Raw genomic sequence first — 111,641 nt, forward strand, 5'->3', positions numbered from 1 at the left:
GAATTTGCCGAGTTTCTTGATGTCGATATGGATGAGTTCGCCGGGCTGGTCGCGTTCGTAGCGCCGCACCGGCTCAGCCGGGGCCAAGGCCTTGAGCTTGTTCAGGCCAAGGCGCTTGAGGATGCGGTTGACTGTGGCTGGCGTATCATCCTCGGCCATTTCTGCATCCCCGGTAAAAATCACCGATCGAACCGAGAGATAGTGCTCGAGCCAGCGATAAAGCGGCGGGTTCAAAATCTTCAACAAGCTTATCCGGCAGAGATCTGGAAAATATAGGTCGTCGGCCATGCTGCGATAGGCGAACTTGATGGCGTTGAGGACAAGCTTGACCTCTCGCGGGGTCTTCAGGCCCGCGCCTTCCCGATCGATGGCGCGGCTGATCTCGCCTTGCTGCGCCGCGTCCGGATCCTTGCCATTGACCTCGCGACAGATAGCCAGCGCCTTGCTTCGAAGCGAAATCCGCAGATCGAAGGGCTCCGGTAGGGGGATGGCAAAGGTGAGCTGGACCACTTTCTGCAGAAAGAGATCGCCGTCCTTCACATGCAGGCTACGTTCCAATGCATGCGCAAGAACGGATCGATCATAACACATGACATATGCCACTTTGGGGAAATCTGCGACGGAACGGACCATGCGTATGACCTCGACCGCCTGCTGGGGTTCCAGGCGATCGAGGTCGTCGATGAGAACCAGAAACCGGACATCGAGCGAGGCGAGCTTGTCGGAGATGAGCTTCTTCACTTCCGCATCGGTCGGGGTTCGCCCCAGCTTTTCCAGGTAGTCAGTTCCCACACCCAACCCGGTTCCGACAATGGCAGCGGCGGGGTAGATCATGCCTGCAAGATTTGCGACCGGCGCCAGCGCCCGCCCCGTGCGGGCACCATATTTTCGAAAGAGATCGGTATAGCTGGCTGCCTCTTTTTTCCTGCGGGACCAGAAACCAGATGGGCTGGATTTCTCCTCCTCCTTGTCGAGAGTGTCCGCCATCGCATCGGTCAATGTCTCGATCAGACTGATGTTGTCCCCGGTGAGCCAAGGCGCGAGCGTGATCACATGCAGCCGATCAGCTTCGCGCGCGGCAAGCTGCTTCTTGAGAAAATTCAGCAGGCTTGTTTTGCCCGATCCCCAGGGCCCCTCAATGCCAATGACCATGCCATCGCTTTTGGCTGCGTCAACCAGGGATGGTGCAAGCTTTTTCGCGATGTCATTAAAGCCGTATTCATCGGCGGAGACATCGTCGAGCGCTCGATCGGTCTCCGATATCAACAAAGTTTCGTTTTCCGCCATGTGCCTTAGCTTTTTGAAATAACCCTGCAGTTGAGCAATACTACAATTGCACGTCAAGCGGAGTGGTCATTTTATGCCAAGACGATTTGGTGCTCTCGGCGAGCCTCCTTCGGCCTGCATCTTCACGCCTCAAACACCTTCTCCGCATCGAATGGCACTTTCGCTCCGCGCAGCTCTCGCGCGAGAAGCCCTTTCCATCCACCTGCGCTATCGAGCGGAATGTAGCCAATTCCGTCAAAGTCGGATGGCCTCACCACATCATTCTTAACCAGGGGAGCAACATGGGAAGCTCCCAATTTGCCTATAAAGAATCCCAACTCGAATATGACGTTCTGCCTCGCTCTGGGCTCAGGTACTAGTGCTCCCGCCAATCCTCCTTCATCGTCAGGAGTAATCAGCACCACGGCAAAACCCACGTCACCAGCCTCTTCCTGAAACTTCGTCAGGAGGTGCCGACCCAAATTGGGGCGCTCATGAAGAATGATCACTTCTAGGCCGATCCTTTCGAGGAAGCGTGCTACTTCATTCTTGGACTCATTGTCGCGGCCATGAACAAGAAATATCCGATTTGATATAGGATGGCTCACGACAGGATCCGCTTGAACGGCTTCTTGCAAAGTGTGCTCAAGCTCCTCCTCCAAATCTTTTACAGCCTGCTTCAAGGTGGCGAGCGACCGCGCCAGATTCTTTGCGACTACCGCTCGAACCTCGCTCGGAGGAGTTGCGCCTCGCCCAATGATCATTATCATGTAGTCGAGATGGGCCGCGCTGTGGTAACGGTGATATTCTATCGTTCCATTGCCAAAGACCGCCGACAAGGTGGCTTCGATCGCTGTCTCGAGGCTGTTAACTTCTGGGCTATTTGATGCCGTGACCGAATTTGGGTCGAAGGCTTCAAGATCCGCGATCCGTTTCTGAAGCCTCACGATGCCCCGACGCATTTGCTCGGAACTTAGATTTGCTGCCTTTGGTGATGGAGGTTGAGTGCTTCGCGCCATGGTTTTCCGATCTATGACAAATGACATTATCACATAGATTCAGGAACTTGGTGTCAACTATTCTCCGAGGTTTTGGGTCGTTTCGGTTCAAGGTGACCAACGCCGATTATCCTGGTAGTTTTCACCCGGTCATGATCGTTAAGTAGCTTGGCCCCATGACCGCGCTTTTCCATCATCCATCCAGCATTGCATGAAGCGGGCGAGAATTTCGGGCCGCCCAGAACACACGACGATAAACGCAAGTCCAGGTCAAAGCGTCGTCAAACTGAACACCTCTGGCGCCTTGCAGCGGTTCAGGGCATCCTATGATGGCTGAAAATTGTGGTTATGGCAGTTGGAGGAAGGCTGATGCGTTGCTTTACCGTGCTTGGACCCTCGCAGACCGGAAAATCGACAGTCGTGGAAAAGCTCGGCTCGCTGGAGGGGACGCCGAGAAAATCTAGCTCTCCTTATGGATTGAACCTCACAGAGTTCACCTTTGGAAGCGAGGCGTGGTGTGCGCTGGATGCGCCAGGACCCAACGAAGCGTTGGCGCATGCGCAGCACGCGCTTCTTGCCAGCGACGCCTGCATATTGTGCGTTTCATCGGCACCCGAGGAGGCGGTGCTCGCCGCGCCCTATCTCAGGATCGTCGAAGCCTCGGGGACGCCTTGTATCCTCTTCGTCAACCGGATGGACGAACCGAGAGGGCGGTTGAGGGACGTGATCGCCGCGCTTCAAGACTACGCCAGCCACACCCTTTTGCTTCGCCAGATCCCGATCCGCGAGGGGGACAGGATCGTCGGCAGTTGCGATCTGATTTCGGAACGGGCGTGGCGCTATCGGGAAGGCCAGACTTCGGCGCTGATCGCCATCCCCGAAAGCACTGCCGAACGCGAGCACGAAGCGCGCACCGAGCTCCTGGAACACCTCTCCGAATTCGATGACTGGCTTCTCGAGGAACTGATCGAGGACCGCGAGCCCCCCAGCGACGCGCTCTATGCCATTTCATCACGGGTTCTCAGGGAAAACAGGATTATCCCGGTCCTGATCGGTGCTGCAAGTCACGGCAACGGCATGATGAGGCTGATGAAGGCGCTGCGTCACGAGGCGCCGCCGGTCGGGATTCTCAGGCAGCGTCTTGCTCATGCGGGAACCGTCGATGAAGGCAAGCTGGTGGCCGTGAGCTTCCATGCCTATCATCGCCAGAATATCGGCAAGACGGTGCTGGTGCGCGCCCTTGGCGAGGGACTGCGGCAAGGCGCATTGCTCGGCGGCTCCGGCCTCGGCGCCGTGCAAAATCTCGCAAACGGGCGGTCCAATGCGGCGGTTCTGCCGGCACCCGGGGAGGTCTTCGCGACCGTCAAGTCCGACCATCTGCGCGTCCCTTCGCTGTTGATCCCCGGCGCGGTGATCGCCCCGCCCGAGTGGACGGAACCACCCACGCCGATGCTTGAAAGGATTCTCATTCCGGGCAGCGAGCGCGATGAAAACAAGCTTTCCGAAACGCTGGCAAAACTGTCCGAGACGGATCGCGGCCTGAAAGTCTTGCAGGAGGAAGGCACGGGCGCTCAACTCGTCCGCGCCCAGGGGCCGGTACATCTGCGTGAACTTTGCCGAACGCTGGCGGAAGTCTTTCACATCTCCGTGACCGACCGAACGCCCAGCCCGATCTACCGCGAGACAATCACGAAACCATCGGAGGTTCATTACCGCCATCGCAAACAGACCGGCGGTGCCGGGCAATTCGCGGATGTGAAGCTGAGCATTCACCCCAACGAGCGCGGCCAGGGCTTCACCTTTGGCGAAACCGTCAAGGGCGGCGCCGTTCCGCGCAATTACTTCCCCGCCGTCGAAGCGGGCGCGCGCGAAGCGATGGAGAAAGGACCGCTAGGCTTCGAGGTCATCGATGTCGGCGTAACGCTGTCAGATGGTCAGCACCATACCGTCGACAGTTCGGAACACGCCTTCCGCACCGCGTCGAAAATGGGGGTGCGTCAGGCGCTTGCCGAAGGGTCGACCGTCTTGATGCAGCCGGTCTTCCGCAGCGAGATTCACATTCCGTCGGTCTATTCGGGCAGCCTCGTCCAGATCGTCTCTGCCCTCAACGGCCAGGTTCTCGGCTTCGACCGGGATGAAACCGCCAAGGGTTGGGACATCTTCCGGGCGCTCGTTCCGGGCGGCGCACTGGACGAACTGGCGCGGGCGCTGCGCTCGGCAACGCAGGGCATTGGTTATTTTTCCAAGGCCTTCGATCACTTCGAGGAACTATACGGCAAGGAAGCGGACGCCATTGTGAGGGCAAAGGAGAAATCGGGCACCGCACACTGAAACGTTCCCGCCACCTCATGCTCGCGCGCAGCTATGCTGCCGGACGTCCGATACGAGCCGTTCTCGCAGAACGATTTCGCTCCGATACGCTTCACGGCCTCCTGGCCGATCAGCCCGGATGCTTTTGCGGCTGCCCAGACGAAGTTCCTCGCCGCTTGCCAAAAAACCACAATTGCCTCACTTAGTTCACACATCCACCCTCGGCATGAAGAATTGGATCAACGCTGCATGCGCATAGCTTACGTTTTTCTCAGTGCATTTCTTGCACTCGTACAGTCCGCCTCCGCTGAAGTCGCATCGCCGCCGGTTTTGGCGCCGCTGGAGCGACAGGCAGAAGCGGCTCAGTTGAGCGCACAATTTCTCTCGCGCTATAGCTATAAGCCGGTTCCGCTCGACGACGCCTTGTCGGCGCGGGTGATGGATGGGTTCATCAAGTCGCTGGATCCGGACCGTATGCTGTTCCTGCAGGCCGATATCGACAAGTTCATGGCGGAGCGCAGCGAGATCGACGATGCCATCGAGCGGAAGGATTTGAAGATCCCGTTTGCGATCTTCAACGCCTATGAACAGCGCGTCGTCGACCGCATGACCTATGCGCGCAGCCTGCTGAAGCAGGATTTCGATTTCAGCGGGCAGGACAATTATTCGGTGCTGCGCGAGAAGGCGCCCTGGCCGCAGTCGCAAGCCGAGAGCGATGAGCTGTGGCGCAAGCGCGTCAAAAGCGATTGGCTGCGGCTGAAGCTCGGCGGCAAGGCCGATGCGGCCATCCGCGAAACGCTCGACAAACGCTATGAAAACACGCTCGAGCGCGCTTACAAATTCAAGAGCGACGACGTTTTCCAGTCGTTCATGGACGCCTATTCGAATGCGATCGATCCGCACACGGATTATTTCGGCGCCGCCGCCTCGGCCGATTTCGATGTGTCGATGAAGCTGTCGCTGTTCGGCATCGGGGCGGTGCTGCAGGAGCGCGACGATTATACGACGATCCGCGAATTGGTGCCCGGCGGGCCGGCGGAGCTTTCCGGCAAGCTTGCGGTCGGGGACCGCATCACCGGCGTCGGCCAGGGCAAGAACGGGCCGATCAAGGAAGTGGTCGGCACGCGGCTGGATGAGGTCGTGCAGATGATCCGCGGCAAAAAAGGCTCCGTCGTGCGCCTCGATATCCTGCCGGCCGATGCCGGCGCCGATGCCACGCATCGCGTCGTCAGCCTGGTGCGCGATAAGATCAGCCTGGAAAAGCAGGCCGCCAGGAAGACCGTGCAGACCGTGAAAGTCGGCGATACCGAGCGCAAGATCGGGATCATCACGCTGCCGGTCTTCTATGAGGATTTTGAAGCCAAGGGCAAAGGCGACAAGGATTACAAGAGCGCCAGCCGGGATGTCGCCAAGCTGCTCGGCGAGCTGAAGGATGAAAAGGTCGACAGCGTTCTCATGGACCTGCGCAACAATGGCGGCGGCTCCCTGGACGAGGCGATCGATTTGACCGGCCTCTTCATCGGCAAGGGCCCGGTCGTGCAGCAGCGTCGCAGCGACGGCAAGATCGAGGTCAAAAGCTCGGATCTGGCAGAGCCTGTCTGGTCAGGCCCGATGGGTGTGCTGATCAATCGCGGCTCGGCCTCGGCCTCGGAGATTTTTGCCGCGGCCATCCAGGATTACGGCCGCGGCGTGATTGTCGGCGAAGGCAGCTTCGGCAAGGGCACGGTGCAGACGGTCGTCGATCTCGACCAGATGGTGCACAACAGCAAGCCCGAATATGGCGAGCTGAAGGTGACGATCGCCCAGTTTTTCCGGGTCAATGGCGGCACCACGCAGCTGCGCGGCGTCACCCCCGATATCAACCTGCCGGGGCTGTCCGATCCGACGAGCTTCGGCGAGACCAGCTATGACAATGCCCTGCCATGGGCGGAGATCAAGCCGGCGAAATACGCGCCCGAAGGCAATGTCACGGCCTTGCTGCCGGCATTGCAAAGCCGCCATGATGCGCGGGTCAAGGGCGATCCGGATTTCCAGCGCCTGGTGAAAGACATTGCCGACCTGAAGGCGCAGCGCGAGAAAGGCATGGTCTCCCTGAACGAAGCCGAACGCCGCAAGGAAGCGGCGGCGCGCGAGAAGCGCTTCAAGGAGCGGGCGCAGGCGAGCGATGGCGACAACCCCGCCGGCGATGATGGCCTGGAGGCGGGCGAGCGCAGCCTGAGCGCCGATATCGCCCTCGAAAACGCCCGCAAGAACGCAAAAGACGTCCTGCTCGACGAAGCCGCCGCCATTCTTGCCGACGAGGTGGGCTTGCAGGACGGCGTCCTGAATGCCGCCACGAAACCATCGGGACAGTCGGACGGGAAATAGGCATACCGGCTGGTAGCGCCGCGCGTCTCCGGACAGGAGCCCGCGGCGTTCTGGGGCATGCGATCGGAGCCGCAATCGAGATTTTGACCGCGACCGATAGGAGACCGCGCCGTCGCCTTTTGGCGAAGCATGTTTTTCCTTTTTCCGTCCGGAATTTCCAGGCATAATGGGGTATGACAGACCTTTTGGAACAAGCCGTCGAGCGCGTCCGCGCCCTTCCTCCAGATATGCAGGATGAGTTGGCGCGCGTGCTGCTGCACCTTGCCGACGAGCAGGAGCCTGTGTCTTTGACCGCCGGGGAGCGGGCGGCGATTGCAGAATCGAAAGCCGCCGCTGCGCGGGGCGAATTTGCAGGCGATGAAGAAGTTCGCGCCGTATGGGCCAGCTACGGCCTGTGAGACTTCGCTACACGAAACCGGCCCTAGAACAGGATGATTTTAGGCCCGGTTGGCCTAAAATCATCCTGTTCTAAATTAAAGAGTTAGAGCATGATGTCGTCCGAAAACCGCTCACACTTTTCGGCATCATGCTCTAGCCGACCTGAAAGACATTGCCGGATATCTCGACCCGCGTTCGCCGCAGGGCGCACGCCGTGTACGGCAGCGTATCAAATTCCTGATCGAAAAACTTCCCGAGCAGCCGTTCATCGGCAAGCGCACCGAAGACTCGGCCATTCGCCGCTTGACGACGGTCCCTTACCCCTACCTCAACTTTTATGAAGTCACCGAAGCCGAAATTATCATCCATGCCGTGCGCCATGGTGCCCGCACTCCGGCATCCATGCCGGGGCTGTGAGCGCAAGGCTTACGGCCTGATTTCATTACGCGCGGCACTCACGTCGCCGAACTGAATCCGCCGCCGGCACCGCCTTGCGCCTGTTGACTGCCGCAGAAATCCTCGGAATCCGCGGTCTGCTGGTGCATGCGATTTCCGAGGATGCGCGCGCCTTTTATGAGGCGGTCGGCTTCCTGCCCTCGCCATCCGACCCCATGATGCTGACGGTCGGGTTGCATGATCTCAACAGCGCGCTGCGGTAAACCAGCCGCGGCGAAATGTTCTTGTTGACGTTTCCGTAATCACGGGAAGTGCCTTTGCTTGCCGCAGCCGGCTCTTTCCTCATAGGATTTCTGCGCCATGTCATGCCAGGGCAACCACACAGGGTTCGGTATGGACGCGCTCGTCGAACAGCTTCTCAATCTTTCCGCACACACCGAAACGCTGATTGCGGTTTATGATGGCGATGACCGGCTGCAATATGCCAACAGCGCCTTTCGTTCGGCCTATTTCATCGAGCCGGACGAGACGCCACTGTGGCCGGATCTGATGCGGCGCAATTTCGAGCTCGGCCGAGGCACCGTCATCCGCACCGATAATTTCGAGGCGTGGCTGCGCTCGACCCAGTCGCGCCGCGGCAAGATCGGCTATCGCGCCTTCGAGACCGATTTGTTCGACGGCCGCTGGCTATGGATGACCGAGACGGTACAGAGTAACGGCTGGATGTTGTGCATCGCCAGCGACATCACCAGGCTCAGGGCGCATGGCAGGACGGTCCGGCAGGATCGCGATCAGGCGATCAAAGCGTCCTATACCGACGAACTCACCGGCGTCGCCAACCGCCGTTTCGTCATGGCCCGCGTCGAAGACATGCTGGCCGCCGCCCGGCAAGGAAGCAGCGGCTGCCTTGCCGTCTTCGACATCGACAATTTCAAGCAGATCAACGATCGGCTCGGCCACCACGCCGGCGATCTCGTGCTGCGCGATTTCGCCCATCGCATTCATCAGAATGTGCGCCGCAACGATTGTTTCGGCCGGGTCGGCGGCGAGGAATTCCTTCTCGTCATGCCGGCAACCGCCCAGGAAGACGCCATTGCCATGATCGAGCGCATGCTGACGGTGATCCGCTTCTCCCGGCCGCTGCCGGACTCGCCCGATTTCAGCTACACCTGCTCGGCCGGCATCGCCGCCTGCCTGCCGACAGACAGCGCCTCGGACCTTTGCCGGCGCGCCGACCAGGCGCTCTACGCCGCCAAGCTGAGCGGCCGCGACAGGGTGCGCGCGGCGTAGGGTATTGGCGTGGTGGGACGCGCTACTTCCCGCGCTCAATGGCTTCGCACGCGCCAATTTTTATTCTGATGATAACAGTCGGTTGACACGTAGCGCATTTGCGCCAGCGTATTCTCTAAAAATGTCAGGAAGCGGCAGTAGAGATATTACTCTCTGTTAAGACACCACTGAAGCCATGCTCAGGACATCCGATTTAATGCCTGCATGCAAGCTTTTCGTGCGGCGATGCTAATATATTCTGCTGTTCGCTTGCAGTTCAGACAGTCTCCGCCATCACCGGACGTCTGCCCGTGCCACGGGCAATTGCTATCCCGCCGAGCAGATTGCGAAGGTCGGCCGCGATTTTGTTGGCGATGACGCCGAGCGCCAGGCCACCGGATATCGCCAGCAGATGAAAGAGGGGAGCCGGCAGCACGGCCGCTGCCTGTGGCATCAGCAGTTCCGGCACGAAACGGTGCAGCAGGTAGGTGGGAAAGGCCGAGACGGCGATCAGCGTCACGACACGCCCCAGCCGCGCGGGCAGATGAATGCGCGGCAGGTAGAGAAGGGCGAGAAGCGCTGCGAAGATCGTCAGATATTTGATCGTCGTCCCGATCCAGAGCGTTTCCCAGAAGGCGAGATAACCAAGCACGGCGGCGGCCACTCCCGTCAGGATGATCCGCTGCGCCGTCTTGCCGGCAAGGCCCGCGCACCAGCCGAACATGCCGAGATGCAGACCCCAGTAGATGGTGAAAATCTGCCGCCTGCCGATACCGAAGAGCAGCGGCAGAGAAAACCGCGCCGCGACCGCCAGCCCGAGCAGCGCGAGCGAGAAGGCAAAGGGGTGCGCCCGCGCCAGCCTGCGCACAGCAGGCACGGCAAAAACCATTAAGAAGACGAGAAGCGTCTGCGCATAGGCTTCGATGAACCAGTAGAGATAGGGAAGCATCTCGTGACGTTCCGGCTCGGCATAGCCGAAATTGCCGGTCAGCGTGACCGAGGCCCAGGGAACGGTGCGCCAGGCGAGCCCATAGGCGGCGACGATGAGAAAATAGGGGATGAGAACATTGATTGCCGGCCGCAGCGCATGGCGGAAATTGCCGGCGAGGAAATGGCCCGACTGGAAGCGTGCCAGGCTGAAGCCGACGAGAAGCAGCATCACGCCCGATCCGCCGGGAATGGGCCAGAGCATCTCGTGATGGGTGACGACGAGCAGGATGGCGATCGCCCTCAGCACCAGATCGGTCGGCAGCGCCCTGACCTCGGCGCTGTCGGTCCGTGCAGTGTGTGGGCCGACATCGAGCTCGGCGATCGCCGTCTGCTCCCAGCCTTCCGGCAGCGCGATGCCAAGCCTGTCGAGCTCCATCGTCAATTGCAGGAAGCGGAGTGAATCGCCGCCGAGCGAGACGAAGCTGTCGCTGCGACCAACATTGCGGGGGTAGAAGACCCTGACATAGGCATCGAGCACGCTGACTGCCGCCGCTCGTCTCGTCTCGCGCGTCTCCAGCATCTCCTCGCGGAGGCCGGTATAATCGACCTTGCCGGAGGCAAGCCTCGGGAGCTCTCGTCGCGCCCTGACGGAGACCAGGCTCGCCGGAAGACGGCTCGCCTCAACGAGCGTTCCCAGCGCCCGATCGGCGGAAGCGGCATCGGTCACATAGGCCTGCAGACCGTGATCGTCACCGACAACAGCAGCCGCGATCCCCTTCTCGGCCAGAACCTGTTCCATGATGTCGAAACCGATCCGGAGCCCCGCGACCTTGGCGAAACGGCTCTTGCGGCCGACGATCCGGAAGAAACCGTCCTCGTCGCGCATGGCGATATCGCCGGTCTTCAATGCCGCGACCTCGGCGCCGCGCTGAAGATCGGCGCGGTCAGTGCCGTAACCCATCATCACGTTCGGGCCGGCATAGACGAGTTCTCCGGCAACCTCAGGCCGGTCGAGCGGATGACCGTCGTCGCCGACGAGGCTGAGGCTGCCGCCGGGAATGGCGATGCCGATCCGCTCCTCATTGTCGCCCACGCTTTCCGGCGGCACGAAGGCGATGCGGGCGGCTGCCTCGGTCTGGCCGTACATGACGAAGAAGCGGCCGCCCTTCGCGCGCATATGGTCGCGGTAGCGGCGGATGAGCTGGGGCGCCAGCCGTCCGCCGGCCACCGTCATGAAACGCAGCGCTTTGAACTCGTGGCTTCGGAAGCGCGTCCTTTCCATCAGCTCATAGGAATAGGGCACGCCCGAAAGATTGGTGCAGCCGCTTTCGCCGAGCAATCTTGCAAAATCCTCGCTCACCACGGAGACGCCCGGAATGAAGATGCTGCCACCGGCGACGAGATGGGAATGGATGACGGAAAGGCCGTAGGAATAGTGAAGCGGCAGGACGAGCGCGGTTCTGTCGGCAGGGGAGAGTTCGAGATAGTGAGCAATCGCCCGCGCATTGGCGTCAAGATTGGCATAGGACAGGCGCACGGCTTTCGCGAGGCCGGAACTGCCCGAGGTCATCAGCAGCAGGGCGAGATCCGGATGCAGCGGCGCGTCGCTTTGCCTTTGCCTTTGACTGGGCCGGCTTTCCTCGACCAGCCGCCAGCGGCCGTCGGCCGGGCGGTAGGTGAAATCAGGCCGAAAGGCTGACAGAAACTCTTGCCACAGCCTGTCATCGCAGGGCGGCAGCATGGCGACTGCATGGCCGGCGCGCAACGCGCCGAGATAGGCGACGATCACATGTTCCGAAACATCGGCCGAAATCGCCACAAGCCGCTTTTCCCCGCGTCCCAGCCGCTCGGCAAAGCGCAGCGTTCGGGCATTGAGGTCGGCATAGGAGAGCGTCCGTCCGTCGGCGAAGATAAGGGCCGGGCGCTGATCAGCGCGAGCGATTTCAGGAAACAGGTCGGCGGGGATCATGCTTACGCTTCGAATGGCAGAAACTGGCGAAGCGCGTATTATCCTTGATAATCGCAGTCAAGTAATTTGCGGGTTTCAGGTGAGTAGAGCGAGGATATCGTCGACGACAGCTGAGATGGGTTTCGCCGTGTCGATCTTATTGCCGGCAGGAAGATACTCCCGGCTACGATGGTAGCGGAGCACCAGGGCCCGCTCGGCCGGCTCGAAGCCCGGCTTATCCGGCCGCCCGTCCAGGCGACGGTTCAACGTCTCGACATCGATGTCGAGCACGAAAACCTGATCGAACAGGTCCAGGAATTTGTGGAAATTGCGCGAACCGCCGCAAAAGAACGTGGCAGGATGGGTGGTGTCGGCAGCGATCGCGCGGACCTTGTCGACAGGCCAGATCCAGTGAGCGTATCCCCAAACGATGCGGTCTGCGCCTTCGGGTGGTCCGGCGAGCGCCTGGCCGGTTTCGGGATCGCCGACATAGGCCAGAACGCGGTCGCCATGGACGACATGGTAGCCCCGCCGCTCCAGTTCGGTCGCGACAGATGTCTTACCCGTTCCCGAGCCGCCTTCGATCAGATAGTTCCTGATGCCCATGGGCTTTTTTGGCTCCTCGAGGCGAGTTTTCCGACCGGCGCTACTCGCCGATGCTGGCGAGCAATTCGCCGAGCTGCTCCAACTGCTCCGGCAATGCGGCGGCCGAGCCCTGCAGCGCTTCCTCAAGCGCTTCCCTGGACGGATAGACTTCCTGGAAAGTCAGCAGCGTCCTCCCGCCCTGGTCCTCGAAGGTCACGGTCGTGATTGCGCCCTCTTCGCCCTCGTCGTTGGTCCAGACGATGCGTTCGTTTGGCACCACCTCGAGATATTTGCCATAGAAGGCCATGGTGTCGGAACCGCCGGCGCCGAACTCCAGCCGATATTTGCCGCCGGTACGGACATCCATCTCGCACGATACGAGCGAAATGCCGGGCACCGATTTCGGCACCCACCAGCGCTGGAACAGCTCGGGCTGGCTCCACGCCCTGTAAACCGTGCTCGGCGGTGCATCGAATGTCCTGATTACCAGAAGTTCGCGATCGCCTCTGCGCTCGACCAACGTGCGGTTCCGCGCACCACCTGTACTGTTGCCTTGCTCAGTCATCGCGTCCCTCCCGTTTCATTTCGCTGATGATGTCGTCCAATGTTTCGAAGCGGGCCTCGAAGAGCTTGCGATGTGCTTCGATCCACTCGGCCTCCGCCTTGAGGCCGCGTTCCCCAAGCTTGCAGGTTCTCACCCGTCCGACCTTCTGCGTGACGACGAGCCCAGCCCGCTCTAGAACCTGGACGTGCTTCTTCATGCCGGTCAGCGTCATCTGGAACTTGTCCGCGAGACTGGTGATCGACGCGTCCCCCCGCCCAAGCTGATCGATGATCCCGCGGCGGGTCGCATCGGCCAGCGCCGCAAATGAGAGATCGAGGGGAGGGCTTACATACTGAACCATCTGGTTCACTATGTAGCCTGTTCGTGCGGGAAGTGCAAGCCTTCCGAACTTTGTGGCCGCAGACCGGTCATGGTCATGCACCGCGGCGGCGGCCCCACATCGGACACAGCATCCAGGCCAAGCCGATCTCGGCGACCGGCGCTCACATCGCCGGGCTGAAATCCGCCGCCAGCACCGCCTCCTTCAGCGCCCGCGAATAGGGATGCTGCGGATTATCCAGCACCGGGCGGGCCGGTCCGCGTTCGACGATCTCGCCCTTGCGCATGATGATGATGTTGTCGCTGACGTAATAGGCGGTGGCCAGATCGTGGGTGATATAGATGATCGACAGCCCGAGTTCGCTCTTCAGCCGGCCGAAGAGGTTGACGATCGCCATGCGCAGCGAGGCGTCGACCATCGAGACCGGTTCGTCGGCGACCAGCAGGCGCGGCTGCGGGATCAGCGCGCGGGCGATGGCGACACGCTGAAGCTGGCCGCCGGAGAGTTCGTGGGGGAAGCGGCCTTTGACTTCCTCGAGGGTGAGGCCGACATGCACGAGGGCGGCATCGGCCATGCGCTCGGCTTCTTTCCGGTCTATCCGCTTTCCCGGGCCCGACAGGTTGCGGGCGGTTTCGAACAGGTAACGGTCGACCCGCTTCAGCGGATTGAAGGCTTCGAACGGGTTCTGCAGAACCGGCTGCACCTCCTTCATGAAGGCCTTGCGTTCGGAGCGGCTATGGATGGAGACGGCTTGGCCGGAGAATTCCAGCTGCCCTTCCGTCGGTTCGGTCTGCCCCAGGATCATTGCGGCGATCGTCGATTTTCCCGAGCCGGATTCGCCGACGATCGACAGGATTTCCGGCTCTTCCCCGACTTCGAAACTGACATCCTTGACCGCGGTGATCAGGCGCCGGCCGAGCATGCCGCCCTGGCGATAGACTTTGGTGACATGCGTGAGGTGAAGCAGAGCGGTCAAACCTGATCTCCCGTAACTGCAAAACAAGCCACACGGCGCTCCGGCTCGACGGTGACGAGCGGCGGCACCTTCTGCGAGCAGATTTCCATCCGTTTCGGACAGCGCGGGTGAAAGCGGCAGCCTTCCGGCGGCATGGCAAGGTTCGGCGGGCGCCCCTCCAGCGACGGCCGCGTCGTCGCATCGCCGATGCGCGGCAGGCTGCCGACGAGGTGCTGCGTATAGGGATGCAGCGGCTTGCTGAAGAGTTTGGGGGTCGGCGCTTCCTCGACCAGACGTCCGGCATAGACGATGCCGATGCGGTCGGACACCGTGGCGTGCACCCCCATATCATGGGTGACGAACAGAAAGGACGAGCCCATCTCGCGCTGGATCTCGCGGATCATCGACAGCACGTCGCGCTGGACGATGACGTCGAGCGCGGTCGTCGGCTCGTCGGCGATGATGAATTCCGGCGTCAGGATGGTGGCGAGCGCAATGGTCATGCGCTGGCGCATGCCGCCGGAGAGTTCGTGCGGATAGGCGTCGAGCAGATGCGGATCGAGCTTCAGCCGCTGCAGATGGGCCGCGACCCTTTCGAAGAAGACCTGTTTGCCGACAGCCATGTGGCGGAAGGCGAAATCGGTGAAGGAATGGCGGATCCGGCGCACCGGGTTGAGCACGTTCATCGAGCCCTGCATGATATAGGACAGATGCTTCCAGCGCAGCGCCATGCGCTCCTCCGGCTTCATCGCGTAGATGTCCTGCGTGCCGCCGGCAAAGTGGAATTTCACGCTGCCCGACACGACTCTCAGCGGCGGCCGGATGGCGCCGGCGATGGTTTTGATCAGGGTCGTCTTGCCGCTGCTCGATTCGCCGGCGACGCCATAGACCTCGCCGCGGCCGATCGTCAGGCTGATATCGTCGACGGCGCGCACCTCGCGATCGACGCCAAAAAGGAAGGCGCGGTAATAGGCTTTCAGGTTTTCGATTTCGACCAAAGGCTCCATGCTAACTTCCCATCCGGTTCAGCCGGCTGCGCGGATCATTGTATTCGTTCATCGACATCGACAGCAGGAAGAGCGCCAGGAACAGAATGACGATGACGGCGACGGGCGCCGCCACCCACCACCACACTCCCGATATCAGCGCCGAATGCGCATTGGCCCAGTAGATCATCATGCCCATGGTCGGCGTCTCGATATCGGTGAAGCCGAGCACCGAAAGGGTGATCTCCATGCCGATCGACCAGATCATGTTGTTCATGGTGGTGGCGAAGACGATCGGCAGCACATAGGGCAGGTGCTCCTCGACCAGGATCTTGCGCATGCTCATGCCGGAATAGACGCTCTGGGTGGTAAACGGCCTGGTCTTCAGGCCGATCGCCACCGAGCGGATGAGGCGTGCATCGTAGGACCAGCCGAGCGAGGCCATGATGACGATCAGCGTCGTCCAGGTCATGCTGTCCTTCAGCACGAAATAGAACAGGATCAGCAGCGGAAATTGCGGGATGACCATGACGCTGTCGTTGATCGCCATCAGCACCCGGTCGACCGCGCCGCCGGCATAACCGGCGACCAGGCCGACGACCAGCGATATGATGCGGGAGAGAAAGGCGACGCCGATGCCGAAATAGAGCGTGTTGCGCAGCGCCGTCGTCAGCTGCCAGAACACGTCCTGGCCGCGCGATGTGGTGCCGAGCCAGTAATCGCCGTCGGGCGGCATATCGGGCGGCAGAAGATAGATGTCCGTCGGCGCGTAGGGCGAGAAATAGGACAGGATGATGAACCCGACGATGACGGCAAAGAGCAGCAGGCCGCAGAGAAATTCCAGGTTCTGGCGTGCGAGGTCGCGGACGATGGTAAACATGGCCTATTCCACCTTGATGCGCGGGTCGATCAGCGGGCTCAGAATGTCGATGATGAAGACGGCGGCGGCGACGCCGACGATCGACAAGGCGCTGAGGCCGAGCACCAGGCTGTAGTCGCCGGCATGCACCGCCGAAATCAACAGGTTGCCGATGCCGGGATAGCCGAAGACGATTTCAGTGATGACCGTGCCGTTGAAGATCGCGCCGAGCGACATGGCAAGCCCGGTGAATTGCGGCACCATGGCGTTGCGGGCGATGTAGGAGCGGAGGATCTTCCGCTTCGGCACCCCGCCGAGTTCGGCGAAGACGACGTAGTCATCGGTGATGATGTTGGACACCAGCGCCCGCATGCCGATCAGCCAGCTGCCGGCACCGACAAGGATCAGCGACAGGGCCGGCAGGATCGAATGTTCGAGGATATCGAGCACCAGGGAAAACGACAGGTTCAGATTGGCGTTCATCTCATAGCCGCCATTGATCGGCAGCACCGGCCAGAGATAGCCGAAGACGATGAGCAGCACGAAGGCCAGGATATAGTAGGGAATGGGCAGCAGGGCGATGCAGACCAGGCTGACGGCCTTCAGCACCATGTTCTTCCGGTAATAGCCGGCAAGCGCGCCGATCGCATTGCCGAGCACGAAGGTGATCAGCGTCGAGACCGTCATCAGCCCGATGGTCCAGGGCAGGGACCGCAGAATGATCGTGGAAACGGGTGTCGGAAAGGCCGACAGCGAGGGGCCGAGATCGCCGGTCGCAAGCCGCAGCCAGAAATGTACATATTGCTGCCAGATCGAGCCCTCCATGCCGTAAAGCTCGCGCAGCGATTGACGCATCAGTTCGATCGCATTCGGATCGGACTGCCCCATCTGGGTGATGGCGCCTATGCTTTCTTCGACCGGATCGATCGGGGTCAGGTGGGTGACGAAGAAGGTGATGCTGACGCCAAGAAAGACGACGAGCAGAAACTGACCGAACCGCTTCAGCACAAAGATCAGATAGGGCGTCATAAGGCAGTGGTTCCTCTCTGGTTTCCTTCAGCGCCGGGAAGGGATCGAAGGAAAGGATCGGCGGGCAGGGCCCGCCGATAAGGGGCCGGCGCGTGGCTAAAGCGCCGGCGTTGGGAGGATTATTTCGGTTGAGCCGGCTTCAGCTTGACCATCATCAGCCTGGAATTCGCCCAGTTCGGAACCGGGTCGGTATAGGGGTCTGCGATGGTGGGGTAACCGGTCCAATAGGTCGTGTCCATCGAGGTGAAGACGTTGTAGGACATCAGCGGGATCGTCGGCATTTCTTTGGCGACCAGCTTCAGATAATCCTTGCCGAGCTCGATGCCCTTGGGATCGTCGGCGCTGATGCCGCGGATGGTCTCGATGATCTTGTCGAGTTCCGGATTGGTCCAGCGCTGCCAGTTGCGCGGCGGCTGAACTTCACCCTTTTTGGCGACGAACTGCGAGTGCCAGCTGTCGAGGAAGAACGACAGATCGGGATCGCCGCCCCAGGTCTCGACGCTCCAGGCAATCGCCACCTGGAAATCGCCGGGCTGCAGCGCCACCTGCCACAGGTTGGTCGTCGGCACGGCTTTGGCATCGATGCCGAAGGCGGCCCATTGCTGTGCGATCAGCGTGCCGGCCCGGGTGAAAACGGAGCGCGTGTCGCCCTCCACCGTCATCCGGATCTTGAACGGCTGGCCATCCGGGGTCATCCATTTGCCGCCGCTCTTCTTGAAGCCGGCCTTTTCAAGCAGCTCGGCGGCTGCCTGCGGATTGGGCTTCCACCAGCCATAGCCGAAGGCCGTGCTGATCGCCTCAGGATCGGTCGGGATCTGGTCCTTGAATTTCGGCTGCTTGCGCAGGAGATCGGCGACCTGCTGCCCGATCGTCGGGTCGTAGGGCTTGATCTTCTGCTTGCCGGTGTCGATCTCGAAATCCTTCAGCCAATCCTGCATTGGCGCCTGATAGTCTTTCATGGCGATCGCCGTCGGCGGCACACCGAGTGCCGAGAGCGTGGCGGTGCCGCGGTAGCTCGCCATGTCGACGGCCTTGATGTCGATCAGCAAGGCAAGCGCCCAGCGCACATCGGGATTGTTGAAGGTCGGATCCTGGGTGTTGAAGATCACCGCCGGAAGCGTCGGATCGGGATGGGCGAAGGGGAAGCCCGGGAACCAGGTCTCGATCGACTTGGATTTTTCCTTCAGCGTGAACATGCCCTCGGGCGTATTGTCGTGGATGATATCGAGATTGTGCTCGAGCTGGGCGATGGTGCGTTTATCCGGCGGGCCGGGATCGACGTAGGTCACATACTTCGGGGCCGGCTCGCCGAAGCGGGCAAGCGATGTCTTCTGCCAGTCGTCGCGCTTCTCCCAGGTATACCACTTGCCCTGAGGGTCGTAGGCCTTGAGCTTGTAGGCGCCGAGCGAGACCGGATTGGCGAAATCGTAGCGAAGCGGATCGGCCACTTTCTCGAACACATGCTTGGGCATGATCCAGGCGCCGTTCCAGCGCACGGTGAAAAGCGCGTGGAAGCGCGAATTGGGCTTCTTCAGCTTGAACACCACGGTCTGGGGATCGGTCGCCTCGACGCTTGCCACCTGCACCGAGAAGGCCGCACTCCAGACCATGCCGGGGTGATCCATCTGCGTCTTGACGGTATAGACCACGTCGTCTGCCGTGAACTCGACGCCGTCGCTCCAGAAGAGCCCCTTGCGCAGTTTTACGGTCATCTCGGTGAAGTCGGCATTATATTGCGGCTTGTCGGCGGCGAGCGAATTATCCCAGGTCGCGCCGCCAAGCCCTTGTTCGGGGTCGATATACCAGAGCGTATCCATGGTCAGCTGCTGCAGACCGGTGGAAACACCGGCGCCGGCATTGACCCAGATGTTGAACCAGCCGGGATTTTTGATCGTCCCTTCCGGATTTTCGACGATGAGCGTCTCCTTGCGCGGCAAGGAGGTGTAGTCATCGGCCCTGGCCGCCGCCGTCAGGCCGAGTGCGGCCAGCGCGACGCCAAAGGCGAGCCTCTTCAACTGTTGCATGAACTCCTCCCTAGAAAGCGACGATCGGCGGCCGCAAGGGCACGCATGGGCACGTCGCGGTTGTCGGTTCGCAAAGGCCCGGGACTTCAGGTCCTGGGCTCTGGCGAACCATCCTTCCGGCCCGCCTGCCTCCTCGCAGTCGAGCCGAATCTCTTGAGCCGGGGCCAGTGGGCCTTATCCGGCGGCGGCTGTCACACCGACAGCCGAATGACGTTGTAGGACAGCGGCTTCAGCGCCGCCCGCAACCGTCCGTCCTCAATCTCAGCGCTCTCGGCTTTGACGGGGGCGACCTTATCTTGCCGCTGAGCCGTGTTGACGGCTTCGAGATCGCTATGGGTCATTTCCACCTGCTCGACGACGCTCGCGGCCCCAAAACCTTCCAGCCGCACATCGAGATCGAGCGCCGTGTTCGGATGGCGGTTGACGGCAAAGAAGGTCAGCGTCTTGCCATCCTCGGAATGGACGGCCGAGACGTCGAGATAGGGAACGTCGTTCTCCTCGTCGCTGTCATAGGTCGGGCCATCGACGACCAGCTGCAGTGCTGCGCCGCGGCCATATCGGGAGGCGTAGTAGAAGGGATAATAAATCGTCTGGCGCCAGGCGGCCCCGCCATCATCGGTCATAATAGGGGCAATGACGTTGACGAGCTGGGCGATGCAGGCGATGCGCACCCGGTCGGAACGGCGGATGAAGGTGTTCAGGATACCGCCGACCTGCAGCACGTCTTCGAAATTATAGACGTCTTCAAGCAGATGCGGCGCATCCGGCCACTCGTCGCGCGCCAGGATTTCCTTGTCCTGCTGGTTGGAATGGTACCAGACGTTCCATTCGTCGAAGGAAATGCCGATCGTCTTCTTCGAGCGCTTTTTCGCCTTGATGTAGTCGATCACGCCGCCGATCGTGGTGATGTAGCGGTCGAGCTTCGTCGCGCGGGAGAGATAGTTCAGCGTATTCTTCTCGCGGTTGGCGAAATACATATGCAGCGAGATATGGTCGGCGCTGTCGTAGCACTGCTCGAGGACCTGAGCCTCCCAATCGGGATAGGTCTTCATGTCGGAATTGGAGGAGCCGCAGACCACGAGTTCGAGCGACTTGTCGAAGCCGCGCATGGCCTTGGCCGTCTCGTCCGCGAGCCGGCCATATTCATAGGCCGATTTGTGGCCGACCTGCCAGGGTCCGTCCATCTCATTGCCGAGGCACCACAATTTGACATCGTGCGGATTGGCCCAGCCGTGTTTGCGGCGCAGATCGGAATAATAAGTGCCGCCGGGATGGTTGCAATATTCGAGGAAATTGCGGGCGGCATCCAGGCCGCGGGATCCGAGATTGACGGCGAGCATCGGCTTGGTGTTCGCCTTCTTGCACCAGTCGACGAATTCGTTGACGCCGATCTGGTTGGCTTCGCGGGTGCGCCAGGCAAGGTCGAGGCGGACAGGGCGCTCAGAGCGCGGGCCGACGCCATCTTCCCAATTATAGGCCGAGACGAAATTGCCGCCGGGATAACGGCAGTAGGGCGTGTCGAGATCACGCACCAGATCGAGCACGTCGCGGCGGAAACCGTCCTCGTCGGCTGTCGGATGTCCGGGCTCGTAGATGCCGCCGTAGATCGCTCTGCCGAGATGCTCGAGAAACGAGCTGTAGAGCCTGGAATCAATGGTCGCGATGCGGAAATCGCGGTGGGCAACGACATTGGTCTTCAACGGATCCTCCCGTTTATGTATCAGAAATTTTGTTTTCTTGCCTCTAACTTGATATCAGGAATGTCGTTGTGTCAACCAAGGTTCGCATTTAATCATACTATTGCGCAATTGGAGAAAATTCATTTCATATCAATTGCTTGCTGTAAATTAGTCGTCGCTGAATCAATAAAAAATCGGGCTTTTAAAATCAGTATTTCCGATATTGTCTAATCAGACGTGCAGCCGCATGATGATGTCGCGGCCGTGATTTCCGAAGCCGCGGCCGAAAATATTGACGCCGCCCGTGTGGCCGGCATTCTCGGCGATGCCGACGCGCAGCCGAATGGACGAGTGCTGGCCGAGCGCGAGATCGCCGAGTGTGACATTCGAGGCGGCGACACCGTCGATGAAGGTGCCGCGCGTCGAGATGCGCCAGGTCTTCATCGCCCCATATTGCGAGCCTTCCAGCTTCCACCAGGCCGGCGTGAAGGCGCCGCGCTTGTCGCCGTAGTCGCCGGGCGAGGTCCAGGTGCCGATCGCCATGCCGTTGACCCAGAGCGTGATGTCGGAAGGCCAGTCCGGATTGGTGCCGGGCACCTCGGACGACAGCTCCATCGAAAATTCGATGGCTCGGATGTCCTTATTCAAGACCTTGGCATTGTTGGGGAATTTATACTCGACATAGCCCCGGCCGAACCAGACGAGCCCCGCCTGCATGCGCTGCGGATCAAGGAAATAATCGGGCACATCGAGGGGGCCGATGACGCTTTCGCTGGAGCAAAGACCGCAGGGCGCATGCACGTCGCAGCTGGTGTAGAGCCCCACCGGCATCTCGACTTCGATGATATTGTTGGCCCGTTGAGCGGCACTTTCCTCGAAGCTGATCAGGATTTCGCTGTAGACGGCCGAGCAGATCTTCTGGTTGCCCTTGCGCGCCTTGGCCAGCCGGGATTCGACGAGGCCGGCCTCTTCCAAAATCTGGATGCCGGTGGCAACAGTCGATTGCGGCAGGGAAAGTGCCTGCGCGATATCATTGATATTTGTCGGCCCTTTGGCGCAGAGCAACTTGAGCATCTCAACCCGCGCCGGCGCCGAAAGCGCCCGGATCGCCTCATTATTCTCGCCGGCGGCAATCGTCAAAAACGAACGTTCCATCATCCCCCCAAGATTTCCCGGAGAAATGATGTATATCGGAAATTTCGATACATCAAGTGGGTACTAAAACGATATGGCGGGATCCAAGCCTCGTTTTGCCATTACTTTGAAACGTGCGCGCTAGGCAATGCGCCGGGCCGCAGCTACATCGCGTAATGCCGGGGTATATGTGCACCTGGCTAGAAGTTAGCAGTGTGAAATGCGCAGCCCAAAATTCGAGAATCAAAGGTTAGGCGTCTACTGCTGTGGGCATATGTCCCGGGGTGAACGGCCGGCGCTCCTCGTCGTTAGGGAAGACGGGGACCGGCAGTTTTTATGTGGCGGTGTTGATCACAGTGATCCACTTGAACCATACCACGTTAGCGTCGGCATCTTGCTAAATGCCGACCCGACGCTCAACCAGATCGCAGATCTTGCCTCAGAGTGGGAGGCCCAGTGCGCTGAAATTGGAGGCGCCTGGCTGAGAACTGTTGGGACGCAATAGGTACGCTGTGATGGCTGCGCTTCAGGCGGGGGGGGCGCTGAACCTATCGAACTCATCGGGCGGCGTAGTGGCGCGCTGCGAGCAACTAGACGCCCCTGTGTATCGCCAACTTTCATCCGAGTGATGAGCGCCTGAATCGTCGAACCTTGGCTCATTCACCAACGCAGAGCGGCCGAATTACTTCAATGCCCACCCACCTCCGGCAGCAGGTCCGCATCGGTCAGCGTCCCCAGAAAGGCGACGATGTCGTCGATATCGGGGTCGGTCAGCGCCGGTGCATCGCCGGGCTTCCGGCCGAAGGGCGGATCCTGGTTGAGATTGCCCCAGTAGGTCTGCGGCAGGTCGTCATATTTGCGCACCGAGCCGTCGGAATTCCTGAGATACCAGCGGCCGGGATCGCTGTCGCGGGTGGCATAGAAGGAGACCACGTCGCGCAGCGTGTGGAAATAGCCGTTGTGGAAGAAGCTCTTCTTCAGCGCGACATTGCGCAGCGTCGGCGTGCGGAACAGGCCACAATATTCGCTGTGTCCGGCAAGGTCGGTACGCTGAGGGCCGCAGAGGCCGAGATCGTGATAGTTGGGGTCGCTGTTGGCCGGGATTGCCATGTTCCGCGGGGCGGCAAGGCCGAGGAAGCCGAAGTCGGAAAATTGCGGCGGCTCGCCGTCATTGGCGGGTTCGCTCAGGTGGCAGCTCGAACAGTTGCCCTTTGCGGGATCCTCGAACAACTGGCGGCCGCGCAATTCCTGCGCGCTCAGCGTCGCCTTGCCGGCGAGAAAGGCGTCGTAGCGGCTGGAATAGGGATAGAAGTCCGGGCCGCTCTGCTCGAAGGTGGCGAGCGCCTCGGCGGCAGCGTCGAACGTGTCCTGCGGATTGTCCAACACGCTGTCGCCGAAGGCTGCCTTGATGGCGTTGGCATAGGGCGCCTTGCGCAGCTTGGCCGCGACCTCGGCCGCATCCTTGTTGCCCATCTCGAAGGGTGAGAGCAGCGGGATCTTCGCCTGGTCGGCGCCGTGATCGACCCGGCCGTCCCAGGTCAGGCCGCCGGTCGGGCCATTGTCGACGCTTTCGTCGCCCTCGTCCTCGGAATCGTAAAAATGCTCGCTGAAGGAGGGCACCGCCTGCAGATAACGCAACGTCGGCACGGCGCGCAGGCCCGGCTTGTTCAAATCCTTGCCGCCCATCTCGACCGGTGCGGCCGAGGCCGGGCCGAAGGCGTGGAGGGGATCATGGCAGGAGGCGCAGGCCTGCAGCCCCGAGGCCGACAGCGAGGGGTCTGAGAATATCTTGCGGCCGAGCGCGGTCAGCGTCTCGGCCCGGGCGCAGGCCTCGGCGCGCGACATCGGGCCGGGATGGACGCCGCCGGCGGCGACCGCCGCGCTGCTTTGCCGCAGCGGCAGAATCGCCAGACAGAGTGCCGCTGCACCGATTCCGGCCGCCAGACCGGAGCGCGTCAGCCAGGTGATTTTCGTCGTCATGATAAGGATTCCAATAGCTTGGGACTACCACCCATCATGATCGAACCTCGCTGCAACAATTTGATGACGGCCTTCTGCTGCGACCCCACGGCAAGCCCGACGTCACAAAGTTGATAGATGGCGGGAATAGCGTCGGTGCGCCCCCGAGCGTTTCCCGCTCCCTCTAGCCAACGCCCCAGCCATGAGGTTATCCCGTGAAAAGACTGAAACTCCTCAACGCCCTCTGTCTCGCCGGATCGGCGATGGTGCCGCTCGCGATAGTGACGGCAGCCGATGCCGCGCCCGCCGGTTACGACAAGATCGACAATATCGTCGTCATCTATGCCGAAAACCGCAGCTTCGATAATCTCTATGGCGGCTTTCCCGGCGCCGACGGCCTTGCCAATGTCAGCGCCGATCAGGCGCGCCAGCTCGACCGCGATGGCCAGCCGCTCGCCGAGCTGCCGCCGGCCTGGGGCGGGCTGACCGCCAAGGGTGTCACGCCTGCGATCACCGAGGCGCAGTCGGCCCATCTTGCCAATGCCAGCTTTGCGATCGACGATCCGAAAGGATTCGCGCTGGCGCCGTCGGTCATCACCCGCGATCTCTGGCACCGTTTCTACCAGGAGCAAATGCAGATCGACGGCGGCAAGAACGACAAGTTCGTCGCCTGGGCCGATTCCGGCAGCCTGGTCATGGGCCATTATGACGGCTCCATCCTGCCGATGTGGCAGGTGGCGAAGCGATACGTGCTTGCCGACAACTTTTTCCAGGGCGCCTTCGGCGGCTCTTTCCTCAATCACTTCGCGCTGGTCTGCGCCTGTGCGCCCTATTACCCGGATGCCGACAAGAGCCCGGCCAAGCCGGTGATCGCCAAGGTCGATGCTGACGGCACGTCGCTTGTTATGGCCGACAACGCCCCGAAGTCGGCACTCGACGGCGCCCCGAAATTCGTCTCCGACGGCACGCTGACGCCCGATTTCTACGCCGTCAACACCATGCAGCCGCCCTATCAACCGAGCGCCAATCCGCCGGCCAAGGACGGCGATCCGGCCTTGGCCGATCCGGCTGCGGCGACAACGCTGCCGCCGCAGCATGCGGTGACCATCGGCGACCTGCTGTCGCAGAAAGGCGTCAGCTGGGCCTGGTATAGCGGCGCCTGGCAGGCGGCGCTGGACGGCAAGAACGCCACGCCGGTGCCGAACTTCCAGTTCCACCATCAGCCGTTCAACTATTTCGCCAATTTCGCGCCCGGCACGCCGGCGCGCGCCGAACATCTGAAGGACGGCGGCCTGGCCGGCGAAGCCTTCCTGAAGGATATCGACGACGGCAAGCTGCCGGCGGTTTCCTTCTACAAGCCGCAGGGCAATCTCAACGAACATGGCGGTTATGCCGATGTCGCTAGCGGCGACCAGCATCTTGCCGATATCGTCTCCCATCTCGAGAAGAGCCCGCAATGGGGCCATATGCTCGTCATCGTCACCTATGATGAGAATGGCGGCTTCTGGGATCACGTCGCGCCGCCGAAGGCCGATCGCTGGGGCCCGGGCAACCGCATTCCGGCCTTCATCATCTCGCCCTTCGCCAAGGGCGGCAGCGTCGATCACACCCAGTACGACACGACCTCGATCATCCGTCTGATCACCGCGCGCTACGATCTGCCGGTGCTGCCGGGCATCGTCGCCCGCGACAAGGCGCTTGCTGATAACGGTCGTCCGCCGATGGGCGATCTCACCGCCGCGCTCGACCTGACGCATTGATCATCGCGAGCGGCTCCGGCGCTGGCCGGGGCCGCCCCTTTTCTCATGCTTGCCGTCAGCGGCGCAGCAGCGCCCGCAAGGTGGCCTGGGTTTCCTTCAGCAGTGGCAGATAGCGCGCCTTCATCTCCGCGGCCGGAACGAGGGCGGCCGGCGCGCCGATATTGATCGCCGCAACCGTTTCGCCGCGGTCGTTTGCGACAGGCACGGCGATCGAGCAGAGGCCGATTTCCAGCTCCTGATCGATGATGGCGTAACCTTCGGCGCGCACGCGACGGAATTCGGCGATCAGCTCTTCCGGGTCGGTCTTGGTGCTCGGCGTGTTTTGCTTCAGCTCGCTGCGGGCCAGGATGGCGCGCGCGTCGCTTTCGCCAAGGGCTGCGAGCAGCACCCGGCCCATCGAGGCGCAATAGGCCGGCAGGCGGCTGCCGGGGGTGAGATTGATCGACATGACCCGGCGCTGCGCGGCCCGGGCGATATAGACGATTTCGGTGCCGTCGAGCACCGACGCCGAGGCGCTCTGGCCGGCCTTTTCCGAGAGATGATCGAGATGCGGCTGCAGCAGCGCCGGCAGCGGCGTCGCCGAGAGATAGGCATGGCCGAGCCTGAGAATCTTCGGCGTCAGCGAGAAGAACTTGCCGTCATAATCGGCGTAGCCAAGCTCGGCGAGCGTCAGCAGCGAGCGGCGCACCGTGGCGCGGTCGAGATCCGTCAGCTTCGAAGCTTCGGCAATCGAAAGCCGCTGCCGCGTTTCGCCGAAGGCTTCGATGACTTTCAGGCCGCGGGCAAAGCCGCTGACGAAGTCCGTTTCGCGCATTGTTGGCTCCTGTCGTCAAACCAAATTTTATACCGCTCCGCCCTTCGCTTGCGCTTCGGGCATTCGTCGCTGCAATCGATTCACTGGATCGATTGCTCGGGCTGCGCCCGACCGCTCCTCATTGTGCGATATATGAACAAAAGTCAAATAACGCACAAATTGTCTTGCAGTATGCCCCTGCTGCGCTTTATCTGAGCAACAGGATGGGACGGGCAGGTGTCTGGCCGATCGAGCCTAGGAGATATCCGGCATGGACAAGACAGTCGGGAGCACGGCCGAGGCCGTCTCCGAGATCGGCGACGGCGCGACCGTGATGATCGGTGGTTTCGGCGGCTCCGGCGCGCCGATCGAGCTCATTCATGCCCTGATCGACAAGGGCAGCAAGAACCTCACCGTGATCAACAACAATGCCGGCAACGGCCGCATCGGCATTGCTGCGATGATCGATGCCGGCATGGTCAGGAAGATGATCTGCTCGTTTCCGCGTTCGTCGGATCCACGTGCCTTCACCGACAAATACCTGGCCGGCGAGATCGAACTGGAACTGGTGCCGCAGGGGACGCTGGCCGAGCGCATCCGCGCCGGCGGCGCCGGCATTCCGGCTTTCTACACGCCGACAGGTTACGGCACGGAACTCGCCGAGGGCAAGGTCATCGCCGAATTCGACGGCCGCCATTATGTGCAGGAACGCTGGCTGAAGGCCGATTTTGCGATCGTGAAGGCGGAGATCGGCGATAACCATGGCAACCTGACCTACAATAAGGCCGGCCGCAACTTCAATCCGCTGATGTGCATGGCGGCGGCGAAGACCATCGTTCAGGTTTCATCGATCGTACCAGCCGGCGGTATCGATCCCGAGCATGTGGTGACACCCGGCATCTTCGTCGATCGCGTCGTCGCCGCTCCCCATCCGCAGCAGGAAGAAGAACTCATTCGAGCCGGAGTGGCCTACGTATGACCGTCGATAACCATCCCATCAATACAAGGGAAGATATCAAGCTTTCCAACGCGCAGATAGCCTGGCGCGCCGCGCAGGACATCGCCGACGGCGCCTATGTGAACCTCGGCATCGGCTTTCCCGAAATGGTCGCCCGCTATCAGCCGCCCGGCCGCCAGGCGATCTTTCACACCGAAAACGGCATCCTGAATTTCGGCGAACCGCCCGCCGAAGGCGAGGAGGACTGGGATCTGATCAATGCCGGCAAGAAGGCGGTGACGCTGAAGCCGGGGGCGGCCTTCTTCCACCACGCCGACAGCTTCGCCATGGTGCGCGGCGGCCATCTCGATGTCGCGATCCTCGGCGCCTACCAGGTCGCCCAAAGCGGCGATCTCGCCAACTGGCGGGTCGGCAGCAAGGGCGTGCCGGCGGTCGGCGGCGCCATGGATCTCGTGCACGGCGCCAAGCAGGTTTGCGTCATCACCGAGCATGTCACCAAGACGGGCGAGCCGAAGCTGGTGGAGAAATGCACCTTCCCGCTGACCGGCGTCGCCTGCATCACCCGCGTCTATACCAGCCACGCCGTCATCGACATCGTCGACGGGCGCTTCGTCCTGCGGGAGAAGCTGGCCGCGATGTCGCTGGAGGAATTGCAGGCAATGACAGGGGCGCCGTTGCACGTCGACGGGCCGGTTGCCGATCTCGTCGTCCCGGAACTCTGAGGAAGAGCCATGACCGAAGCCTTTATCTGCGACTATATCAGGACGCCGATCGGCCGCTTCGCCGGCTCGCTCGCCCCGGTGCGGGCCGACGATCTCGGCGCCGTTCCGCTGAAGGCGCTGATGGAGCGCAACGGCGGCGTCGACTGGGAAGCCGTCGACGACGTGATTTTCGGCTGCGCCAACCAGGCGGGCGAGGACAATCGCAATGTGGCGCGCATGTCGGCGCTGCTCGCCGGTCTGCCGATCGCCGTCCCGGGCACGACGATCAACCGGCTCTGCGGCTCCGGCATGGATGCGGTGATCACGGCCGCACGCGCCATCCGCGCCAGCGAGGCCGAGCTGATGATCGCGGGTGGTGTCGAAAGCATGTCGCGCGCCCCCTTCGTCATGCCGAAGGCAGAGACCGCCTTTTCGCGGGCCGCCGAAATCCACGACACGACGATCGGCTGGCGTTTCGTCAACCCGCTGATGAAGAAGCAATATGGCGTCGATTCCATGCCGGAGACCGGCGAGAACGTCGCCGAGGACTATCATGTCAGCCGTGAGGACCAGGATGCCTTTGCGGTGCGCAGCCAGGCGAAGGCGGCCGCCGCTCAGGCAAGCGGACGGCTGGCGAAGGAGATCGTCCCGGTCACCATCCCGCAGCGCAAGGGCGATGCCATCATCGTCGACAAGGACGAACATCCGCGTGCGACGACAATCGAGACGCTGGCGAAGCTTGCGACCCCTTTCAAGAAGGAAGGCGGCACGGTGACCGCCGGCAATGCCTCCGGCGTCAATGACGGGGCGGCGGCGCTGATCGTCGCTTCGGAAGCGGCGGCGCGAAAATATGGCCTGACCCCGATCGCCCGCATCCTCGGTGGCGCCTCCGCCGCCGTTCCGCCGCGGGTGATGGGCGTCGGCCCGATCCCGGCTTCGCGCAAGCTGATGGCCCGGCTCGGCATGACTCCGGAACAGTTCGACGTCATCGAACTCAATGAGGCCTTCGCCAGCCAGGGGCTGGCGGTGCTGCGCGCGCTCGGCATTGCCGACGATGATGCCCGGGTCAACCGCAACGGCGGCGCGATCGCGCTTGGCCATCCGCTTGGAATGTCGGGCGCCCGCATCACCGGCACGGCGGCGCTCGAACTTGTGGAGACCGGTGGAAAATATTCGCTATCGACCATGTGCATCGGCGTCGGCCAGGGCATTGCGGTCGCGCTCGAAAGGGTTTGAGCGCGCTCGCGCCGTTGCGCCCGCTGCCCGGCTTCTGTAGAAATCGGGCATGCTGATCCGACCCGCAGAAAACGACGACCGAGACGCCATCTGGAGGATCATCGGCCCGACGATCCGCGCCGGCGAGACCTATGCGCTCGACCGCGATCTCTCCGAGACCGATGCGCTCGCCTATTGGATGGGGCCGGACCGCGAGACCTTCGTCGCCGAAGAGGATGGCGTCATCCTCGGCACCTATTACATCAAGGCCAACCAGGCCGGTGGCGGCCGCCATGTCTGCAATTGCGGTTACATGACCGCTGCTGCCGCGGCCGGCCGCGGCGTCGCCCGCCGGATGCATGAGCATTCCCTGGATCATGCCCGCGAAAGCGGCTTTCGCGCCATGCAGTTCAATTTCGTCGTCAGCAGCAACCGCCGCGCCGTAGGGCTCTGGCAATCCCTCGGCTTCGACATCGTCGGCCGTCTCCCCGGCGTCTTCCTTCATCCGACAGAGGGTTATGTCGACGCGCTGGTGATGTTTCGCACTCTGTAGCACTATCCGGCGAAAAAAGATGTGAGCCGCTGTCGAAATCGCAAGGGCCCAAACGTCTTTAGATCGCGAGGCGCCGATGCGTCGCGATCACTCTGTCGGCATGGAGGTTATGAAGCCATGGGTGTTTCCTATCGTTGGGTCATTGTCGCCTTGGGCGCATTGATGTCGTGCGTGGCCATCGGCACGATGTTCTCGCTGGCGATTTTCCAGGAGCCGATCGCCAGCGCGACTGGCTGGTCGCATGTCGGGATCGCCAGCGGGATGACGCTGAATTTCATCGTCATGGGTTTCGGCGGTTTCCTCTGGGGTGCGGCCAGCGACCGTTTCGGCCCGCGCATCGTCGTGCTGATCGGCTCCGTACTGCTCGGCCTGGCACTGGTTCTGGCGAGCCGGGCCGAAACGTTGTTACAGTTCCAGCTGACCTACGGCATCCTCGTCGGCCTCGCCGCCAGCACCTTCTTCGCGCCGATGATTGCGGCGACGACCGCCTGGTTCGATGAAAACCGCGGCCTTGCGGTGTCGCTCGTTTCCGCCGGCATGGGTGTCGCGCCGATGACGATCTCGCCTTTCGCCCGCTGGCTGATCTCGGCCTATGAATGGCGCCCCGCCATGCTGATCATCGGTGTCGCGGCCTGGGTGCTGCTGGTGCCTGCCGCGCTGCTGGTCCGGCGCCCGCCGGCCGAAACCGTCGATACCGGCACCGAGTTTGCCGCGGAAGGCGCCCGGCCACAGCTGTCGAAAGTCTTCCGCTCGCCGCAATTCATCGTGCTCGGCCTGACCTTCTTTGCCTGCTGCGCGGCCCATTCGGGCCCGATCTTCCATATGGTCAACTATGCGACGATCTGCGGCGTCGCGCCGATGGCGGCCGTCAGCATCTACAGCGTCGAGGGTCTGGCCGGCCTCGGCGGCCGGCTGCTCTATGGCACCCTTGCCGACCGGATCGGCGTGAAGCCGGTGCTGGTCGCCGGCCTGCTGGTGCAGGCGGGCGCGCTCGCGACCTATCTGCTCGTCAGCGAGTTGACGGAGTTCTATGCGCTCGCCATCGTCTTCGGCAGCGCCTATGGTGGGGTGATGCCGCTTTATGCCGTGCTGGCGCGGGAATATTTCGGCCAGCGCATCATCGGCACCGTGCTCGGCGCGGCAACAATGCTCTCCAGCCTCGGCATGGCCTTCGGGCCCCTGATCGGCGGCTGGATCTTCGATACCTTCGCCAATTATTCCTGGCTGTTCATCGGCTCGGCGATGGTTGGGCTCGGGGCTGCGGCGATTGCGCTGGCGTTCCCGCCGCTCGTGCGCCAGAAGCCGCAGCCGGTCTTTTGGGTGTCTTCGTGATGAGATCTTATTCTGATCGACAGGTCGGCGAGACCAAGACCCCTTCCCAACCCCTCCCCACAAGGGGGAGGGGCTAACGGGCCGCATCGCCTCGAAACCCTCCATCGTGCCATGTGTTGAGCGGTAACAGCCGGCAAGAGCTGTCTTTTGGTCACCGCCGGAAACCGCAACTTAGTCCCTCCCCCTTGTGGGGAGGGGTTGGGGAGGGGTCTTGGGTCGGCCCGAACTGGCCAGCCACGGCATCCCCTCCATGCAATTCTCGCCTTTTCGTGCATTGCCCTTCGCCGATTTCGGCTGATAGACTTCCCCTGTCTGTTTCATCACCTATGTCCTTGTCTTTCGGGAGGCTGTCTTAGCCATGGCGGAACTTGCTCAATTGCTCGCATCGATCAAACTGCCGGATCTCGCCGGCAAGGCGGTGCTGATCACCGGCGCCTCGACCGGGATCGGGGCGGCGCTCGCCCGCGCCTTTGCGGCGCAAGGGGCGAAAGTCGGCGTGCATTACAATGCCAGTCGCGAGCCGGCGGAAGCGCTCGCTGAAGAAATAAGGGCGGCCGGCGGCACCGTGCATCTGATCCAGGGCGATGTGTCGCGGGAAGGGGAGACCGAGCGTGTCGTCGAGGAGACGGCAAAGACCTTCGGCCATCTCGACGGGCTCATCAACAATGCCGGCGGCATGCTGGGGCGCAAGCCGACCGCAGAATATACCGACGCGCATTATGCCGCGGTCATGGATCTCAACGCCCGCTCGGTGCTGGCGGCGACGCGCGCGGCCCATCCGTGGCTGAAGAAGCAGGGCGGCTTCATCATCAACACCACTTCGATTGCCGCCCGCAACGGCGGCGGCAACGGGGCGATCCTTTATGCGGCATCGAAGGGTTTCGTCTCGACGATCACCCGTGGTCACGCCAAGGAATTCGTCGCCGATAGGATCCGGGTCAACGCTGTGGCCCCTGGCGTCATCGCCACACCCTTCCACGAGCGTTATACCAATGACGAGCAGATGGAACTGCAGCGCAAATCGATCCCAATGGGTTTTGTCGGCACATCGGAGGATTGTGTGGGCGCCTATCTCTTCCTCGCATCGCCGACGCTCTCCGGTTACATCACCGGCCAGATCATCGAGGTCAACGGCGGCCAGCTAATGCCGTAAACGCCCCTTCCGGCGCGCGATATCGTTGCTTTTCCCGGTTGATCAGGGAACTTTAGAACCGCCGTGACGTTTCCCGCTTGGTCTTTTCATCGAGCGGGGCATCATGAGCTTTTCATTTTCGGAACTCGACTTCCTCAAGCCTGAACTGGGGGCGGAGTATACGGGTTCCGGCACCCATTTCGCCGTTTTCTCGGCGCATGCGGAACAGATCGAGCTCTGCCTGTTTTCCCCGGACGGAAAGGATGAGATTGCCCGGATGCCGTTGCCGAAGCGCGAGGGCGACATCTGGTCGGGCTATGTCGCCGGCGTCGGGCCGGGCACCGTCTACGGCTACCGCGCCCATGGCCCTTACGATCCCGGCGCCGGCCATCGTTTCAATGCCAACAAGCTTCTGCTCGACCCCTATGCCAAACAGGTGACGGGCGCCCTCAAATGGGACGACGCGCTGTTCGGCTATCAGATCGGCGAAGACGACCTTACCTTCGACGAGCGCGACAGCGCGCCGTTCATGGTCAAGGGCGTCGTCCAGGATCCGGATTTCGACTGGGCGGGTGAAGAGGCGATCCGCCGCCCCTGGCCCGACACCGTCATCTACGAGGCGCATGTGCGCGGCCTGACGATGACGCATCCGAAAGTGCCGGACCGGCTGCGCGGCACCTTTCTCGGCATGTGCAGCGATCCGATCATCGACCACCTCGTCAAGCTCGGCGTCTCGGCAATCGAGCTCCTGCCGATTCAGTACTTCCTCGACGACCGTTACCTCCTGGAAAAGGATCTCCGCAATTACTGGGGCTACCAGACGCTCGGCTTTTTCGCGCCGCAATCGCGCTACCTCTCCGGAGACAAGATCACCGAGATCAAGACCATGGTGAAGCGGTTCCATGCCGCCGGCATCGAGGTGTTCATGGATGTGGTCTACAATCATACGGCCGAAGGCAGCGAGAAGGGACCGACGCTGTCCTTCCGCGGGCTCGACAATGCCAGCTATTACATCCTCTCCCCCGATGATCCCCGGCACACCTTCGATACCACAGGCACCGGCAATACGTTGAACGTCGCCAACCCGATGGTGATGCGCATGGTGCTCGACAGCCTGCGCTACTGGGTCGGGGTGATGCATATCGATGGTTTCCGCTTCGACCTTGCCAGCACGCTCGGCCGGCAGGATCTGGAATTCGATCGACAGGGTCTGTTTTTCGGCGCCATCCGGCAGGATCCGATCCTGGCCGGTGTCAAGCTGATTGCCGAACCCTGGGATATCGGTGAGGGCGGATATCAGGTCGGCGGTTTCCCGCATCCCTTCCGCGAGTGGAACGACAAGTTCCGCGACGACGTGCGCCGGTTCTGGAAGGGCGATGGCGGTATGGTGTCGGAGCTTGCGGCGCGCATCACCGGCTCGGCGCTGCAATTCAACCATTCCGACCGGGGGGCGACCTCCTCGATCAATCTTCTGTCGGCCCATGACGGCTTCACCCTGATGGATACCGTCTCCTTCGACGGCAAGCACAACGAGGCGAATGGCGAGGACAACCGGGACGGCCATTCCGACAATCATTCCGACAATATGGGCGCAGAGGGCGCGACCGATAATGCCGACATAAACGCGGCGCGGGCGCGGCGGCGGCGCAATATGATTGCGACGCTGATGCTGTCGCAGGGCGTGCCGATGATCTTGGCCGGTGACGAGATCGGCAACAGCCAGGGCGGCAACAACAACGCCTATTGCCAGGACAACGAGATCGGCTGGACGGGCTGGGATGGGCTCGACGATCCCTTCCTCAATTTCTTCAGGCAGGCCGTCGCCCTCCGCAAGGCCCATCCGGTGCTCAGGCAGGAGCGGTTCCTGACCGGCGAGGAGAGCGAGGACGGGCGCATCGAGATCGCCTGGTACAAGCCGGATGGCAGCTTCATGGACGACGGCACCTGGAATGACGATGGATTGCAGGTGCTCGGCGTCTATCTCTCAAGGAGCGTGCATGCCCCGGAAACCGAGGCGATGGACGACCTCTTCCTCGTCTTCAATGCCGGCGGCGACTGTCAGATCCACCTGCCCGAGGTGAATGGGCTGCATCAGTGGTCGCGGGTTCTCGACACCGGGACGGAGACGGAGGCATTCGCCGTGCACGATCAGGACAATCCGGTCATCGTCTATGCCCAGAGCGTCGCGGTCTTTGCGCCGACAGGCCAGACCCAGCCGCCGGAGGGGGCGACCAAGGCCCAGCGTCGCCGCTGGTTCAGGTTCGGGCGTCGGAGCAAGTAGCAGAAAAAATGAATGCCGAAGCCATCACCCAACTTGGTCTCGTTTATGTCAGCGATGCCGAACCCGGTATCCGCAGACGAAGGAAGGGCAAGGGTTTCAGCTATGTCATGCCCGACGGCACCACGCTTGCCGACGAATTGCAGCGGGCGCGCATCGGTGCGCTCGGCCTGCCGCCGGCCTATGAGAATGTCTGGATCTGCCTTTACGACAATGGCCATCTGCAGGCGACGGGTATCGATGCGCGCGGGCGCAAGCAATACCGCTATCACAAGGACTGGCAGTCCTTCCGCAGTGCCGGGAAATTCCATCAGCTGATCGAGTTCGGCCGGGCGCTGCCGCGGATACGCCGCACCGTGCTGCGCCATCTCGACACTGGAGCGGAGGATATCGACGGCGTGCTTGCGGCCCTGACGACGCTGCTCGACGAGGCGCATCTGCGCGTCGGCAACCAGGCCTATGTCCGGGAAAACGGCACTTATGGCGCAACGACGCTGCTGAAACGGCACCTGAAGATCGTTGACGGGCAGATCGAGCTGAAATTCCGCGCCAAGGGCGGCAAGCGCGTCCAGCGCAGCCTCAAGCATCCCAGGCTGCAGAAGATCCTGGAAGAGATCGCTGACCTGCCAGGCCGCCAGCTCTTCGTCTGGAAGGATGAAAACGGGGCGCTGAAGCCGATCGATTCCGGCCGCTTGAACGCCTACCTCGCCGAGATATCGGGCATTCCGATTTCAGCCAAGACCTTCCGCACCTGGGCCGGCTCGCTGGCGGCTTTTGGTGCGGCGCGTGAGACGATTGTCAGCGGCGGCCGGCCGACGGTGAAGCAGATGGCGGAGGCCTCAGCCGAGGCGCTGCACAACACACCGGCAATCTCACGCTCAAGCTATATCCATCCGGCGATCATCGCGCTCGCCGGCAACGATCATCCGGTGATCGAGAGCGGCGCCGAACCGCTGCGGGGCTTGCGGGCCGAGGAAAACAGGCTACTTGATTTCCTCACACGCGAGATCGAGGAATGAGCCCGAAAAATCCACCTGCATCGGACGTCGTCCTGACCCATCCCGACCGGCTGTACTGGCCGGAGGAGGGCGTGACTAAGCAGGGTCTCGCGGATTATTATGCCGCGGTCTGGCCGTTCATCGCACCTTATCTCGTCAATCGGCCCTTGGCGCTGCTGCGTTTGCCGGATGGGATAAAGGGCCGCCAGCGGTTTTTCCAGAAACATGCCTGGAAGGGCATGAATGCCCATATCGAAGAGATCGCCGATCCTGAGGAAATGGACGGCGAAAAGCTGCTGCGGATTGCCGATTTCAATGGTCTCAGGGCGCTGGTGCAATCGGCCGTGCTCGAAATCCATCCCTGGGGCACGACGACCGAAAATTGGGAAAGACCGGATATGATCACCATGGACCTCGATCCCGGCGAGGACGTGGCCTGGACAGCGGTGATTTCCGCCGCACTTGACGTGAAGGCGCGGCTCGAAGCTCGCGGCCTTGCCGCCTTCGTCAAGACCTCGGGCGGCAAGGGCCTGCATGTGGTAACGCCGCTTGCGCCGAAGGCCGGCTGGGCGGAGGTGAAGGATTTCGCCCATTCTCTCGCGGAGAGCATGTCGGCGGATGCGCCGGAAAAATATCTCTCAACCGCGACCAAGGCCAAACGCGGCGGGCATATCTACATCGACTATCTCCGCAACGGCCGCGGCAATACGGCGGTCGCGGCCTATTCGACGCGGGCGCGAGCGGGAGCGCCGGTTTCGATGCCGCTCGATTGGACTGAATTGAACGCGGTCGGCGGCCCGGCCGCCTTTACGATCGCCAACGTGGCGCAGCGATTGAAGACCCGCCCCAGCGACCCGTGGGGCGGCTTCTTCGATGCGGCCGTGCCGCTGCAATAAACGGCTCTTGCCTCACTCCGCGCTGTCGAGCTCAGGATAATGCCGGAAAATCCCGTCCTCGTTGAAGGCGAGGCGGCGAGGGGAAGCGAGATAGCGGGCGATATTCGGACGCTTCGCCACCCGATCATGCAGGGCAAGCAGCGCCGGATATTCCGCCTTGCGCTTCGCCATGGCGTTCGGAAAGGCATAGGTCAGGCCTTCGATCACCTGGAAGAGCGAGAGGTCGACATAGCTGAGCGCATTTCCGACGATATGATCGGGACCTGCAGGATTCTGCCGCAGCACACGCTCGAAATAACCGAGGAATTTTGGAATGCGATCGCGGATGAAGGCGGCGGAGCGGGCTTTCGCTTCCGGCTTCTGGTCCTCGTAATAGAGCGACGTATCGATCGGGTGATGCGTATCATGTACCTCGGCGACAAAATCGGTGATGGTGAGCTGCAAGCCGTTGGCGACATGGCGAAGGCCTTCGCCTTCAGGCGCAAGGCCGAGCCTCGGGCCGAGATAAAACAGAATGTTGGCGACATGGGGGAGAATGAGGTCGCCGTCCTTCAGGAAAGGCGGGGCGAAGGGAATATGCGGTTCGCTTTCGCTCTTCATCAGCGCGAACATCGCATCCGTACCGCGACCGGGCTGACGGGTGATGTCGAGATAATCGGCGCCGGCTTCCTCCAGTGCCAGTCGCACGAATTCGCCGCGGCCCTGAAGACCGTCCCAGTAATAAAGCTCATAGGCCATCTCAGCTCATCCCTTCGGTTGCCGACCGAAGTCTTTTCGCAATTCGTCCTTGGCTTTTTCAAGCGTGCCGCGACGCTTTTTCGTCAGCTGGTCGCCGGCGCGGTTGATGTAGAAGGTCAGCATCGACATGGCGGCGCGAAACGGGCTCGACTTGCGGCGATGGCTCTCTTCGGCGGAATGTTTGACGGAGCGGGCGATCTTCTTCGGGTCGTCGGATTTGAACACGCCTTGTTTCAGGTCCATCGCATCGCTGTGTTCGGTCACGTCCTGCGACCATTTCTTCTTCGATTTGGCCATGGCTGATTTTCCTTTGCCGGGAGCGGGCGGGCTAAGCCGCTTCTCCTGCGCGTTAATGGTGACTGTGATGTTCGTTGCGCTTGCGTGTCGCGGCTGCCTTCTTCGCGGAAGCGGAGCGTTCCTCTTTCGAGCGTGCGGCGGATGCGGCGCCGCCTATGCGGCCGCCCTTTTCGGAGGATTCGTGCGTGTCCTTCTTGCCGCGGCCGGAACCGGATTTGTTGCCGCCGCCGCTTTCCTTGTTCACCGTCGCCCAGGCACGCCGTTCGGCCTCTTTCTCAGAGACGCCGCGATCCTCGTAGCCCTCCTCGATGTGCTCTGCCTTACGCTTCTGCTTGTCGGTATAGTCGGATTTGTCACCTCTCGGCATCGTTGCCTCCTCTGGTGTGCAAAGGGGTCAAACTGGTGCTGAGGCCGAAAGTTCCGGCCACAGGATCACTCACCCGGATTTCGGAACAAAAGCCGCGTTCGCACCATTCCAGATGAGAAAACCGCCCACAAACAGGAGCCGAGATATGGAAAACCACATTGTCAAAGCCGATGGAAACGGAGCGATCGACGTCAACGGGCAAGTGTCCCCAGTCACCTATACCGTCAGCCTCAAGGAGCACTCCTATAAGGTCGACATCCGCCTGATGGCGCCGCGGGACTGGCTGCTGCAAAGAGGTTTCGAACGGGATGCCGTGCTGGTCAGCCAGAGCGGGGCGCGCATTCCCGTATATCACGACAGCGGCCGCCTCGATCCCACCGACACGATCTCGATCGAACTGACGGCACGTGACGACAGCTGCACAAGCGAGGTGGCTCTGATGCGCAAATATCCCGAACTCGACGGCGTTGTTTAGGCCTCTGACCGGCGGCGGTCTTTATTTCCGATAGAATTTTTGTGATGCGGCCAAGGCGCGGCCGATAGCGAAGAAGGGCGGCGGCACCGGCGCGCGGGGATCACGGAAAACCAGCCCGACGAGATTGTCGACGACAAGGATGAAGCCGAGCGCGAGTCCGAGGTAAAGCAGTGCGGCGATGACGAGCAGCAACATCTCCATCCCTCTAGACGATCGCGGGCCAAGCACGGCGGCCGGCTGCGGCGAGCGGGACGGAGAGGATATCGGCATAGTCGTCGTTCATGGCAATTTCCCCGGTTTCGCCATAAACAGCCAATGTCTGTTGTTGTTCCCGGTTATCGGGTGAGGGTTCAATTTTTCCAGGAAGCTTCAAAGCGTGCAGCGTCATCCGGCCTCTGTTCCCCCATGGAAGCCCATCCACCGCAAATTCGATAATGCACAACTAATTCAAGCTTATGACAAAAAGCATCAAAGGGCGCCGCGGCGACGCCCTTTTTTGATCCAGCTGCTTGATTTCTGTATTCAGAGTGCCGTCTTGCGGCTCGCCGTTCGTTTCGGTGCCGGGGTCACGACGCCGTTCGTCTTGCTGCCCGCGACGCTGCGCTTGGCCTTCGGCTTGACTTCCTTGCCGTCGGACGAGGCGGCGGAGCCTTCGAGCGCTTCGCGCTCGTGCCGTGCCTGTTCCCAATGGATGGATTCTCGCCCTGTCGGATAACCCTCTTCTTCCCAGAGGGCGTATGCACGTTTTTTGATCCACTCATCCCGAGTTTCTGCCATCGCTGATCTCCAGTCACATGATGCCGTCGTTCGAACGCGATACTGCCGGGATGGTTCCAGAGGAGGGGAGCTCTTTCAAGAGAAATCGTGCTGCAACCGCAAATATTTCGCGTTGCAGCATATCAGGGTTGAGATTCGGCATCCATCAAGACCGAAACACGGCGGCCTTGTGCAGATCTGATACGAAATCCCGGCGCAGCCTGTGCCGTTCCGCCTCATCGCGGATGCGCAGGAGATAGGAAGGGTGGATGGTGACGAGGACTGGCGGATGGTTCGCCGGATGCAGGATATGGCCGCGCTCCGGCGTCAGCTTCGCCTTTGGCCCGAGCAGCGCATATAGCGCGCTTGCGCCGAGGCTGACGACGAGTTTCGGCTGCAGAATATTCAGCTCCGCGCCGAGCCACCAGGCGCAACGCCGGATCTCGCCGGCATTGGGTTTTGCATGCAGCCGCCGTTTGCCGCGCGGCGTGAATTTGAAGTGCTTGACGGCATTGGTGACATAACAGCGCCGGCGGTCGAGACCGGCCTCCTCAAGGCAGGCATCGAGCAGCCGGCCGGCCGGGCCGACAAACGGCCTTCCGGTCATGTCCTCCTGATCGCCCGGCTGTTCGCCGACGAGGACGATCTCGGCTGCCCCAGGCCCTTCGCCGAAGACGGTCTGCGTGGCATTCCTGTAGAGATCACAGCGGGTGCAGCCTTCGGCCTGATGCCTGAGTTCGGCGATGCTTTGCGCATCCGCGACTTCGAGCGCCAGGGCGGGGCCGACGCTTGCGGCGATGTTCATGATGCGATCCTCATCTCCTGGGGATCAATCGTTGCGCGCCGGGATTGTTCCTGCGGGCGCGATGGTTGCCGGGACAAAAAAATGATCACGAAAAATTTCGCGTGATGGGAGAGGTAAGGCGCGATTGAACGCCGCCGTTTCCCGGCTATATTTGCCAGCGATGTTCTATCTCCTGTCGACCTATTGGCCGCATATCCTCTTTGTCGTTTCGATCGCCATGGGAGCCGCGGCGGCGATCCATGCCGCCATGACCAAGGAGGAGGTGCGCGCGGCAATCGGCTGGGTCGGCGTCATCATCCTGTCGCCGATCATCGGGGCAGTGCTCTATGCGATTGCCGGCATCAACCGCATCCGCCGCAAATCGCTGAGCATCCGCCGCGACGCGCTGCTGCCGGCGGCCGAAATCGACGAGTTGGAGACGTTCGACGCCGAGGCCGAGACTGTCATCAGCCAGTTCGGCCGCCGCTTTGCGGCGCTGCAGACGCTCGGCGACCGGGTGACGCGCAATCCGCTGACCTCGGGCAATACGATCGACGTGCTGGAGACCGGCGACGAGGCCTATGCGGCGATGAAATCGAGCATCGACGAGGCGGCGCGCAGCATCCTGCTCGAAACCTATATTTTCGATCGCGACGCGATCGGCCTTCGCATCGCCGATGCGCTGATTGCGGCGGCCAAGCGCGGTGTGCAGGTCCGGGTGCTGATCGACGCGGTCGGCGCGCGTTATTCGGTGCCGAGCATTCTCGGCCATCTGAGAGATGGCGGCGTCACCGTCGCCGTCTTCAACGGCAATGTCATCATGGGCTTGCGGCTGCCCTATGCCAATCTGCGCACTCACCGCAAGATCCTGATCGTCGACGGCAAGATCGCGCTGACCGGCGGCATGAACATCCGCGCGGGCTTCAGCGAGGAGGCGACCGGCGAGAGCTTTGCCCATGATACGCATTTCAGCGTTACCGGCCCGGTTGTTGCCGACCTCTTCGATCTTGCCGCCGAGGATTGGCGCTTTTCCACGCAGGAGCTGTTGAACGACGAGGCCTGGCGCATCGAACCGCCGCAGCGCAGCCCCGGCGATCCCATCCTGATGCGCGTCGTCGCCTCCGGCCCGGACCGCAGCGTCGAGACCAACCACAAGATGCTGATGGGCGCCTTTTCCGTGGCGCGCCAGTCGATCCGTATCATGTCGCCCTATTTCCTGCCGGACCGCGAACTGATCAGCGCCCTGGTGACGGCGGCGCGGCGCGGCGTCGAAGTCGATATCGTCGTGCCCGCGGTCAACAATCTCGTGCTGGTCGACCGGGCGATGACGGCGCAATTCGACCAGATCCTCAAGGGTTATTGCCGCATCTGGCGCTCAACCGGCAGTTTCAGCCACTCCAAGCTTTTGACGATCGACGGCACCTGGGCCTATGTCGGCTCCTCCAATCTCGACCCGCGCTCGCTCAGGCTGAATTTCGAGGTCGATCTCGAAGTGCTGAACGAGGGTTTTGCCGGCGAGATCGACGAGCATATCGAGGACACCCTGAAATCGGCAACGCCGGTGACGCTCGACGGCTTACGCGCGCGGCCCTTCCCGGTGCGGCTGCTTGAGAAGGTTTTATGGCTCGGTTCGCCCTATCTGTGAAGGATTATTTTGCCGGCGGACATGGCAAGTTCCGCTGGCCCTCCTATACTGCCGGGAGAAGCCTTTTTGATCAACGGAACAGCTGCGCCGTCCGATGCACGCCAGAAAAGTCAATCTTCCCGCCAGCATTCTGGCTTCGATCAGGAGCCGGAAAAAGCGGCTTGATCCGGCCTATACCGAGACACGGCCGCGCAGCGCCGGAACGCTGATCGCCTCCTACAACGTGCACAAATGCGTCGGCACTGACCGGCGCTTCGATCCCGAGCGCACCAGCCGGGTGATCCATGAAATCGGCGCCGACGTCATCGCGCTGCAGGAGGCCGATACGCGCTTCGGCGAACGCACCGGCATTCTCGATCTCGGCCGGCTGGAGCGGGAAACCGGGCTGATCCCGGTGCCGGTCGCCGGCATGGCCAAAGCGCATGGCTGGCACGGCAATGTCGTGCTCTTCAAGAAGGGACTGGTGCATGATGTGCACCAGGTCAAGCTGCCGGGCCTGGAGCCGCGCGGCGCCCTCGTCGCCGAGATCGAGCTCGAACAGGGCGGGGTGCTGCGCATCATCGCCGCGCATTTCGGCCTGCTGCGCCATAACCGAGCCCAGCAGGCCCGCATGCTGGTCGAACTCATCAACGACCGACAGGAGATGCCGACCATCCTGCTCGGCGACCTCAACGAATGGCGCCTCGGCGACCGCTCCTCGCTCAACACCTTCCAATCCGCTTTCGGAGAATTGCCGCCCGCCGTCCCCAGCTTCCCCGCCGGCCTCCCGCTTCTCGCCCTCGATCGCATCATCGCCAATCGCAAGGGGATCATCTCGGAGGTGGAGGCGCATGACACACCGCTCGCCCGCATCGCCTCGGATCATTTGCCGATCAAGGCGTTGGTCGATCTGGCAACTGTCGCGGACTGATATCATATGGACGTTGCGAGGGCGCCTATCGTTTTTCCAGACGACAAACATGGACATCGCCCCGCGCCGGATGGCGCGGGGCGAGAGGAGCGCGAAACGAGCTTCGCCGGTTTGACCCGCGACACGTTGGGGGAAGGGATCAGATGCCCGGCAAGCTTCCGCCGCCTGTCAGAAAGACGACGAAGGGACCAACCCGATAGTCGGGACGGGTAGCTCCTGCTCCGGCATCTTGTTTCCGTGCTCGTCGCCGGCGCTGAGTGCCTCGCGCACTTCATCCTCTTCCCAGCCCGCTTCGATGGCGGAAGCGACGAGAGTCTCGATTTTCTCGGTTTCCGAGCTGTGCGCAGTCTCATTGAGGTGGCGTCTGGCGGTATCGAGACACTGACGAAGGTTGGAAGCGCGGCTGGCGTCGTTGCGGTCGTAGCTCGGCGATGCGACGTAGGTCATTTGGAAGCTCCCTTGTTGATCGAGAGGAACACCCGAACGGGGAGCCGGTTCCACCGCGTGTCCGCGGTAAGCGCCACCGGGTGCCGCCTGGGGAACTGGCGGCATGTCTGCCGCTGGTGCGCCTGCATCTGCGGCTCCGGATATCAAAGAGACGTTGACTACGGCCGTCCGGCAGCCGGTCAAATTGCGTATCGACATGTTTATGACGCCGTTTCGGAGTGGAAAGGAAACCGTGGAACGCCGGCCCCGAACAACACCCCTTGACGTCTTTCGCCCTTTGCGAAATGCTAAGATGTCAGACCAATTTCACGACCTGACTGCCTGACAAGAAAATGGGAACCATGAAGGCAAAGCTTAGCGACAGGCCGGTGATCCGGCCGCTTCCCGCCATGGACCGCGCGCGTCAGGTGACCGATGCGCTGGCGGATTATGTCGAGGATGCACGGCTGCAGGCGGGGGACCGGCTGCCGGCGGAGCGCGAGCTGATGGCAGCCCTTGCCGTCGGCCGGTCGACGATTCGCGAGGCGATCCGTCATTTTCAGGCGCTGGGGGTGATCGAGACGCGCAAGGGCAGCGGCACCTATCTGCTGAAGCCGGTGTCCCGGGCGACGATCCATATGCCGCTGTCCTTCGATGCGGTGCATCTGCGCGACGCGCTGCTGCAGACGCTGGAGGTTCGCCGCGGCATCGAATGCGAGGCGGGCATGGTTGCGGCGCGGCGGCGCACGGCCAGGGATCTTGTCGTTATCGAGGAAAAACTCAACGAGATGGAGCGGGTGCATCTGGAGAAGGGCACCTCGGGGCCGGAGGATCTGGCTTTCCATCTCGCCGTTTACGACGCCACCCACAATCCGTTGTTTCGCCAGCTGCTCGAACAGATGCGCGAGACTTTCGAGCGCTTCTGGGAGCATCCCTTCGACCGGCAGGATTTCGCCCGCCGGTCCTTTCCCTTTCACCGCACCCTTTTCAACGCGATCGCCGCCGGAGATGCCGAGGCGGCGCGGGCGGAAACATTGAAAATTCTCGACATCGTCGAGGAAGACATCAAGGAAATGTCCAAATGAGCAGCGGCGCCGACCCGTTCGATCTTGCTTCCCTCATCACCGCCCACGACGACGGCAACTTCGCCGATGCCGTCGTGCCGCCGATCTTCCAGACCTCGCTTTTCACTTTTTCCGATTATGAGGAGATGATCACCGTCTATCGCGGCGAGAAGGTGCGGCCGACCTATACGCGCGGGCTGAACCCGACGGTGCGCGCCTTTGAAGAGATGTTGGCCAAGCTCGAAGGTGCCGAGGATGCGCTGGGTTTTGCCAGCGGCATGGCGGCGATCTCGTCTTCCGTGCTGAGCTTCGTCGAGCCGGGCGACAGGATCGTTGCCGTCAAACATGTCTATCCCGATGCCTTCCGCCTGTTCGGCACCATCCTGAAGCGGATGAAGATCGAGGTGACCTATGTCGACGGGCGCGACGAGGAGGCCGTCGCCAAAGCGCTGCCCGGCGCCAAGCTCCTCTATCTGGAAAGCCCGACGAGCTGGGTGATGGAGGCGCATGACGTCGGCGCGCTCGCAGCGCTGGCCAGGCGGCACGGCGTCCTCTCGATGATCGACAACAGCTGGGCGAGCCCGTTCTTCCAGCGGCCGCTGACACTCGGCGTCGATCTCGTCATCCATTCGGCCTCGAAATATCTCGGCGGCCACAGCGATGTGGTGGCGGGCATCGTCGCCGGCTCGAAAGACATGATCGCCCGCATCAAGGCCGAAGCCTATCCCTATCTCGGCGGCAAGCTTTCGCCCTTCGACGCCTGGCTGCTGATCCGCGGCCTGCGCACGCTGCCGCTCCGCATGCGGGCGCATGAGGCATCGGCGCTTGAGATCGCCAAGCGCTTGCAGCGGCTCGATGTGGTGGAGACGGTCTGCCATCCCGGCCTCGCCAACCGCCTGCCCGCCGGCCTCAACGGCACCTCGGGCCTGTTTTCCTTCATCTTCCGCGACGGCGTCGATATCCGCGCCTTCGCCGACCATCTCAAGCTCTTCAAATTGGGTGTAAGCTGGGGTGGACATGAAAGCCTGATCGTACCGGGCGAGGTGGTGCTGCAGCAGAAGGCACAGCCGAATTCCGCGCAAGCCTTCGGCATCCATGCGCGATCCGTACGCCTCCATGTCGGCCTCGAAGGAACCGAGGCGCTGTGGAGAGACATCGAGGAGGCGCTCGCCGCCGCCTCGCAATCCTGAAACCCGAGAAACCTAAAAAGGGGGAACTGAGCATGAAAAAACTAATAATCTCGACGCTCTTTGCTTCGATGATGGCGGGTACGGCCTTTGCCGATACCACGCTGAAGCTTGTCGAAGTCATCACCAGCCCGGAGCGCACCGAAACGCTGAAATCGATCGTCGGCAAGTTCGAGGCCGCCAATCCCGGCACCAAGGTCGACATCATCTCGCTGCCCTGGAACGAAGCCTTCCAGAAGTTCGCCACCATGGTATCGGCCGGCGACGTGCCCGATGTGATGGAGATGCCGGATACCTGGCTGTCGCTCTATGCCAATAACGGCATGCTCGAAAGCCTCGAGCCCTATCTCGCAAAGTGGGAGCATACCAAGGAGCTGACGCCGCGCGCCCTCGAGCTCGGCCGCGACGTCAAGAACACCGCCTATATGCTGCCCTACGGCTTCTATTTGAGGGCGATGTTCTACAACAAGAAGCTGCTTTCGGAAGCCGGTGTTGCAGCACCGCCGAAGACGCTGGAGGAATTCACCGCCGCGTCGGAAAAGGTCTCCAAGCTGCCCGGCAAATACGGTTACTGCATGCGCGGCGGGCCGGGCGGCCTCAACGGCTGGATGATCTTCGCCGCCTCGATGGCCGGCTCCAACAAATACTTCAACGAGGACGGCACCTCGACGATGAACAGCCCCGGCTGGGCCAAGGGCATCGAATGGATGGTCGATCTCTACAAGAAGGGCTATGCGCCGAAGGACAGCGTCAACTGGGGCTTCAACGAAGTCGTCGCCGGCTTCTATTCCGGCACCTGCGCCTTCCTCGACCAGGATCCGGATGCGCTGATCGCCATCGCCGAACGCATGAAGAAGGAAGATTTCGGCGTCATGCCGCTGCCGAAGGGTCCCGACGGCAAGTCCTTCCCGACCATCGGCTATGGCGGCTGGTCGATGTTTGCGACCAGCGGCAACAAGGATCTCTCCTGGAAACTGATCGCCACCCTCGAAGGGCCGGAAGGCAATATCGAGTGGAACAAGCGCATCGGGGCCCTGCCGGCCTATACCGCGGCCGAGAAGGATCCCTTCTATGCCGGTGACCAGTTCAAGGGCTGGTTCGAGGAACTGGCGGACCCGAACACCGTGCCGACTGTGATGCCGACCTATCTCGAGGAATTCGCCTTCTTCAAGGATTCGCTGGCGATCAAGACCTCGCAGCAGGCCTTGCTCGGCGATATCTCGGCAAAGGATCTGGCCGACCAGTGGGCGGACTATCTGACCAAAGCGCAGCAGAAGTTTCTGTCGAAGAAATAGTGGAAAAAGGGGCTTCGAGCTGGAGGCCCCCTCATCCGCCTGCCGGCACCTTCTCCCCGCTGGGGAGAAGGGAATATGCCGCAACGCCTCCGTTCCCTTCTCCCCAGCGGGGAGAAGGTGGCCCGTAGGGTCGGATGAGGGGGCCGCACACGCATTCGAAGCCTTGACTCGCACACTTGGAAACCACAATCCGATGACCACTTCCGCCGATACGCTCGACATGCGTCGCGACCGCAGGCCATGGCTGCGTCGTCTTGCCGATGCTTCGGAGCCCTATCTCTACAGCGCCCCGTCGCTGATCCTGATCATCGCGGTGATGCTGGTGCCGCTGACCTTGGGCGTGTCCTATGCCTTTCGCGATATCCAACTGCTCAACCCGTTTTCCGGCGGCTTCATCGGGCTCGAGCATTTTCGCGAGCTTGCGGGCGATGCGGCCTTCTACGGCGCGCTGCGGAACACGCTCTGGTGGACCGGCGCCTCCGTCGTCCTGCAGTTCGTCTTCGGGCTCATCCTGGCGCTGCTGCTCGACAAGCCGTTCCCGGGCCGGGCGATCGCGCAGGCGCTGGTCTTCCTGCCCTGGGCGGTACCCTCCTTCCTCGCCGGCCTCAACTGGGCCTGGCTGTTCAACCCGGTCATCGGGCCGATCCCGCACTGGCTTTTCGGGCTTGGGCTGATGCATGAGCCGGGCAATATCCTTTCCGATCCCAATTATGCGATGTGGGGGCCGATCGTCGCCAATGTCTGGTGGGGCATTCCCTTCTTCGCGATCACGCTGCTGGCAGCCCTGCAGGCGATCCCGCGCGATCTCTACGAGGCGGCGTCGATCGACGGTGCCGGCTGGTTCCAGCGCTTCCGCTCGATCACCCTGCCGTTTCTGGCGCCGACCATCGCCATCACCGTGCTGTTGCGCACCGTCTGGATCTCCAATTTCGCCGATCTCATCGTCGTCATGACCAATGGCGGGCCGGCCGACCGCACGCAGATCGTCGCGAGCTACATCTTCACCACGGCCTTCAAGCGGCTCGATTTCGGTTATGCCTCGGCGATCGCGCTGGTGCTGCTTGCGCTGTTGCTTGCCTATTCGATGCTGATCATCCTGCTGCGGCAGACGCTGCTGAACAAGGATTGAGCCGATGAGACGATCCGTCATCCCAACCATCGCGCACCGTCTGGCGATCCTCTGCTATATCGCCTTTGCGCTCTTCCCGCTATTCTGGCTGCTGAAGGTCTCGGTGACGCCGAACGACCTGCTCTATAGCGAGGGCGTGCGCATGTGGCCGTCGCGCACGACCTGGGATCACTATGCCTTCGTGCTGCAGCACAGCGCCTTTCCGACCTTCTTCAAGAACAGCCTGATCGTCTCGGTCTCGACAGCCGTGACCGTGACGATCTGCGCCTCGCTCTCCGGCTATGCGTTGTCGCGTTTCAATTTCCGGGCAAAATACTGGATCGTCGCGCTGATGCTGCTGACCCAGATGTTTCCGCTCGTCATGCTGGTGGCGCCGATCTTCAAGATCCTGTCGCCCTTGCATCTGACCAACAGCCTGACCGGCCTCGTCATCGTCTACACCGCCTTCAACGTGCCCTTCGCCACCTTCCTGATGCAGTCCTTTTTCGACGGCATCCCCAAGGATCTCGAAGAGGCGGCGATGATCGACGGGGCGACGCAGTTCACCGCCTTCCGGCAGATCATCCTGCCGCTGACGCTGCCCGGCATCGCCGCCACCCTCGGCTTCGTCTTCACCGCCGCCTGGAGCGAGCTGCTCTTCGCGCTGATGCTGATCAACGGCAATGATGCGGCGACCTTCCCGGTCGGGCTTCTCACCTTCGTTTCGAAATTCTCGGTGGATTTCGGGCAGATGATGGCGGCGGGCGTCATGGCGCTCATTCCGGCCGGCCTCTTCTTCCTGCTCATCCAGCGTTATCTCGTCCAGGGCCTGACGGCCGGCGCGGTCAAGGGTTAAACAAATGGCATCGATCGATATCCAGAATATCCGCAAAGCCTATGGCCATGTGCAGGTGCTGCACGGCGTCGATCTTGAGATCAAGGATGGCGAATTCGTCGTGCTGGTCGGCCCCTCCGGCTGCGGTAAGTCCACGCTCCTGCGCATGATCGCCGGGCTCGAAGATGTCACATCGGGCGAGATCCGCATTGCCGGCGCCAGGGTGAACGAACGGCATCCCAAGGACCGCGACATCGCCATGGTGTTCCAGTCCTATGCGCTCTATCCGCATATGAACGTCGCCGGCAATATGAGCTACAGCCTGAAACTGCGGAAGACGGCCAAGGAGAAGATCGCGAGCGCGGTGGCCGCCGCCGCCGCCAAGCTTGGCCTCGATCCGCTGCTCGAACGCCGGCCGAAGGCGCTGTCCGGCGGCCAGCGCCAGCGCGTCGCCATGGGCCGCGCCATCGTCCGCCAGCCGAAGGCCTTCCTGTTCGACGAGCCGCTCTCCAATCTCGATGCCCGCCTGCGCGAACAGATGCGCGCCGAAATCAAGAAACTGCATGGTGAGCTGAAGGCGACCTCGATCTATGTCACCCACGATCAGATCGAGGCGATGACGCTGGCGGACCGGATCGTTGCCATGCATGGCGGCGTGGTGCAGCAGGTCGGCAGCCCGCTGGAACTTTACGACCACCCCGCCAACCTCTTTGTCGCCGGCTTCATCGGCTCGCCGGGAATGAATTTCCTCGAGGCGAGCTATGTCGCAGGCGGCGTCAGGCTGCAGGACGGGACGATCGTGCCGCTGGCAAAGCCGCTGCCGCTCGAAGATGGTGCCACCGTGACGCTCGGCATCCGGCCGGAGCATGTATTAATGACGCATGACTGGGCGGGCCTTGCCACCGATGTCGAACTCGTCGAACCCACCGGCTTCGGAATTATCCTGCATCTCGCTCTGCATGGCCTGCCGTTCAAGATCTTCACGCTCGATCGCGAAGCGCTAAAGGCGGGCCCAAAGGTCAATGTGGCCTTCCCGGCGCAGTACCTGCATGTGTTCGACGGCGAGGGAATACGTGTCGATTGATCAGGTCAATCCTCACGCATTGCGAGCGGAAAAAACTTTTGCCGTATCACCCATGAGGGCTATATCTTCCGGTGACCTTTGCTGGATTGGATGCCATGACCGACACTGTTCTCGACCGTTTTCTCCGTTACGTCACTATCGACACCCAATCCGATCCCTCTTCGTCGACGCAGCCGACCACCGAAAAACAGAAGGATCTCGGCCGGGTGCTGGTCGATGAACTGCTGCAGATCGGTCTTACCGACGCGCATCTGGACGAACACGGTTATGTCTATGCGACCATTCCTGGAAACAGCGACAAGCCGGTGCCGGTCATCTGCTTCTGCTCGCATATGGATACGGCGCCCGATTTCAGCGGCACGGGCGTCAAGCCGCGGATCATCGGGAATTATGCCGGCGGCGATATCAAACTGGAAGGCGATCCGAGCCGGATCATCCGTGTTTCCGAGCATCCGGAGCTGAACAATCAGATCGGCAACGATATCGTCACGACCGATGGCACGACTTTGCTCGGCGCCGACGACAAGGCCGGGCTGGCGGAAATCATGACGGCGGCCCAGTTCCTTGTGGACAATCCCGAGATCCGGCACGGGACGATCAAGATCCTGTTCACCCCCGACGAGGAGGTCGGGCGCGGCGTCAACAAGGTCGACCTGAAAAAGCTCGGCGCCGACTTCGCCTATACGATGGACGGCGAGACATCAGGCCATATCGAGGATGAAACCTTCTCGGCCGATGGCGTCGAGGTCGCCATCTCAGGCGTGGCGATCCATCCGGGTTTCGCCAAGGACCGCATGGAAAACGCCATCAAGATCGCCGGCGCCATCATCGACCGGCTGCCGAGGGACTTGGCGCCGGAGACGACCGAGGGCAAGCAGGGATTCATCCATCCGACAGGCGTGACCGGTTCGATGGAGAAGGCGTCGCTCAGCCTCATCATCCGCGATTTCACCGATAAGGGGCTCGGGGAAAAGGAAGCGATACTCGAGGCCATCGTCAAGGACGTCATGGCTGGCTATCCCGGCTCGACCTATCATTTCCAGGTCAAGGAGCAGTACCGCAACATGAAGGTGGTGCTCGACCGGCATCCGGAGATCGTCGACAACGCTATCGAAGCCGTGCGCCGGGCCGGCATGACGCCGGTGCGCGGCAGCATACGCGGCGGCACCGACGGCTCGCGCCTCTCCTTCATGGGCCTGCCATGCCCGAACATCTTCGCCGGCGGTCATGCCTTTCACTCGCCGCTCGAATGGGTGAGCCGCCAGGATATGGAAAAGGCGGTCAAGACGATCGTGGAACTCGCCAAGGTGTGGGAAGAGCGCGCCCCATAACCGGAAGAACGACGGGCTTTAGCCGCCGTTCGCCGCAACGCTGCCGCGCAGCATGACGCTGTCATAAGCGGGGCGGGGGATGGGGATCGCGATCCGCATTCCCGGGTCGGGTTCGATCGAGGGTTCCGGCTCGGTTACCGGGGCCGTGATCTGCATCGGCATGGGATTTGCGACGGGCGCCATATGGGCGGCCGTGGGCGCCGCATTGATCGGCGACATCGTGCTCGCCGTCGGCATCGGATCCGGCGCCGGCAGAGGAACGGGAACGGCCGAGGGGATCAGCGCCTCGAATTGCGGCGGCAGTATGCTCTCACCGGGCACATAATTCATCGCCACCTCATAGGCGGGCAGCGGCGGCGGTGTCTGGAGCATGCCATCGGCGCCGCGCTTCTCGTAGAAGGCGTTGCCGCCGGCGACCGCCACATAATGCATGTTGTTGTAAGGGAATTTCAGCCCGTCGGTGTGGAAGAACATCGCATCCTTGACCGCAGGATGGCGGGCGCCTTTCAGGATCGCATCGGCGGCGGTCGCCAGCTCGGTTTCGGCCTGCGGTTTGACTTCACGCGTCATGACGCCCGGGGCGAACTGCTTTTCCTGGGCGACGACGCCGCAGATCGACGGCGGATAGGCGCCTGACGTCAGCCGGTTCATGACCACGGTTCCGACGGCCATGTAGCCGTCCTCATCGGAATGCTGCGATTCGAAATACATCGCGCGCTGCAAGCAGTCGCGGTCCTTGTTGGTATAATTGAAGGTGACTTTTGCCGGTTGAACCTTCGTCTTCGCCGCCGTTGCCGCCGGTTTCGGTGTCGTCGTGCAGCCTGCGGCCGCCAGCCCTACGAACAAAATCCCCATCAGGGATTTTCCAAAGGAAATCTCCGCCCTCAACGCAAGGTGCCTCCTGTGGGATTAGTCCTACTTATTAACGTGAAAATCTTTTACTCGTCATGTGACAAAAATACAAACAACCATAGATAACAAAAAGCCAAAGAGCCTCTCGCCAAATGAGAGTCCTGCGAGGAGTCGGGCTATGCCAACAACCCCCATCAGCTGCGGAACAGCTTCCAGCGGGTCGGCTTGAAGGCCACGCGGTGGCGGTCGAGCCTGTCGGCCTCGCTCGGCGGCAGCTCGATCTCGATATGCGGGCGGTCGTTGCCTATATCCAGTTCGATGTGACGGGTGCCGGCGACGCGGCGGCTGGAAACCGGCTGGCCGGCGATGCAGTTTTCAGCCGATTCGCAGAGCCTGACGTCATGCGGGCGGAAATAGATCTGCGCCGGGCCATCCGGCTCGCCCTCGGCATTGAGGCCGAGCGAGCGGCCTTCGAAGCGGATGTCGCCGTCCGAGATATCGACCTGCAGGCAGTTCGACTGGCCGATGAAGCCGAAGACGAAGGGCGAGTTCGGATTGTCGTAGACTTCATCGGGCGTGCCGACCTGCTCGATCGCACCCTGGCTCATGACGACGACGCGGTCGGCAAGCTCCAGCGCCTCGTCCTGGTCATGGGTGACGAAGACGGTGGTGTGGCCGGTGCGGTCGTGGATCTCGCGCAGCCATTTGCGCAGGTCCTTGCGCACCTGGGCGTCGAGCGCCCCGAAGGGTTCGTCGAGCAGCAGTACGTTCGGCTCGACGGCCATGGCGCGGGCGAGCGCCACACGCTGGCGCTGGCCGCCGGAAAGCTGGGCCGGGTAGCGTTTTTCCAGGCCGGAAAGCTGCACGAGGTCGAGCAGCTCAAGCGCCCGCTTGCGGATATCGGCCTTGGCCGGCCGGCGCGCGCTGTTTCTAACCCTCAGGCCGAAGGAGACGTTGTCGAGCACCGTCATGTAGCGGAATAGAGCATAATGCTGGAAGACGAAGCCGATATTGCGCTGCTGCACTGACTTCTTCGAGGCATCCTCGTCGCCGAAGAAGATCTGTCCCTCGGTCGGGCTTTCGAGACCGGCGATCAGGCGCAGCAATGTCGTCTTGCCGGAGCCCGACGGGCCGAGCAGCGCGATCAGCTCGCCGGAGCGGATGCCGAGCGAGACATCGTGCAGCGCCGGAAAACGATCGAATTCCTTGCGGATGTTTTGAACGCGTACTTCCATTCCAAATCCTTCAGTGCCGCCGGCTGGCGGAGATTTCAGCGCTATAGCGCATTTCCAGCAGCGTCTTCAAAACAAGAGTGACGAGCGCCAGCAAGGCCAATAGCGTGGCGACGGCAAAAGCGCCGGTGAAATTATACTCGTTATAGAGAATTTCCACCTGCAGCGGCATGGTGTTCGTCTGGCCGCGGATATGGCCCGACACCACGGAGACGGCGCCGAATTCGCCCATGGCGCGGGCGTTGCAGAGCAGCACGCCGTAGAGCAGGCCCCATTTGATGTTCGGCAGCGTCACGTGCCAGAAGGTCTGCCAGCCGCTGGCGCCGAGCGAAAGGGCTGCTTCTTCGTCGGCCGTTCCCTGTTCCTGCATCAGCGGGATCAACTCGCGGGCGACGAAGGGAAAGGTGACGAACATGGTGGCGAGGATCAGGCCCGGCACCGCAAACAGGATCTTGATGTCGTGGGCGCTGAGCCACTGGCCAAGCCAGGTATTGGCGCCGAACAGCAGCACGAAGACCAGGCCCGATATCACGGGGGAAACCGAAAAGGGCAGGTCGATCAGCGTCGTCAGGAAGGCCTTGCCTTTGAACTCGAACTTGGCGATCGCCCAGGCGGCGGCAACCCCGAAGATGAGGTTGAGCGGCACGCTGACCCCGGCAACGATCAGCGTCAGGCGGATCGCCGAGAAGGTTTCGGCATCGCCGAGCGCTTCGATGAAGGGGCCTGCTCCCTTGCGGAAGGCCTCGACGAAGACGGCTGCCAGCGGCAGCAGCAGGATCAGCAGCAGGAAGATCAGTGAGACGATGATCAGCGTGAAGCGCGCGATCCGGTTTTCGGTGGTCACCGAACGCAGCTTCACCGGGGGAGCCGTTGTATCAAGCGCCATAGCCGTACCTCCGCCTGCTCCAGCTCTGAATGAGGTTGATGACCAGCAGCATGGAGAACGAGATGATCAGCATGATCGCCGCAATGCCGGTCGCCGCCGCATAATTATACTCTTCGAGCTTGATGATGATCAAAAGCGGCGCGATCTCCGATTTGAACGGCAGGTTGCCGGCGATGAAGATGACCGAGCCGTATTCGCCGACGCCGCGGGCAAAGGCGAGCGCAAAGCCGGTGAGCACGGCCGGAGCGAGCCCCGGCAGCAGCACGCGGAAAATCGTCTGGAAACGGTTGGCGCCGAGCGTTGCTGCGGCTTCCTCCACCTCCTTGTCGATTTCCTCCATCACCGGCTGCACGGTGCGCACCACGAAGGGCAGGCCGACGAAGATCAGGGCCACGACGATGCCGGCAGGCGTAAAGGCGATCTTGATGCCGAGCGGCGTCAGGAACTGGCCGATCCAGCCGTTCGGCGCATAAAGCGTCGTCAGCGCGATGCCGGCAACAGCGGTCGGCAGCGCGAAGGGCAGGTCGACCATGGCATCGATGATGCGCTTGCCGGGAAAGCGGTAGCGCACCAGCACCCAGGCCAGCAGGATGCCGAAGACGGCGTTGACGATCGCGGCGATGAAGGCGCTGCCGAAGCTGATGCGCAGCGCGTTCAGCGTGCGCGGATCGAGCGCGATCGACCAGAATTTCTCCCAGCCGAGCGCGCTCGACCGGACGGCAAGGCCCGAGAGCGGGATAAGGATCAGAAGGGTGAGCCAGGTCAAGGTAAAGCCGAGCGCCATTCCGAAACCCGGAATGACACTCGGCCGCCTGAACCGCCACCGCGTGGGGCTATGTGCTTTCATGAAGTCTATTATTGGGCCGGCTTGTAGATCTGGTCAAATACCCCGCCATCGCCGAAGAATTTCGGCTGTGCACTTTTCCAGCCGCCGAAGTCGTCGATGGTGGCGAGCGTCAGCTTCGGGAAGCGGGCGATGTCGGCCGGATCGGCGGCTTCAGGCTTGATCGGCCGGTAATAGTGCTTGGCGGCGATCTTCTGGCCTTCGTCCGAATAGAGGTAGTTGAGATAGGCTTCGGCGACCTTGCGCGTGCCCTTCTTGTCGACATTGCCGTCGACAATGGCGACCGGCGGGTCGGCGCGGATGGAGAAGGTCGGCGTGACAATCTCGAACTGGTCGGGACCGAGCTCTTCGAGCGAGAGATAGGCTTCGTTTTCCCAGGCAAGCAGCACATCGCCGAGGCCGCGCTGGACGAAGGTGGTCGTTGCGCCGCGGGCGCCGGTATCGAGAACCGGAACGTGCTGCAGCAGCTTGGCGACGTAATCCTGCGCCTTGGCTTCGTCACCGCCATTCGCCTGCTTGGCCCATGCCCAGGCGGCGAGGAAGTTCCAGCGGGCGCCGCCCGAGGTCTTCGGGTTCGGCGTGATGACCTGCACGTCGTCCTTGACCAGGTCGCCCCAATCCTTGATGCCCTTCGGATTGCCCTTGCGGACGAGGAAGACGATCGTCGACGTATAAGGCGTCGAATTGTTGGGGAACTTGGTCTTCCAGTCGGCGGGGATCTTGCCGGTCGCCTTGGAAATCGCGTCGATATCGCCTTCCAGCGCCAGCGTCACGACGTCGGCATCGAGACCGTCGATGACCGAGCGGGCCTGGGCGCCTGATCCGCCATGCGAGGCCTGGATTGTCACGGTTTCACCGCTGTCCGTCTTCCACTTGGCGGCAAAGGCGGCATTGAAATCCTTGTACAATTCGCGGGTCGGATCGTAAGAAACGTTGAGCAGCGTCTGATCCGCGAAAGCAGGAGCAATGCTCCCGATCGCGAAGCTGCCCGCCATGACCGCGGCCGCAAGGAGCCGGGTGAGCCGTTGTGTCTGCATGGGAACCCTCCTGTTTTCTGTCTTAACTCTATCAAGTCAGTCGTATAATGAAACGAAGGTTCTTCCCGTTCCGTCCCTGCCGTTAGAATGTCATTCCATTTAAGGGTCGATCTTGAAATAGACGTGCCGGAGTTGGCCGCGGCCAATTGCCGGCCGCGGCCGCGGACTGAAAGCGCCGTGCCTTTTTGGCCACAGTTCCTCCACGAAAGCGCCATGGTGGTGCGGATTTTTGCCCAGATTTTGCCGCGATGACATTTGCGGATTCCTATATGGCCACCGTGCGGTCGTCTTCTCCGGCCGCTACGCGGGGGCATCCCTTGAAATGTGCCTCGCATTCCAAACCTGTTAGGGCCATTTAAAATGAATATCAGAACTATCCTTTTTGCCTCCGTTGCCGCCCTTGCCGCGGCCTCCGGAGCCCGCGCCGCCGACGCCATCGTAGCGGCGGAACCCGAGCCCGTGGAATATGTTCGCGTTTGCGACGCCTACGGGACCGGCTATTTTTATATTCCGGGAACGGAAACATGCCTTTCTATCGGCGGTTACATTCGTACCGAAGTGCGCTTCGGTGACCAGATCTCGGGCGATTCCGACGTCAATTTCTGGACTCGCGGTCAGGTCACCTTCCAGACCAAGAACGACACCGAGTACGGCACGCTCACCGGCGTCATCACGCTGCGTTACAATGCCGACAATGCCTCCGACCAGGAAGCTCTGCTGGATGAAGGCTATATCGACATCGCCGGTTTCCGCGTCGGTAAGCTCTACAGCTGGTGGGATGACGACATGAGCGGCGAGACCGATACGCTCGCCAGCAACGAAACGACCCACAACTCGATCCGTTATCAGTACGAGTCCGGCGCTTTCGCAGCCGGCATCTCGGTCGACGAACTGGAAGAAGACTACGACACCAAGCCGGGCGAAGGCCCGAACAATTTCGGTGTCGCTGGCCAGGTCTCCTACAAGGCCGGCGCCATCAGCGCTTACCTGCTTGCCGGTTATGACACCGACACCAGCGAAGTCGCTGTCCGCGGCATCGTCTATGCCGATATCGGCCCGGGCACGCTCGGCATCGCCGGCGTCTGGGCAAGCGGCGCCAACTACTACTACGAAGAGTCCGAATGGACGATCGCAGCGGAATACGCCCTGAAGATCAACGACAAGTGGTCGGTCACCCCCGGCTTCCAGTACTTTGAAAACATTGCTCTCGAAGCTGACGGCAATGGCTTCACCGGCGGCAGCGCCTACACGACGGGAGTGACGATCGACTACCAGATCGTCGAAGACCTGCGTTCGAAGCTCAGCGTGCAATACCACGACGAAGACGAAGGCGACGACGAAGTGTTCGGCTTCCTGCGCTTCCAGCGCGATTTCTAGCGCATAACCCCGAAAATCGGAATCGATTTTCGGAAAGGATTATGCGCCAGTTCATAGTGTTAGAGCGGCGCTCTAGGATCGTCTGATCGCAAACGAGTGGGGCGCGGCCTTCGGACCGCGCCTTTTTCACACCCGCGAGTCGGCGATGAAATCGGAATAAAATTCGTCGGCCGTCCTTGCCTTGCGCATGGCGGCGAGCACGCCGTCCGATTGCAGCCGCCGGGCGATGGCGGACAGCACGTTCAGATATTCACCGCGGTTGTTCTCGCCGAAGAGCAGCACGAAGGCGATATCGGTCGGGATATCGTCGATTGCCTCGAAATCCAGCGGCTGGGCGAAGCGGAGGAGAAGGCCGCGCGGGCTGGTCATGCCGTCGATCGCCGCATGCGGAATGGCGATACCGTTGCCGATGCCGGTGGAGCCGAGCTTCTCGCGCGCTTCGAGCGCCTTCAGGATGGTCTGGCCGTCGATGAAGAAGGCCTTGGCCGCCTTATCCGCGATACCCTGCAGCGCGCGCCATTTCGTCGGCGCCGATACGCCGATAAAGGTGTGTTCCGGCCGGATGATGTTGGGAAGATTCATGTCATTCTCAGTGCGGTTCTGGCTCGAAAGTGTTCGGGCAGCGGTAGGGAAGGACGGTCAGTCCGGTTCCCTGAGCCGGTAGCCGACGCCGGTCTCGGTGGTGATATAGTGCGGCTGGTCGGGAATCTGTTCGACTTTTTGCCGCAGCTGCCTGATGTAGACGCGCAGATACTGCACATCCGCCGCGGGGCCCCAGACCTGTTTCAAAAGAAACTGATGGGTCAGCACCTTGCCGGCATGCTGGGCGAGCACCCGCAGGATGTCGTATTCCTTCGGCGACAGTTTGATGTCCTGGCCGTCGACCTTGACGATGCGCTTGACCAGATCGATCGACAGCCCGCCGGTCTGGAAGATCGCTTTTTCGCCCTGCTGCTGCAACCGGTGGCGCAGCGCCACGCGGATGCGGGCGCCGAGTTCGTTGACGCCGAAAGGTTTGGTGACGTAATCGTCGGCGCCGCTTTCCAGCGCATTGACGATGCCGGCCTCGTCGGTGCGGCTGGAGAGGATGACGATCGGCATGGAAAGCCCTTGGTCGCGCCATTCCTGCAGCAGCTCGTGGCCTGAGGTGTCGGGCAGGCCGAGGTCGAGCACGATGAGGTCGGGCATGCCGTCTGCAACCGACTGACGGGCGATCGCGGCGTTGGCCGCCTCCTGCACCTCGTAACCCTGCGCGGTCAGGCCGACGCGGAGCAGCTTGCGAATCGGCGGCTCGTCGTCGACGACGAGGATTTTGACGGCTGAACCGGTCATTTGAGTTCATCCAATTTCGGAATATCGGTGGGTTTCGGCAGACGGATGGTAAAGACGGCGCCCGAACGGCCGGCCCGGTTGCCGGCCGCGATCGTGCCGCCCATCGCCTCGATGAAGCCGCGGCAGATGGAAAGGCCGAGGCCGGTGCCGGCGCGCACCTGATCGCCCTTGCGCACGCGATAGAAGGTATCGAAGACACGGGTGAGATCGGCCTGCGGGATGCCCGGGCCTTCGTCCGAGACCTGCAGGACGACGTTGTCGGCATCGGCCCAGCCCCCGATATGGACCACGGAGCCCTCGGGCGCATATTTCGCAGCATTGTCGAGCAGGTTGAAGATCACCTGCTCGAACAGCACCGGGTCGACGCGCACCATCGGCAGGTCGGCGGGAATGCTCATCTCGGTTCGGTGCCGTTCGAGGATCTTTGCCGCACGGCGCAGCGCGCTGCCGGCGATATCGCCGGCATAATGCAGCGCAGAGTTCGGCTCCATCGCGCCGGATTCGATCTTGGTCATGTCGAGCAGGTTGGCGATGAAACGGTTGAGGCGCTCGGATTCGTCGACGACGGTTGTGAGAAGGTCGCTGCGATCCTCCTCCGGCATCGAGGCGAAGTAATCGCGCAGCGTGCCGGCGGCGCCGAGGATAGCAGCAAGCGGCGTTTTCAGGTCGTGCGAAATCGAGGTGAGCAGGGCCGAGCGCAGCCGGTCGGCTTCGGCCGCCAGCCGTGCCCGATCTACATCGGCGACGAGTTGCACACGTTCGATGGCAAGCGCCGCCTGGTCGGCCAGGGCATCGAGCAGCCGCTGCTGCTCCGGCGTCAACAGCGGTCCGTCGCGGCGATCGCTGTCGAGGCCGATGACGCCGACGGCGGTGCGCCCAGTTCTGAGCGGCACATAGAGGCGTTTGGCGCCGGGCAGCGTATCGGCACCGCGGCCGGCGGCGTGGTTGTGCTCCCAGGCCCAGCGGGCGGCGGCGATATCGGCATCGTCGAGCGTGTCGTCGGGGGGATAGCCGGCCTTGACGGCGATGGTGCCTTCCTCGGGCAGCAGCAGCACGACGCGGACCTTTAGCATCGAGGCGAGCTGGAAGGCGGTCGCCCAGAGCACGTCGTCGAGCGTGCCGGTGCCGGCGAGCTTCTTGGAGAAGAGATAGAGATCCTCGGTCGTGCGCGCCCGCTGCCTCGCGGCGGCAGCCTGGCGCTGCACGGTCGCGGTCAGATTGCTGGCGATGATGGCGACGCCCAGGAAGAAGAACAGGGCAAGCACGCTTTCCGGATCGCTGATCGTCAGCGTGTAGCGCGGCGGCAGGAAGAAGAAGTTGAAGGACAGCGCGCCGAGGATACAGCTGTAAAGCGCCGGCCGCAGGCCATGCAGGACGGCGGAGGTCAGCACCGCCATCAGGAAGACCAGGGCCAGGTTGCGCACGTCGAGCACCTGGTCGAGCACGACGCCGACGGCGAGCGCAATGGCGACATAGACGGTCGCCAGCAGGTAGGCCCGGAAATCCAGTGGCGGCGCGGTGTCGGCCGACTTGATGCCGCGCGCGGTGGTGCCGTCCTTCTCGGTGCCCGAGATGACATGGACGCTGATCTCGCCGGTCTTGCGGATCAGCTCGTCGGTGATCGACCGGCTCCACCAGTCTCGCCATGTCGGCTTCTTCGGGGCGCCGATGACGATATGGGTGACGTTGTTGGCGCTGGCATGGCGGACGAGTTCTTCGGCCACCTCGCGGCCGGGAAGAGTGATCGCCTCGCCACCGAGCTGTTCGGCAAGCCGCAGCGTCGCCGCGACGGAATCGCGTTCGGCTTCGGAGAGATTGATCGAGCGGTTGGTCTCGATATAGACGGCCGCCCAAGGCGCGCGCAGCCGCGAGGCCATGCGGGCGGCGTAACGCACCAGCGAGGCGGAGCGCGGGTGGTGGTCGACCGAGACGAGGACGCGTTCGCCCGCCGCCCAGGGGCCTGAGATGGCGTGGGCCTGCATATGGGTGAGCAACTGGTCGTCGACGCGCTGGGCGGTCTTGCGCAGCGCCAGCTCGCGGAGCGCCGTTAGGTTGCCTGGGGTGAAGTAATTGGTCAGCGCCCGCTCGGCTGTGCGCGGCATGTAGACCTTGCCGTCATGCAGGCGTTTGATCAGATCGTCCGGCGTCAGGTCGATGATCTCGACGTCGTCGGCCAGGTCGATGATCGAGTCCGGCACCGTCTCGCGCACGCGGATGCGGGTGATCTGCGAGACGACGTCGTTCAGGCTTTCGACATGCTGGATGTTCAGCGTCGTATAGACGTCGATGCCGCGATCGAGCAATTCCTTGACGTCGAGATAGCGTTTCGGATGGCGGCTGCCCTCGGCATTGGTATGGGCGAGTTCGTCGACCAGCACGAGATCGGGCCGGCGGGCAAGGATGCAGTCGAGGTCCATTTCCTCGAGCGCCCGGCCCTTATAGTCGATTTCGACGCGGGGGATGATCTCGAAGCCGGCGACCAGCGCCTCAGTCTCCTTGCGGCCATGGGTCTCGACGACGCCGATGATGACATCGAGACCGTCGGCGATCTTGGCGCGGCCGGAGATCAGCATCTCATAGGTCTTGCCGACACCCGGCGCGGCGCCCAGAAAGATCTTCAGACGACCGCGCATCTCCGCCCGGGCCTTTTCGAGAAGCGCATCGGGCGATGGCCTGCCGGCCTGGTCGCGGTTGTCGTCTGGCATGCGTTTGGTCTTTCTGCATCACGTCAGTTAAGCCGAGGGGTCGGCATGTTTGGTTCAACTGGTGCAAGGCACTCCGGATCCGGGCTCTACGCCGCGAATAGTTCCTTATGCCCGCCCCATTCTCCGTCATGCTCGGCCTTGAGCCGAGCATCCACACGGCACCCACCAGCGGCCGCGGCATGGATCCTCGGGTCAAGCCCGAGGATGACGGAGGATGGGGTTGGCCTTCTTGCCAAACTCACCCCGGCCTGCAAAGCACGCCGCGTTTCGGATGCTTCATCAGGCCGGCATTCACCTCTCCCCAACCGGCCCTACGCTGCGAACAGCTCGATCCGTCTCCCCACCCTCCGTCATGCTCGGCCTTGAGCCGAGCATCCACACCGCACCCACCAGCAGCCGCGGTATGGATCCTCGGTCAAGCCATGGGATGACGGAGAGTGGGGTTGGCTTTCGCGCCAAACTCTCCGCGGCGTACACGGCAGACCGCGTCGGCTGCTTTATCAAGCCGTCCGTCGTTCGCCCAAACTCACTCAGTCATAGAAGCATCAAGCCTCTGATTCAACGCCAGAACATTGACGGTGGGTTCGCCGAGAAGGCCGAGTTCGCGGGCCTGGACGGCGCCGTCGACCAGCGCCTTGACCTTGGCCTCGTCCAGGCCTCGTGCCTTGGCGACCCGGGGCACCTGGAAGTAGGCGGCCTCGGGTGAGATGTCGGGATCGAGGCCGCTGCCCGATGCGGTGACGAGGTCGGCCGGCACTTGCGTATTGGGGTTCGTCGCCTTGGCGGCCTCGTAGTCGCCCTTGACGCGGTCGATCAGTTTCTGGCTGGTCGGGCCGAGGTTGGAGCCGCTGGAGGCGGCCGCATTGTAACCGTCGCCGGCAGCCGACGGACGGCCGTGGAAATACTTGTCTGCGGTGAAGGCCTGACCGATCAGCGTCGAGCCGATCACCTGACCGTTCTTCTCGACGAGGCTGCCGTTCGCCTGGGCGGGGAAGAGGGCCTGGGCGGCACCGGTCATGGCGAGGGGGTAGAGGAGGCCGGTGATCGCGGTGGTGGCGACGATCATGACGACCGCCGGGCGAAGTTCTTTCAACATTGTTCTTAACTCCTTTAAGCGAGGCCGAGGGCCGCGACGGCCAGGTCGATCGCCTTGATTCCGATGAAGGGCACGATGATGCCGCCGAGGCCGTAGATCAGCAGGTTGCGCGACAAGAGCGCGCCGGCGCCGATCGGACGGTAGCGCACGCCCTTCAGCGATAGCGGGATCAGTGCGATGATGATCAATGCGTTGAAGATGATCGCCGAGAGGATGGCGCTTTGCGGCGTCGATAGTCCCATGACGTTGAGCACGCCGAGCTGCGGATAGAAGGTCAGGAACATCGCCGGGATGATGGCGAAGTATTTGGCGATGTCGTTGGCGATCGAGAAGGTCGTCAGGGCGCCGCGTGTCATCAGCAGCTGCTTGCCGATCTCGACGATCTCGATGAGCTTGGTCGGATCGCTGTCGAGATCGACCATGTTGCCGGCCTCGCGGGCAGCGACCGTGCCGGTGTTCATCGCGACGCCGACATCGGCCTGGGCAAGTGCGGGCGCATCGTTGGTGCCGTCGCCGCACATGGCGACCAGCTTGCCCTTGGCCTGTTCCTCGCGCATTAGCGCCAGCTTCATCTCCGGCGTCGCCTGAGCGAGGAAATCGTCGACGCCGGCTTCGGCGGCGATGGCGGCTGCCGTCAGCGGGTTGTCGCCCGTGATCATCACGGTGCGGATGCCCATGCGGCGCAGCTCCGTGAAGCGTTCGCGGATGCCACCCTTGACGATATCCTTCAGCTGGATGATGCCGAGCAGCCGGCCGTCGCGAGCGACGGCGAGCGGCGTGCCGCCCGATTTGGCTACCTCGTCGGCGATCGACTGCAGTTCGCGCACGACCTCGCTGCCGTTTTTCGAAGGCGCGTCGCCATTGACATAGGTCAGCACGGCATCGACCGCACCCTTGCGGATGGAGGCGCCTTCAAGATCGACGCCGCTCATGCGGCTCTGGGCGGTGAAGGGCACGAAAGTCGCCTTGAGGCTCGCCATGTCGCGGCCGCGGATCGCATATTTCTCCTTGGCGAGCACGACGATGGAACGTCCCTCAGGCGTCTCGTCGGCCAGCGAGGCAAGCTGGGCGGCGTCGGCAAGATCCTGTTCGGACACGCCGCGCACCGGGCGGAAGCTCGTCGCCTGGCGATTGCCGAGCGTGATCGTGCCTGTTTTGTCGAGCAGCAGCGTGTCGACGTCGCCGGCGGCCTCGACGGCCCGGCCGGACATGGCCAGCACGTTGAAGCGGACGAGGCGGTCCATGCCGGCAATGCCGATCGCCGACAACAGCGCGCCTATGGTCGTCGGGATCAGGGTGACGAAGAGGGCGACGAGCACGATGATCGGGATCGAGCCGCCGGCATAGATGGCAAAGCTCGGGATCGTCGCGGTGGCAAGCACGAAGATCAGCGTCATGCCGGCCAGCAGGATGTTGAGCGCGATCTCGTTCGGCGTCTTCTGGCGCTCCGCACCTTCGACCAGCGCGATCATCCGGTCGATGAAGGTCGAGCCGGCCGCCGCGGTAATGCGGACGCGGATCCAGTCGGACAGCACCTGGGTGCCGCCGGTGACCGCCGAGCGGTCGCCGCCGGATTCCCGGATGACGGGGGCGGATTCGCCCGTGATTGCCGCCTCGTTGACCGAGGCGACCCCTTCGATCACTTCGCCGTCCGAGGGGATGATATCGCCGGCCTCGACGAGCACGAGGTCGCCGACCTTCAGGCTGGTGCCCGGCACCATGCGGTAGTCGCGGCCATTGTTGCCGGTCAAGAGCTTGGCCTGGGTCTCGGTGCGCGCCTTGCGCAGCGAATCCGCCTGCGCCTTGCCGCGGCCCTCGGCGACCGCTTCGGCGAAATTGGCAAAGAGCACGGTGAACCAGAGCCAGAGATTGATCTGGAAGGAGAAGCCGAGATTGCCGTTGCCGGCGACGAGGTCGCGCAGGAAGAGCACGGTGGTCAGCACCGAGACGGTGGCGACGACGAACATGACCGGGTTTCGAGCGAGCGCCCGCGGGTCGAGCTTCTTAAAGGCGGCGCCCGCTGCCGGAATGAGAATGCGAGAATCGACGATACTCGCGGATTTTGCCTGGCTCATAAGAGACTCCAGCTTGGAAAGAGGATGGCGAAGGACCCCGGCGACGCAGGGTCACGGCATCGCTTCAGAAGGTTTGCCCGGCGATCATCACCAGGTGCTCGACGATGGGGCCGAGCGCCAGGGCCGGGAAGAAGGTCAGGCCGCCGACGATCAGGATGGTGCCGACGAGCAGGCCGACGAAGAGCGGGCCGTCGGTGGGAAAGGTGCCTGCCGAGGCCGGGACCGTTTTCTTGCCGATCAGCGAGCCGGCGATGGCAAGCGCCGGGATGATGACCAGGAAGCGGCCGGCGAGCATGCCGATGCCGAGGGTGATGTTGTACCAGGGCGTATTGCCCGTCAGGCCGCCGAAAGCCGAGCCGTTATTGGCCGCAGCCGAGGTATAGGCATAGAGGATTTCGGAGAAACCGTGCGGGCCGGCCGTTCCCACCGAAGCGACGGCGGAGGGCAGCACCGTGGCGAGCGCGGTGAAAACCAGCATGGCGAGCGGCAGGCAGAGGATGGCGAGAACGGCCATTTTCATTTCCTTCGCCTCGATCTTCTTGCCGAGATATTCCGGCGTGCGGCCGACCATCAGGCCGGCAACGAAGACGGCGACGATGATGAACAGCAGGATGCCGTAGAAGCCGGCGCCGACCCCGCCGACGATGATCTCGCCGAGCTGCATGTTGATCAGCGGAATAAGGCCGCCGAGCGCCGTGAACGAGCCGTGCATGGCATTGACCGCGCCGCAGGAGGCGGCGGTGGTGATGACGGCAAAGAGCGAGGAGAGGGCGACGCCGAAACGGACTTCCTTGCCCTCCATGTTGCCGCCGCCAAGACCGAAGGCGTGCATCAGCGGGTTGCCTGCCGCTTCCGCCCAATACGTAACGATGACGCCGGCGAGGAACAGCACGCCCATCGTGGCGAGGATCGCCCAGCCCTGGCGCTGATTGCCGACCATACGGCCGAAGACGTTGGTCAGCGCCGCGCCGATCGCGAAGATCGAAACCATCTGGATGAGGTTGGAGATCGCATCGGGGTTTTCGAAGGGATGGGCGGAGTTGGCGTTGAAGAAGCCGCCGCCATTGGTGCCGAGCATCTTGATCGCAAGCTGCGAGGCGACGGGGCCGACGGCGATCGTCTGCTGCGCGCCTTCAAGCGTCGTCGCATTGACATAGGCTCCAAGCGTCTGCGGTACGCCGAGATAGACATAGACGAGCGTCAGCACGATTGAGATCGGCAGCAGGATGTAGAAGGTCGCCCTCGTCATATCGACCCAGAAATTGCCGATGGCCTTGCCCGAGGTGCGCGCGAAGGCGCGGATGAAGGCGACCGCAATGGCCATGCCGGTCGCGGCGGAGACGAAGTTCTGGACGGTGAAGCCGGCCATCTGGGTGAGATAGGACATGGTGCTTTCGCCGCCGTAGTTCTGCCAGTTGGTATTGCTGACGAAACTGACGGCGGTGTTGAACGAAAGCTCCGGCGGGACGGCCGCCATGCCGGCTGGATTATAGGGAAGGATGCCCTGCAGGCGCTGCAGCGCATAAAGCACGACGACGCCGAGCAGGTTGAAGAGCAGCATGGCGAAAGCATAAGAGGTCCAATGCTGTTCCTCGCGCTCGCCGGTGCCGGCCATGCGGTAAAGTCCGCGTTCGATCGGAACGAGGACGGGTGAGAGGAATGTGCGCTCGCCGCTGAAGACACGCGTCATGTAACCGCCGAGCGGTTTGACGAGCACGAGGACGATCCCGCAATAAAGCAGGATCTGAAGCCATCCGTTGAGGGTCATGGAGGTAAACTTTCAATACCGGCTGCTGCCCGGTCGCGCCTGCGCGAGCTCAGAAGCACCGGTTCTCTTCAGAAGCGTTCCGGGCGAAGCAGAGCGTAGGTGAGGTAGACGGTGAGAAACACGGTCACGGCGCCGCTCAAGACGTAATCGAGGGTCATCGTCGTTTCTCCGTCAAAGCCTGTCGCAGGCTCTGGTGTAGGCAAGGCACAGCGCGAAAAATAGGATCGCGGTGCCAAGCAGAATGATATCCATCATGATCGTGACTCCTGTTGTTCTTGTTGGAGTCAGACAAGACAAAGGGCGCGACCCCGAAGGGGCGCCTTTCATGCTTTCTGGCGTGGAGATGATCGTTCGATCTCTCGGCCATGAATATGGAGCCGGAGGGCATAAAGGTTCGAGACGGCCGAAGGACCATCAATATAAAAATCTTATAAATGCTTTTCAGCGACCCCTTTGTTCTTACGCATGTCGTTGCGGCAAAAGCGCTTCGCGCTTTGCCTGACAAAACCGCTGCACACTTTTGCGCGACATGCTCTAAGGATCGACCCGGAACCGGTACTGGCCTTCGGCGCTGCGGCCGTCCATCGAGAGGACGCGCCAGTCGATGGTGTAGAAGCCGGGCGCCATGGCAGGATCGAGCGGAACCTTGAAGATCGATCCTTCAGGGCCGGAGAGAAACGGCTTGCCCGTGGGAAGCGCCATACCCTGGGCATCCAGCAGGACGGCCGTCGAGCGGGCAAGATCGACAGGGCCGGTGAAGGTGAGCTCGAGGTTGGCCGGCTCCAGCCTTTCTTCCTGCTCCTGCGGCGGAAGAGAGGCTTGTTCCAGGGCCGCAGACGCCTCACTTGCGATGAAGAGAAGAGAGACGAACAGACAGAATGACGCGATCGACTTCATGATGGTCTTCCCTATCGTGCCGACCCGCATGTGCCCGGAGCCATCATGCTTCCGTGACGTCATGCCGACGCATTATTATTAACGCTGTGGCGGAGGATTTCGATCCCTAGTTTTTGCGATAGCGCGCGCCGGCCTCGGCCGTGGACCTTTCGGCAGCGCGGCGATCAGATCCACAAGCCGCTGCCAGAATTGCCGGATTGACCTTGATATCGTCGGGCCGGAAGACCGATTCCCGCCGGCATTGTCGTGATCGTTCTTCCTCGCTCTGCCTCTCCTCATGGCCGGGATCTCGAATGGAAAATGTACTCTCCGATGGCCGCGGCCGGAATCATACGGAGGTCTTGCAAGGCAAATCTTTCGGATTACAGAAAATGGGCATTTCATCGTATGTTGAGCAAAAGCTTGATCTCAACGATTGAATTGCCGCCCCTTCCGGTCTTATAGTCGCGTCCAACGGCACGCGATAAACCGCGGGGCAATAGGGAAGGAAACCGATCATGACCAAAGTCCGTGCGCTGGTACTGGAGCGCCAGCATGAGCTTGCGCTTCGCGATATCGATCTGCCGCTCAAAACAGGGCCGGGGCAGGTGAAGATCAAGATTCATACCGTCGGCGTCTGCGGTTCCGACGTGCATTATTACACGCATGGCAAGATCGGTCCCTTCATCGTCAACGCGCCGATGGTGCTCGGTCACGAGGCGGCGGGCACGGTGGTCGAAGTCGGAGCTGACGTGACGCATCTGAAAGTCGGCGACCGCGTCTGCATGGAACCCGGCATTCCCGACCCGAATTCCAAGGCAAGCCGGCTCGGTATGTACAATATCGACCCGGCCGTGACCTTCTGGGCGACGCCGCCGATCCACGGCGTGCTGACGCCCGAGGTCGTGCATCCCGCCAATTATACGTTCAAGCTGCCCGACAATGTCAGCTTTGCCGAAGGCGCCATGGTCGAGCCCTTCGCCGTCGGCATGCAGGCGGCAACCAAGGCGAAGATTACGCCTGGGGATACCGCCGTCGTCCTCGGCGCCGGCCCGATCGGCACGATGGTGGCGATCGCGGCGCTGGCCGGCGGCTGCGCCCGGGCGATCGTCGCCGATCTCGCCCAGCCGAAGCTCGATATCGCCGCGCAGTACCAGGGCGTCATCCCAATCAATATCCGCGAGATGAACCTCACCGAAGAGGTGGGCCGGCTGACCGACGGCTGGGGCGCCGATGTCGTCTTCGAATGCTCCGGCTCGCCGAAGGCCTGGGAGACGATCATGGCGCTGCCGCGCCCGGGCGGCGTCATCGTCGTCGTCGGCCTGCCGGTCAACCCTATCGGTTTCGACGTCTCGACGGCATCGACCAAGGAGATCCGCATCGAGACGGTGTTCCGTTATGCGCATCAGTACGAGCGCTCGATCGCGCTCTTGGCATCCGGCCGCGTCGACCTGAAGCCGCTGATATCCGAGACTTTCACATTCGCAGATTCGATCAAGGCCTTCGACCGCGCCGTCGAGGCGCGGCCGAGCGATGTGAAGCTGCAGATCGTGATGGAATAGCGCCACAGCGCAACTACGAATGCCCAGCGCTCGGTCTCATCTTGCGAAAGGCCAGAGCCGCAGCCGCGACGACAGCCGCGGCTGCGATGGCAATCAGCAGATGGCGGTGAAGGGAAAGGTGACCCAATATCTGCTCGATGCCGTGCCCGAACAAATAGCCGAGCGCGGTGAAAAGCTGCCCCCAGACCAGCGCGGCTGCGGCATTCAGGACGACGAATTTTCCGGTCGGTATCCGCGTCGTTCCGATGACGACAGGGCTGATCGTGCGCAACCCCACAAGGAAACGAAAGGCGAGGATGAAGCCTGTCGGATATTTTTCCAGAAGTTCGGTAACGCGGGCGAGCGCCGGCTTTTCCATCAGCCGCTGCACGAGCCTCCATCGGGCCGCGTAGCGGCCGGCGAAGAACCACAGTTGATCGCCGGCGAAAGATCCGGCCGTGGCCGCAAGCGACGCCGACCAATAGGGCAGCAGCCCGCGGTGGGAAATCACGCCGCCGAGGAAGGCGGCCGTTTCGCCTTCGAAGGCAGCGCCCAGAAAGATCGCCAGCAGGCCGTAATTTTCGATCAGCGCTTCGATGGACATGTCAGGCCGCCTCCAAGCCTTCCCGAAATGTCAGGCCGCGGGCGGAACAGGCTTCAAATCCCCAAGCAGCGTCGGGATCAGTTCCGATACCGTCGGGTGGATCGGCACCGACCATTTCAGCGCGGGATAGGTCGTTCCTGCATTCATGGCGTCGATGATACCGTGGATCACCTCATCGCCCTCGATGCCCAGGATCGCCGCGCCGAGAATTTCCTTGGTCTCGGCATCGGCAATCACCTTCATAAAGCCCTTGGTCTCGCCGCGCTCGGTGGCGCGACCGACGCGGCTCATCGGCCGGGTCGAGACCATGATCCTGCGTCCCGACTCTCGCGCTTGCTTCTCCGTCATCCCGACGCGGCCGAGCGGCGGGTCGATATAGAGCGCATAGGCTGGGATGCGGCTTGAGACCTTGCGATCGTCGCCGTCGAGCAGGTTGGCGGCGGCGATCTCGAAATCATTGTAGGAGGTGTGGGTGAAGGCTCCGTGGCCGTTGCAGTCGCCGAGCGCCCAGATGCCCTCGACATTGGTGGCGAGCCTGTCATCGACCGTGATGAAGCCGCGCTTGTCGGTGGCGACGCCGGCGGCATCGAGGCCGAGATCGTCGGTGTTCGGCTTGCGGCCGGTGGCGATCAGAACATGGCTCGCATCGATCGCTGCTGCGCCGGCGGTGACGCTGACCCCATTGCCGTTCTTGGCGAAGGCAATGTTGCCGGCGTCGGTGTGCACGTCGATCCCTTCGGCGCGCAGGATATCGGCGATCGCATCGGATATATCCTCGTCCTCGCGCGAGGCGAGCTTCGGGCCGTGCTCGATGACGCTGACTTCGGCGCCGAAGCGGCGATACATCTGCGCGAATTCCAGCCCGATATAACTGCCGCCGATCACCGCCAGATGCCGCGGCAGCGTGTCGAGATGGATGATCGAGGTGCTGGTGAGATAGTCGACATCGGCGATACCCGGCAGTTCGGGAATGACCGGCCGCGCGCCGACATTGAGAAAGATGCGCGGCGCCGTCAGCGTCTCGCCGTTGACACTGACGGTCCTCGGACCCTCGAATCGGGCATGGCCGTAGATCACGCTCATGCCGTCCATGCCGCCAAGCCAGCCGATCAGGCCGTTGCGGGCGTTCATCGTCACCGTTTCGGCGCGGGCTCTGACCACCTTCATGTCGATGGCGATGGCGCCCGCGATATTGACGCCATAGGCGGCGCCGTTTCTGGCGACATGGGCGGCGCGGGCACTGGCGACCAGCGTCTTCGTCGGCATGCAGCCGGCATTGACGCAGGTGCCGCCGAGGAACTTGCGCTCGATCAGCGCCACCTTCATGCCTTTTTCGACCATGCGGGCGGCAAGCGACGGGCCGGCCTGGCCGGCCCCGATGACGATGGCGTCGAAGCGCTTCATGACACGGCCCCCACGATCAGCACCGCGCCGATGACGGCGACGGCATCTTCGATGAGTGCGGCCGGCAGATCCCGGCCGAAGGAGGCGGCCAGCCGGCTGCGGGCGGCAGCACCCCCATATGTGCCGATGACGGCACCGATCACGCCGGCGATCAGCCCGCCGAACAGCAGGCTGCTGGCGGCACCGATCGCAGCACCCGACAACGCCCCCGAAACGATGCGGGCGGAAAACTGCATCGGCACCTTGCGCGACGGCGTCGACGGCAACTGATCGGCGATCAGTTCGACGATGGCGAGAACGGTGAAGATCCACGGCGTCCAGCGGTATCCCATGAAGGCAAGCTGCGTCTGCGAGACATCGAACCAGCCAAGCGCCGCGCCCCAGGCGACGGCGGCCGGCGCCGTCATGGTGCGAAAGCCGGAGATGACGCCGATCAGCAATGCAAGAAGCAGAAACATGCGTGATCCCCCTCATTGCCGGCTTCGTGCCGCCAGAGGGAAGGTTGCACATTGTCAGGCGCGTGGCAATTCGTCCTGCCGAACCGATGGTTTAGTTCGCAAAGGCCGCAATGCCCGTGATTGCCCGGCCGATGATCAGCGCATGGATGTCGTGCGTGCCCTCATAGGTGTTGACCACTTCGAGGTTGACGAGATGGCGGGCGATGCCGAATTCGTCGGAGATGCCGTTGCCGCCGAGCATGTCGCGGGCCGCGCGCGCGATCTCCAGCGCCTTGCCGCAGCTGTTGCGCTTGAGGATCGAGGTCAGCTCCACCGGCGGATGGCCTTCCTCCTTCATGCGGCCGAGCCGCAGACAACCCTGCAGGCCGAGCGAGATCTCCGCCGCCATGTCGGCAAGCTTCCTCTGGATCAGCTGGTTGGCGGCGAGCGGCCGGCCGAACTGCTTGCGCTCCAGCGTATATTGCCGTGCCCTGGCATAACAATCTTCGGCAGCGCCGAGCGCGCCCCAGGCGATGCCGAAACGGGCGGAGTTGAGGCAGGTGAACGGCCCCTTGAGACCGGTAACATTGGGCAGAAGATTTTCCTCGGGCACGAAGACCCTGTCCATCACCACTTCGCCGGTGATCGAGGCGCGCAGGCCGACCTTGCCATGGATGGCGGGGGCCGAAAGCCCTTTCCAGCCCTTTTCGAGAATGAAGCCGCGGATGAGCCCGTCCTCGGTCTTGGCCCAGACGACAAAGACATCGGCGATCGGCGCATTCGAGATCCAGGTCTTCGAGCCGGTCAGGCTGTAGCCGCCGTCGACTTTTTTGGCGCGCGTCGCCATCGAACCGGGATCCGAGCCGTGATCGGGCTCGGTCAAGCCGAAGCAGCCGATCCATTCGCCGGCAGCCAGTTTCGGCAGGTATTTCAGTTTCTGTGCCTCCGACCCGAAGGTGTCGATCGGCACCATCACCAGCGAGGACTGCACGCTCATCATCGAACGGTAGCCGCTATCGACCCGCTCGACCTCACGGGCGATCAGGCCGTAGCCGGTGTAACCGAGGCCGGCACCGCCGTAATCGGGCGAGATCGTCGGACCGAGCAGGCCGAGTTCGCCCATTTCGCGGAAGATTGCGGGATCGGTCTTTTCGTTGCGGAAGGCGTCGAGAACGCGGGGCGCGAGCTTCTCCTGGGCATAGGCATGGGCCGTATCCTGCACCATGCGCTCCTCGTCGGTCAGCTGCTCCACCAGGCGAAAGGGATCGGCCCAGTCGAAAACCTCGCGCGTATGCTGCATGTCGGCGTCTCCTCACCCACGATTCAGGCTTGCCTCGCTCAAGGTCGCATAGACCCGCCAGCCGACCGCGTCAACAGAAGGCGGCCATGTCGAAAAGACCGGGCGCGCCATCTTTTCAAAAGCGCCGGCATGCTCCACTTTGCCGGCAATCGATTCTGGAACGAGGAGACGGAAATGTCGTCAAGCGATCTGTTCGTATCGGCCGAAGGCGCCGAATGGGTCAATCCCGAGCCCGGCGTTACCAGGCGCATCATGACCTATCTGCCTGAAATGATGATGGTGGAGGTGGCTTTCGAGAGCGGCGCCGTCGGTGCTGCCCATTCGCATCCGCACATTCAGGCAAGCTATGTCGCCCAAGGCAGTTTCGAGGTGACGATCGACGGACGGACCGAGGTGCTAAAGCAGGGCGGCAGCTTCATCGTGCCCCCCAATCTCGTCCACGGCGTCAAGGCGCTGGAAAAGGGCCGGCTGATCGATAGCTTCACCCCGCACCGGGCCGAATTTCTTGCATAGTCAGGGTTCGGCTTCCGAACGGCGCGCCGGGCCGGCTGGCGTGACATAGGGCGGCACGAAGCGTGCATCCTCGCCGCGCACAGCCTCGCGCAGGAAGTCGATGACCGCGCGCACGCGGGGCGCCTGTTTCAGGTCGCGGTGGCAGGTGATCCAGTACTGGCGCTTGAGGTCGATCTCCGCGGGCAGCACCCGCACGAGCTCGGGATAACGGCTGGCGAAAAAATAGGGCAGGATGCAAAGGCCGAGGCCGTTTCGGGTGGCGGTCAGCTGGGCGAAGATGCTGGAGCTCTGGAACTGCGGTTTGATGCGGGGATGCACGTCGCTGAGGTAATCCAGGCCCGGCGCGAAAATCATTTCCTCGATATAGCTGACGAAGGGATGCTCAAGCAGGTCCTCGCGACGGGTGATTGCGGGCGCCTTTGCCAGATAGTCGCGCGAACCGTAGATCTGCAGATGATAGTCTGTCAGCTTCTCGGCGAAATAAGGCCCGCCCTTCGGCTCGTCGAGCACGACGGAAAGATCGGCCTCCTTGCGCGACAGCGACATGATCTGCTGGATCGTCACCAGCTCGAGCGCCAGATGCGGGTGCTGGGCGGCAAACCGGTGCAGCACGGTGGCGAAGAAGAAATTGGCGAACCCCTCTGGCGCGCTGAGGCGCACGAGGCCGCGCTGCGCCATCGAGCCGTCGGCGAGGTCGGCGCGCAGCCGCTCGGTCTCCTGCTCCATCTTCTCGGCCGTCTCGACGAAACGGGTGCCCATGGCGGTCAGCACATAGCCGCGTGGATTGCGCTCGAACAGCTTGACCTTGAGGGTGAATTCCAGCCGGTCGATGCGCCGCGAAACGGTGGCATGGCTGGAGCGCAGCTGCCGGGCTGCCGTCGACAGCTGTCCTGTGCGGGCGACGGCTAGAAAAAACTGAAGATCGTCCCAAGTAAACTGCGGCGGATTGTTCATCGCGATCCCCATCTGTTCAAAAATGAACAGATACTGTTTGGAATTAGTTGTAAACCACCCGTTGCTTCAACGCGGAATTTCCGTGATCGTAAGGAGAGGGTCCGCCGTTCTGAGGAGTGCGGCTGGCCAAATCTGAACAGAACCGCAATCTGGCTCATCTCTGGGAGGAGAGAATATGCGTAAGAATCTCATTGCATCAGTTGCATTTCTGCTGGCGAGCAGCACGGCGGTGCTCGCGCAGAGCGCAACCGACGGCAAGGTCAAGATCGGCATTCTGAACGACCAGTCGGGCGTTTATGCCGACTTCGGCGGCAAGTCTTCCGTCGAAGCCGCCAAGATGGCGGTCGAGGATTTCGGCGGCAAGGTGCTTGATGTGCCGATCGAGATCGTCGATGCCGACCACCAGAACAAGCCGGATATCGCCTCCAACATCGCCCGCCAGTGGTACGACACCGAGCAGGTGGATGCGATCATGGAATTGACGACCTCGTCGGTGGCGCTCGCCGTGCAGGCGATCGCCAAGGAAAAGAAGAAGATCGACATCGTCACGGGTGCTGCGACGACGGATCTGACCGGCAAGGCCTGCTCGCCCTACGGTTTCCACTGGGCCTACGACACCCATGCGCTGGCTGTCGGCACCGGCGGCGCCCTCGTCAAGCAGGGCGGCGACAGCTGGTTCTTCCTGACCGCCGACTATGCCTTCGGGTATTCTCTGGAGCAGCAGACCACCGACTATGTCAAGGCGAGCGGCGGCACGGTCGTCGGCGCTGTCCGCCATCCGCTGTCGACCCAGGATTTCTCGTCCTTCCTGCTGCAGGCGCAATCCTCGGGCGCCAAGGTGATCGGCCTTGCCAATGCCGGCCTCGATACGTCGAACGCCATCAAGCAGGCGGCCGAATTCGGCATTACCCAGGGCGGCCAGCATCTGGCGGCGCTGCTCTTCACGCTTGCCGAAGTCCATGGCCTCGGCCTCGAGGCGGCTCAAGGGTTGACGCTGACGGAAGGTTTTTACTGGAACCGTGACGACGAAAGCCGCGCCTTCGCCAAGAAATTCTTCGCCCGCACCGGCAAGATGCCGAACATGATCCATACCGGCACCTATTCGGCAGTGACGCAATATCTGAAGGCGGTGCAGAAGGCCGGCACCGACGAGACGGAAGCCGTCGCCAAAACGCTGCATGAAATGCCGGTCGACGACGTCTTCGGCCGCGGCGGCACGGTCGGCGCCAATGGCCGCATGATCCACGACATGTATCTGCTGCAGGTCAAGAAGCCGGCCGACAGTAAGGAGCCGTGGGATTACTTCAACGTGCTCGCCACCATTCCCGGCAAGGAAGCCTATATCGATCCCGCCAAGAGCGGCTGCGATCTGGTGAAGTAAGCGCGATGGCGGTTTCCGCGATTGGAACGCAGGAAAAGCCGCGGGTGGTGCTGTCCGCCCGCGGCCTGCGCCGCGATTTCGGCGGCTTCACGGCCGTCAAGAACGTCGATCTCGACGTCCATGACGCCAGCGTGCATGCGCTGATCGGCCCGAACGGCGCCGGCAAGACCACGGTCTTCAACCTGCTGACGAAGTTCCTGCAGCCGACGGCGGGCACGATCACCCTGATGGGCACCGACATCACCCACACGCCGCCCGACAAGGTGGCGCGCATGGGGCTGGTGCGCTCCTTCCAGATCTCGGCGGTCTTCCCGCATCTCTCCGTTCTCGACAATGTGCGGGTGGCGCTGCAGCGGCCGAATAATCTTTCCACGCAGTTCTGGCGGCCGCTTTCGGCGCTCGATCGGCTGAACGAGCGGGCCGAGCAGTTGCTCGCCAGCGTCGGGCTTTCCAAGGAGCGCGATCATATCGCCGCCGATCTTTCCTATGGCCGCAAGCGCGTCCTGGAGATCGCGACGACGCTTGCGCTCGATCCCAAGGTGCTGCTGCTCGACGAGCCGATGGCCGGCATGGGGCTGGAGGATGTCGGCGTCGTCTCGGCGATCATCCGCGACGTCGCCCGCGACCGGGCGGTGCTGATGGTCGAGCACAATCTCTCCGTCGTCGCCAATATCTGCCAGCATGTCACCGTGCTGCAGCGCGGCGAGATTCTTGCCGAGGGCGATTATGCCACGGTCAGCCAGGATGAGCGGGTGCGCGTCGCCTATATGGGCACGGAGGAGCATTGATGGCCGATCTCCTCGAAGTCCAGGGATTGAACGCCTGGTATGGCGAAAGCCACATCCTACACGGCGTCGATATGCGGGTGGCCGGCATGGGGCTGGAGGATGTCGGCGTCGTCTCGGCGATCATCCGCGACGTCGCCCGCGACCGGGCGGTGCTGATGGTCGAGCACAATCTCTCCGTCGTCGCCAATATCTGCCAGCATGTCACCGTGCTGCAGCGCGGCGAGATTCTTGCCGAGGGCGATTATGCCACGGTCAGCCAGGATGAGCGGGTGCGCGTTGCCTATATGGGCACGGAGGAGCATTGATGGCCGATCTCCTCGAAGTCCAGGGATTGAACGCCTGGTATGGCGAAAGCCACATCCTACACGGCGTCGATATGCGGGTGGCCGAAGGCGAGACGATCACCATTCTCGGCCGCAACGGCGTCGGCAAGACGACGACGCTGCGCACCATCACCGGCATCGTGCGGACCCGCAAGGGCAGGATCAGCTTTGCCGGCAGCGACATGATGCAGGTGCCGCTGCACAAGACGGCGCATCGCGGCATCGGCTTCGTGCCGGAGGAGCGCGGCATCTTCTCGACGCTGACCGTGTCGGAAAACCTGCTGCTGCCGCCTGTGGTGGCGAAGGGCGGCATGACGCTCGACGAGATCTACGAACTCTTCCCCAATCTCTACGAGCGCCGCACCAGCCCCGGCACCAAACTTTCCGGCGGCGAGCAGCAGATGCTGGCAATCGCCCGGATTCTGCGCACCGGTGTCCGGCTGCTCATTCTCGACGAACCGACGGAGGGGCTTGCCCCCGTCATCGTCCAGCGCATCGGCGAGGTGCTGCAGACACTGAAAGGACGCGGCATGACGATCCTGCTCGTCGAGCAGAACTTCCGTTTCGCCAGCCGTATTGCCGATCGCTTCTATCTGATGGATCATGGGCAGATGGTGTCGGAATTCCCGGTCGGCGAACTGCCGCAGCGCATGGATACGCTGCACAAGGTTCTGGGAGTATGACCAGATGACGATGATCTTCGGCATTCCCCTGCAGGCGCTGCTCGGCCAGCTGTTGATCGGCCTGATCAACGGCTCCTTCTATGCGCTGCTCAGCCTCGGCCTCGCCATCATTTTCGGCCTGCTCAGGGTGATCAACTTCGCCCATGGCGCGCAATATATGCTCGGCGCCTTCGTCGCCTATCTGCTGCTGACCTATGCCGGCATCGGCTACTGGCCGTCGCTGATCCTGGCGCCCGTCATCGTCGGCTTTGCCGGGGCGATCATCGAGCGGCTGTTCCTGCGCCGGCTCTACGATCTCGATCCGCTTTACGGCCTGCTCTTCACCTTCGGGCTGGCGCTCGCGGTCGAAGGCACCTTCCGCTATCTCTACGGATCGTCCGGCCAGCCTTATGCGACGCCGGCGGCTCTTGCCGGCGGCGCCAATCTCGGCTTCATGTTCCTGCCGATCTATCGCGGCTGGGTCGTCGTCGTCTCGCTGGTTATCTGCCTCGGCACATGGCTGCTGATCGAGAAGACCAAGCTCGGCGCCTATCTGCGCGCCGCCACCGAAAACGCCGTGCTGGTGCAGGTCTTCGGCGTCAATGTGCCGGTGCTGCTGACGCTGACCTATGCGCTGGGTGCCGGTCTTGCCGCCTTTGCCGGCGTGCTGGCGGCCCCGATCTACCAGGTCTCGCCGCTGATGGGCTCGAACATGATCATTGTGGTCTTTGCCGTGGTCGTGGTCGGCGGCATGGGATCGATCATGGGCGCGATCATCACCGGTTACGTGCTCGGCATCGCCGAGGGCCTGACCAAGGTCTTCTATCCCGAGGCGTCCAACATCGTGATCTTCGTCATCATGGCGATCGTGCTTCTCATCAGGCCCGCGGGCCTCTTCGGCCGGGATGCTTGACATGGCTGACATCACCGACACCATTCGAACGGAAAAAAGCCGGACCGCCCTTTCGGTGCAGGCTGCCTTCCTGGCCATCGGGCTGTTGCTGCTGCTGCTCGCGCCGTTCTTCTTCTACCCGATCTTCCTGATGAAGCTGCTCTGCTTCGCGCTGTTTGCCTGCGCCTTCAACCTGCTGCTCGGCTATACCGGCCTCTTGTCCTTCGGCCATGCCACCTTCTTCGGCGGCGCGGCCTATTTCACCGCCTATACGGTGAAGGAATGGGGTCTGCCGCCGGAGCTCGGCATTCTGATCGGCGTGGCGGGGGCTGCCTTTCTCGGCCTCGTCATGGGCTTCTTCGCCATCCGCCGCCAGGGTATCTATTTCGCGATGATTACGCTGGCCCTGTCGCAGATGTTCTTCTTCTTCTGCCTGCAGGCGGAGTTTACCGAGGGCGAGGACGGCATCCAGTCGGTGCCGCGCGGCCATCTCTTCGGCTTCATCGATCTGAACAGCTCGACCAACATGTATTATTTCGTGCTGGCCGTTTTCCTCGTCGGCATTTTGATCATCTGGCGTTTCATCAATTCGCCTTTCGGCATGATCCTGAAATCGATCCGCGAGAACGAAAACCGCGCGGTCTCGCTCGGTTATTCCGTCGCCCGCTACAAGCTCGGCGCCTTCGTCATGTCGGCAGCACTTGCCGGGCTCGCCGGCGCAGTCAAATCGATCGTCTTCCAGTTCGCGACGCTGACCGACGTCGCCTGGCAGATGTCGGGCGAGGTGATCCTGATGACGCTGCTCGGCGGCATCGGTACGCTGATCGGCCCGCTCTTCGGCGCCGGGCTGGTGGTGGCGCTGGAAAACTACCTCGCCACCTCGGAGTTCCCGGTGACGATCATCACCGGCATCGTCTTCATGGTGTGCGTGCTGATCTTCCGCCGCGGCATCATCGGCGAATTCTACGCTTCGCGGCTGGGGCGGAAGCTGGGCTTCGTCTATCGCCGCTGAACGGGCGGCATCTGGAGTTTCGTGCAGGGCACATGGATCGTTACGACTATATCATCATCGGGGCGGGCAGCGCCGGCTGCGTGCTGGCCAACCGGCTATCGGCCGATGGCCGCAGCCGGGTGCTGTTGCTGGAGGCCGGCGGCAGCGACAACTACCACTGGATCCATATTCCAGTCGGTTATCTCTATTGCATCAACAACCCGCGCACCGACTGGTGCTTCACCACGGCGCCGGAAGCCGGGCTGAACGGCCGGGCGCTCAGCTACCCGCGCGGCAAGGTGCTCGGCGGCTGCTCCTCGATCAACGGCATGATCTACATGCGCGGCCAGGCGCGCGATTACGATCTCTGGCGGCAGATGGGCTGCAGCGGCTGGGGCTGGGACGATGTTCTGCCCTTCTTCCGCAAGTCCGAGGATTTTTATCGCGGCGAAGACGAGATGCACGGTGCCGGCGGCGAATGGCGCATCGAGAGGGCGCGAGTGCGGTGGGCCGTGCTCGATGCCTTCCAGCAGGCGGCGAGAGAAGCCGGCATTCCGGAGACCGCGGATTTCAACCGCGGCAGCAATGAAGGTTCCGGCTATTTCGACGTCAACCAGCGTTCCGGCATTCGCTGGAACACCTCGAAAGCCTTCTTGCGCCCGGCGCGTAAGCGCTCCAACCTGACCGTTCTGACCAAGGCCCAGGTCCGGCGGCTGCTGGTGGAGGAGGGGGCCGTCGCCGGCGTCGAATTCCAGCACAATGGCGTGGCAAAACGCGCCTATGCGGGCAAGGAAACCATCCTTTCCGCCGGCTCGATCGGCTCGCCGCATATTCTGGAACTCTCCGGCATCGGCAAAGGCGAGGTTCTCCAGCGGGCGGGCGTCGATGTCGTTGCCGAGGTGAAGGGCGTCGGCGAGAACCTGCAGGACCATCTTCAACTGCGGCTCGCCTATAAGGTGACGGGCGTTCCGACATTGAACGAGAAGGCGACGAAACTGATCGGCAAAGCGGCGATCGGGCTCGAATATCTCGTCCGCCGCTCCGGACCGATGGCGATGGCGCCGAGTCAGCTCGGCATTTTCACCCGCTCGGGGCCGGACCGGGAGACGCCGGACCTGCAATATCATGTGCAGCCGGTTTCGCTGGAGAAGTTCGGCGATCCCGTCCATCCGTTCCCGGCGATCACCGCCAGCGTCTGCAATCTGAGGCCGGAAAGCCGCGGTTCGGTGCATCTGTCGAGCCCGGATTTCGCCGCGCAGCCGACGATCAGCCCAAAGTACCTCTCGACACAGCGCGATCGTGACATAGCTGTCCGTTCGATACGGTTGACGCGCAGGATCGTCGCGCAGCCTTCCTTCGCGAGGTTCCGGCCGGAGGAATTCAAGCCCGGTCCCAGCTATCAGACCGAGGCCGATCTGGAACGGGCGGCGGGCGACATCGGCACGACGATCTTCCATCCCGTCGGCACCTGCCGCATGGGCGCCGACAGGGACAGCGTCGTCGATCCGCGGCTGAAACTCAGGGCGCTCGGCAAGCTCAGGATCGCCGACGCTTCGGTGATGCCGTCGATCACCTCGGGCAACACCAATTCGCCGACGATCATGATCGCCGAAAAGGCGGCGGCGATGATCCTCGAAGACAATCGATAGGAGAAGACCATGGCAAGGATCGCATTCATCGGGCTTGGCAATATGGGCGGGCCGATGGCGGCCAATCTCGTCAAAGCGGGTCACGAGGTCCTCGGTTTCGATCTCGCGGCCTCGGTGCTGAAGGCGGCCGAGGACAGCGGCGTCAAACCGGCAAGCCATGCCAGCCAGGCGGTCAAGGACGCGGAGATTGTCGTCACCATGCTGCCGCAGGGCAGGCACGTGCTGACAGCCTGGGCCGATATCCTGCAGACCGCGGCACAGAGCACGCTGGTTATCGATTGCTCGACGATCGATGTCGAGAGCAGCCGCAAGGCGCATGAGATGGCCAAGGCCGCAAGCTGCCTGTCGCTCGACGCGCCGGTTTCCGGCGGCACCGGCGGAGCGACCGCCGGCACGCTGACCTTCATGGCCGGCGGCTCGGATGAGGCCTTCGCCAGGGCCAAGCCGATCCTCGAGGGCATGGGCAAGAAGATCGTCCATTGCGGCGAGGCCGGCGCCGGCCAGGCGGCGAAGATCTGCAACAACATGATCCTCGGCATTTCGATGGTCGGCGTCTGCGAGGCCTTCGTGCTCGCCGAAAAACTCGGCCTCTCGCATCAGGCGCTGTTCGACGTCGCCTCGACCTCATCGGGCCAGTGCTGGTCGATCAATACCTATTGCCCGGTGCCCGGGCCGGTGCCGACTTCGCCGGCCAACAACGACTACAAGCCGGGTTTTGCCGCGGCCCTGATGCTGAAGGATTTGAGACTCTCGCAGGAGGCGGCGCTGGCAAGCGGCGCGTCAACGCCGATGGGTGCGGAGGCCGCGCAGCTTTTTGCGCTCTTCGAAAAGCAGGGCAACGGCGGACGGGATTTCTCCGCCATCATCGAGATGTTCCGCGAAAAGGCGTAAACGCAGAGACCTATAAGAGATAGCTGACCGGCTCGTTTCGCACCGGATGGGGAAAGACGCCCATGCCGACTCCGAAAATCGAACGCAGCGTCTCGGTCCGCATGATCTCGGCGGGTGTGCCTTCGGCGGTGATCCGGCCGCGGTTGAGCGCGACGATCGCATCGCAATAACGCGCGGCGAGGTTGATGTCGTGCAGCACGATGACGACGGTCAGCCCGCGCTCATGGCTGAGCTCCTTGACCAGCGACAGGACGCTTGCCTGATGGGCGAGGTCGAGCGCCGATGTCGGTTCGTCGAGCAGCAGGCAGCGGGCGTCCTGAGCGAGCATCATGGCGATCCAGGCGCGCTGGCGCTCGCCGCCGGACATGTTGGCGACGAGCCGATCGGCAAAATCCTCAAGCTCGGTGCGGACGATCGCCTCCTCGACCTTGTTGCGATCGGTAGCGGTGAAACGACCGAGCGTGCCGTGCCAGGGGAAGCGGCCGAGCGCCACCAGTTCGCGCACGGTCATCCCGTCGGTCGCCGGCGTGAATTGCGGCATATAGGCAACGTGCCGGGCAAATTCCCGGGCACCCCAATCACCCGCCGGCTTGCCGTTGAAGGCGATGGCGCCGGACTTCGGCGCGGCCTGGCGGGCGATGATCTTCAAAAGCGTGCTTTTGCCGGAGCCGTTCGGGCCCACCAGACCGTAGATGCGGCCCTGCTCGAGCCTCAGATCGATACCGTGCAGGACGGATTTTTGTCCGATGGCATGCTCGATTGCCGACAGGGCAAGGAAAGGTGAAGGCATGATCTGCTCCGGGTTCGGTGTCGCACGGGGAAGGCGAGCCCTCCCTTTCCCTGCAAAACTAAACCGGGATTGTCAACTTACGCTTTCTGCTCGGCTTCAAATCAGCTCTTCGAAACCGAAAAACGGAGTTGGCTGTCCCCGAACAGGATATCGATCTCGCCGGGCTCGGTCAGTTCGATCGCGCCGCTCAACGTCCCCGTCGTGATCAGCGCACCCGCCTTCAGCGACGTTTCCGGGCGTAAGCTGTCATTGGCGTAATCGACAAGCCAGGTGAGAACGTCACCCTTCGGATGCTGGGCCGGACCGTCATAGATCGTGCGGCCGGCATGGGTGACCTTGAGCGGCGTGCCACCGGCAGTGTCGACAGCGCTTGTGTCGAGATTCGGGCCAAGCACATAGCCGCTATTGCCGAGGCGGTCTGCAGTAAATAGCAGAAAGGAGACGCTGCCGCTTTCCCTGACGGCGCTGACCAGCAGTTCAGCGCCGAGATAAGCAGCGGAGATCGCCTCGACCACATCGGCGCGGCTATAGACAGCACCGGCGCGGATCGGCAGATCCTTGCCGAGACGCACGGCGATCTCGGTCTCGAATTTCAGGCCGGGATACCAAGGAATGCTCGCGCCGGCGGCGGCTTCGGCATAGGGATGCAGCGGAGCAGTGACTGCCTGGCCCGCAGGCGAGACCGTCACTTTCCAGGCGCTGCTGGAAATGCCATCTGCGGCGGCAAGGAAATTCTGCGCCTCCATCGCCTCATGCAGATCGGCCGGCAGTGCGAAAGTGCCGGTTTCCTCGTGCCTGCCGGCCCGGCGCAGGCTGTGAAGCCGGGCCGCGAGCCCGCGCGGATCGAATGTCTCTGTCATGCTGTCTCCTCGACTTGGTTTTCGAGGGGCACACTAACCGCAAGGCAGGGGCGAGCAAGACCGTTCTTGGGCCGCATTTGGAAAAGCACTTATTCCATCGCCGCGTACCAGCGATCACGATAGGCCGAGAGCCCGGCGATAGCGCTCGGCGGAACATGCGTTTCGGCACCCGATACCGGCCGGATGCCGGTGAGGAGGGCCGCACCCTGGCTGGTGCCGGTTGTCCCGGGAAGGGCCAGGACTTCGCGGCCGACAAGCGCCGCAAGCAGCCTGAGATAGGTCTCGTTGAGCGCAAAAGGCCCTTCGACGATAACCGGGCCTTTGGCGCCGGTCAGTCCGAGGCAGGCATCGGTCATCAAAGCGAGATAGAGGCAGGCCGTGGCATGACGTTCCTCGCGGCTCGCGCCTTCGGCGCCGATCCAGCGGCTGGCCTTTCCGGGGAAAGGTCCGGAGCCGGGAGCGATATTGGGCAGCAGCATCATGCCCTTTTCGACGACCGGGCCGATCGCCGCCTGGGCGCCTTTTTCATCGACGGAACCGATTTCGGCCGAGAGAATTTCGAATTCCCGCCCGCCCATGAAACGCGAGGAGGGAACGGCCCGGCCATAGGCATCGACATTGGCGAGCGCATCGCGTTTGGCATCGAGATGATCGAGATCGCCGCCGACGCCGAAATTGATGACCCAGGTGCCGGTGGAGACAACGGCGAAAGGGGCCTCCCGATGGACGAGATGCGGCAGCAGCGAGGCGTTGGAATCGTGAATGCCGCAATAGACCGGCACGGGCGCGGCAAGGGCGAGCTCAGCGGCGATCCCGGGCAGGACCGGGCCGAGCGCATCGAAGGCGGAGCGGATCGGCGCCATCAGATCGCGGATGCCGAGCCTGTCGACCAGCGAGGAATAGTCGCCGGTCTTCGGATTCCAGAGGTCGGTATGGCAGCCGAGCGAGGTCAGCTCATTGGCGGCGACACCCGTCAGCCGCGCCGTCCAATATTGCGCATAGGTGAGGATGGTCGCGACCTTGGCGAATTCCTCGGGGAAGGCAGTCTTCTGGTAGTGCAACTGCGCGCCGACATTGAGGCCCATCGCCAGGCGCGGCGAGAAGGTCTCGTCGAAGGAGGGGCGCAAGGCCGTATAGGCGTCGCGGATTTCTTGCGGGTATTCGTGTTCATAGTCGATGACAGGCATGGCGAGCCCACCGTCCCGATCGAGCAGCGCGGCTGCGGCGCCATGGGTGGTGATCGAAATAGCGTCAAAACCGGGTTCCCGTGCCAGCGTCTTCAGCGCATGGAGCGCGAAGGACCACAGCGCCTCGATGTCGTAATGCGGGTAGGGGCCGGTCTTGATGGTAGCGTTCGGCCGTTTCAGGACGGCGATCTCGGCGCCGCTCCCGCTGTCGAGCACGACGACCTTGGCATTGGTCTTGCCGATGTCGAGAACGGCAATGCGGCAATAGGAGGTTGCGGTCATGGCATATGGAAGAGGGTGACGAGGTCGCTTTGAACAGGCGAGTTGTCCGGGTTCGTGGCCATGATGTCGGCCATGTGCGCCCACCATTTCTTCATGACCGGATGCTCCGGCAGGCTTGCCATCGTGTGGTCGGCCGGCCGCGTCAGCACGCCGAACAGCGTGTTGGTGTCGCGGTCGAGGTGGATCGAATAGTCGCTGGCACCGGACTGGTGCAGGAGATCGACCAGCTCAGGCCAGATCTCGTCATGCCGCTTGCGGTATTCGGCTTCCATGCCGGGATTGAGCTGCATCTTGAAGGCGTGTTTTTCTGATGTCATCGGGAGCTCATGAGCTTGATGCGGCGGGCGATGATCGGAATGGCGATGGTGATGATCAGCAGTAGGCCGATGAAGATCGACATGACGATGCCGGGCACGTTCAGCAGGCCGAGGCCGAAGGTCACGAGGCCCATGACGAAGGCGGCGATGACGACGCCGCCGATCGTGCCGGAGCCGCCGAGGATCGAGATGCCGCCGAGCACAACCATGGTGACGACCTCGAGTTCCCAGCCCTGGGCGATCGACGGCCGGGTCGAGCCGAGACGCGAGGTCAGGCAGACGGCGGCGATACCGCTCATGATGCCGGTCAGCAGGAAAAGCATGAATTTGACGCGCTCGACCGGGATGCCGGAGAAGCGGGCGGCAAAGTCGTTATTGCCGATCGCATAGACCTGCCGGCCGAAATTCGTCGCATGCAGCAGGATAGCGAAGAGGATCGCCAGCACGATGAACAGCACGAATTCGAAGGAGAACACCCAGAAGACATAACCCTGGCCGAAATAGGCGAAGTCGGCGGGATATTTGCCATAGGCCTGGTCGCCGAGCACGATATAGGAAATGCCGCGGAACAGGCTCATCGTGCCGATGGTGACGACGATCGACGGCAGTTTCAACACCGAGACCAGAACGCCGTTGAAGATGCCGCAGACAAGGCCGGTGCCGATGCCGATCAGCACCAGGCCCGGCGTGCCGACGCCGAGCTGCGCTGCCGCTCCCATCGCGGTCGAAGCAAGCGCGATGATCGCGGCGACGGAAAGGTCGATTTCCCCGGAGATGACGAGCAGCGCCATGGCGAAGGCGATCATCGCCTTTTCGGTGAAGTTGAAGGTGGCGTCCGAGAGGTTCCAGGCATCGAGGAAATAGGGCGAGGCCAGGGAATTGAAGACGAAGATCAGGACAGCGACGGCAAAGAGCAGCACCTCCCAGCTCGCGGCGATGCGGCGGAAGGGGGTGCCGAGGCGGTCGGGGATCACTCGCTTTTCGGGTGCTGAAGACGTCATGCTCATGCTGCGACCTCCGCTGCGGCGCGGTCGCGCAGGATGATGCGGCCGCGGTTGCGCTCACGCCGGGCATTGAACGCGACGGCGAGAATGATGACGGTTCCGGAGATTGCCATCTGCGTGAAGGGTGAAATGCCGATCACCGGCAGCGCATTCTTGATGACGCCGAGGAAGAGCGCGCCGAGCACGGTACCGGCGACCGAGCCGACGCCGCCGGCAATCGAGATGCCGCCGATGACGCAGGCCGCGACGCTGTCGAGTTCGAAGCCGTTGGCGATATCGACATAGGCGACGGCATAACGCGACACCCAGAGATAGCTTGCCAGGCCGGCGAGCGCGCCCGAGAGAACGAAGGCCAGAAATTTCGTCCAGCCCGTATCGATGCCGGCATAGACGGCCGCGGTCGGATTGCCGCCGGTCGCATAGGCCGAGCGGCCGAACTGGGTATATCGAAGCAGCACATACATCAGCAGCACGATGACGATGCCGACCCAGCCGAGAACGGGCAGGCCGAGGAACGGTGTACGCGGCACCGACAGGAAGATGGGGGTCATCTGATGGGCGTTGACCCAGGCGCCGCCCGAAAGCACGAAAGCCATGCCGCGATAGATGGTGAGCGTGCCGAGGGTGACGACGATCGGCGGGATTTCCAGCGCCCAGACGAGAAAGCCGTTGATGGCGCCGAGACAGGCGCCGATGACGATGGCCATCAGGATCAGCACGACGAGCGGCAGATCGGGATAAGCGGCATTCATCATCGCGATCGCCATGCCGGTAAAGGCGAGATTGGCGGCGACCGACAGGTCGATCGATTTCGTCAGGATCACCGTCATCTGCGCCAGCGCCAGGATGATCAGGATCGAGGTGTCGTTGAAGATGCCGGCAAGATTGTCCGGCGTTGCGAAATCCGCAGCCCGCGTCGAAAAGATCGCGATCATCACGACGATGATGAGGAAGAGCAGGGTTTCGCGTTTTCTGATCAGTCTTGCCATGCTTCTACCTCATGCATTGCCGGTGGCGGCGCGCACCAGCGCTTCCGGCGACAGTTCGGCCCGCTCGAAAATTCCGGCGGCGAGCCCTTCCTTCATCACCAGAACCCGGTCCGACATGCCGATGATCTCGGGCAGTTCGGAAGAGACCATGATGATCGACAGGCCTTCGGCGGCGAGCTCGCTGATAAAGCCGTGCACGGCCGCCTTCGAGCCGATGTCGATGCCCTTTGTGGGTTCGTCGAGAATGATGACCTTCGGCGACGTCGCCAGCCATTTGCCGATGACGACCTTCTGCTGGTTGCCGCCCGACAGCGTGCCGACCGGCACGGAAAGCGCGGCGGCGCGCAGATCCAGCCGCTCGGCATATTTGCGCGCCAGCGCGAATTCTTCCGCCGCTCTCAGAAAGCCGCGGCGCGAGGTGCGGGCGAGCGAAGGCAGCGTCATGTTCTGGAAGATCGGCATCGGCAGCGCCAGACCGTGGCGGCCGCGCTCCTCCGGCACATAGACGATGCCGGCGCGGATCGCGTCCTGCGGCGAATGGATGGCGATCTCCTGGCCCTCGAGCATCATCGTGCCGGAGAGCGGCCGGGTGATGCCGAAGAGAGACTGGGACAATTCCGAGCGGCCGGCGCCGATCAGCCCGTAAATGCCGAGAATCTCGCCCTTGCGCAGGGTGAAGGAAATGTCGCGGAATTCGGTGCGGTGGCTGTAGTTGCGGATCTCCAGGACCGGACCGCCAATGGCCACATCGATCTTCGGAAAAGCGTTCTCGACGTCGCGGCCGACCATCATGCGGACGATCTCGTCCTGCGGCGTGTCCTTGAGCCGCCCCTGGCCGATGGCGCGGCCGTCGCGGAAGACGACGAAATCGTCGGCGATTTCGTAAACCTCATCGAATTTGTGGCTGATGAAGAGGATCGCCTTACCCTGTTCCTTCAGCCCCCGGACGATGCGGAAGAGATCGTCGATCTCCTTGCGCGAAAGGGCGGCCGTCGGCTCGTCCATGATGACGATGCGCGCCTCGATCGACAGAGCGCGGGCAATCGCCACCAGATGGCGCTGCGCAATGGAGAGGTCCTTGAGCCGGATGGTCGGGTCGATATTGCTTTCGAGCGCGGTCAGCAGCGTCTTCGAGCGGCTGTTCATCGCCTGCCAGTCGATGGTACGAAAGCGGGTGCGCGGCGCGTGGCCGAGGAAGATGTTTTCGGCAACCGTCAGCTCGTCGAAAAGCACGGTTTCCTGGTGGATGGCAGTGACGCCGGCATCGATCGCGGCCTGGGCGCTGGCAAAACTCGTCGGCTGGCCGTCGACCAGGATCTCGCCTTCATTCGGCCGGTAGATGCCGGTCAGGATCTTGACGAGCGTCGATTTGCCGGCGCCGTTTTCGCCGATCAGCGCCGTCACCGTGCCGGGGTGGAGCGCGATGCTGACATTGTCGAGCGCCTTCACGCCCGGAAAGATCTGGGAGATGCCGCGCATTTCCAGAATGGCGGGCGCATCGCCGGTTTTGCTGTCCGTGACGGTTTGTTGAAAGGCGGCGTTCATCAGATTTCTACCAAATGTCGAAAGGGAAATCCCGGCGGCAAAGCCGCCGGGATCTTATTCGTCGGCTCCCGATCAGAAGACCTTGGAGAACTGGTCTATGTTCGAGGCATTGTAGACGAAGGGATCGGCCATAGCGGCTTCGCCGTTGTCGCCGATCTTGATCTTGCCCATGCGGCCGGCTTCGATTTCGCTGCCCGGCTTGCCATCGGCATCACCCTTTGCCAGGTGATAGGCGATCTGCGTTGCGGAGTAGCCGAGGTCGATCGGGTTCCAGATGGCGAATTCCTTCGTCGCGCCCGACTTGATCGCGCCGGCCATTTCGGACGGCAGGCCGAGGCCGGTGACGTAGACCTTGCCGACGAGACCCTTGTCTTCGACGACCTTGGAAGCGGCGAGAACGCCGACCGTCGTCGGAGCGACGATGACCTTGACGTTCGGGTTCGACTTCAAGAGGCCTTCGGCTTCACGATAGGACTTGTCCGAGAGGTCGTCGCCGTAAACCGTGGTGACGAGGTTGAGGCCCGGGAAATCCTTCAGCTGCTTCTTCATCTGGTCGATCCAGATGTTCTGGTTGGTCGAGGTGGTCGTTGCCGACAGGATGGCGAAGTCACCCTTGCCGCCGTCGAGATGATCCTTGACGAGCGTCAGGCACATTTTGCCGATCAGCTCGTTGGACGACGGGTTGAGCTGCAGGATACGGCCTTCAGGTGCGACGCCGGAATCCCAGGAGATGACCTTGATGCCGCGCTGGGCAGCCTTCTTCAGCGCCGGAACGAGCGCGTCGGGATCGTTGGCCGAAACGGCGATGGCGTCGACGCCCTGGGCGATCAGCGAATTGATGACTTCGATCTGGCCTTCCGCCGTCGTCGACGTCGGACCGGTGTAGATCACTTCAACGCCGCCGAGTTCCTTGGCGGCTTCCTGGGCGCCCTTGTTGGCGGCGTCGAAGAAGCCGTTGCCGAGCGACTTCACGACGAGGCCGATCTTGATGTCCTTGGCGCTGGCAGTGCCGGCCATCATGGCGACGGCGAGCGCGACGCCGAGCGCAAGTGTCTTTGCGAGTTTCATGTACTTTCCTCCCTTAAAGATTAGACTTCCACACCTCGGCGGCGCCTCATGCGACCGACGAGGAATCCTCCCTCACAGCCTGGGCGACCGGGCTTGCGACAACGAGCCGGATGCCGGCATTCTCGACCATGCGAGCCGCCTCGTCCGAAATCCCGTCATCGGTGATGATCACAGAAACGCGGTCGAGCCCGCAGAGAATGAGGCTCGACCGGCGATTGAATTTGCTTGAATCGGCCATGACGACGAGTTCGTCGGCCTGGTGCATCAGCTTCTGCTCGCTCTGGATGATGAGCGCGTCCGCCTCCATGATGCCGAGCGGGCCGACGCCCTGGGCGCCGATGAACATGCGCCGCGCATAAAAATTGCGGATCGCGTCATTGTCGAACGGCGACAGGATCAGGCTCTGCTCGCGATAGATCGCGCCGCCCGGCACTGTCACCGTGTTTTTGGAGTGCTTGACCAAATGTTCGGCGATCGCGAAAGAATTGGTCATCACCTGCAGGCGGTGGCCGGCCATATAATGCACCATCTGGAAGGTCGTCGTGCCGCCATTGATGATGATGGCATCGCCGGCTTCGCAGAGATCGACGGCGGCGCGTGCAATTGCGCGCTTTTTATCGATGTTGACTGATTCTGAAACCCGGAAGGGCCGGCCCGCAAGATTGCCGAGCTGCGGCGGATGCACTGCCTCAGCGCCGCCGCGCACACGGCGGATCTTGCCCTGCACATGAAGAGCCGCAATGTCGCGTCGGATTGTCGCTTCAGAAGCCTCCGTCAGTTCGGAAATGTCCTGGATCGTCACCACGGACTTTTCCTGAACGGCGCTTAAGATGATGCGATGGCGTTCGCGTTCGTGCATTGGGCTCCTCCTCTTGTCATATTTATTTCGCATCCGTTAATGGCTGTCAATCACAAACGATCATAAATTTTCATATTGCGATGCAGCATAATCGATTTTGATCGTTTTCGATTGACAAGCGCACTTTCGATGCGCGATACCGTGAGCGAAAGGGCGCGCTGATCGCGGCCCCCGACAAGCCTGATATGGGAGGATGATATGGCGGCGAACGTCCGGCTTCTGGAAAACCGGTGGGATGATGGTTATGCGGCGGGCCTCGATGAGCCCGGCAAGCTGCTCTATCGCTCCAATCTGCTCGGCGCCGACAAGCGCATCACCAATTACGGCGGCGGCAACACCTCGGCGAAGGTGATGGAAACCGATCCACTTGATGGCGGCAAGGTCAAGGTGCTCTGGGTCAAGGGCTCGGGCGGCGACGTCGGCACCATCAAGCTCGACGGTTTCGCCACCCTCTACCAGGACAAGCTGGAATCGTTGAAGGGCATCTATAAGGGTGTCGAGGATGAAGACCGCATGGTCGGCTTCCTGCCGCACTGCACCTTCAATCTCAATGGCCGCGCCGCCTCGATCGACACGCCGCTGCATGGTTTCGTGCCGTTCACCCATGTCGATCACATGCATCCCGACGCGATCATCGCCATTGCCGCCTCGAAGAACTCGAAAGAGCTGACTCGGCAGATCTTCGGCGAGGAGATCGGCTGGCTGCCCTGGCGCCGCCCGGGCTTTCAGCTCGGCCTCGACCTCGAAGCCTTCGTCAAGGCGAACCCGAATGCCAAGGGTGTCGTGCTCGAAAGTCACGGCCTCTTCACCTGGGCGGATGACGCCAAGGCCTGCTACGAGCTGACGCTCGAGATCATCAACAAGGCGATCGTCTGGTTTGCCGAAAAGACCGAGGGAAAGACGATTTTCGGCGGCGCGGTCACGCAGAGCCTGCCGGTTGCCGAACGCCGCGCCATTGCCGCCCGGCTGATGCCGGAGATTCGCGGCCGCATCGGCAAGCAGGAGCGCAAGCTCGGTCATTTCGACGATCAGGACGCCGTGCTCGAATTCGTCAATTCCAGGGATTTGCGCCCGCTCGGCGCGCTCGGCACCAGCTGCCCGGACCATTTCCTGCGCACCAAGATCCGGCCGCTGATCGTCGATTTCGATCCCGCCAAGCCGGATGTCGATGCGATCGTCGCCGGCCTCGACAAGGCGCTGGAGGATTACCGCGCCGATTACGCCCGCTATTACAACGACTGCAAGCATGCCAATTCGCCCGCCATGCGCGACGCCAATCCGGTCATCTTCCTCGTTCCCGGCGTCGGCATGCTGTCCTTTGCCCGCGACAAGGCGACATCACGCATAGCCAGCGAATTCTATGTCAACGCCATCAACGTCATGCGCGGCGCTTCGACGGTCTCGGAATACCAGGGCCTGCCGGAGCAGGAAGCCTTCGATATCGAATACTGGCTGCTCGAAGAGGCCAAGCTGCAGCGCATGCCGAAGCCGAAGAGCCTTGCCGGCCGCGTGGCCTTCGTCACCGGCGGCGCCGGCGGCATCGGCCGGGCGACGGCCGCGCGCCTCGTCGGCGAGGGCGCCTGCGTGGTGCTTGCCGATATCGACCAGGGGGCGCTCGAAGCGACAGAGGCCGATTTCGTCAAGAAGTTTGGCGCCGATGCCGTGCGCAGCGTCCGGCTCGACGTCACCAAGGAAAATGCGGTGATCGCCTCCTTCGCGGAGGCCTCGGTCGAATTCGGTGGCGTCGACATCCTGGTCTCGAATGCCGGCATTGCCTCCTCCGCGCCGATCGAAACCACCGAGCTTTCGACCTGGAACCGCAATATCGATATTCTGGCGACCGGCTATTTCCTGGTTTCGCGCGAAGCCTTCCGCCTGTTCCGCCGCCAGGCGCTCGGCGGCAACATCGTCTTCGTCGCCTCGAAAAACGGCCTTGCCGCTTCGCCGAACGCTTCGGCCTATTGCACGGCAAAGGCCGCCGAAATCCACCTCGCCCGCTGCCTGGCGCTGGAAGGTGCGGATGCCGGCATCCGCGTCAACACGGTCAATCCGGATGCGGTGCTGCGCGGTTCGAAGATCTGGAGCGGCGAATGGCGCGAGCAGCGCGCCGCTTCCTCGAAGATCGAGGTGGATGATCTCGAGGAACATTATCGCAAGCGTTCGATGCTGAAACTCAACGTGTTTCCGGAGGATATCGCCGAGGCGATCTATTTCCTGGCCTCGGACCTTTCGGCAAAATCGACGGGCAACATCATCAACGTCGATGCCGGCAACGTGCAGAGTTTTACGCGGTAATTTTGAGCGGCGGCGAATGCGTCTGCCCCTCACCCTAACCCTCTCCCCGTCGTGACGGGGAGAGGGGACTTGCCCAACGAAATGTTGGAGTGGGACGGAGACGGTGCGGCACACCCCTTCTCCCCGTCTGAACGGGGAGAAGGTGCCGGCAGGCGGATGAGGGGCGGCCCCACGGCAATCCCATCGTAGAAATTGCATAACCGGGAGGTAGAAATGGCCGAGTTCAGGATCGCGCAGGATCTGGTCGCGACAGAAAACGACAAGCGGGCAACCGCACTGAAAGCCGATTACGAGGCGCTGGGTGCGAACCTTGACCGCCGCGGCGTCGATATCGAAGCAATCACTCGCAAGGTCGCGGAATTTTTCGTCGCCGTTCCCTCCTGGGGTGTCGGCACCGGCGGCACGCGTTTTGCCCGCTTCCCCGGCACCGGCGAACCGCGCGGCATCTTCGACAAGCTTGATGATTGCGCCGTCATCAACCAGCTGACGCAGGCGACACCGAATGTCTCGCTGCATATTCCCTGGGACAAAGCGGATGCCAAGGAGCTGAAGGCAAAGGGCGATGCGCTCGGCCTCGGCTTCGACGCGATGAATTCCAACACCTTCTCCGATGCGCCGGGACAGGCCCATTCCTACAAATACGGTTCGCTCAGCCATACCGATGCGGCAACGCGGGCGCAGGCGGTCGAGCACAATCTCGAATGCATCGCTATCGGCCAGGCGCTCGGCTCCAAGGCGCTGACCGTCTGGATCGGCGACGGCTCGAACTTCCCCGGCCAGAGCAATTTCACCAAGGCATTCGAGCGTTACCTCGCCTCGATGGCCGACATCTACAAGGCGCTGCCGGACGACTGGAAGCTGTTCTCCGAGCACAAGATGTACGAGCCGGCCTTCTATTCGACGATCGTCCAGGACTGGGGCACCAACTACCTGATCGCGCAGACGCTCGGCCCCAAGGCCTACTGCCTGGTCGACCTCGGCCATCATGCGCCGAACACCAATATCGAGATGATCGTCGCCCGGCTGATCCAGTTCGGCAAGCTCGGCGGCTTTCACTTCAACGATTCGAAATATGGCGACGACGATCTCGACGCCGGCGCGATCGATCCTTACCGGCTGTTCCTGGTCTTCAACGAGCTGGTCGATGCCGAGCAGCGCGGGGTCAACGACTTCAATCCGGCTCACATGATCGACCAGTCGCACAATGTCACCGACCCGATCGAAAGCCTGATCAACAGCGCCAACGAGATTCGCCGCGCCTATGCGCAGGCGCTGATCGTCGACCGCAAGGCGCTCGACGGCTACCAGCAGGACAATGACGCGCTGATGGCGTCGGAAACGCTGAAGCGCGCCTATCGCGCCGATGTCGAGCCGATCCTCGCCGAGGCCCGCCGCAGGGCCGGCGGTGCGATCGACCCGATCGCCGCCTACCGCGCCAGCGGCTACCGCAAGAAAATAGCGGCCGAGCGTCCGGCCTCCGCTGCCGGCGGCGGCGGTATCATCTGAGCGGCAAATCTGAATGAGAAATGATTGCCGGCAGCGCAGAGGATGCGCTGCCGGCAAGCGTCGTTTACGGCTTCCAGGCGCCGGCGATCTGCCGGGTGGCGATGTTCAGCCGGTTCCAGACATTGATATTGGCGATGGCGATGACGAGGGCCGCGAGGCTCTTGCCGTCATAATGCCGGGTCGCCTCGTCCCAGATCTCGTCGGGCACGGGGTCGGAACGGTCGCTGGTGCGGGTCACCGCCTCCGTCAGCGCAAGGGCTGCCCGCTCGGCATCGCTGAAATAGGGCGTGTCGCGCCAGGCGCTGACGGCGAAAAGCCTTTCGTCCGTTTCGCCGAGCTTCTTGGCGATGCGCGGATGCCCGTCGATGCAGACGCTGCAGCCATTGATCTGGCTGGCGCGCAGATTGACGAGTTCAAGCAACTTCGGTGAAAGGCCGGTCTCAGTCGGCACCTTGGCAAGGGCCGTCAGCGCCTGCATGGCGGCGGGAAGCACGAGGGCGGGATTTCCCATTCTCTCCTGCATGACCAATTTTTCCTGCATGATATGTCTCCTTGAGGCATGTTGCTCTTCGACAATCCGCCGGCGTTGTCACATCGGCCGGGTTTCATTCGTCATGGCCTTGACGGAACGCAGCGAAGGAATGTGACGGATGGACGAGAAAAAATGGCTGGCCGACGAATTCGAGGCGAACAGGGCGCATCTGCGGGCGGCTGCCTATCGCATGCTCGGTTCACGCAGCGAGGCTGAGGACGCCGTTCAGGAGGCCTGGCTGCGGCTCAGCCGCACTGACACGACTGACGTCGGCAATCTCGGCGGCTGGCTGACGACGGTGGTGGCGCGGATCTGCCTCGACATGCTGCGCACGCGCAAGACCCGGCGCGAGGAGCCGCTGGAGATGCCGGTCCATGCGGTGATTGCCGATCCGGCGAACGATCCGGAGCGGGATGCAGCCTTCGCCGAATCGGTCGGCGTGGCGCTGCTCGTCGTGCTGCAGACGCTGGCGCCGGCCGAGCGTGTGGCCTTCGTGCTGCACGACATGTTCGATCTGCCCTTCGACGAGATCGCGCCGATCATCGGCCGCTCGTCCGCCGCTGCCCGCCAGCTCGCAAGCCGCGCCCGCCGCCGGGTGCAGGGCACGGATGAGAGGGCTGATGTCGATTTCGGCCGCAAGCGGACGGTCGCGGAGGCTTTTTTGACGGCATCGCGCAACGGCGATCTGGACGCCTTGCTTGCCGTGCTTGCCCCCGATGTCGTCTTCCGGCCGGATGCAACAGCGGCGCGATTCGGCACGATCGGCGAAATGCGTGGCGCTGCTGGCGTGGCCGAAGCCTTCAAGGGCCGGGCGCAGGCGGCAGAAATCGCCGTCGTCGACGGCGAGCTCGGATTCGTCGTGCAGAGCGGCGGCCAGCTCCGCGTCGTCGTGGCGCTGACGATCGCCAATGGCAGGATCGCTGCGATCGACGCCATTGCCGATCCGGATCACCTCGAACGGCTTGATTATTCGATCCTTCAGGATTGAAAATAAACGCTGATTTGCCGTAGCCCCGCAACAGTCGCGCTATAGCACAGCGCGCCGTTGCCGTTTATCGAGCGATGGATTCCGCCTCATTTTCCTTGACAGCACCGTCTCCAGCTTTATTCTATTATAAAGATTTATATAGCATAACTGTGGAATTCAACGATATGATCGTGTCGGGCGACCAGGCGAACAAGCCGCTTCTTCTCACCAATATCAGACCAATGGCTTTCGGGGCTGGCGCAGCCGAGGGGACTATCGACATTCTCGTCGATGCCGATGGCCGGATCGCCAAGATCGGTCCGTCGCTTGCCGTTTCCGAGGATGTGACGCGTATCGACGGCAAGGGCGCCTTCGTCTCGCCGGGCTGGATCGATCTGCACGTGCATATCTGGCACGGCGGCACCGACATTTCCATTCGCCCCTCCGAATGCGGCGTCGAGCGCGGCGTCACCACGCTGGTCGATGCCGGTTCGGCCGGCGAGGCGAATTTCCATGGCTTCCGCGAATATATCATCGAGCCCGCCCGCGAGCGCATCAAGGCCTTCCTGAATCTCGGCTCGATCGGCCTCGTCGCCTGCAATCGCGTCGCCGAACTCAGGGATATAAGAGATATCGATCTAGACCGCATCCTCGAAGTCTATGCCGAAAACAGCGAGCACATCGTCGGCATCAAGGTGCGCGCCAGCCATGTCATCACCGGCTCCTGGGGCGTCACCCCCGTCAAGCTCGGCAAGAAGATCGCCAAGATCCTGAAGGTGCCGATGATGGTGCATGTCGGCGAGCCGCCCGCGCTCTATGACGAAGTGCTGGAGATCCTCGGTCCCGGCGACGTCGTCACTCACTGCTTCAACGGCAAGGCCGGTTCGAGCATCATGGAGGACGAGGATCTCTTCATTCTCGCAGAGCGTTGCGCTTCCGAAGGCATCCGCCTCGATATCGGCCATGGCGGCGCCTCCTTCTCCTTTAAGGTCGCCGAGGCGGCGATCGCACGCGGTCTTCTGCCCTTCTCGATCTCGACCGACCTGCACGGCCATTCCATGAACTTCCCGGTCTGGGACCTGGCGACGACGATGTCGAAGCTGCTCAGCGTCGGCATGCCCTTCGACAAGGTGGTCGAGGCCGTCACCCACGCGCCGGCATCGGTCATCAAGCTGTCGATGGAGAACCGGCTGTCGGTCGGCGCAAGAGCCGAATTCACCATTTTCGATCTCGTCGATTCCGAACTCGAGGCGACGGATTCCAACGGCGATGTCTCGGTCCTCAGCAAGCTGTTCGAGCCGCGTTACGCAGTGATCGGCGCCGATGCATTTAGCGCCAGCCGCTACGTGCCGCGGGCGCGCAAGCTGGTACGCCATAGCCACGGTTATTCCTATCGGTAGGACCCGCCGGGCTTGGTTCGATCATCAATCCGCCCGAGAGGTGTCAGCTGTTTGGTGGTTCCACGGATTTACGACAGTAAGCCCCGCGGCTTCAAAGGGGCTCACGTCGCGCGTAGCCACCATAAAGCCCTTCGAAACGGCGATGGCGGCGATATATCCGTCCGAGGTTGGAAATCCTTTACCGCCGGCGCGAGCCTTGACGGCAAGATCGGCATAGTGTCGAGCCGCTTCGGCGTCGAACGACAATACCCGATCCTGAAATAGTTCGAGTACGCCGCTGAGCGTTTCGGTAAGAGCCGCCTTGCGCCGACCGTCTGGCAGCGCGCCGATGCCAAACAGCAGTTCGGCCAACGTCACACTCGACAAATACAAGGTCTCGGCGACCTGTTCGTTCAGCCATGACCGCACAGCCGAATGAGGAATTGGTTTCATCGCCTCGGAAAGAACGTTCGTATCCAGAACGATCATTCAAACCTCAATGGCTCCGCCGGCGCCCTATCGCGTAGCTGGTCGAGCCCTGCGAAATCATCATTGGTCAGTCCTTGCTGTCGACCGACTTCCGCCAAGGCGTCCCCCATCCGAATACGCTGCTCAGGCTTCACCGCATTTTCCAGGATTTCACGGACTTCGGCCTCGGTGCTGCGGCCGTGCATCGCCGCCCGCACACGCAACGCGCGATGCACCTCGTCGGGCACATTTCGAACTGTTAGGACGGCCATATTCAAATCTCGCAATCGCTGTCAATGACAGCAATATAGTTATTATGCAGTCATGCTGCAATCGGGAAACTCAGCGGTTGCGCCAGCCCATCAGCTTTTCGATCCGCTCCGCCGAACTGCGCACATGCGCGGTATAGTGGTTCTCGTCGGAAAAAGCCTTCTGTTCCGGCAGCACGATGGAAATGGTGGCGACGCACTGGCCGTCGCGGTCGCAGATCGGCGAGGCGATGCAGGCAACCGCATAATCCGATTCCCCCGCCTGGATCGACAGGCGTGCCTCGAAGGCCTTGCCGGCGGCTTCCGACAGCGTTCGTGGATCGATCTCGGCGCGGCCGGTCGGCGAGGAGCGGGCGCAGCGCTTGAACAGTTCGATGCGCTCCTCCTCGGGCAGGTGACCGGCGAGCAGGCGGCCCGACGCCGTCCAGTTCAGCGGCACCCGGGTTCCGACGCGCGACGCCACCTGGAAGTGGCTCGGGCCGTCGGCCATAGCCAGCACCAGCATATAGTCGCCGTCGCGGCCGCAGACCTGGACGGTTTCGCCGGCCTGGCGGCAGAGATCGTGCATTTCGTGGGTGGCGATGCTCATGAAATCCAGCGACCGGGCATAGGCGAGGCCGTAATGGTAGAGCCGGGCGCCGAGCCAGATCGAACCATCAGCCTGGCGCGTCAGCATGTTCTTCTCGACCAGATCGTCGACAATGACGTAAACGGTCGACAGCGGCGCCTTCACTGCCTTGGCGATGGCATAGACGCCGGCGGGCGAGCCGGTCTCATAGAGATGATCGATCACCTGAAGCGCCCGGTCGATGCCGCTGACGCGCGCGCGCCGCGCACCCTTGCCGGCGGCTTCGTCGGCATGGCCTTCATCTTCGGAGTAAACTGCGGGTGATGTCTTTCCGTCCAATTCCACGCACCTCGTTAAAACTGTGATCATGTTACATTACTATGGCATAGCGGTCGCTGTGGCAAATCGCAACATCTTGTAGGTTGATCGTGCGGGAGGAGCGATAGCGGTGGCATCATGGAGAACTGCGTGATACCGGCATCCGTCCACCACGAATACCTTCGACTTCACAGCAATCGATGACGTGCGCCGACGATGCTGCAAGCTTTTGCCAGCCCCTTGTCCAGCGTGATGAGAGTCGCGCCGCTGCCGACAGCGAGGTGGAGCGAATCGCCGGCGCGAAGACCGATTTCGAATTGATTGGTCATACGGGCTGCATGCACGAAATGCGCGCGCGATATTCAGTCGGCTGCAATGCCGCTGGAACAACAAGCCGCAGCCTGAGTTTGACCCTGAACCCAGGAGGTCATGATGCCGAATTATCCGACACCGCCGTTCCCATCCCAGAAACAGCCCATGCCCGGTTTTACCGCGCAAATGGACCCGGTTCCCGACCATGGCGAAAAAAGCTATCGCGGCTCCGAGCGGCTGAAGGGCAAGAGGGCGATCATCACCGGCGGCGACAGCGGCATCGGCCGGGCAGTAGCGATCGCCTATGCCAGGGAAGGCGCCGATATTGTAATTTCCTATCTCGACGAGGATGAGGATGCCGACGAGACGAAGCGGCTCGTCGAACAGGCCGGCCGCAAGGCCGTGCTGGTCAGCGGCGATATCCAGGATCCCGCTCTCTGCCGGCAGATCGTCGAGACGGCGGTCAAGGAGTTCGGTGGTATTGACATTCTCGTCAACAATGCCGCCCATCAGGCGAGTTTCAAGAGCATCGACGAGATCAGCGATGAGGAGTGGGAACTGACCTTCAAGGTCAACATCCATGCGATGTTCTACCTGACCAAGGCGGCCGTTGCCCATATGAAGCCCGGCAGTTCAATCATCAACACCGCCTCGATCAATTCGGACAGCCCGAATCCGACCCTGCTTGCTTATGCCACGACCAAGGGCGCGATCCAGAATTTCACCGCCGGCCTTGCCCAGCTTCTGGCGGAGAAAGGCATTCGCGCCAATGCCGTGGCGCCGGGGCCGATCTGGACGCCGCTTATTCCCTCGACTCTGCCGGAGGAAAGCGTCAGCAATTTCGGCAAACAGGTGCCGATGAAACGGCCGGGTCAGCCGGCCGAACTGGCGACAGCCTATGTGATGCTGGCCGATCCTTTGTCGAGCTATGTCTCCGGCACGACAATTGCGGTCACTGGCGGCAAGCCGATCCTTTGACGCAAGTCGCCTGGGATTGGCGGTTCCGGGTTAAGGACATGCGTGAAACAAGGCGCTGAAGCAGGTCGATCAATGTCTGATGCGGCGCGTTTCAGTCCGGCCTGCCTCGTAGCCGCCGCCGGAGGGCGTCGTGACGATCACGGCGTCGCCGGCGGCGAGCATTGTCTGGTCAGCGCCCTCAAGCCTTTCGAGCCTCGGCGCGCGAGGCGCTGGCGGTGGAGTCTATGAAGGCCTGGGGCTCGATGCCGCGGGGGCATTGCGATCAAACGGCAAGGGCCGCCGCCTGTTTATGACGGCAGCCCTTGACGGGGGCAGGGAGAGATCCCCGAAATTTTTGAGGCGGGCTATTCAGCCGAAGCAGGGCATTGCCGGCAGATTGGCGCGGCTGGCGATGGCTCCGATGATGTTGCCCACCGAGGTCGAGCGCGGTTCGCGTTTGCCGGCGGCCGTCTCCAGGAGTTGCTTGAAATCTTCAAGCTTCACGCCGTCGGCGCGCAACACCATGGCGATCAGGGGGTCGCGAAGGGCTTCGGATATCGTCAGGTCGTCTCTGGTCTTTCTCATGTGGTTGTCCTCCTTTCGTGGGCGGTCGCCCGTGTTCCACTTTGCGCTGCCGTGTTCTCGACATTGACTTTCGCGTTCCGTGGTGTTACCGGTAAGTAACAATACATTTGTTACCGATCGGTCACATTGATGTCAAGGACTACGTCCGCAAAAAAATCCGAAACTTCGAGTGAAATCTCCGCAGCTGTTTCAGAGGATCGAATCCCGCCGCGGGAACGTATCGTCTCCACAGCATCGGAGCTTTTCCGCGAGCGCGGCATCCGCGGCATCGGCGTCGATGCCATCGCTGATGCGGCTCTGACCAACAAGATGACGCTCTATCGGCATTTCGGCTCGAAGGACGAACTCGTCTGCGAAACGCTGCGCCGCGCCTCCGAAAAGGCGGGCGCCATCTGGCGCGATCTGGAGATAGCCTATCCCGGCAATCCGCGCGCACAGCTTTACGCCTGGGTGGAAATGCGGGCGCAATGTCTGAACGGCGAGCCCGCCGGCTGCGATCTCGCCAATGCCGCCATCGAGCTGAAGGGCGAGGGCCATCCCGCCCATGAAATGATCGAGCGCCACAAGGCCGAACAGCGTGATCGCCTGGCTGCGCTCTGTTCGGCGGCCGATGCCCGCGAGCCGGACCTTCTTGCCGATACGTTGACGCTGCTGCTCGAGGGGGCGCGCGTCAGCCGCCAGGCCATGGGCGCTGCCAGCTGCTGCGGTCATTTCGCCAAGGCCTGCAACGCGGCGATCGCTTCGTTCGCCTGACTCGGTTCTTTTGGGAACCTTACCGCTTCCATGCCGTTTTTCCATCACCGGAGGACAACTGGAGACCGGGCGATGAACTACATCTATCTCAAACGCCTATATGCCAAGCGCGCCGAGCTTGAAGCCAAGCTGGAGCTTCACGATGCGCGCTATTGTTTCGGCGAGGAAGAGGTCGATGACGGCACCGACAGTGATCTGCGTCAGCGGCTGAGCGAAATTTCCGACGAAATCGACGCATTGGAGAGCAGGCCCGGCCGCTGAGCGCGCGGCTTTAATATGTTGTTTTTAGACATGTTTTTGTCCGGGCGCCCTGCACACTCCCGGGCGGGCATACCCTAATCCCCTGCGCTGAGGATCTCCATCGTTCGCTCGTCGAATTTCCCCTGATAGAAATGCTCGATCACCCGGTGGAAGGGCGAGCCGTGATCGCTGATCGCGGCAAACAGCGTCATCGACGAGCGCAGTTTCAGGTCATCGGGCGAGCCCAGGATTGCATACGCGGATCGCTCCTTGACCGATAATATCGCCTCGATGCAACGCAACAGCCGGCTTGAGAGAATGGGATCGGCGAGATAGGCGGCGGCTTCCTCGGCCGAACGGATCGCATATTTTTCCGCCATCGGCGAGGTGCCGAGACCTGATATCTGCGGGAAGATGAACCACATCCAGTGGGAGGTCTTGCGCCCGGCTTTCAGTTCCGAAAGCGCCTTTTCGTAGACGCCGTTCTGGGCGTCGACGAAGCGGTCGAGATTGTAATCGATATCACCGGCCATGGTCCGTCCCTTTCCTGCATGATGCAGCCTGGGCCGATCCCCATGCCCGGCAAGCTAGCTTGCCTCGGGCGAGCCGCACGCTCTCAGCACACCCTTTCGGCATAGGGGCTGCTGTCACGGCAATGGCCGTAAGGCTGATGGTGCGGCGCGCTGTCGCCGGCGGGGGCGGCAATGGCCGATGTCGTCACCGGGTCCGTTTCATTGGAAGAATATGCGGCGAAAGCGACAAAGCTCAAGAGAGCCAGCGCCGCGACCACGACAATGCGCTCGAAGCCCGAAAGTTTCTGGGCGCTGACATGTTCCACATAGTCGCGTTCGCCCAGTCCGGCGGTTTCGTCCTCTTTCACATGAAGGGTCACCATATCCTGGCGCCGGGTCAAAGTTTCACAATCTGTCATCTAAATTACTCCTGCAACACATGCGGCGCCGGCCTCTCAAGAATAAACTCTCAACCCTCATGGCGGACCGACTCCCGCATGCGTGCAGCATGTGTGTCTTTAATCGCGGCAATTGAAGGGGCGATCTGCAAACGCAGTGTTCAAAAAATCGTCCCAATGAATGCAAAATATCGTGATGCTCTGGCTCGCCGGAATGATCCGAGGTAGTCCAGAGGATCATCTTTCTGGATCGTCTCATGAGCAAATCCTTCGGCGCGATGTCGGTCGCCCAGCTTTCCGTCCTCATTCAAGGTGGCGCGGCCGATCCGGTCGACGTGGCCGAGGTGGTCTTCGGAACCATCGCTGATTATGCCGACAAGGCGGTCTTCACCACGCTTACGGAACGCCGCGCGATAGAGGAGGCGCGCGCCTCCTCGAAGCGTTTGCGCGAAGGCCGATCGCTCGGATTGCTGGACGGCATTCCGATCGCCTGGAAGGATCTTTTCGATATCGAAGGCCTGGCGACGACGGCGGGTTCCGTCGTGCTTGCCACCGATGCGCCGGCCAGGCGCGATGCGGCCGTCGTCGGCCTCCTCCGGCAGGCGGGCATGGTCGCTATCGGCCGCACCAATATGAGCGAATTCGCCTTTTCCGGCCTCGGCATCAATCCGCATTACGGCACGCCGGTCAATCCGCGCAGCACGGATCTGCCGCGCATTCCCGGCGGTTCGTCCTCCGGCGCCGGTGTCGTCGTCGCCGCCGGCCTAGTGCCGGTCGCCATGGGCACGGATACCGGCGGCTCGGTGCGCATTCCCGCCGCCTTCAACGGCATTGTCGGCTACAAGGCGACCCGTGGCCGTCATGCGATGGAGGGCGTCTATCCGCTGGCCAAGAGCCTGGATTCGCTGGGGCCGCTCTGCCGCAGCGTCAGGGATGCGGTGTGGATCGATGCGGCGATGCGCGGCCGCACGGCGCCTGATGTCGTCGAGCGTCCGCTGCAGGGGCTGGAATTGCTCGTGCCTGACAACATCGTCTTCGACGGAGCCGAGCCTGACGTGATCGCTGCGTTCGAGGCCGCTTTGGAACGTCTTCAAAGGGCCGGCGCCCATGTTGCCCGTACGGTCATTCCCGCCTTCGACGAGATTTTCGATCTGATGACGAGATATGGCCCGCTGGTCACCGCGGAAGCTTTCGCATTGCATCAGGAACGGCTCTCGGGACCGGATGCGGACAGGATGGACCACCGCGTCGTCATGCGCACCCGCTTGGGAAGCAAGACGAGCCTGGCCGATTACCTGGCGATCCTTGCGGCGCGCGGCCGCCTGATCGCCGATGTCGAGCGCCTTGCCGGCGACCGGCTCATCGCTTTTCCGACGGTCGCCCATGTCGCTCCGCCGATCGGACCGCTGGAACAGGATGACGAACTGTTCTTCGCGACAAACAACAAGACGCTGCGCAACACCGCGCTCGGCAATTTCCTCGACTGGTGCGGCGTCTCCATCCCCTGCGGCACGGGTGCTTCAGGCATGCCGGTCGGTCTGCTGCTTTCGGCCACCGCCCGTCGCGACGTAGCGCTGCTCGGGGTCGCACTCGCTGCCGAGCCGGTCGTTCGTGGCGATTTCGCCTGATTGGCAATTGAACCGCCGGGTTTTTATTGCGATTGATGGCAGGAGGAAATCCTGGAGGAAAGCACGTGCAGATCTTGCAAAACGGACGCTTCGCGGTTTCGACATGGTCGCTGCATCGGCTGCTCGGCGCCGTTTATGCCTATAGCCCCGATCCTGATAAAAGTGCTGCGCCCAGGGAACCCTATGGCCCCGGGGCCGCGGCACTGATCGACATGCCGGCGGCGCTGGCGGCGCGCGGCGTCAACCGGCTGGAGATCTGTTCCTTTCATCTGCCGAGCCTCGATGCCAGTTATATAAGCGAATTGCGTGATGCGATGAGAGCATCGAATGTGCTGTTCCAGACGCTGCTGGTCGAGGACGGCGATCCGAGCCACGGCGAGACTGGAGAACGCGATGTCAGATGGATGGCGCCGTGGATCGATATCGCCGCTTCCCTTGGGGCGCAGAGGATGCGCGTCATCGCCGGCAAGCAGAAGCCGGTCGAGGAAAACCTGAGCCGTGCTGCCCGTCATCTGAACTGGCTGGCTGAAAAGGCCGAAGGCAGCGGCGTGCGCGTCGTCGTCGAGAACTGGTTCGACCTGCTGCCGTCGCCTCTGGAGATGAACTGGCTGCTGGATCGGCTGGACGGCAAGGTCGGCCTCAACGGCGACCTCGGCAATTGGGCGGCACCCGCAAAATATGAAGGTCTGGCCGACATCATGCGCCGGGCGGAAATCTGCCACGCCAAGGCCGATTACACCGTTGCCGGCCTCGATGCCGACGATTACCGCAAATGCCTGGAGATGTGCGAGCGGGCCGGTTACGCCGGCCCCTTCACACTGATTTACGACTCGCCCTTTTTCCCCGACGAATGGGACGGCATCCTGCTGCAAAAGGCCTTCATCGAGGATTTCCTGCGCGAAGCGCCGGCGCGCAGGACGGGTTAAATCCCGAATAACTTTACGCTCATTCCTCGCGCGGAAATCTCTGGCTTTCCTCCAGCACGTTGAGGTCCATGTGGTTGCGCATATAGCGCTCCGAGGCCTTCTGCAGCGGCTGATAATCCCAGGGATAATAAGCGCCGTTGCGCAGGGCCGCATAGACCACCCAGCGGCGCGCCTGGCTTTCGCGCACGGCGGCGTCGAAATCGGCAAGGTTCCAGCGCCGGCCGGCCTGAGCGGCAAGTCTCGCCAGGGCGTCGGCATACGCCGGATTTCCTGCCAGATTGTCGAGTTCCTGCGGGTCGGTTTCGAGATCGAACAGCATCGGCGGGTCCTTCTCGCAGAGCGAAAGCTTGTAGCGCCCATCCCTGAGGCAGACGAGCGGCGCTTCGGAGCCTTCCGCGGCATATTCCATCGGCACGGGACCGCGGCTGCCGACACCTTCGGCAAGCGCTGAAAGATCTTCGCCCTCGGTCCATGGTTTCAACGCGGTGATGTCGATCCCGGCAAGAGCCGCCAGCGTCGGCGTGACGTCGAGTGTGGAGACAGGCTGATCGATGCGTCCCGGCTTCCAGCTGGGGGCCGCGATCATCAGCGGAACACGCGCCGACCCTTCGAAGAAGTTCATCTTGAACCAGAGGCCGCGGTCGCCGAGCATGTCGCCATGATCGGAAACGAACAGGACGATCGTGTTGTCGGCCATGCGGGTCCGCTCCAGCACGCCGAGAATCTCTCCGATCTTATCGTCGACATAGGAGATATTGGCGAAGTAGCCCCGCCTTGCCCGCCGGATTTCCTCCGGGCTGATGGCGAAAGCATTATGGTCGCAGGCTTTCATCAGCCGCTGCGAATGCGGATCCTGCCGCTCGAAGGCGATCGGCGCCACCGCCGGGTCGAGCGCCGGGCAATCCTCATAGAGGTCCCAGAATTTGCGGCGCGCGACATAGGGATCGTGCGGATGGGTGAAGCTGACGGTCAGGCACCAGGGGCGCCCGTCCTGGCCGCGCGACAGATCGAACAGCTTGCGGCTGGCGTGGTAGGCGACCTCGTCGTCATATTCCATCTGATTGGTGATCTCGGCGACGCCGGCGCCGGTGACCGAACCGAGATTGTGATACCACCAGTCGATGCGCTCGCCGGGTTTGGTATAATCGGGCGTCCAGCCGAAATCGGCGGGGTAAATATCCGTCGTCAGCCGTTCTTCAAAGCCGTGAAGCTGGTCGGGGCCGACGAAATGCATCTTGCCGGACAGCGCCGTCTGATATCCGGCGGCGCGCAGATGATGCGCATAGGTCGGAATGTCGGAGGCAAATTCAGCGGCATTGTCGTAGACGCGCGTCCGGCTCGGCAATTGTCCGGACATGAAGGAGGCCCGCGCCGGCGCGCAGAGCGGGCTTGCCGTATAGGTGTTGGCGAAGCGCACGGAACGCTCCGCCAATGATTTCAGATGCGGCGCGTGAAGGAAATCGGCAGGCCCGTCGGGAAAGAGGGTCCCGTTCAACTGATCGACCATCAGGATGAGAATATTCGGGCGGGCCATGTCGTTCCTCTAGCTATTTGAAGATTTTATTGAAGCGGCTATTGTCGCGCCTGTAAAGCTGGCTTTTTTCGATAGTTCATCAAAGGAATTTTTATGCCAGACCACCCGCCGGAGCTTGGCTGGATGCGCATCTTCGTCGAGGTCGCCAGACTCGGAAGCTTTTCGTCGGCAGCAGCGCTGCTCGGGCTTACCCAGCCGGCCGTCAGCTATCAGATCCGCCGGCTGGAGGAGCAGTTCGGCGTCAGCCTGCTGCGCCGCCAGTATCGCGGCGTGACGCTGACTGCGCAAGGTGAGCGGCTTCTGGAGGTCGCCGCCAAAGCCGTCTCCGACATCGATGCGCTCGCCCGCAGTTTCCGTGCCGAAGGCCAAAGACCGGTCGTTCGGCTTAGGACCGACTATGCCTTTTCATCGCTCTGGCTGATCCCGCGCATGGACGGCTTTCGTCTTCTGCACCCGGAAACGGACATCCAGATCGTCGCGACGCAGCGATTTTCAGCCGGCTTTCGCGACGAGGCGGATGTCGCGGTCGTTTTCGGCACGCGGGCGGAATTCGGCGCCATCGGCACGCTTCTGCTGCCGGAAAAGGTCATGCCGGTCTGCACACAGGGATTTCTCGACCGCCACGGCCCGTTCGACGATCCGGGGCAGCTTGCCAGGGCGGTCCTGATCCATCTCGACACGCCGATGCCATCGCCCTGGTTCGACTGGCGCAGCTATTTCTCTGAATTCTCCGTCCTGCGTGACATCAATGCCGGCCGCGGCGATATCAGCTTCAATACATACTCGCTGGTTATTCAGGCGGCGCTGAGCGGGCAGGGCGTGGCGATCGGCTGGATGGGGCTCGTCGATACGCTGCTCTCCGCGGGCATGTTGGTCGAAGCCGGCCCGCCGCTTAACGCATCTGACCGCGGTTACTGGCTGGTGCCACCGCGATCTGCAGGCGCTCGCAGCGAAAGCCTCGTTGCCTGGCTGGTGGGCGATGTCGGAGAGAGCGGCTAGCGGCGGATTATTTCTCCGCAGCAGAAGCCTTGTCATCGGCGACGCCGCCCGACATTGTGGGATCGAATCCATAGCGAAAGTGGCGTACGCATGCGAACGATCGGATATATCATCGGACTGCTTATGATCCTTCTCGGGCTGATCTGGATCGGGCAGGGAAGCGGCTATTTTCCCTATCCGGCCTCCAGCTTCATGATCGCGCAAACGATCTGGATCCTGTGGGGCGCTCTTCTGGCCGCGGCCGGCATTGCCGTCATGATCATCGTCTCACGACTGCGCCGGAGAGTGTGAGCCGCCGCTGGGCGCTGACGAATTGAGGAGAACGGCATGGGTGCAGCTGACATCGACGGCTTTGCGGACCGGATCAGGGGCAGCCGGGGTGGGATGATCTCCGCCTGGGTCGGCATTCCCGATGCCATGCTCGTCAACCACCTGGCGCAGGAGGCCTTCGATGCCGTCGTGCTGGATATGCAGCACGGCATGTGGGACATGCCGTCGGCGGCCAACGCCGTCGCGCAGGTTCGCCTTGCCGGCAAGCCGGCCCTGGCGCGTATCCCGGTCGGCGATTTCGCCTCCGCCTCGCGTCTGCTCGATGCCGGCGCTTCCGGCATCATCGCGCCGATGATCAATTCGGCCGACGATGCGAGAGCCCTGGTCCGGACGACGAAATATCCGCCCGTCGGCGAGCGCAGCTGGGGGCCGTCATTGGCGCTGAACCATACCGGCCTGTCGGCCGACGATTATTTGAAGAATGCCAATGCGCTCACCGTCGCCATCGCCATGATCGAGACCCGTGTCGCGCTGGACGCGATCGACGGCATTCTCGGCGTGAGCGGCATCGACGGCATTTTCATCGGCCCTTCCGACCTTTCGATCGCGCTGTCGAACGGCGATCAGGTGGCGCCGAACGCTGCCGAAATCGACAGTGCCATGCAGCACGCCGTCGCCCGCTGCCGCGCCCACGGCAAGTTCGCTTGCGCTTTCGCCGCTGATGGCGAGCGTGCCGGCGAACTCCTGAAATTCGGCTTCGACCTGGTCATCGCCGGCGCCGAGACCATGCAACTGCGGGCCGGCGCCCGCCGCGCCATCAACGCCGCCCGCAGGATTGCGTCGCCTAGCTGACCCAGGCGATCACCTCATTCGTTGAGGAGCTTTGGTCAGCGGGTCGGCTTCACCGCCAGCCAGATGACGTGGCGGGCGCCGCCGCGTTTGCCGTTGGCGCGGGTGTTGACGGCATCGACGGAAAAGCCGCTGTCCCTGAGGCGGCGGGTGAAATCGGAGTCGGGACCGGACGACCAGACGGCGAGCACGCCGCCGGGGCGAAGCGCGTCGCGGGCGGCGCGCAGGCCGGCGAAATCATAGAGCCGGTCGTTGGATTTGCGGGTCAGTCCGTCCGGGCCATTGTCGACGTCGAGCAGGATCGCGTCATAAGCGCCCTTGCCGGCGCGGATCGCCTCGCCGACATCTCCCTGATGGATGGCGACGCGCGGATCGTGGAGACAGCCCTTGAAGACTTCAGCCATCTGTCCGCGCGCCCAGGCGACGACGGCAGGCACCAGTTCGGCGACGGTGACGCCGGCATCTTCGGGAAGGATGGCGAGAGCGGCGCGCAGGGTAAAGCCCATGCCGAGCCCGCCGATCAGCACCTTCGGTTTCGGATGCGTCTTGATCCGCTCCCAGGAGAGTGTCGCCAGCGCCTCTTCCGAACCGCTGAGGCGGCTGTTCATCAGCTCGTTGGCGCCGAGCATGATCGAGAACTCGCTGCCGCGCTGCTTCAGCCTGAGTTCGCCGCCTTCGCCGGGAATGGTCGCGCAATCGAGCTGGATCCAGGGCAGCATGACGGTTTCGCCTCACGTGAAAGAACCGTCCCCTAGCATAGGGCGATGAGCGGGGCCAGTGAGCAGGCGGAGACCGTTTGAAAACGAGCGGTGGTTTGAGGCCGTCCATGCTTCAAGCTTCTGATGCGAACAGCAGCGAATTTAGGCTGGAGGTTGTCGGTGTTGGGGCACCTCAAGCGTCCTTTGTCAGACGAGGCGCCACCTCGTAGATTGCAACGACACTTTTGGAGATTGGAAACATGGCGCTCAAGCGGATGGACAATGTCGGAATCGTCGTCGAAGATCTCACCGCGGCGATTGATTTCTTTGGCGAACTCGGCCTCGCGCTCGAAGGACGGGCCATGGTCGAAGGAGAATGGGCGGGACGGATCACGGGGCTGGGCGATCAGCGTGTCGAGATTGCCATGATGCGCACCCCTGATGGCCACAGCCGGCTCGAACTCTCCCGCTTCCTCATGCCTGATGTCGTCGCAGATCACCGCAACGCCCCGGTCAACGCGCTCGGCTATCTCCGCGTCATGTTCACCGTTGATGACATCGACGAGACGCTTGAAAGGCTCCGCGGGCGCGGGGCCCAGCTCGTTGGCGACGTCGTCCAGTATGGAGACACATATCGGCTCGCTACATAAGAGGGCCCGAAGGACTTCTCCTCGGACTCGCCCAGGAACTCAGCTGAAGCGCCTCAGATCCTCCGCGTGAAATGACCCGGTTCCACTTCGACGATGTCATCCTGGGCCGCGGCCGAACGGCGGCGGATGTCTTCCACCTCGTCGGGCCTCAGCCGCGCCTTCGGATCCTCGAAGCGGACGTCGGGATCGGGAACGGCCGAGAGCAGCAGCCTGGTATAGGGATGCAGCGGATTGTCGATCACCCTTGCGGTGCTGCCCCATTCGACGATCTGGCCGGCATACATCACGGCGATGTCCTCGGCGACATAACGGGCGGTGGCAATGTCATGGGTGATATAGAGCAGGCCGAGATTCATCTCTCGCTTCATCTCGTTCAGCAGGTTGAGCACGCCGAGGCGGACCGAAACGTCGAGCATCGAGGTCGGTTCGTCCGCCACGATCACCTCCGGCCTGACGGCAAGCGCACGGGCGATGTTGACGCGCTGGCGCTGGCCGCCCGAGAGCTCATGCGGATATTTCGGCGCGACGAGATCGGGATCGAGCCTGACGCGCTGCAGCAGTTCGCCGATGGTGACGTCGATCTCGGTTCCCTTGATGTCGGGGCGATGCAGCTTCAGCGGCCGGCGGAGGTGGTGCGCGATGGTATGGGCGGGGTTCAGCGAGGCGAAAGGATCCTGGAAGATCATCTGCACCGAGCGGCGGTAGCGGCCGATCTCGGCGGAATTCGCCGTCTCGACCGGCCGGCCTTTGTACAGAATGCGGCCTGATGTCGGCAGATATTCGCGCATCGCCATGCGGGCGCAGGTGGTCTTGCCGCTGCCGGATTCGCCGACGAGCGCCAGCGCTCGGCCCGCGCGCAGCGAAAAGGAGATCGAGCGGGCGGCATGAACGGCGGAGGCGCCATGACCGAAGGTCTTCGTCACCGTGTCGAGTGCGAGAATGGCATCAGTCACAACAGCACGCCTCCATGCAGTGAAGGGAAGGAGGCCCATAGCTTCTTCGTGTAATCGTGCTCAGGCGTCCGATAGATCGCTTCGGCGGTGTTTTGCTCCACCAGCCTGCCGGACAGCATGATGCCGATACGGTCGCAGAACTGCACCATCAGGCCGAGATCATGGGTGATGAACAGCACGGAAAAGCCGAAGCGGCGGCGCAAGTCGTTGATGCGCTGCAGGATTTCGCGCTGGACGACGACATCGAGCGCCGTCGTCGGCTCGTCCATGATGACGAGTTTCGGGTCGAGCGCCATGCAGATGGCGATGACGATGCGCTGGCGCATGCCGCCGGAAAACTGATGCGGATAGTCGCGCATGCGATCTGGCGCGATGTCGACGAGCGTCAGCATCTCGGCGGTGCGCTCGCGGGCTTGCGCACGGCTCATGCCCCTATGGGTGCGCAATACGTCGTAAAACTGCGCCTCGATACGCAGCACCGGGTTCAGAGAATTCATGGCGCTCTGGAAGACCATGGCGACCTCGCGCCAGCGGAAGGCGGCAAGCGCCTGCCGGTCGAGGCCGAGCACGTCGCGGCCGTCGAGGAGGATGCGGCTTTCCTTGCGGATCAGCGCCGGCGGCCTGTGCAGGCGGCTGATGGCGAAGGCGATGGTGCTCTTGCCGCAGCCGGATTCGCCGGCAAGGCCGAAGACCTCGCCGGGCGCGACATCGAAGCTGACGTCGTCGACGGCGCGGAAATCCTTCTCTTCGCCGATGTAATCGATGGTGAGGTTCCTCACCGACAGTAGCGGCTGGGTCACAGGCGGCCCTCCCCGGAACGGACGAGCAGCGACCAGCGCTTCAGATGATTGCCGGTGCGCAGCCGCGGATTGGCGATCTCGTCGACGGCG

108 protein-coding genes and 6 pseudogenes (1 of these 114 running past the window's edge) are annotated in these 111,641 nt (G+C 62.4%); 50 read left to right on the forward strand and 64 right to left on the reverse strand.

From position 1 onward, the window contains the following. The 3 genes and pseudogenes from ATY75_RS34325 to ATY75_RS29460 all read right to left on the reverse strand — a co-directional run. Positions 1–144: pseudogene (locus ATY75_RS34325) on the reverse strand (IS481 family transposase); the annotation flags it as partial. A gap of 156 nt (positions 145–300) precedes the next feature. Continuing rightward, a pseudogene (locus ATY75_RS29455) lies at positions 301–1,287 on the reverse strand (P-loop NTPase fold protein); the annotation flags it as partial. A 122-nt stretch (positions 1,288–1,409) separates the two neighbouring features. Further along, positions 1,410–2,285 carry a nucleotide-binding protein gene (locus ATY75_RS29460; protein ID WP_210199563.1) on the reverse strand — a complete coding sequence of 292 codons (876 nt, stop codon included), beginning with the start codon at positions 2,283–2,285 and terminating at the stop codon, positions 1,410–1,412. A 348-nt stretch (positions 2,286–2,633) separates the two neighbouring features. Between ATY75_RS29460 and ATY75_RS29465 the strand changes: the two genes are divergently transcribed. From ATY75_RS29465 to ATY75_RS29490, 6 genes and pseudogenes are all read left to right on the forward strand, one after another. Further along, entirely contained in the window at positions 2,634–4,595 is a 1,962-nt protein-coding gene (locus ATY75_RS29465) for an elongation factor G (protein ID WP_088940192.1), read from the forward strand. 228 nt (positions 4,596–4,823) lie between these two features. Next, positions 4,824–6,941 carry a carboxy terminal-processing peptidase gene (locus tag ATY75_RS29470; protein WP_088940374.1) on the forward strand — a complete coding sequence of 706 codons (2,118 nt, stop codon included), beginning with the start codon at positions 4,824–4,826 and terminating at the stop codon, positions 6,939–6,941. Between the two features lie 185 nt (positions 6,942–7,126). After that, positions 7,127–7,339 (forward strand): hypothetical protein, encoded by a 213-nt coding sequence (locus ATY75_RS29475; RefSeq protein WP_348627421.1) that lies wholly within the window; start codon positions 7,127–7,129, stop codon positions 7,337–7,339. A gap of 151 nt (positions 7,340–7,490) precedes the next feature. Continuing rightward, entirely contained in the window at positions 7,491–7,736 is a 246-nt protein-coding gene (locus tag ATY75_RS29480) for a type II toxin-antitoxin system RelE/ParE family toxin (protein WP_245317662.1), read from the forward strand. A gap of 62 nt (positions 7,737–7,798) precedes the next feature. After that, positions 7,799–7,978, forward strand: a pseudogene (locus ATY75_RS29485) (GNAT family N-acetyltransferase); the annotation flags it as partial. Between the two features lie 130 nt (positions 7,979–8,108). Continuing rightward, complete coding sequence (locus ATY75_RS29490) at positions 8,109–9,005, forward strand: GGDEF domain-containing protein (RefSeq protein WP_088940195.1); 897 nt, start codon at positions 8,109–8,111, stop codon at positions 9,003–9,005. A gap of 256 nt (positions 9,006–9,261) precedes the next feature. Here the strand turns inward: ATY75_RS29490 and ATY75_RS29495 are convergent, their stop codons facing one another. The 12 genes from ATY75_RS29495 to ATY75_RS29555 form a co-directional block, all read right to left on the reverse strand. After that, a complete protein-coding gene (locus ATY75_RS29495; protein WP_088940196.1) occupies positions 9,262–11,883 on the reverse strand; it encodes an AMP-binding protein in 2,622 nt (873 codons plus the stop codon). A gap of 75 nt (positions 11,884–11,958) precedes the next feature. Beyond that, on the reverse strand, positions 11,959–12,468 hold the full coding sequence (locus ATY75_RS29500) for a nucleoside kinase (protein ID WP_088940197.1): 510 nt from the start codon (positions 12,466–12,468) through the stop codon (positions 11,959–11,961). Positions 12,469–12,508: 40 nt separating this feature from the next. Beyond that, positions 12,509–13,012, reverse strand: a complete 504-nt coding sequence (locus ATY75_RS29505) for an SRPBCC family protein (RefSeq protein ID WP_088940198.1) — start codon at positions 13,010–13,012, stop codon at positions 12,509–12,511. Then, positions 13,005–13,352: a metalloregulator ArsR/SmtB family transcription factor gene (locus ATY75_RS29510; protein ID WP_088940376.1), complete on the reverse strand. Its 348-nt coding sequence runs from the start codon at positions 13,350–13,352 to the stop codon at positions 13,005–13,007. The genes ATY75_RS29505 and ATY75_RS29510 overlap by 8 nt, the downstream gene beginning before the upstream one ends. A 142-nt stretch (positions 13,353–13,494) precedes the next feature. Then, positions 13,495–14,307, reverse strand: coding sequence for an ABC transporter ATP-binding protein (locus ATY75_RS29515; RefSeq protein WP_088940199.1), 813 nt, complete (start codon positions 14,305–14,307; stop codon positions 13,495–13,497). Next, on the reverse strand, positions 14,304–15,293 hold the full coding sequence (locus ATY75_RS29520; protein ID WP_088940200.1) for an ABC transporter ATP-binding protein: 990 nt from the start codon (positions 15,291–15,293) through the stop codon (positions 14,304–14,306). The genes ATY75_RS29515 and ATY75_RS29520 overlap by 4 nt, the downstream gene beginning before the upstream one ends. A gap of 1 nt (position 15,294) precedes the next feature. Then, positions 15,295–16,152, reverse strand: a complete 858-nt coding sequence (locus tag ATY75_RS29525) for an ABC transporter permease (RefSeq protein WP_064843177.1) — start codon at positions 16,150–16,152, stop codon at positions 15,295–15,297. Positions 16,153–16,155: 3 nt separating this feature from the next. Next, positions 16,156–17,160, reverse strand: coding sequence for an ABC transporter permease (locus ATY75_RS29530; RefSeq protein WP_088940201.1), 1,005 nt, complete (start codon positions 17,158–17,160; stop codon positions 16,156–16,158). A gap of 119 nt (positions 17,161–17,279) precedes the next feature. Next, entirely contained in the window at positions 17,280–19,184 is a 1,905-nt protein-coding gene (locus tag ATY75_RS29535) for an ABC transporter substrate-binding protein (RefSeq protein ID WP_088940202.1), read from the reverse strand. Between the two features lie 191 nt (positions 19,185–19,375). Beyond that, positions 19,376–20,884, reverse strand: a complete 1,509-nt coding sequence (locus tag ATY75_RS29540) for an alpha-N-arabinofuranosidase (protein WP_088940203.1) — start codon at positions 20,882–20,884, stop codon at positions 19,376–19,378. A 210-nt stretch (positions 20,885–21,094) separates the two neighbouring features. After that, the gene (locus ATY75_RS29545; protein ID WP_190241451.1) at positions 21,095–22,021 is read right to left on the reverse strand and encodes an ArsR family transcriptional regulator; all 927 of its coding nucleotides are present in this window, start codon (positions 22,019–22,021) and stop codon (positions 21,095–21,097) included. 663 nt (positions 22,022–22,684) lie between these two features. After that, entirely contained in the window at positions 22,685–23,977 is a 1,293-nt protein-coding gene (locus ATY75_RS29555) for a cytochrome c peroxidase (RefSeq protein WP_088940205.1), read from the reverse strand. 194 nt (positions 23,978–24,171) lie between these two features. Between ATY75_RS29555 and ATY75_RS29560 the strand changes: the two genes are divergently transcribed. Then, entirely contained in the window at positions 24,172–25,716 is a 1,545-nt protein-coding gene (locus ATY75_RS29560) for an acid phosphatase (protein WP_088940206.1), read from the forward strand. A gap of 55 nt (positions 25,717–25,771) precedes the next feature. Here the strand turns inward: ATY75_RS29560 and ATY75_RS29565 are convergent, their stop codons facing one another. After that, positions 25,772–26,530, reverse strand: coding sequence for an IclR family transcriptional regulator C-terminal domain-containing protein (locus ATY75_RS29565; RefSeq protein WP_088940207.1), 759 nt, complete (start codon positions 26,528–26,530; stop codon positions 25,772–25,774). A 250-nt stretch (positions 26,531–26,780) separates the two neighbouring features. Here ATY75_RS29565 and ATY75_RS29570 point away from each other — a divergent pair, with 250 nt between their 5' ends. From ATY75_RS29570 to ligD, 9 genes are all read left to right on the forward strand, one after another. Continuing rightward, positions 26,781–27,488, forward strand: a complete 708-nt coding sequence (locus ATY75_RS29570; protein WP_088940208.1) for a 3-oxoacid CoA-transferase subunit A — start codon at positions 26,781–26,783, stop codon at positions 27,486–27,488. Beyond that, positions 27,485–28,189 (forward strand): CoA transferase subunit B, encoded by a 705-nt coding sequence (locus ATY75_RS29575; protein WP_088940209.1) that lies wholly within the window; start codon positions 27,485–27,487, stop codon positions 28,187–28,189. The genes ATY75_RS29570 and ATY75_RS29575 overlap by 4 nt, the downstream gene beginning before the upstream one ends. 9 nt (positions 28,190–28,198) lie before the next feature. Continuing rightward, positions 28,199–29,404 carry a 3-oxoadipyl-CoA thiolase gene (pcaF, locus tag ATY75_RS29580; RefSeq protein WP_088940210.1) on the forward strand — a complete coding sequence of 402 codons (1,206 nt, stop codon included), beginning with the start codon at positions 28,199–28,201 and terminating at the stop codon, positions 29,402–29,404. A gap of 49 nt (positions 29,405–29,453) precedes the next feature. Then, on the forward strand, positions 29,454–29,936 hold the full coding sequence (locus ATY75_RS29585; protein WP_088940211.1) for a GNAT family N-acetyltransferase: 483 nt from the start codon (positions 29,454–29,456) through the stop codon (positions 29,934–29,936). A 117-nt stretch (positions 29,937–30,053) separates the two neighbouring features. After that, the gene (locus tag ATY75_RS29590) at positions 30,054–31,268 is read left to right on the forward strand and encodes an MFS transporter (RefSeq protein WP_088940212.1); all 1,215 of its coding nucleotides are present in this window, start codon (positions 30,054–30,056) and stop codon (positions 31,266–31,268) included. Positions 31,269–31,626: 358 nt separating this feature from the next. Further along, positions 31,627–32,421 carry an SDR family NAD(P)-dependent oxidoreductase gene (locus ATY75_RS29595; RefSeq protein WP_064843244.1) on the forward strand — a complete coding sequence of 265 codons (795 nt, stop codon included), beginning with the start codon at positions 31,627–31,629 and terminating at the stop codon, positions 32,419–32,421. A 103-nt stretch (positions 32,422–32,524) separates the two neighbouring features. Next, positions 32,525–34,681 (forward strand): glycogen debranching protein GlgX, encoded by a 2,157-nt coding sequence (glgX, locus tag ATY75_RS29600; RefSeq protein ID WP_088940213.1) that lies wholly within the window; start codon positions 32,525–32,527, stop codon positions 34,679–34,681. 8 nt (positions 34,682–34,689) lie between these two features. Continuing rightward, a complete protein-coding gene (locus tag ATY75_RS29605; protein ID WP_064843249.1) occupies positions 34,690–35,697 on the forward strand; it encodes a DNA topoisomerase IB in 1,008 nt (335 codons plus the stop codon). After that, the gene (gene ligD, locus ATY75_RS29610) at positions 35,694–36,572 is read left to right on the forward strand and encodes a non-homologous end-joining DNA ligase (protein WP_088940214.1); all 879 of its coding nucleotides are present in this window, start codon (positions 35,694–35,696) and stop codon (positions 36,570–36,572) included. Before ATY75_RS29605 ends, ligD begins: the two co-directional genes overlap by 4 nt. Positions 36,573–36,584: 12 nt before the next feature. On the opposite strand, the gene ATY75_RS29615 is transcribed toward ligD, so the two are convergent. From ATY75_RS29615 to ATY75_RS29625, 3 genes are read right to left on the reverse strand one after another with little or no spacing between them, the layout of a single operon-like run. After that, a complete protein-coding gene (locus ATY75_RS29615) occupies positions 36,585–37,310 on the reverse strand; it encodes a glutathione S-transferase (RefSeq protein ID WP_088940215.1) in 726 nt (241 codons plus the stop codon). A 6-nt stretch (positions 37,311–37,316) separates the two neighbouring features. Next, positions 37,317–37,607, reverse strand: a complete 291-nt coding sequence (locus ATY75_RS29620) for a DUF3175 domain-containing protein (protein ID WP_064843254.1) — start codon at positions 37,605–37,607, stop codon at positions 37,317–37,319. Positions 37,608–37,659: 52 nt separating this feature from the next. Continuing rightward, complete coding sequence (locus ATY75_RS29625; RefSeq protein WP_011655053.1) at positions 37,660–37,974, reverse strand: hypothetical protein; 315 nt, start codon at positions 37,972–37,974, stop codon at positions 37,660–37,662. A 145-nt stretch (positions 37,975–38,119) separates the two neighbouring features. Between ATY75_RS29625 and ATY75_RS29630 the strand changes: the two genes are divergently transcribed. After that, positions 38,120–38,449 carry a hypothetical protein gene (locus ATY75_RS29630; protein WP_088940216.1) on the forward strand — a complete coding sequence of 110 codons (330 nt, stop codon included), beginning with the start codon at positions 38,120–38,122 and terminating at the stop codon, positions 38,447–38,449. Positions 38,450–38,470: 21 nt separating this feature from the next. Here the strand turns inward: ATY75_RS29630 and ATY75_RS29635 are convergent, their stop codons facing one another. The 4 genes from ATY75_RS29635 to ATY75_RS29650 form a co-directional block, all read right to left on the reverse strand. Beyond that, the gene (locus tag ATY75_RS29635) at positions 38,471–38,650 is read right to left on the reverse strand and encodes a hypothetical protein (RefSeq protein WP_088940217.1); all 180 of its coding nucleotides are present in this window, start codon (positions 38,648–38,650) and stop codon (positions 38,471–38,473) included. 4 nt (positions 38,651–38,654) lie between these two features. Beyond that, positions 38,655–38,837, reverse strand: coding sequence for a hypothetical protein (locus ATY75_RS29640; protein WP_088940218.1), 183 nt, complete (start codon positions 38,835–38,837; stop codon positions 38,655–38,657). Positions 38,838–38,971: 134 nt separating this feature from the next. After that, positions 38,972–39,226 (reverse strand): DUF2934 domain-containing protein, encoded by a 255-nt coding sequence (locus ATY75_RS29645; RefSeq protein WP_003574663.1) that lies wholly within the window; start codon positions 39,224–39,226, stop codon positions 38,972–38,974. A 145-nt stretch (positions 39,227–39,371) separates the two neighbouring features. Beyond that, positions 39,372–40,010: a UdgX family uracil-DNA binding protein gene (locus tag ATY75_RS29650; protein ID WP_088940219.1), complete on the reverse strand. Its 639-nt coding sequence runs from the start codon at positions 40,008–40,010 to the stop codon at positions 39,372–39,374. Positions 40,011–40,170: 160 nt separating this feature from the next. On the opposite strand from ATY75_RS29650, the gene ATY75_RS29655 reads away from it, so the two are divergent. Then, positions 40,171–41,634, forward strand: coding sequence for a phosphatidylserine/phosphatidylglycerophosphate/cardiolipin synthase family protein (locus ATY75_RS29655; RefSeq protein WP_088940377.1), 1,464 nt, complete (start codon positions 40,171–40,173; stop codon positions 41,632–41,634). 94 nt (positions 41,635–41,728) lie between these two features. Further along, positions 41,729–42,544 (forward strand): endonuclease/exonuclease/phosphatase family protein, encoded by an 816-nt coding sequence (locus ATY75_RS29660; protein WP_064843265.1) that lies wholly within the window; start codon positions 41,729–41,731, stop codon positions 42,542–42,544. A 168-nt stretch (positions 42,545–42,712) separates the two neighbouring features. Here ATY75_RS29660 and ATY75_RS29665 read toward each other — a convergent pair whose 3' ends face one another. Then, entirely contained in the window at positions 42,713–42,991 is a 279-nt protein-coding gene (locus ATY75_RS29665) for a hypothetical protein (RefSeq protein WP_088940220.1), read from the reverse strand. Positions 42,992–43,332: 341 nt separating this feature from the next. Between ATY75_RS29665 and ATY75_RS29670 the strand changes: the two genes are divergently transcribed. From ATY75_RS29670 to pepT, 7 genes are all read left to right on the forward strand, one after another. Beyond that, positions 43,333–44,055: a FadR/GntR family transcriptional regulator gene (locus ATY75_RS29670; RefSeq protein WP_088940221.1), complete on the forward strand. Its 723-nt coding sequence runs from the start codon at positions 43,333–43,335 to the stop codon at positions 44,053–44,055. Next, positions 44,052–45,224, forward strand: a complete 1,173-nt coding sequence (locus ATY75_RS29675) for a PLP-dependent transferase (RefSeq protein ID WP_088940222.1) — start codon at positions 44,052–44,054, stop codon at positions 45,222–45,224. Before ATY75_RS29670 ends, ATY75_RS29675 begins: the two co-directional genes overlap by 4 nt. A gap of 32 nt (positions 45,225–45,256) precedes the next feature. Beyond that, positions 45,257–46,516 (forward strand): sugar ABC transporter substrate-binding protein, encoded by a 1,260-nt coding sequence (locus ATY75_RS29680; protein ID WP_088940223.1) that lies wholly within the window; start codon positions 45,257–45,259, stop codon positions 46,514–46,516. A 193-nt stretch (positions 46,517–46,709) separates the two neighbouring features. Then, the gene (locus tag ATY75_RS29685) at positions 46,710–47,645 is read left to right on the forward strand and encodes a sugar ABC transporter permease (RefSeq protein ID WP_088940224.1); all 936 of its coding nucleotides are present in this window, start codon (positions 46,710–46,712) and stop codon (positions 47,643–47,645) included. A gap of 4 nt (positions 47,646–47,649) precedes the next feature. Beyond that, positions 47,650–48,480, forward strand: coding sequence for a carbohydrate ABC transporter permease (locus tag ATY75_RS29690; protein ID WP_088940225.1), 831 nt, complete (start codon positions 47,650–47,652; stop codon positions 48,478–48,480). 4 nt (positions 48,481–48,484) lie between these two features. Continuing rightward, positions 48,485–49,543, forward strand: a complete 1,059-nt coding sequence (gene ugpC, locus ATY75_RS29695; RefSeq protein WP_088940226.1) for a sn-glycerol-3-phosphate ABC transporter ATP-binding protein UgpC — start codon at positions 48,485–48,487, stop codon at positions 49,541–49,543. 95 nt (positions 49,544–49,638) lie between these two features. After that, the gene (gene pepT / locus ATY75_RS29700) at positions 49,639–50,874 is read left to right on the forward strand and encodes a peptidase T (protein WP_088940378.1); all 1,236 of its coding nucleotides are present in this window, start codon (positions 49,639–49,641) and stop codon (positions 50,872–50,874) included. 18 nt (positions 50,875–50,892) lie between these two features. Here the strand turns inward: pepT and ATY75_RS29705 are convergent, their stop codons facing one another. The 5 genes from ATY75_RS29705 to ATY75_RS29725 form a co-directional block, all read right to left on the reverse strand. Next, entirely contained in the window at positions 50,893–51,762 is an 870-nt protein-coding gene (locus ATY75_RS29705; protein WP_088940227.1) for a cell wall hydrolase, read from the reverse strand. 158 nt (positions 51,763–51,920) lie between these two features. Then, complete coding sequence (locus tag ATY75_RS29710) at positions 51,921–52,961, reverse strand: sulfate/molybdate ABC transporter ATP-binding protein (protein WP_064843285.1); 1,041 nt, start codon at positions 52,959–52,961, stop codon at positions 51,921–51,923. Between the two features lie 10 nt (positions 52,962–52,971). Next, positions 52,972–53,844, reverse strand: coding sequence for a sulfate ABC transporter permease subunit CysW (gene cysW, locus ATY75_RS29715; protein WP_088940228.1), 873 nt, complete (start codon positions 53,842–53,844; stop codon positions 52,972–52,974). Beyond that, positions 53,834–54,691 (reverse strand): sulfate ABC transporter permease subunit CysT, encoded by an 858-nt coding sequence (gene cysT, locus ATY75_RS29720; RefSeq protein WP_064843290.1) that lies wholly within the window; start codon positions 54,689–54,691, stop codon positions 53,834–53,836. Before cysT ends, cysW begins: the two co-directional genes overlap by 11 nt. 8 nt (positions 54,692–54,699) lie before the next feature. After that, positions 54,700–55,725 (reverse strand): sulfate ABC transporter substrate-binding protein, encoded by a 1,026-nt coding sequence (locus ATY75_RS29725; RefSeq protein WP_088940229.1) that lies wholly within the window; start codon positions 55,723–55,725, stop codon positions 54,700–54,702. A 360-nt stretch (positions 55,726–56,085) separates the two neighbouring features. On the opposite strand from ATY75_RS29725, the gene ATY75_RS29730 reads away from it, so the two are divergent. Beyond that, positions 56,086–57,102: a porin gene (locus ATY75_RS29730; protein ID WP_088940230.1), complete on the forward strand. Its 1,017-nt coding sequence runs from the start codon at positions 56,086–56,088 to the stop codon at positions 57,100–57,102. Between the two features lie 126 nt (positions 57,103–57,228). Here the strand turns inward: ATY75_RS29730 and ATY75_RS29735 are convergent, their stop codons facing one another. From ATY75_RS29735 to ATY75_RS29780, 8 genes are all read right to left on the reverse strand, one after another. Further along, positions 57,229–57,684, reverse strand: a complete 456-nt coding sequence (locus ATY75_RS29735; protein WP_088940231.1) for a PTS sugar transporter subunit IIA — start codon at positions 57,682–57,684, stop codon at positions 57,229–57,231. A gap of 57 nt (positions 57,685–57,741) precedes the next feature. Further along, on the reverse strand, positions 57,742–58,434 hold the full coding sequence (locus tag ATY75_RS29740) for a response regulator transcription factor (RefSeq protein ID WP_064843299.1): 693 nt from the start codon (positions 58,432–58,434) through the stop codon (positions 57,742–57,744). Then, positions 58,431–61,139, reverse strand: coding sequence for a sensor histidine kinase KdpD (locus tag ATY75_RS29745; protein ID WP_088940232.1), 2,709 nt, complete (start codon positions 61,137–61,139; stop codon positions 58,431–58,433). The genes ATY75_RS29740 and ATY75_RS29745 overlap by 4 nt, the downstream gene beginning before the upstream one ends. Positions 61,140–61,665: 526 nt before the next feature. Then, positions 61,666–62,235: a potassium-transporting ATPase subunit KdpC gene (kdpC, locus tag ATY75_RS29755; protein ID WP_064843303.1), complete on the reverse strand. Its 570-nt coding sequence runs from the start codon at positions 62,233–62,235 to the stop codon at positions 61,666–61,668. Positions 62,236–62,249: 14 nt separating this feature from the next. After that, positions 62,250–64,310 carry a potassium-transporting ATPase subunit KdpB gene (gene kdpB / locus ATY75_RS29760; protein WP_088940234.1) on the reverse strand — a complete coding sequence of 687 codons (2,061 nt, stop codon included), beginning with the start codon at positions 64,308–64,310 and terminating at the stop codon, positions 62,250–62,252. Between the two features lie 64 nt (positions 64,311–64,374). Continuing rightward, on the reverse strand, positions 64,375–66,078 hold the full coding sequence (kdpA, locus tag ATY75_RS29765) for a potassium-transporting ATPase subunit KdpA (protein WP_088940235.1): 1,704 nt from the start codon (positions 66,076–66,078) through the stop codon (positions 64,375–64,377). A gap of 68 nt (positions 66,079–66,146) precedes the next feature. Next, positions 66,147–66,236, reverse strand: a complete 90-nt coding sequence (locus ATY75_RS29770; protein ID WP_003547774.1) for a K(+)-transporting ATPase subunit F — start codon at positions 66,234–66,236, stop codon at positions 66,147–66,149. Positions 66,237–66,612: 376 nt separating this feature from the next. Further along, positions 66,613–66,975 (reverse strand): copper resistance protein CopC, encoded by a 363-nt coding sequence (locus ATY75_RS29780; RefSeq protein ID WP_088940236.1) that lies wholly within the window; start codon positions 66,973–66,975, stop codon positions 66,613–66,615. A 497-nt stretch (positions 66,976–67,472) separates the two neighbouring features. Between ATY75_RS29780 and ATY75_RS29790 the strand changes: the two genes are divergently transcribed. Further along, positions 67,473–68,516, forward strand: coding sequence for an NAD(P)-dependent alcohol dehydrogenase (locus ATY75_RS29790; protein WP_088940238.1), 1,044 nt, complete (start codon positions 67,473–67,475; stop codon positions 68,514–68,516). Positions 68,517–68,529: 13 nt separating this feature from the next. Here the strand turns inward: ATY75_RS29790 and ATY75_RS29795 are convergent, their stop codons facing one another. From ATY75_RS29795 to ATY75_RS29810, 4 genes are all read right to left on the reverse strand, one after another. Continuing rightward, positions 68,530–69,099, reverse strand: coding sequence for a DedA family protein (locus ATY75_RS29795; protein WP_088940239.1), 570 nt, complete (start codon positions 69,097–69,099; stop codon positions 68,530–68,532). 30 nt (positions 69,100–69,129) lie between these two features. Beyond that, entirely contained in the window at positions 69,130–70,503 is a 1,374-nt protein-coding gene (locus tag ATY75_RS29800; protein ID WP_088940240.1) for an FAD-containing oxidoreductase, read from the reverse strand. Further along, a complete protein-coding gene (locus tag ATY75_RS29805; protein ID WP_088940241.1) occupies positions 70,500–70,961 on the reverse strand; it encodes a DUF4126 family protein in 462 nt (153 codons plus the stop codon). Before ATY75_RS29805 ends, ATY75_RS29800 begins: the two co-directional genes overlap by 4 nt. A 91-nt stretch (positions 70,962–71,052) precedes the next feature. Next, complete coding sequence (locus tag ATY75_RS29810) at positions 71,053–72,240, reverse strand: acyl-CoA dehydrogenase (protein WP_088940242.1); 1,188 nt, start codon at positions 72,238–72,240, stop codon at positions 71,053–71,055. A 174-nt stretch (positions 72,241–72,414) separates the two neighbouring features. On the opposite strand from ATY75_RS29810, the gene ATY75_RS29815 reads away from it, so the two are divergent. Further along, on the forward strand, positions 72,415–72,753 hold the full coding sequence (locus ATY75_RS29815; protein ID WP_088940379.1) for a cupin domain-containing protein: 339 nt from the start codon (positions 72,415–72,417) through the stop codon (positions 72,751–72,753). Here ATY75_RS29815 and ATY75_RS29820 read toward each other — a convergent pair whose 3' ends face one another. Then, positions 72,754–73,707, reverse strand: coding sequence for a LysR family transcriptional regulator (locus tag ATY75_RS29820; RefSeq protein WP_088940380.1), 954 nt, complete (start codon positions 73,705–73,707; stop codon positions 72,754–72,756). 175 nt (positions 73,708–73,882) lie between these two features. Here ATY75_RS29820 and ATY75_RS29825 point away from each other — a divergent pair, with 175 nt between their 5' ends. From ATY75_RS29825 to mmsB, 8 genes and pseudogenes are all read left to right on the forward strand, one after another. Further along, positions 73,883–75,088, forward strand: a complete 1,206-nt coding sequence (locus ATY75_RS29825) for an ABC transporter substrate-binding protein (protein WP_088940243.1) — start codon at positions 73,883–73,885, stop codon at positions 75,086–75,088. Between the two features lie 5 nt (positions 75,089–75,093). After that, positions 75,094–75,876 (forward strand): ABC transporter ATP-binding protein, encoded by a 783-nt coding sequence (locus tag ATY75_RS29830; RefSeq protein WP_064843326.1) that lies wholly within the window; start codon positions 75,094–75,096, stop codon positions 75,874–75,876. Between the two features lie 80 nt (positions 75,877–75,956). After that, positions 75,957–76,181, forward strand: a pseudogene (locus tag ATY75_RS29835) (ABC transporter ATP-binding protein); the annotation flags it as partial. Beyond that, the gene (locus tag ATY75_RS29840; protein ID WP_064819884.1) at positions 76,181–76,882 is read left to right on the forward strand and encodes an ABC transporter ATP-binding protein; all 702 of its coding nucleotides are present in this window, start codon (positions 76,181–76,183) and stop codon (positions 76,880–76,882) included. The pseudogene ATY75_RS29835 and the gene ATY75_RS29840, both read left to right, overlap by 1 nt. 4 nt (positions 76,883–76,886) lie before the next feature. Then, positions 76,887–77,774 (forward strand): branched-chain amino acid ABC transporter permease, encoded by an 888-nt coding sequence (locus tag ATY75_RS29845; RefSeq protein WP_004678056.1) that lies wholly within the window; start codon positions 76,887–76,889, stop codon positions 77,772–77,774. Position 77,775: 1 nt separating this feature from the next. After that, positions 77,776–78,765, forward strand: coding sequence for a branched-chain amino acid ABC transporter permease (locus ATY75_RS29850; RefSeq protein WP_088940244.1), 990 nt, complete (start codon positions 77,776–77,778; stop codon positions 78,763–78,765). A 32-nt stretch (positions 78,766–78,797) separates the two neighbouring features. Beyond that, entirely contained in the window at positions 78,798–80,393 is a 1,596-nt protein-coding gene (locus tag ATY75_RS29855) for a GMC family oxidoreductase N-terminal domain-containing protein (RefSeq protein WP_088940245.1), read from the forward strand. Between the two features lie 9 nt (positions 80,394–80,402). Continuing rightward, positions 80,403–81,284, forward strand: a complete 882-nt coding sequence (gene mmsB, locus ATY75_RS29860) for a 3-hydroxyisobutyrate dehydrogenase (protein WP_088940246.1) — start codon at positions 80,403–80,405, stop codon at positions 81,282–81,284. 10 nt (positions 81,285–81,294) lie between these two features. Here the strand turns inward: mmsB and ATY75_RS29865 are convergent, their stop codons facing one another. The 9 genes from ATY75_RS29865 to ATY75_RS29905 form a co-directional block, all read right to left on the reverse strand. Further along, positions 81,295–82,074: an ATP-binding cassette domain-containing protein gene (locus ATY75_RS29865; protein WP_088940247.1), complete on the reverse strand. Its 780-nt coding sequence runs from the start codon at positions 82,072–82,074 to the stop codon at positions 81,295–81,297. 101 nt (positions 82,075–82,175) lie between these two features. Further along, positions 82,176–82,934: a fumarylacetoacetate hydrolase family protein gene (locus ATY75_RS29870; protein WP_088940248.1), complete on the reverse strand. Its 759-nt coding sequence runs from the start codon at positions 82,932–82,934 to the stop codon at positions 82,176–82,178. Positions 82,935–83,023: 89 nt separating this feature from the next. Beyond that, positions 83,024–84,403, reverse strand: a complete 1,380-nt coding sequence (locus ATY75_RS29875; RefSeq protein ID WP_088940249.1) for an FGGY-family carbohydrate kinase — start codon at positions 84,401–84,403, stop codon at positions 83,024–83,026. Beyond that, positions 84,400–84,720: an L-rhamnose mutarotase gene (gene rhaM / locus ATY75_RS29880; RefSeq protein ID WP_064843341.1), complete on the reverse strand. Its 321-nt coding sequence runs from the start codon at positions 84,718–84,720 to the stop codon at positions 84,400–84,402. The genes ATY75_RS29875 and rhaM overlap by 4 nt, the downstream gene beginning before the upstream one ends. Next, positions 84,717–85,727, reverse strand: a complete 1,011-nt coding sequence (locus tag ATY75_RS29885) for an ABC transporter permease (protein WP_088940250.1) — start codon at positions 85,725–85,727, stop codon at positions 84,717–84,719. The genes rhaM and ATY75_RS29885 overlap by 4 nt, the downstream gene beginning before the upstream one ends. After that, a complete protein-coding gene (locus tag ATY75_RS29890) occupies positions 85,724–86,713 on the reverse strand; it encodes an ABC transporter permease (protein ID WP_088940251.1) in 990 nt (329 codons plus the stop codon). The genes ATY75_RS29885 and ATY75_RS29890 overlap by 4 nt, the downstream gene beginning before the upstream one ends. A 9-nt stretch (positions 86,714–86,722) precedes the next feature. After that, positions 86,723–88,258 carry a sugar ABC transporter ATP-binding protein gene (locus ATY75_RS29895; RefSeq protein WP_088940252.1) on the reverse strand — a complete coding sequence of 512 codons (1,536 nt, stop codon included), beginning with the start codon at positions 88,256–88,258 and terminating at the stop codon, positions 86,723–86,725. 72 nt (positions 88,259–88,330) lie between these two features. Further along, a complete protein-coding gene (gene rhaS / locus ATY75_RS29900) occupies positions 88,331–89,326 on the reverse strand; it encodes a rhamnose ABC transporter substrate-binding protein (protein WP_064843349.1) in 996 nt (331 codons plus the stop codon). 46 nt (positions 89,327–89,372) lie between these two features. Then, positions 89,373–90,185 carry a DeoR/GlpR family DNA-binding transcription regulator gene (locus ATY75_RS29905; RefSeq protein WP_088940253.1) on the reverse strand — a complete coding sequence of 271 codons (813 nt, stop codon included), beginning with the start codon at positions 90,183–90,185 and terminating at the stop codon, positions 89,373–89,375. Between the two features lie 198 nt (positions 90,186–90,383). Between ATY75_RS29905 and ATY75_RS29910 the strand changes: the two genes are divergently transcribed. Both ATY75_RS29910 and rhaI read left to right on the forward strand, forming a co-directional pair. Further along, a complete protein-coding gene (locus ATY75_RS29910) occupies positions 90,384–92,480 on the forward strand; it encodes a bifunctional rhamnulose-1-phosphate aldolase/short-chain dehydrogenase (RefSeq protein ID WP_088940254.1) in 2,097 nt (698 codons plus the stop codon). A 213-nt stretch (positions 92,481–92,693) separates the two neighbouring features. Continuing rightward, positions 92,694–93,986 (forward strand): L-rhamnose catabolism isomerase, encoded by a 1,293-nt coding sequence (gene rhaI / locus ATY75_RS29915; RefSeq protein WP_088940255.1) that lies wholly within the window; start codon positions 92,694–92,696, stop codon positions 93,984–93,986. Between the two features lie 64 nt (positions 93,987–94,050). Here the strand turns inward: rhaI and ATY75_RS29920 are convergent, their stop codons facing one another. Next, on the reverse strand, positions 94,051–94,509 hold the full coding sequence (locus tag ATY75_RS29920; protein ID WP_064843836.1) for a carboxymuconolactone decarboxylase family protein: 459 nt from the start codon (positions 94,507–94,509) through the stop codon (positions 94,051–94,053). 127 nt (positions 94,510–94,636) lie between these two features. Here ATY75_RS29920 and ATY75_RS29925 point away from each other — a divergent pair, with 127 nt between their 5' ends. Together ATY75_RS29925 and ATY75_RS29930 are read left to right on the forward strand one after the other, a co-directional pair. Beyond that, on the forward strand, positions 94,637–95,506 hold the full coding sequence (locus ATY75_RS29925) for a sigma-70 family RNA polymerase sigma factor (RefSeq protein ID WP_088940256.1): 870 nt from the start codon (positions 94,637–94,639) through the stop codon (positions 95,504–95,506). Between the two features lie 164 nt (positions 95,507–95,670). Then, a complete protein-coding gene (locus ATY75_RS29930) occupies positions 95,671–96,885 on the forward strand; it encodes an amidohydrolase/deacetylase family metallohydrolase (protein WP_088940257.1) in 1,215 nt (404 codons plus the stop codon). 24 nt (positions 96,886–96,909) lie between these two features. Here ATY75_RS29930 and ATY75_RS29935 read toward each other — a convergent pair whose 3' ends face one another. From ATY75_RS29935 to ATY75_RS35360, 4 genes and pseudogenes are all read right to left on the reverse strand, one after another. After that, positions 96,910–97,353 (reverse strand): type II toxin-antitoxin system VapC family toxin, encoded by a 444-nt coding sequence (locus tag ATY75_RS29935; protein ID WP_088940258.1) that lies wholly within the window; start codon positions 97,351–97,353, stop codon positions 96,910–96,912. After that, positions 97,350–97,604, reverse strand: coding sequence for a plasmid stabilization protein (locus ATY75_RS29940; RefSeq protein WP_088940259.1), 255 nt, complete (start codon positions 97,602–97,604; stop codon positions 97,350–97,352). Before ATY75_RS29940 ends, ATY75_RS29935 begins: the two co-directional genes overlap by 4 nt. Before the next feature lie 70 nt (positions 97,605–97,674). Continuing rightward, positions 97,675–98,514: an IclR family transcriptional regulator gene (locus tag ATY75_RS29945; protein ID WP_088940260.1), complete on the reverse strand. Its 840-nt coding sequence runs from the start codon at positions 98,512–98,514 to the stop codon at positions 97,675–97,677. 161 nt (positions 98,515–98,675) lie between these two features. Next, positions 98,676–98,825 (reverse strand): annotated as a pseudogene (locus tag ATY75_RS35360) (VapC toxin family PIN domain ribonuclease); the annotation flags it as partial. A 94-nt stretch (positions 98,826–98,919) separates the two neighbouring features. Here ATY75_RS35360 and ATY75_RS29955 point away from each other — a divergent pair. After that, complete coding sequence (locus ATY75_RS29955; RefSeq protein WP_088940381.1) at positions 98,920–99,777, forward strand: SDR family oxidoreductase; 858 nt, start codon at positions 98,920–98,922, stop codon at positions 99,775–99,777. 348 nt (positions 99,778–100,125) lie between these two features. Here the strand turns inward: ATY75_RS29955 and ATY75_RS29960 are convergent, their stop codons facing one another. Next, a complete protein-coding gene (locus ATY75_RS29960; protein ID WP_049735753.1) occupies positions 100,126–100,341 on the reverse strand; it encodes a hypothetical protein in 216 nt (71 codons plus the stop codon). Between the two features lie 129 nt (positions 100,342–100,470). Here ATY75_RS29960 and ATY75_RS29965 point away from each other — a divergent pair, with 129 nt between their 5' ends. Next, positions 100,471–101,094, forward strand: coding sequence for a TetR/AcrR family transcriptional regulator (locus tag ATY75_RS29965; protein ID WP_088940261.1), 624 nt, complete (start codon positions 100,471–100,473; stop codon positions 101,092–101,094). Between the two features lie 72 nt (positions 101,095–101,166). After that, positions 101,167–101,355: a hypothetical protein gene (locus ATY75_RS29970; RefSeq protein ID WP_064843367.1), complete on the forward strand. Its 189-nt coding sequence runs from the start codon at positions 101,167–101,169 to the stop codon at positions 101,353–101,355. 74 nt (positions 101,356–101,429) lie between these two features. On the opposite strand, the gene ATY75_RS29975 is transcribed toward ATY75_RS29970, so the two are convergent. Together ATY75_RS29975 and ATY75_RS29980 are read right to left on the reverse strand one after the other, a co-directional pair. After that, positions 101,430–101,867: a DUF1810 domain-containing protein gene (locus tag ATY75_RS29975; protein ID WP_088940262.1), complete on the reverse strand. Its 438-nt coding sequence runs from the start codon at positions 101,865–101,867 to the stop codon at positions 101,430–101,432. A gap of 83 nt (positions 101,868–101,950) precedes the next feature. Further along, the gene (locus tag ATY75_RS29980; RefSeq protein ID WP_190241458.1) at positions 101,951–102,229 is read right to left on the reverse strand and encodes a hypothetical protein; all 279 of its coding nucleotides are present in this window, start codon (positions 102,227–102,229) and stop codon (positions 101,951–101,953) included. Between the two features lie 272 nt (positions 102,230–102,501). Here ATY75_RS29980 and ATY75_RS29985 point away from each other — a divergent pair, with 272 nt between their 5' ends. Both ATY75_RS29985 and ATY75_RS29990 read left to right on the forward strand, forming a co-directional pair. Further along, a complete protein-coding gene (locus ATY75_RS29985; protein WP_088940264.1) occupies positions 102,502–103,872 on the forward strand; it encodes an amidase in 1,371 nt (456 codons plus the stop codon). A gap of 65 nt (positions 103,873–103,937) precedes the next feature. Then, the gene (locus ATY75_RS29990) at positions 103,938–104,798 is read left to right on the forward strand and encodes a TIM barrel protein (protein ID WP_088940265.1); all 861 of its coding nucleotides are present in this window, start codon (positions 103,938–103,940) and stop codon (positions 104,796–104,798) included. A gap of 19 nt (positions 104,799–104,817) precedes the next feature. Here the strand turns inward: ATY75_RS29990 and betC are convergent, their stop codons facing one another. Further along, positions 104,818–106,332, reverse strand: coding sequence for a choline-sulfatase (betC, locus tag ATY75_RS29995; protein WP_088940266.1), 1,515 nt, complete (start codon positions 106,330–106,332; stop codon positions 104,818–104,820). 93 nt (positions 106,333–106,425) lie between these two features. Here betC and ATY75_RS30000 point away from each other — a divergent pair, with 93 nt between their 5' ends. The 3 genes from ATY75_RS30000 (at position 106,426) to ATY75_RS30010 (ending at position 108,453) form a co-directional block, all read left to right on the forward strand. Next, positions 106,426–107,331, forward strand: coding sequence for a LysR family transcriptional regulator (locus ATY75_RS30000; protein WP_088940267.1), 906 nt, complete (start codon positions 106,426–106,428; stop codon positions 107,329–107,331). A 90-nt stretch (positions 107,332–107,421) separates the two neighbouring features. Beyond that, on the forward strand, positions 107,422–107,622 hold the full coding sequence (locus tag ATY75_RS30005) for a hypothetical protein (protein ID WP_088940268.1): 201 nt from the start codon (positions 107,422–107,424) through the stop codon (positions 107,620–107,622). A 36-nt stretch (positions 107,623–107,658) separates the two neighbouring features. Beyond that, positions 107,659–108,453 carry an aldolase/citrate lyase family protein gene (locus tag ATY75_RS30010; protein WP_088940269.1) on the forward strand — a complete coding sequence of 265 codons (795 nt, stop codon included), beginning with the start codon at positions 107,659–107,661 and terminating at the stop codon, positions 108,451–108,453. Positions 108,454–108,488: 35 nt separating this feature from the next. Here ATY75_RS30010 and ATY75_RS30015 read toward each other — a convergent pair whose 3' ends face one another. Continuing rightward, complete coding sequence (locus ATY75_RS30015; protein ID WP_088940270.1) at positions 108,489–109,169, reverse strand: hypothetical protein; 681 nt, start codon at positions 109,167–109,169, stop codon at positions 108,489–108,491. A 239-nt stretch (positions 109,170–109,408) separates the two neighbouring features. On the opposite strand from ATY75_RS30015, the pseudogene ATY75_RS30020 reads away from it, so the two are divergent. After that, positions 109,409–109,845, forward strand: a pseudogene (locus tag ATY75_RS30020) (VOC family protein). 6 nt (positions 109,846–109,851) lie between these two features. Here ATY75_RS30020 and ATY75_RS30025 read toward each other — a convergent pair. The 3 genes in view from ATY75_RS30025 to ATY75_RS30035 are tightly spaced (each overlapping or abutting the next) and all read right to left on the reverse strand, a layout consistent with a single transcriptional unit that may run on beyond the window. Continuing rightward, positions 109,852–110,751 carry an ATP-binding cassette domain-containing protein gene (locus ATY75_RS30025; protein ID WP_088940271.1) on the reverse strand — a complete coding sequence of 300 codons (900 nt, stop codon included), beginning with the start codon at positions 110,749–110,751 and terminating at the stop codon, positions 109,852–109,854. Then, positions 110,748–111,551, reverse strand: coding sequence for an ABC transporter ATP-binding protein (locus tag ATY75_RS30030; RefSeq protein ID WP_088940272.1), 804 nt, complete (start codon positions 111,549–111,551; stop codon positions 110,748–110,750). The genes ATY75_RS30025 and ATY75_RS30030 overlap by 4 nt, the downstream gene beginning before the upstream one ends. Further along, positions 111,548–111,641, reverse strand: partial view of an ABC transporter permease gene (locus ATY75_RS30035; protein ID WP_064808616.1) — the end only. 785 nt of this gene lie beyond the right edge of the window; the window shows 94 of its 879 coding nt (coding positions 786–879); its start codon lies off the right edge, out of view; its stop codon occupies positions 111,548–111,550. The genes ATY75_RS30030 and ATY75_RS30035 overlap by 4 nt, the downstream gene beginning before the upstream one ends.

Source organism: Rhizobium sp. N122 (genome assembly GCF_002211295.1).
In the GTDB taxonomy this organism is placed as follows: Bacteria; Pseudomonadota; Alphaproteobacteria; order Rhizobiales; family Rhizobiaceae; genus Rhizobium.

What these genes read in the sequence shown, in the direction of transcription:
- ATY75_RS29460 (WP_210199563.1), bottom strand. Translation starts at nt 2,285, where the DNA reads ATGGCGCGAAGCACTCAACCTCCATCACCAAAGGCAGCAAATCTAAGT.
- ATY75_RS29465 (WP_088940192.1), top strand. Translation starts at nt 2,634, where the DNA reads ATGCGTTGCTTTACCGTGCTTGGACCCTCGCAGACCGGAAAATCGACA.
- ATY75_RS29470 (WP_088940374.1), top strand. Translation starts at nt 4,824, where the DNA reads ATGCGCATAGCTTACGTTTTTCTCAGTGCATTTCTTGCACTCGTACAG.
- ATY75_RS29490 (WP_088940195.1), top strand. Translation starts at nt 8,109, where the DNA reads ATGGACGCGCTCGTCGAACAGCTTCTCAATCTTTCCGCACACACCGAA.
- ATY75_RS29495 (WP_088940196.1), bottom strand. Translation starts at nt 11,883, where the DNA reads ATGATCCCCGCCGACCTGTTTCCTGAAATCGCTCGCGCTGATCAGCGC.
- ATY75_RS29500 (WP_088940197.1), bottom strand. Translation starts at nt 12,468, where the DNA reads ATGGGCATCAGGAACTATCTGATCGAAGGCGGCTCGGGAACGGGTAAG.
- ATY75_RS29505 (WP_088940198.1), bottom strand. Translation starts at nt 13,012, where the DNA reads ATGACTGAGCAAGGCAACAGTACAGGTGGTGCGCGGAACCGCACGTTG.
- ATY75_RS29510 (WP_088940376.1), bottom strand. Translation starts at nt 13,352, where the DNA reads ATGGTTCAGTATGTAAGCCCTCCCCTCGATCTCTCATTTGCGGCGCTG.
- ATY75_RS29520 (WP_088940200.1), bottom strand. Translation starts at nt 15,293, where the DNA reads ATGGAGCCTTTGGTCGAAATCGAAAACCTGAAAGCCTATTACCGCGCC.
- ATY75_RS29525 (WP_064843177.1), bottom strand. Translation starts at nt 16,152, where the DNA reads ATGTTTACCATCGTCCGCGACCTCGCACGCCAGAACCTGGAATTTCTC.
- ATY75_RS29530 (WP_088940201.1), bottom strand. Translation starts at nt 17,160, where the DNA reads ATGACGCCCTATCTGATCTTTGTGCTGAAGCGGTTCGGTCAGTTTCTG.
- ATY75_RS29535 (WP_088940202.1), bottom strand. Translation starts at nt 19,184, where the DNA reads ATGCAACAGTTGAAGAGGCTCGCCTTTGGCGTCGCGCTGGCCGCACTC.
- ATY75_RS29545 (WP_190241451.1), bottom strand. Translation starts at nt 22,021, where the DNA reads ATGATGGAACGTTCGTTTTTGACGATTGCCGCCGGCGAGAATAATGAG.
- ATY75_RS29555 (WP_088940205.1), bottom strand. Translation starts at nt 23,977, where the DNA reads ATGACGACGAAAATCACCTGGCTGACGCGCTCCGGTCTGGCGGCCGGA.
- ATY75_RS29565 (WP_088940207.1), bottom strand. Translation starts at nt 26,530, where the DNA reads ATGCGCGAAACGGACTTCGTCAGCGGCTTTGCCCGCGGCCTGAAAGTC.
- ATY75_RS29570 (WP_088940208.1), top strand. Translation starts at nt 26,781, where the DNA reads ATGGACAAGACAGTCGGGAGCACGGCCGAGGCCGTCTCCGAGATCGGC.
- ATY75_RS29575 (WP_088940209.1), top strand. Translation starts at nt 27,485, where the DNA reads ATGACCGTCGATAACCATCCCATCAATACAAGGGAAGATATCAAGCTT.
- pcaF (WP_088940210.1), top strand. Translation starts at nt 28,199, where the DNA reads ATGACCGAAGCCTTTATCTGCGACTATATCAGGACGCCGATCGGCCGC.
- ATY75_RS29585 (WP_088940211.1), top strand. Translation starts at nt 29,454, where the DNA reads ATGCTGATCCGACCCGCAGAAAACGACGACCGAGACGCCATCTGGAGG.
- ATY75_RS29590 (WP_088940212.1), top strand. Translation starts at nt 30,054, where the DNA reads ATGGGTGTTTCCTATCGTTGGGTCATTGTCGCCTTGGGCGCATTGATG.
- ATY75_RS29595 (WP_064843244.1), top strand. Translation starts at nt 31,627, where the DNA reads ATGGCGGAACTTGCTCAATTGCTCGCATCGATCAAACTGCCGGATCTC.
- glgX (WP_088940213.1), top strand. Translation starts at nt 32,525, where the DNA reads ATGAGCTTTTCATTTTCGGAACTCGACTTCCTCAAGCCTGAACTGGGG.
- ATY75_RS29605 (WP_064843249.1), top strand. Translation starts at nt 34,690, where the DNA reads ATGAATGCCGAAGCCATCACCCAACTTGGTCTCGTTTATGTCAGCGAT.
- ligD (WP_088940214.1), top strand. Translation starts at nt 35,694, where the DNA reads ATGAGCCCGAAAAATCCACCTGCATCGGACGTCGTCCTGACCCATCCC.
- ATY75_RS29615 (WP_088940215.1), bottom strand. Translation starts at nt 37,310, where the DNA reads ATGGCCTATGAGCTTTATTACTGGGACGGTCTTCAGGGCCGCGGCGAA.
- ATY75_RS29620 (WP_064843254.1), bottom strand. Translation starts at nt 37,607, where the DNA reads ATGGCCAAATCGAAGAAGAAATGGTCGCAGGACGTGACCGAACACAGC.
- ATY75_RS29625 (WP_011655053.1), bottom strand. Translation starts at nt 37,974, where the DNA reads ATGCCGAGAGGTGACAAATCCGACTATACCGACAAGCAGAAGCGTAAG.
- ATY75_RS29630 (WP_088940216.1), top strand. Translation starts at nt 38,120, where the DNA reads ATGGAAAACCACATTGTCAAAGCCGATGGAAACGGAGCGATCGACGTC.
- ATY75_RS29635 (WP_088940217.1), bottom strand. Translation starts at nt 38,650, where the DNA reads ATGGAGATGTTGCTGCTCGTCATCGCCGCACTGCTTTACCTCGGACTC.
- ATY75_RS29640 (WP_088940218.1), bottom strand. Translation starts at nt 38,837, where the DNA reads ATGACGCTGCACGCTTTGAAGCTTCCTGGAAAAATTGAACCCTCACCC.
- ATY75_RS29645 (WP_003574663.1), bottom strand. Translation starts at nt 39,226, where the DNA reads ATGGCAGAAACTCGGGATGAGTGGATCAAAAAACGTGCATACGCCCTC.
- ATY75_RS29650 (WP_088940219.1), bottom strand. Translation starts at nt 40,010, where the DNA reads ATGAACATCGCCGCAAGCGTCGGCCCCGCCCTGGCGCTCGAAGTCGCG.
- ATY75_RS29655 (WP_088940377.1), top strand. Translation starts at nt 40,171, where the DNA reads ATGTTCTATCTCCTGTCGACCTATTGGCCGCATATCCTCTTTGTCGTT.
- ATY75_RS29660 (WP_064843265.1), top strand. Translation starts at nt 41,729, where the DNA reads ATGCACGCCAGAAAAGTCAATCTTCCCGCCAGCATTCTGGCTTCGATC.
- ATY75_RS29665 (WP_088940220.1), bottom strand. Translation starts at nt 42,991, where the DNA reads ATGACCTACGTCGCATCGCCGAGCTACGACCGCAACGACGCCAGCCGC.
- ATY75_RS29670 (WP_088940221.1), top strand. Translation starts at nt 43,333, where the DNA reads ATGAAGGCAAAGCTTAGCGACAGGCCGGTGATCCGGCCGCTTCCCGCC.
- ATY75_RS29675 (WP_088940222.1), top strand. Translation starts at nt 44,052, where the DNA reads ATGAGCAGCGGCGCCGACCCGTTCGATCTTGCTTCCCTCATCACCGCC.
- ATY75_RS29680 (WP_088940223.1), top strand. Translation starts at nt 45,257, where the DNA reads ATGAAAAAACTAATAATCTCGACGCTCTTTGCTTCGATGATGGCGGGT.
- ATY75_RS29685 (WP_088940224.1), top strand. Translation starts at nt 46,710, where the DNA reads ATGACCACTTCCGCCGATACGCTCGACATGCGTCGCGACCGCAGGCCA.
- ATY75_RS29690 (WP_088940225.1), top strand. Translation starts at nt 47,650, where the DNA reads ATGAGACGATCCGTCATCCCAACCATCGCGCACCGTCTGGCGATCCTC.
- ugpC (WP_088940226.1), top strand. Translation starts at nt 48,485, where the DNA reads ATGGCATCGATCGATATCCAGAATATCCGCAAAGCCTATGGCCATGTG.
- pepT (WP_088940378.1), top strand. Translation starts at nt 49,639, where the DNA reads ATGACCGACACTGTTCTCGACCGTTTTCTCCGTTACGTCACTATCGAC.
- ATY75_RS29710 (WP_064843285.1), bottom strand. Translation starts at nt 52,961, where the DNA reads ATGGAAGTACGCGTTCAAAACATCCGCAAGGAATTCGATCGTTTTCCG.
- cysW (WP_088940228.1), bottom strand. Translation starts at nt 53,844, where the DNA reads ATGGCGCTTGATACAACGGCTCCCCCGGTGAAGCTGCGTTCGGTGACC.
- cysT (WP_064843290.1), bottom strand. Translation starts at nt 54,691, where the DNA reads ATGAAAGCACATAGCCCCACGCGGTGGCGGTTCAGGCGGCCGAGTGTC.
- ATY75_RS29725 (WP_088940229.1), bottom strand. Translation starts at nt 55,725, where the DNA reads ATGCAGACACAACGGCTCACCCGGCTCCTTGCGGCCGCGGTCATGGCG.
- ATY75_RS29730 (WP_088940230.1), top strand. Translation starts at nt 56,086, where the DNA reads ATGAATATCAGAACTATCCTTTTTGCCTCCGTTGCCGCCCTTGCCGCG.
- ATY75_RS29735 (WP_088940231.1), bottom strand. Translation starts at nt 57,684, where the DNA reads ATGAATCTTCCCAACATCATCCGGCCGGAACACACCTTTATCGGCGTA.
- ATY75_RS29740 (WP_064843299.1), bottom strand. Translation starts at nt 58,434, where the DNA reads ATGACCGGTTCAGCCGTCAAAATCCTCGTCGTCGACGACGAGCCGCCG.
- ATY75_RS29745 (WP_088940232.1), bottom strand. Translation starts at nt 61,139, where the DNA reads ATGCCAGACGACAACCGCGACCAGGCCGGCAGGCCATCGCCCGATGCG.
- kdpC (WP_064843303.1), bottom strand. Translation starts at nt 62,235, where the DNA reads ATGTTGAAAGAACTTCGCCCGGCGGTCGTCATGATCGTCGCCACCACC.
- kdpB (WP_088940234.1), bottom strand. Translation starts at nt 64,310, where the DNA reads ATGAGCCAGGCAAAATCCGCGAGTATCGTCGATTCTCGCATTCTCATT.
- kdpA (WP_088940235.1), bottom strand. Translation starts at nt 66,078, where the DNA reads ATGACCCTCAACGGATGGCTTCAGATCCTGCTTTATTGCGGGATCGTC.
- ATY75_RS29770 (WP_003547774.1), bottom strand. Translation starts at nt 66,236, where the DNA reads ATGACCCTCGATTACGTCTTGAGCGGCGCCGTGACCGTGTTTCTCACC.
- ATY75_RS29780 (WP_088940236.1), bottom strand. Translation starts at nt 66,975, where the DNA reads ATGAAGTCGATCGCGTCATTCTGTCTGTTCGTCTCTCTTCTCTTCATC.
- ATY75_RS29790 (WP_088940238.1), top strand. Translation starts at nt 67,473, where the DNA reads ATGACCAAAGTCCGTGCGCTGGTACTGGAGCGCCAGCATGAGCTTGCG.
- ATY75_RS29795 (WP_088940239.1), bottom strand. Translation starts at nt 69,099, where the DNA reads ATGTCCATCGAAGCGCTGATCGAAAATTACGGCCTGCTGGCGATCTTT.
- ATY75_RS29800 (WP_088940240.1), bottom strand. Translation starts at nt 70,503, where the DNA reads ATGAAGCGCTTCGACGCCATCGTCATCGGGGCCGGCCAGGCCGGCCCG.
- ATY75_RS29805 (WP_088940241.1), bottom strand. Translation starts at nt 70,961, where the DNA reads ATGTTTCTGCTTCTTGCATTGCTGATCGGCGTCATCTCCGGCTTTCGC.
- ATY75_RS29810 (WP_088940242.1), bottom strand. Translation starts at nt 72,240, where the DNA reads ATGCAGCATACGCGCGAGGTTTTCGACTGGGCCGATCCCTTTCGCCTG.
- ATY75_RS29815 (WP_088940379.1), top strand. Translation starts at nt 72,415, where the DNA reads ATGTCGTCAAGCGATCTGTTCGTATCGGCCGAAGGCGCCGAATGGGTC.
- ATY75_RS29820 (WP_088940380.1), bottom strand. Translation starts at nt 73,707, where the DNA reads ATGAACAATCCGCCGCAGTTTACTTGGGACGATCTTCAGTTTTTTCTA.
- ATY75_RS29825 (WP_088940243.1), top strand. Translation starts at nt 73,883, where the DNA reads ATGCGTAAGAATCTCATTGCATCAGTTGCATTTCTGCTGGCGAGCAGC.
- ATY75_RS29830 (WP_064843326.1), top strand. Translation starts at nt 75,094, where the DNA reads ATGGCGGTTTCCGCGATTGGAACGCAGGAAAAGCCGCGGGTGGTGCTG.
- ATY75_RS29840 (WP_064819884.1), top strand. Translation starts at nt 76,181, where the DNA reads ATGGCCGATCTCCTCGAAGTCCAGGGATTGAACGCCTGGTATGGCGAA.
- ATY75_RS29845 (WP_004678056.1), top strand. Translation starts at nt 76,887, where the DNA reads ATGACGATGATCTTCGGCATTCCCCTGCAGGCGCTGCTCGGCCAGCTG.
- ATY75_RS29850 (WP_088940244.1), top strand. Translation starts at nt 77,776, where the DNA reads ATGGCTGACATCACCGACACCATTCGAACGGAAAAAAGCCGGACCGCC.
- ATY75_RS29855 (WP_088940245.1), top strand. Translation starts at nt 78,798, where the DNA reads ATGGATCGTTACGACTATATCATCATCGGGGCGGGCAGCGCCGGCTGC.
- mmsB (WP_088940246.1), top strand. Translation starts at nt 80,403, where the DNA reads ATGGCAAGGATCGCATTCATCGGGCTTGGCAATATGGGCGGGCCGATG.
- ATY75_RS29865 (WP_088940247.1), bottom strand. Translation starts at nt 82,074, where the DNA reads ATGCCTTCACCTTTCCTTGCCCTGTCGGCAATCGAGCATGCCATCGGA.
- ATY75_RS29870 (WP_088940248.1), bottom strand. Translation starts at nt 82,934, where the DNA reads ATGACAGAGACATTCGATCCGCGCGGGCTCGCGGCCCGGCTTCACAGC.
- ATY75_RS29875 (WP_088940249.1), bottom strand. Translation starts at nt 84,403, where the DNA reads ATGACCGCAACCTCCTATTGCCGCATTGCCGTTCTCGACATCGGCAAG.
- rhaM (WP_064843341.1), bottom strand. Translation starts at nt 84,720, where the DNA reads ATGACATCAGAAAAACACGCCTTCAAGATGCAGCTCAATCCCGGCATG.
- ATY75_RS29885 (WP_088940250.1), bottom strand. Translation starts at nt 85,727, where the DNA reads ATGAGCATGACGTCTTCAGCACCCGAAAAGCGAGTGATCCCCGACCGC.
- ATY75_RS29890 (WP_088940251.1), bottom strand. Translation starts at nt 86,713, where the DNA reads ATGGCAAGACTGATCAGAAAACGCGAAACCCTGCTCTTCCTCATCATC.
- ATY75_RS29895 (WP_088940252.1), bottom strand. Translation starts at nt 88,258, where the DNA reads ATGAACGCCGCCTTTCAACAAACCGTCACGGACAGCAAAACCGGCGAT.
- rhaS (WP_064843349.1), bottom strand. Translation starts at nt 89,326, where the DNA reads ATGAAACTCGCAAAGACACTTGCGCTCGGCGTCGCGCTCGCCGTCGCC.
- ATY75_RS29905 (WP_088940253.1), bottom strand. Translation starts at nt 90,185, where the DNA reads ATGCACGAACGCGAACGCCATCGCATCATCTTAAGCGCCGTTCAGGAA.
- ATY75_RS29910 (WP_088940254.1), top strand. Translation starts at nt 90,384, where the DNA reads ATGGCGGCGAACGTCCGGCTTCTGGAAAACCGGTGGGATGATGGTTAT.
- rhaI (WP_088940255.1), top strand. Translation starts at nt 92,694, where the DNA reads ATGGCCGAGTTCAGGATCGCGCAGGATCTGGTCGCGACAGAAAACGAC.
- ATY75_RS29920 (WP_064843836.1), bottom strand. Translation starts at nt 94,509, where the DNA reads ATGCAGGAGAGAATGGGAAATCCCGCCCTCGTGCTTCCCGCCGCCATG.
- ATY75_RS29925 (WP_088940256.1), top strand. Translation starts at nt 94,637, where the DNA reads ATGGACGAGAAAAAATGGCTGGCCGACGAATTCGAGGCGAACAGGGCG.
- ATY75_RS29930 (WP_088940257.1), top strand. Translation starts at nt 95,671, where the DNA reads ATGATCGTGTCGGGCGACCAGGCGAACAAGCCGCTTCTTCTCACCAAT.
- ATY75_RS29935 (WP_088940258.1), bottom strand. Translation starts at nt 97,353, where the DNA reads ATGATCGTTCTGGATACGAACGTTCTTTCCGAGGCGATGAAACCAATT.
- ATY75_RS29940 (WP_088940259.1), bottom strand. Translation starts at nt 97,604, where the DNA reads ATGGCCGTCCTAACAGTTCGAAATGTGCCCGACGAGGTGCATCGCGCG.
- ATY75_RS29955 (WP_088940381.1), top strand. Translation starts at nt 98,920, where the DNA reads ATGCCGAATTATCCGACACCGCCGTTCCCATCCCAGAAACAGCCCATG.
- ATY75_RS29960 (WP_049735753.1), bottom strand. Translation starts at nt 100,341, where the DNA reads ATGAGAAAGACCAGAGACGACCTGACGATATCCGAAGCCCTTCGCGAC.
- ATY75_RS29965 (WP_088940261.1), top strand. Translation starts at nt 100,471, where the DNA reads ATGTCAAGGACTACGTCCGCAAAAAAATCCGAAACTTCGAGTGAAATC.
- ATY75_RS29970 (WP_064843367.1), top strand. Translation starts at nt 101,167, where the DNA reads ATGAACTACATCTATCTCAAACGCCTATATGCCAAGCGCGCCGAGCTT.
- ATY75_RS29975 (WP_088940262.1), bottom strand. Translation starts at nt 101,867, where the DNA reads ATGGCCGGTGATATCGATTACAATCTCGACCGCTTCGTCGACGCCCAG.
- ATY75_RS29980 (WP_190241458.1), bottom strand. Translation starts at nt 102,229, where the DNA reads ATGGTGACCCTTCATGTGAAAGAGGACGAAACCGCCGGACTGGGCGAA.
- ATY75_RS29985 (WP_088940264.1), top strand. Translation starts at nt 102,502, where the DNA reads ATGAGCAAATCCTTCGGCGCGATGTCGGTCGCCCAGCTTTCCGTCCTC.
- betC (WP_088940266.1), bottom strand. Translation starts at nt 106,332, where the DNA reads ATGGCCCGCCCGAATATTCTCATCCTGATGGTCGATCAGTTGAACGGG.
- ATY75_RS30000 (WP_088940267.1), top strand. Translation starts at nt 106,426, where the DNA reads ATGCCAGACCACCCGCCGGAGCTTGGCTGGATGCGCATCTTCGTCGAG.
- ATY75_RS30005 (WP_088940268.1), top strand. Translation starts at nt 107,422, where the DNA reads ATGCGAACGATCGGATATATCATCGGACTGCTTATGATCCTTCTCGGG.
- ATY75_RS30010 (WP_088940269.1), top strand. Translation starts at nt 107,659, where the DNA reads ATGGGTGCAGCTGACATCGACGGCTTTGCGGACCGGATCAGGGGCAGC.
- ATY75_RS30015 (WP_088940270.1), bottom strand. Translation starts at nt 109,169, where the DNA reads ATGCTGCCCTGGATCCAGCTCGATTGCGCGACCATTCCCGGCGAAGGC.